Below are 115,343 nucleotides of genomic sequence, written 5' to 3'. Positions count from 1 at the left end.
TTTAGCAATACGACTGCCGTATTTTTTAAAATAAAGCGCCCCTAAATGGTTGCCAATGATGCTGAAAATACCCGCCACCAGACCCAGCAATAATAGGACTTTGCCATTGGTGAAGAAGACCACTAGGGCGGTAATGTTGGTGGTCAAATTGATGATTTTGGTGGTTCCCGCTGCCAGATTGATGGGTAAGTGGGCCAGGCCGGTTAACAGGAGCAGCAAAAATGTCCCAGCCCCGGGGCCGTAAAAGCCGTCATAAATCCCCAAGCAAAACGCAATCACTACAGACCAACTAATTTGCGACTTGCTTAACTTGTTGACACGTAAGGTAGTGCTATGTAGAGCGTGGCGATTGAGCATGAGGTATAGGGCTGTGGCCGGCAGGATGATCAGCAACAAAATACGGAAGTAAAAATCCGTGAGTTGCAGGGCAATTTTGGCCCCCAGAAAAGAACCCATCAAGGCGGCTACAATGGAAATTGATGCCAAGCGCAGCCGCAAATACCCACTGCGGGCAAATTCCACAGTGGTGATAAGGGTACCCATGGCCGAGGATAATTTGTTCGTGCCAATGGCAAAGTGGGCGGGGAGGCCGGTCATCATATAAGCCGGTAGGGAAATCAGCCCACCGCCCCCGGCAATGGCATCCACAAAACCCGCTAAAAAAACTAGGGGACAAACGATCAAAAAATTGGTCAACATCTACACAACAACTCACTTCTTTAAGAATAAGAACTTTGGCACCAAGAACGGGGCATCAATTGCTAATAGCCAATATGGCAAAATGATGTGTAATTCATTATACCTTAATTAGTCTTTAATGCGGGCACTTCTTTTGAGGAGCTTAATCAGCCACTCGATGGCCCAAAACACATTAGATGAAATTTAATCTATTGCAGTCATTTTCCTTGAGATAAATAAATTTCGCGGTAGAATTAACTTATATAGTATTGTGTATTAATGAGCGATTCGTCTTAGGTTGGTTTTGAGGAAGGCGATGTAACGATGATGAATGGTAAATGGCTGGCGGGCATTGTGATTGCAGTAGCTGAGCTACTTATTGTTGTGTATGGCTTCTTTTTAAGAAGGGGCAAGGGTTTGTCTTGGTTGGCAGGCTATGATCCCAAAGAATATTCCAAAGCCCAAAATCAATGGGCGGGCCGGGTTACTGGCAACTACATGTTTATTTTTGCGGCATCAATGCTAATGCTCTTTTGGATTACATTGACTACACGTAAGATTGGTCTGATTCTCAGTGCATTGCTATTCGTTGTGCTGACCATGCTTATATTTCTCATTTACGTTAATTACAAAATGGATCACTTCAAATGATTGTAAGTCACATAGCTCAATAAACTAAGTGCGTTTTGAAATGAAAGTGAGGGAGCTCTCATGGAAAATATTCCGATTCTCGGTATCTTAGCAGCGGTGGTATTTGTGGCAATCGCAATGTTCGGACTGCTGGTTAGAAATGGCAAGGGCTTAGATTTGCTGGCTGGGTATGCCCCTGAAAAATATTCTGAGCCGCAAAAACGTGTGTTAGGCCGACTCAGCGGTAATTATATTATTTTTCTAGATGTGTCATTACTGCCAGTTTTTTGGATTCTGACTAACAATAAATCCTGGGCGGCAGTTGGCGCAGTACTTTTAATCATCGGTATGCCTTTAATTATTTTCGTCATCTACATGAACCGAAAAGTGGATCGCATCAAATAAAATAGGCACGCAACTAGCCATCTGCAAAGATAGCAAAGTTGCGTGCCTGTTTTGTTTTCAGTGATTATTCAACGGATTTAGCAATCAATTCCTGGGCTTCAGTGACTTGGTAATAGTCAAATAAGTCCTGGGGAATTTCTTCTAGAATAGGACTGGGGGCTTTGATGCCCACCAGTTGCAGGTCATGCATGGCCCGGGAGGCTAAAGTGTACAGGATATCCCGGTCGCCAGCTTCATGATAGCTGCTTTTTGACACATCATAGCCGATCACCGCATCAAATTCCAAGCCCTTGGCTAGATAAATCGGTAAAATCAAGATGCCATTGGGGATGGAACGGTCCCGGTCGGACATTAACGTCACCGGATGATCTGCCCGTAAAGAAGCATATAACTTGTTAGCTTGATATTCGGTCTTGGTCAACACCGCGACCGTTTTATTCGTATGCAGTAAGTCATTGGTCAAACGAGTCATTTGCGTCAACGCGGTGTCTTCACTGGGACACAAGTAATACGCCGGTTTAGAGCCCTCCCGGGAGAAAGCCTCAATGTCTTGGGCGTTAGGCAACATGGCCTTGGCAAAGTCCGTGATGGGCTTGGTGGAACGATAACTTTTCAACAAGGTGAACAAAGCGATGCGATTATGGGGGAAGATATTTTCAATTTCATGGATAAAATCGCTGGGATGATATTCAGCGGTGAACACATCTTGGGCACTATCCCCTAATAACGTTAACTTCGCCCGAGGAAAAGCATGTTTCACATAAACCAGTTGCGCGGCAGAGTAGTCTTGCATCTCATCAATAAACAAGTATTGCATGCTATGATTTTGACCGCTACCCGTGAGCAAGTCCCGCAAATAAAGCAACGGTACAGCGTCTTCTAAATGAATCTTATGGGCTTCCACATCATTGACCGTTTGTTGGATCATGGTGTCCCAAAGCTTGGGCTCAATATCAACCGGACGATTATCCCTTAAGAAACTGCTATATTCCTCATAGATATCAATGAAGTAATCATTATAAATGGCATCATAAATCACTTCATAGCGCTTGCGCACCAAAGCCCGGGCCACAAAATTGATCTCGTCATCCCCAGATGTAAAGGTGCGATGGTTGGTGAGACTTTGATATTGGTACTCATCCAACAAACTCACTGCCTCTTGCACCGCATCAGAATGGGCGTCTTGTTTGATCCGGCGCTTCAGACGTTTGATCAAAGTATTCTTAGTATTTAAAAATTTATCTCGGGGTAACATTAATTTTGGCAGACTGCTGTAAATGTCCTGGATCTCTGATTTTTTGAAGAAGGGCTTGCCTTCAAAGTAGATACTACTAAAAGCTAAGATATGGCCATCGGTTTTCTTCACATAAGCCTTGACCCGGTCCATAAAAGCCGCACTTTCCTTATACAGCCGCAACTGTTTGGCCACAGCGGGGAAGCTGTGTTGGTCTTTTTCAAAGCGTTCAAACAAACTTTCCACCGTGAGGCCGCTAAAGCGCTGGGTCAAAAATTCCGCTAGGGTGACCTGACGCATGTTTTTTTCACCGAGACTAGGCAGGACTGCAGAAATATAGTTGGAAAATAGTCGGTTGGGAGAGAATAAAATAATTTGATCCGCATCTAGTTGGCTGCGGGAATGATAGAGCAGATAGGCGATTCTTTGCAGAATCGCTGAGGTCTTACCACTGCCGGCCACCCCTTGGACCACCAAAAGGTCCGCGGTGGTGTTGCGGATGATATCATTTTGTTCTTTTTGAATGGTGGCTACGATGTTGCGCATTTTTTCATCATTTTGTTGACCCAAAACCGTTTGGAGGATTTCATCCCCCACGGTTTCATTGGTATCAAACATGTTCAAGATTTTACCTTGGCTGATGAGAAATTGGCGCTTCTTTTCCAGGTCAACGGCCTGTTTGCCCCCCGGGGTGTCATAAGTGACCTGTCCCAGGGTGCCATTGTAGTAAATACTAGAAATTGGTGCCCGCCAGTCATAGATCAAGAAGTTTTCCTGATCGTCTTGTAAAGTGGCGGTGCCAATATAGAGGGTATCCTTGTCTCCATCTTCGTCAATATCAATGCGGCCAAAGTAAGGGGAGTCGGCTAAGTCCTTTAAGACGGTGACTTGACTTTCTAGGATTTTTTCAGTTTCAACGGCGCTTTCCACCAGATTTTTTTGCTGCTGGACGGCGGCGTTGGTTTCCATTTTATCATCGATTTCAGTAACGTTGACCTTGGTGTTGTCGCCGTAGTTAACTTCGATGCGATGGGTTTCTTGATGGGCTTGAGCTAATTTATCAGTGGTGTCGGCCAATTGTTGGGAAATTTCAGTGGTGACTTTATCCACCCGTTGTTGCTCGGCATGTTGTTCTAATTGGTGTTGTTGTTCATCAGTGGTGACTTGTTTCATTGAAAAACCTCCTGACGTGTATCATAAAAGACGTGGACAGAATAGTTTACGCTGAATTGAGGGGCTTGTAAAGCCAAGTCAACCAAGCGTTATTTAAAAAGTAGTGCGACTTGGAATTTTCTTTGACTTTTAGCGTTTTCATCGCTAGACTAAATATCATTGAGGACTATATATAAAGGGGAAAAACAATGTCTAATAAACATATTATTTTAACCGGTGATCGACCAACTGGCAAACTACATATTGGTCATTATATCGGCTCATTGAAAAATCGCGTGCGCATGCAAAACTCTGGAGATTATGAAACTTTTATCATGATTGCCGACATGCAGGCCCTGACTGATAACGCCCGGGATCCTGAAAAGATCCGCAACTCACTGATGCAAGTTGCTTTGGATTATTTAGCCGTGGGTATCGACCCAGCCAAGTCCACGATTTTGGTACAATCCCAAATTCCGGCTTTGACCGAATTAACGGCCCATTATTTGAATATTGTTTCCGTTTCTCGGTTGGAAAGAAACCCCACCGTGAAGACAGAAATTCGGCAAAAATCCTTTGGGCAAAGTGTGCCCGCGGGCTTTTTGGTTTATCCTGTCAGCCAAACCGCGGACATCACCGCCTTTAAGGCAGATACGGTGCCTGTAGGTGACGACCAAGAACCCATGATGGAACAGGCCAGAGAAATCGTGCGCAGTTTCAACAGTATTTACAAACAAGATATTCTTGTAGAACCAAAAGGCGTCTTCCCACCAAAAGGTGAAGGTCGCCTACCAGGCCTAGATGGCAATGCCAAAATGTCCAAGTCTTTGGGCAATGCGATTTACATTTCCGATGATCCCGACACCATGCAAAAGAAAATCATGTCCATGTATACTGACCCTAATCATATTCACGTTGAGGACCCAGGTCAAGTTAAAGGCAATACTGTCTTCACTTACTTAGATGCCTTTGATGAAGATACCGCCAAAGTCGCGGAATTAAAAGCCCAATATGAAAAGGGCGGCTTAGGGGATGTGAAGTTAAAACGTTATTTAAACGACGTCTTGCAAGCAGCTTTTGATCCCATTCGGGCGCGGCGAGCTGAGTTTGAAAAAGACCCCGCAGCTGTCATGGAAATCTTGAAAAAGGGTAGTGAAAAAGCCAACATCGTGGCCAACCAAACCCTGCAAGAAGTCCGGGATGCCATTGGCATTAATTATTTCTAAAAAAATACTTTGACTTTTTAAGTTAAAATGCTATGATAGTTTCAAGAATAATTTTAAGGAGTTTTTAATAATGTCAACAACCCTAATATCTCATGCAAATCGATATTATTACTTTTGGTTTTTTCACAAGCATCTGTGAAGACCAGAAGATTTTGGCATTGTTAAAATTCTGGGTCACACAGATGCTAACGGCAAACTGTGTGGCTGAATCCCGTAATGGGTAAGTTTTCCCCCACAGTTTGCACAAGCAGCTGTGGGGGTTTTTTTTATTCAGAGCGCTAAAAGTAGCGTTATGGCACCGAGCATAGCCTAGCCAGCGACTTAACTGGCGTTGCCACAAAAAATTAGGAGGCAGTATTATGACAAAAGATTTAAGCACCCATATGAAAACTGAACTTGCCCAGTTACAACCCTCAGGCATCTTAGCCTTCAATAAAGAGATTTCCACGATCCCTGACATTGTGAAATTAACCCTGGGGGAACCAGATTTCAATACCCCGGAGCATGTGAAACAAGCCGGGATTCGCAGTATTGAAGCCGACCACAGTCACTATACCAATTCTGCCGGTGAATTAGAATTACGTCAAGCCGCAGCCACTTTTCTGGCCAACAAATACGACGTCCACTACGATCCTGAATCCGAAGTATTAGTCACGGCTGGGGCCACCGAGGCCATCTATTCGGCTTTGACGGCTATTTTAAATCCTGGGGATGCCGTGGTGATTCCCACACCCATCTTCCCACTTTACATACCCATTACCATCTTAAATGGGGCTAAACCAATTTTTATTGATACCTCTGCTACCGGTTTTGTGCTGGATGCTGACAAATTAGATGAGGTATTGCAAGCCAATTCTAATGTCAAAGCCGTTGTCTTAAATTATCCTAATAATCCCACCGGCGTGACTTACCACCGAGAAGCTTTGCAGAAACTGGCTAAAGTGATTGCCAAATACGACATCTTTGCCATTTGTGATGAAATTTACAGTGAGCTGACTTATGGCACTACCCACGTATCCCTGGCTGAATTTTTACCAGATCAAGTGTTGTTATTAAATGGGGTGTCCAAGTCCCACGCCATGACCGGCTGGCGCATTGGCCTGCTATGTGGGCCTAAAGCCGTGGTGACCCAAATCGGCAAAGTCCATCAATTCTGCATCACTTGTGCCACCGCCAATGCCCAAGACGCCGCCTTAGAAGCCTTCAAAAATGGGCCGGATGACGGGGTGAAAATGCGGGCCGCTTACCAAGAGCGCCGGGATTACCTGGTCAAAGCCCTGGGAGATATTGGTTTCACTTCCGCAGCACCGGATGGGGCTTTTTACCTCTTTGCCAAAATTCCGGCTGGTTTGATTCAAAACAGTGCTGATTTCTGTTACGACCTGGCTAAAAAAGCCAAAGTCGCCCTCATCGCCGGTTCCAACTTTGGCCCCGGGGGTGAAGGCTACGTGCGGATTAGCTACGCTGCCAGCATGGCCGATTTACAAAAAGCCGTGACCCGTATCGGTGCCTATGTGGCCGACAACCAAGTCACTGCCCAATAATTAACAAAACTTAACTTACCAATAACTGGAGGAAATTTAACTTATGAAAATTTTAATGTACAGTGCCCGTCCCGACGAAGCTGCTGATGTGGATGCTTGGGCCAAAGCCAACAACACTGAAGTCAGCACCACCAAAGACCCTTTTAATCTTGACACCGTCAGCCAAGCCAAAGGATTTGACGGCATCGTCATCGCCCAACACGGCAAAGTCGCCGATCCAAAGATCTACAGCACCTTAAAAGACTATGGGATGAAACAAATATCTCTGCGGATCACCGGTTATGACATCATCGATTTTGACCAAGCCGCTAAAAATGATTTGACCATCACCAACGTCCCGGCTTATTCGCCCCGTTCGGTTGGAGAGTTGACCTTGACCCATACCATGTTCTTACTGCGCCACATTGGTGACACCCGGGCCCGGGAATTAAAGGGGGACTTCAGCTGGGGTGGCTTAGAAGCCCAAGAAATTCATAACCTCACCGTGGGCATCATCGGCGCTGGTAAAATCGGCAGTGCCGTGGCCCGTTTATTTAACGCTTTGGGCGCCACCGTCATTGCCCAAGACCCGATTCACCGCCCTGAATTAAGCGACGTCTTGACTTACACTGACCGGGAGACCTTGCTGAAGACGGCCGACGTGGTCACTTGTCACACACCACTGACGGCAGAAACTCAGCACATGATCAATGCCCAAGCTTTAAAACTTATGAAGCCCACCGCTTTATTGATCAACTGTTCCAGAGGGCCGGTGGTAGATACCAAAGCTTTGATCCAAGCCTTAACTGCCCAGGACATTGCCGGTGCTGGGATCGACACCATTGAAGGGGAGACCGGCATCTTTGGTGAAGACCGCACCGGAGCGGACTATCAAAACCCAGAACTAACCCAATTATTACAAATGCCCAATGTTTCCGTGACCCCTCATATCGGGTTTTACACCGATGCCGCGGTGCGCAACATGGTGGATATTGCCTTAGATGACGCTTTGCGCATCTTACAGGGGAAACCTGGCTTACACGAAGTGAAAGGATAAGTTGCCAATGGAATCAGTCAATGCACAGGGTGCCAAAGCACTACCCAAGAAAAATGGCCCCATTAAGACCATGTTTCTCAATGTATTAAACGGCCTGGCAATTGGGGTCGTCGTCGCTTTGGTACCGGGCGCACTGTTGGGCCAGCTGATGCTGGCCTTGGAAGGGGTATTTGCCCCGGCCAGTTATATCGTGATGATCACGACTTTTGTCATGACCCTGTTGCCGGTTTTAAGTGGGGTGTGCGTGGGCATGTTAAGTCATTTCACCCCCATTCAAACAGCCGGTTTAGCCATGGCCGCCATGGCTGGGGCGGGGAATATGCAAGTCACCAAAGCCGGCTTTGTGGTTAAAGGTACCGGGGATGTGATCAATATCTTCATCACCCTTTGTTTAGGCTACATCCTGGTTTTGGTTTTCGGCGAACGCCTGAAGGCCTATACCATTTTACTGGTGCCAGCGTTGATTTTGATCATTGCTGGGGGCTTGGGCCACTTGCTACTCACACCGGTGGGCTACATCACCCAAGCCACTGGTATGGGGGTGGCCCAATTGACCACCCTGCAACCGGTATTGATGGGGGCGGTGATGGGCATTGTCTTTGCCCTATTGATCCTATCCCCCATCTCGTCGGTGGGTATCGCCACCGCCATTACCCTCCAAGGGGTGGGGTCGGGGTCGGCTAACTTAGGCATCACCGCCGCCGGTTTTGCCCTAGCTATTTATGGCTGGCGCAGCAATACCATTGGGACAGCTCTGGCCCATTTCCTAGGGTCTCCCAAGATTCAAATGGCCAACCTGCTGGCGAAACCTAAGCTGTATTTACCCATCTGCATCAACGCCGCCATCTTAGGGGCTGCCGGTGCCCTCATTGGCATCAAGGGGACACCCATGAGTGCGGGCTTTGGCTTTGCCGGGCTCATTGGCCCCATGGCGGCTTGGCAGACCAGTACCAACCACAGTGCCGGCTATATCTTGATGCTAGTGTTGATGTTCTTTGTAGCCCCGGTGGCCCTAGGACTGATTTCCAATTTTATCTTTAAGAAAAACTTCTTCAAAAGTACGGATTTCGAACTGGATTATAAATAAGCCTTGCAATTTCAAATTAGGCGTCTTATAATCAATCTATAATATTTAAGGTCGGATTTACATCAAGTAGTGCTTTATCTGTGGGTCAGGAAGTTGGTGGTTGCTGCGAACCAATCAGGATAAAGTTAACGAAATACCGTAATAATTTGACGGCCATGGTTAACAACTAGAATCCATTATCTTCTAGTGAGTGGTGTAGGGCATTATTTGCCATACACAAACTGGGTGGTACCACGGTCTAAGTCAATCGTCCCTATTGTAATTTAATTACAGTAGGGGCGATTTTTTTGTACCAAGAAGGAGAAAAAAGATAATGAAAACAACGAATGGCGGCATTGCCCGATATTGATTCAATCTGATAAATACCAAGTAGTTGACACACATTGGCAATTAGAGGAGCGAATTATATTATGACAACCAAACAAAAGATTCAAAAGATTAGATTAGGCGAAGCAATTATTGTGTTATTAGTGATTTTGGCCATTATGGGCGTGGGGGTTATTGGCTTTGGCCTGTCCCCACAAGTGCCCGTGCTACTAGCCATGACCGTGGCTATGTTCTGGGCCAAATTGCGGGGCTTTAACTGGCAAGAAATCAACGCCGGTATCAAAGATGGTATTGATAAGGGTATTATTCCCATCGTGATTTTCATCTTGATTGGGGCCATGATCAGTACCTGGATCGCCGCCGGCACTATCCCCACGTTAATGGTCTATGGCTTCACCGCCTTAAACGCCCAGTGGTTCTTGCCCACCGTATTCTTAGTCTGTGCCCTAGTGGGTGCGGCGGTGGGTAGTTGCTTCACCGTGGTTTCCACCGTGGGCATTGCCTTCTTCGGCATCGGGGTCACCATGAACTTCAACCCCGCCATCGTAGCCGGGGCCATCATCTCTGGGGGCGTCTTCGGGGATAAATTATCACCTTTATCTGAAACCAACAACTTAGCCGCCGCCGTGGTGGACACAGATCTGTTCAGCCATATGAAAACAATTTTATGGTCGATCCTGCCAGCAGGGTTGGTCACAACCATTGCCTTTGCCATTATTGGCATGGGTCACAACCATGCGGACATGAGTAAAATCACCACCACCGTTGCCGCTTTGAACGGCGACTTCCATATTTCTATCTGGGCTTTGATTCCAATCATCTTAGTTTTTGTCTGTGCTGCCTTTAAGATTGCCGCCATTCCTACCATGTTGATGAATATTTTCGTCACTGCGGGAATGATGTTATTCAACAATCCCAACTTAGGCATTGCCAAAACCACCCAAATCATTACCAACGGCTACATTGCTAAAACCAGCAACCACGAAGTCAACGTACTCTTATCTCGGGGCGGCATCGTCAGCATGATGCCTACCGTGGCTTTGATCGTCTTGACCTTATCCCTAGGGGGCCTGTTGGTGCACTTCGGCTTGATCAATGCGGTCATGGTACCTTTATCCGAACGCTTAAACAGCCATGGCAAGTTGATCACCGCTGCCTTAGCCGCTTGTATCGGTGTCAATATCTTCGTTGGGGAACAATTCTTATCCATCATCTTACCAGGTCGGGCTTTCAAACAAACCTTTAACAAAGGTGGCCTCGCCAATGGTGCCCTGGGTCGGGTCCTAGAAGATGGCGGGACCGTCTTGAACTACTTAGTCCCTTGGGGCGTCGGTGGGGTCTTCATCGCCAATACCTTGGGTGTCCCTACCATTCAATACTTGCCATTTGTCTTCTTCAGTTTACTGTGCCCAATCTTCTCCCTGGTCAGCGGCTGGACTGGCATCGGCCTGCAAACCGCAGCACCAAAAGCAGCCAAGGCCAAACAAGCACGCCAAGCTGTTAATGCTTAATCAAAAAGATTAAATACGCGACTCAAAACTGGTGAATTAGTTTTGAGTCGCGTATTTTTGTCAAGCTAAGGCACCAGAATATACGGCAACCTCAATATTTAGTATAATATTAACACGGCGGAGCAAGTGGAACGCGTCCAAACTACCCGTCCAGTGGTTTTAGAGATGACACACCACCACTCAATTATTTCCAGGACATGGAGGTGGTTGTTATGCTTAACTTGGAAAGGCTGGAGGATTCGAGCTAACGGTTACTATTGCGCTGGCGGCGTATGTTTTTAGTATTGCATGCATTAATTTTGCAAAAGCATACGCCATTATAAAAAAAGCTAACCAATAGCGGTTAGCTTAAGTCAAACAGTCATTTCCAGACCATGTTTGAAGCCGTTAGTGTCTTAGCCGGCCTAACGGCTTCTTTTCAATTACTTTATTATACTAGAAAAAGGTGTTGATTACCACTCTGTTGACCGTAGTGTTGAATGTCACACTGCTGACCTGCAATCTGGTTATTTCAGGGATGTCAATAACCGGGCGACTGGCCAATTTCCCAAGCCAAATAATGGTCTTTTACCTTGCTACGAAGCCATATTTTGCCAATTGAAAATAATTGCTTTTAACTTTTCATGGGCCTATAATGAGTGTGTTGTAAAAGAACTTGGTTTACCTAGGAAAGGTGGTGGGTTATTATGTCACAACATCATATATCGAGTATTGAAGATGATGGTCCCGCGGCGTATCAGCTGCAGACGGCCGGGCAAGTAACCCGCCTGGCTTTAGGCTGAATTTTGATTGATTGAGGTGTTTAACACCATGAAAAAAACAGGCTATAAAGCGCGTTGTCTGGTGGATCATAAGACTTATGATCTAGTAGGGGGCGTGTTCCTAGAAGATTTGGATGGTTCTTTAAGGGCGTTGATTCGTCGGGACTATCCAAAGGCAGCAAACCAAGACTTTATTTGTAATGAGCATCTGGTCATCTATCGCTTGCGTAGAATGGATCAGATGATTGCCAAGGACTATCGACAAAATCACAAGCTGAATCAGAAATTGACCCGGGTCTTAGCAAAAGATGCTTACCAGGTCATCGATGTCCGGGAGCAATTGGAAAACTCGTTAACATTTGGTCAGCGGGTGGCGGATGCTGTTGCCCACTTCGGCGGGAGTTGGCCATTTATTATTTCCTTTGTCTCTGTCATGATCGTCTGGATCGTGATCAACACACTGCACTTGTTTGGCGCAGATTTTGATCCATTTCCTTTTATCCTCTTGAACTTATTTTTAAGTATGGTGGCAGCTATTCAGGCACCACTCATTATGATGAGTCAAAATCGGTCTTCGGAATATGACCGCATGGAATCTCGCAATGATTACCATGTCAATCTGAAGTCTGAAGAAGAGATTCGGGTCTTACATGCCAAAGTTGATCACATGATTCAACAAGACAATCCTAATCTGTTACAAATCCAAAAGATTCAAACTGAGATGTTGGGCTCTATTGAAGCTCAAGTGACAGAATTGCGACGCATGCATTCTTCTTTAGCCCATGAAGTCGCAGATGAAGAAATTGAAGACGACGCCAAGGATCCTTAAAATTTTTATCATCAAGATATAACGTGACGTAATTACTCAAATGAAATAGGACACTTTTAAAATCCAAGGCGATTTTAAAAGTGTCCTATTATTTTTTATTTAATGTTGCACTTCAGTAGTGAGCCGAAGGTTTGGATTTATTTGTCGCCGAATGGGCCTTTGCCTAAGAAGGCATTTAACATCCAGATGTTCTTATCTGTCAGTTCCTTCATGCCATTGAGCATGTCTTGGGTTGGCCAGTCTTTTTCTTCATCACTGACCAGCATGGCTTGTTGGAAAACATCCCGAAGATATTCATATTGGTTGACTAAGCGTTCCATGTAGTCTTCTAAGGTGTACTTGCCAAATTCACCAGTTTCTTCAGGTAAGCCAGTATGATCGATAAATTCCCGAGTTGTGGAATAAGGGGCCCCACCAATTTCGATGAGTCGTTCTGCAATTTGATCTAATTGTTCAGCCAATTGGTCCATGTAGTCGTCCATGAGGGGATGTAATCTGAAGAATTCCTTCCCTCGCATGTACCAGTGTGTTTGATGGATATTCACACTTAATTGACTAATGTCAGCAACTAATTGATTTAATGCGGCGCGAGTTTTTGGAAAATCGTAATTGTCGTGGCCAGATACTTTTAGTTTATCAATCATTACTTACAGCCTCCTAGTTTATAGTGATTTTAAATTTTGGTACTATCTTAATGATACTGAATTGCCAGTCAAAAGGCAAGGAAAGGGTTTATAAGGGCGTTTTCAGGGGCTTGTTGCCAGGCCTGTTTTCATAACATGCCCAATATCTGAAAATAGTGCTCTGATTTATATTTGAATGATTATAAATAACGTCACGGCAGATTCGGCCTTAAGACTGAATTAGTTTGGGACAAACATGATAAAATGTAGATAAGTCACTTATAAAGAGGAGCAGTTAAATGAATTCACAAAATCAGAATAAAAGTCATACAACCAGAAATATACTCATTGGTCTGGCCATTATTGTGGTGGGGGTCATCGCGATTGGGGTGGGGACCTACAACAGTTTAGCCAAACAAAATCAAAATGTGGACGCCAAGTGGTCGCAAGTCCAAAACGTCATGCAACGGCGCTATGATTTGGTACCTAACCTGGTTAATTCCGTCAAGGGTAGCATGAAACAGGAACAAAAAGTCTTTGGTGATATTTCTAAAGCCCGGACCCAATATGCTGGGGCAGGTACCACCAAAGAAAAGATGGCGGCTAACGCTAAATTGGATCAATCCGTGGGCACCTTAGTCAATGTGATCCAAGAAAACTATCCCCAATTAAAGAGCAATGAAAATGTGCAAACTTTAATGACCCAGTTAGAGGGGACTGAAAATCGGATCGCCGTGGAACGTAAACGTTACAACGATGCGGTTCAAAGCTACAACCAAAACGTGGTTACTTTCCCTAAGAATATCTTTGCCAATGCCATGGGCATGGGCCAAAAACCTTACTTCAAGGCAACCAAGGCAGCTGAAACTGCGCCAAAGGTGGACTTTAGCGATACCACTGACGGGAAGTGAGTCGGGTGGAAAAGCACCGTAAATTCTTAAGCTTTTTAGCAGTGGGTTTGGGGCTGTTGGTCAGCCTGTGGACCGCCACGGCAGCTCAGGCAGCCATGCCGGCCAAGCCTCAATATAATTTTTATGATGAAACCAATACCTTATTAGATGATAAGACGAAAAAATTAGTCAGTGATAAAAACCTGTACTATCAAGATACCAAGGCCAAACCCCAAGTGGTGGTGGCGGTGATCAAGAGTACCGGCGGGGATGACATTGACAGTTATGCCCCGGATTTGTTTCAGAAGTGGGGCATCGGCCAGGCCGGTAAGGATAACGGGATTTTAATCTTGTATGCTTTAAATGGCGGCCAGCGCAATGTCCGCATTGAAGTGGGCTATGGCATGGAAGATGTCATCACTGATTCCATTTCTGGGCGGATTTTAAATGACAATAAAGCTGATTTAAAATCCAGTGATTCAGCCAAGGTGAACACGGGCTTGCAAAAGACCTTTAACAGTGTCACCTCCCTGATTGATAGCCACTACGGTTATAAGGGGGATAAGAACAGTTTATCTCAAGACGAGGTCAATCGCCTAAAGGGTAAACAATCTGGTGGCTGGTTATCCGGTTGGAAAATTGGTGGCTTTATCATCGCTATTTTAATCATCGCTTATTTCCTCCGTAATAGCGGCGGCGGGGGTAAAGGCCCTGGTAACCGGGGTGGCGGTGGCGACTTCCCATGGTGGATCTTCCTAGGCGGAGGCGGCGGTGGTTTTGGCGGCGGCTCCGGTGGCGGTTCATCAGGGGGTGGCTTCGGCGGCTTCTCTGGTGGCGGCGGTTCATCCGGCGGCGGTGGCTCTTCGATTTAAACCAACACCTAAATATAAATACGTCAAACGGCTTAATTCCTTTGTGGAGTTAGGTCGTTTTTTTGTGCCATCTAAAAAATGACATGGCGCCCAGCTTGGACACACATGTCATTTGCATTGTTAATTTATTTTGTTGTTGGGGTTGGTTTTTGACGGCTCACCAGCATCAAAACAAAGGCTGCCACCACCCCGACGGCGGCGACGATGACACTGATCAAGAAGATCCGTTGGTAAGCAGCTACAGGTTTGTTCACATCAATGATGTGGCCATTTAAGCTATACGCCCAAAATACGGGGGCATAAGCAGCAAAGGAACCCACACTCATGGAAGATCCCACGTAGTCTTTGGGCACGCCGGCTTCGGTGATGGGGGTCAACATGATACTTTTGGCCAAGAAGATGGCAAAGGAAAAGACTAACAGTAATAAAATACTGGGCCATAGCATATTGGCACCTTTGGGCAATAACAATGTGGCTAACAGGGCCACTAAGGTCAAGCCTAGGGCTACAAACATCATTTTGGTGGAAGACTTAAAGACATAATCGGATAAGCTCCCGGAAATGACCCCGGCCAAGACTCCCATCCCCCCGGTATTGATAATACCAAACAGGGAAGCTTGGGTCTGGGAAATATGGAAAACAGCCTGGAGATAAGGCACGGTATAAATCAAGTTGATGTAAGACCAGTAAATGGTCAGGGCGGTGATGGCCGCTAGCCAAATTTTCGGCATGGTCAATACTTTCAATAGACCCTTTAAAGCTTCCCAGGCTTTGGTGCCGTTAGAAGTTGTCTTTTGGGTGGCAATCCCATTTTTCGGCACATATTTGAGAATGCAAAACACTACGGGAATAATTAAGAGGTTATACACCAGCATCCCTGTTTTGAAGATACTGATACCGCCAAATAAAGCCATGGCCCCCACTAATAAGAGGTTCATCAGCATTTCAGCGGCCCGGCGAATGGATTCCAGCAGCCCAAAGGCTAATCCCCGATGGGCTTGGTCGGATAACAAGACGATGCCATTTAAAACCCCCGGCCAAAAGAAGGCGTCGGTCAAGCCCCAAATAACGGCAATGATTTGTAACACGCCAAAACTAGGTTGGAAGAAGATAATGACAAACATGGTGAGCATGCGGGTCATCAAACCAGTGATCAACACCGAGCGCACGGAAAAACGATTGTTGATCCAGCCCCCCGGTATGTAAAAGAACACAGAAATGCCGATCAAGGTGAAAATCGCCCCTAATTGCCCATTAGTCACGCCTAGAACTTTTAGAAGCAAATTGTAAAAGGTGCCCTTAAAGGCTTCAAAGGCAGAATAAATAATTTGCCCAGACATGACCACGGATAAGAAACCACCTAGTTGATGGGTAGAATCAAAGCCCAAACGGGACATTAAATGGTGCTCAGTACCATGTGGTGAGGAAGTGTCCATAACCTTCAGTCCTTTCCTTAGCCCCGGATTGGATGGCGCTGAATTGGTCGGCGATGTTGGTGAAGATACTGTCCACACCCCAGTTGAATAGTTCATTGGCCCGGTCGATCCGGTCCACGGTCCATACATTGACTTCATAGCCATAAGCCTTCATGGCCTGGACGGTGGCTTTAGTTAAACCTTCGTTTTGGGGATGAATGATTTTAGCCCCCACCGCTTGCATGATCAAGGTCCAGTCTTCATAGAAAGTATGATTTTCAAACAGCACGGCGAATTTCACGTTGGGCCGCAGCCGCTTTAATTTTAACAACATGATGGGATTAAAGGATGACACGATCAAATCGATCCCCGGATCCAAGGCATCGATGGCTAAGGCAAATTGGGCCACTAACCGGTCAGCTAAGGCATTGGCATTGGGGCCAATCACCGCCTTTAATTCAATGTTGACATTAATTTTAGTCCGATTCAAAAACTGCACCAGTTGGTCTAAGGTTGGCACTTTAGCATGGGCAAAGGACTTGGCAAACCAGCTACCGGCCGAATATGTTTCTAAATTCTTAAAATTAGTGGCCGTCAAAGCCCCGCTGCCATTGGTGGTCCGGTCTAAATAGTCATCGTGTAAGACCACGACTTGTTCATCCTTAGTGATACCTAAATCCGTCTCCAGCCAATTGACGTTGTACTGGGGCATTAACTCAAAATTGGCCAAGGTGTTCTCTGGTGCCAGGGTGGGTAAGCCCCGGTGGGCGATAATGCGTTTTTCTGTCAAAATGATCCTCCTTCAAATTGTGTCAGCCCATTGGTCATAACTGAAAAGTCATTGTGATGAAAATTAGTTGAAAGCTCAACACTGAAATAGCACCAAAATGAAACCACTCAAGTCATCGCTAAAATAAAAATCAGGCTGACACTGGGTTCTATTGTTAAACAACACTTTGAAAATGTCAAAAAGAATCCCAGTGAATCTGGGCGTAAGGACCGGTCTAATAGGTAAAATTAATTTATAATTGGCCCCACTAGCCAACCAAGGTAGGCTAGTGACAAATGAAAGGCTTCACGTTGTGTAAAAAATATGGTGGGAAGATGATGCTTTTTGACAGTGCAAATTTAGGCATTTCTAACAAATTGTCAAAATAACCCCACAAACCACTTATATTAGAAAATTATAATTTCATAATTTTATACTTATATCCCTCATTCATCTTTGACCATCTAGCTTGTGCCAAATAACTACCAACGTCCCTATCATTCGCCCTCAAAAATCGACAGGTACCAAAAACAATTCAGTTTATAGTTGTCAACGTAGTTTGTTGGTAGGTTTGACTAGGTATCTTAGATGCTTAGTAGAGAATGGAGGATTTTTGCATGGGGCAGTACAAGTTACGCGTTGTTGCCAGCATTTGGTTTGTGATTTTAGTTATCTTAATGCCAATTTATGTGCTTTACAGTATTTCTGCATCCTTTGGACCGTTTATTGAAAATTTGAGCTGGTGGATTTTTATCCCAGTGATCGTGATCAGTACCTGGACTTTGGTCTTGACCGCGTATTATATTTTCTTAGCCACCTTTGGCTTTGGCAAAGCCAAGCGAGATTATGCCATCAAAGCTCCGAAGACCCGGTTTTTGATCATGATCCCTGCCCACAATGAGGCCCAAGTCATCGCCGCTACGTTGCATAACTTGAGTCAAATGACTTATCCCCAGGACAAATATAAAGTGGTGGTGGTCAGTGATAATTCCAGCGATACCACTACTAAAATCGGCCGGGAATTAGGCTACCTGGTGGTGGACACCAGTCTTGGCGCCTTTGAACGCCAAGGTGTGGGGAAACCCGCTGGCCTACAATATGCCTTGGATTATTTGAAAGTTCATGATGATCTCAGCCAATATGATATGGTCATGGTCTTAGATGCGGACAATTTTGTGGCCCCCAATATCCTAACGGAGCTGGACAGCCAGTATCAGACCAAGCACTTTACGGCGATCCAAGCCTATTTAGATAGTAAGAACTATCAAGCTTTCCTAAGCCTGGGCTATGCCGCCAGTTACTGGACCATGAACCGCTTTTTCCAATTATCCAAGTATCGCTTAGGGCTAGATAACAGCATTGGCGGCACCGGTTATGTGGTAGAGACCAAGTGGCTGTTGGCTAACAATGGTTTTCGCTCCACCAGTTTAACGGAAGATCTGGAAATGGAGATCCGCATCGTCCGCAGCGGCGGCACCGTGGGCTGGAACCACTTCACCCGCATCTATGATGAAAAGCCCGAACACATCCGCGCCAGCATGGTACAGCGCTATCGCTGGAGCAAAGGCCATTGGTTTACCGCCTTTCACAACGTCGGCCCCTTGCTGAAGGACTTTGTCAAAAGTCGAGATGTACGTTATTTAGATCAAATCAGTTATCTGTTCTCCATGCGTCAGAATTTTCAATTGTTGCTGGCTTTGCTGTTCTTCATTTTTTGGCTGATTACAGCGCTAACCCCGCAAATGGCGGCACCAGTGTTGACAGTCGAACTGGGAAATGTGACCCAAAGCTATTTTGTGCCAGTGACCATCGTGAATTGGGTCATATTGCTGGAAGGATTTTTGCCGATGATTGCCGGCTATCTCTATGACGCGAAGATCCACACCCACAAAAAAATATTATTGCTGCCCTGGACCGTCCTGGCCATGTACTGGTTCTCACTGACATATCTTCTGGACCAAATCGCGGGCTTGTTGACTTTTGGCAAACAGGGTAGTTGGTCCCATACGGATCATAATTTAACGGTGATGCAAGCTAAATAACATAATTTAATCGGGAAATTCGGGGGAATTTTGTGATGAATGTCAAAATAAATAACGCTTGAAGTGACTGCCTAATTGCAATCTCTTCAAGCGTTTTTGGGTTTAGCGGGGGTAGATAAATTAGCCGATGATGCCCCCAAAGGGGATTGGCATCATCATTAAGCCATAAGCCAGGTTATACTGGCGTAACGTTTTTTCATCAATTTTCTTAACTTGGGGTTCAATGAAATAAAAGACCGCTTTGAATTGGTCGGGTAACCCAGAAATACGGGTGACCAAATTCAAATCCCGATCAGCGTGAAACAAATCGTATCTTAAAGATAACATGATTTTGATATAGTCATCACCAGCATTTAACTCTTGGGCGTATTTCAACAATTTCTTTTTCAAGTCATTAAATTTTGGTGCCGCTGGGGTGTTATATGCTTTGTCGATTAAATCAAAGAATTCTTGACGTTTCTCTGCCATGATGGCATGCCTCCTACGCAAAGCCAGATTACAAACCTATTGCTGTCTTACATACTGGATACGTTAAGTTGTATTGCACCGTTTTGGGCATCGCTATTAGGAAACCTTGACAATTATTTAAAAAACATTTGATTTTTTGTCATTGGAATCCGCTCCTAACTATAAGTGGAGATCATCGATCCAAATATTATGGGTATCAATGGTCTGCGTTTGTGCCGTGTATTTGCTGATGGTTTCAAAAAGTTCAGATAGGGCCTTCGGGGCGCTCAATTGATGAAATAATAAGTATTGGGAGATGGCCGTGGTAAGTTGTTCACAAGTGGCTCTGTAGGCCAGGCCATTTTCAAGGGTGCGGCGGTGCTTCAGTAGCAGTCTTGATAACTCGGCATTATGTTGCACCTCTACGTCAGCATAGGCCGTATTGATAGCGTCAAAGACTTCAGCTGTTTTTTCATCCATGATGGGTGCCTCCTTTACGATGGGGGAGTCTGTTGTGATTGACGGATCGAAGCACCAAGTTTAGCTGCTTCAGCTCTTGTGCATATCATACTACAGATTTAAGCGCTTGAGGTCAAATTGTCATGAACGCTGGATTTTTGTACTTAAACGCAGGATATTGGTGGATTGCGGTAAAAAAATGAAGGTCTACAGTTGATTTTGTGTCGTAGCGATTATGCCACAAATTGCCACGTTAAAGATTGTTCAGCGCATAACGATGATTCTGAAGTATAATCAGCTTAACAAAAGGTTAGTGCGACACGCCGTATACTTGATATGAAACAAATTGCAGTGTTCCTTTGGACATATAATTAGCAAAAGTTACCTTGGAAGTTGGGGGCGAGATGGCATGAAAGCTCTATATAAGGGGCAGCCGGCCGAGGTCTGGGAAATCAGCAAAACTAACGAGCGCCCCGACTGGGTAAAGAGGGCCTTTGCAGAAAACTATCTGTATTGGCTAGATGATCACGTGCGTATTTTAATGGCTGGCTTAAACAGTTCTTTGACTGAGAATTTAAAAATAGGTGCTGTGGGTACGGTAGGTGGGGGCTATGCCATGTATCCACTGGGATATTTAGGGGACTACTTAGATGTGACTAACCACCGGGTCGTATCCAAAGCGCGCTTTTTGAAGGAATATCGTGTCCTGGATTCTAAAGCATGATGAAAGCAATTTTGCAACAGGTTGTCGATTACTTCGTTTGGTTGTCCTATCTGTTCACCTTAAATAGAACTCAGAAAACTAATTGCAATAAAACGTCATCACACTATGGCAAAAGAGGGGGATACACGTGTTTGGCAAGGGAAAAATAACCGACCAAGATATACTAGATCTGTTCTACGATTATGTGCTTGACCCAACCATTTCGGATCGTGAGCGAAAAATCGGGCTCGTGGCTAAGGCTGATTTAGAAAAGGGCAGGTATAACGTGGCAATCGTCAATAAAGTTTTGGTTAGCTTGCAAAAAGAAGCAATGAAGACGGGCTTAACCCCTGCAGCATCCCAATTTTTATGATGTATTGGAGCCGATTCTTATCAAGACTAAGCCAATTGGGACAAATCTGGGATCCTTGTTGCTTCAAAATAGCTATTTAGATTAGCTATTTTGAAATGAGCTTTCGGGGTTAAGACCGCACAATCAACCAAAACGTATCTTTTTATTAACGGACCAGGAAAGATTCGATAAAGGATTAGTGCTTAAACCATGTTTAAAAACTACGATTATGCTGCAAATTACGACGTTTATGATAATTTTATGTCACAAGCATTAGTTTTGAAGTATAATGACTTACACGAAAAATTAGATTTGGCGAAGGGATGGTTCGATGCTCAAAAATATTTTTTTAGGAATTCTATTTATCCTGGTGACATGGCTGGCGATTACCTTTATCTTCTCAGTGGTGCAGTTCATTTGGCGTAGCCTGCCATTTTCAAAGCGCACTAGAAAACCATTTTTAAAACAGTTTGTCGGCAACTTTGCTTGGTTGTCCTATCTGTTTATCTATCTGCCTTAAGCATTGCAAAAGGCTACGATTGCTTCGTCATTGAAGTCAATCGTAGCCTTTTATTATTATTAGAACCATGACATCATGGACGCAACACCGAAGTATCTTGCGCCATATTTTTGCATGCTACTTGATAATTCAGAAATGCTCTTAGGTACTTTATATTCGTGGCTTATTAAATATAAGGCAATATTCTGAGTGAGCTTGATAGCTACAAACTTGTAGTCTACATTGTTTTCTAATCGCTTGCCTGCTTGAAATAAAATGTCTGATAATTCTGGATCGGCTTGAACTTCCTTATCTGAATAAGCTTTACTAACCGCTTCAAATAATTTCGTTTCTTTTTCATCCATAATATCAACTTCTTTCTTACTGCTAAAGCTGATAGGTTTTGCTTAACTATGCCGGGGTACTTCCTCTTTATAACCGTAAAATTGAGATTTATCTGAATAGTCAGAACCATACGCACCATTTAGGCCAGCCCGTTGGCCGATGGCGCCAAGATTGGCTAACAGTTTGTTTTCGGCCGGTGCAAAAGTTATCTTCTTAAAACCTGAAATATAAATGTACTTCGTCAGTTTATTGACCAAAGCTTCCGGATTTTTGGTGGTGTCTAAGGTGTGATAAACCTGCTGTAAGACGTCAGTAATGTCCATCAGTTCTGGAGATTGATCCTCATACTTCTTGAGACCATCGTATAATTCATGAATATCTTGTTTGGCCTGCTTTTTTATGTCTGTCATTTTTCCTCCCTGAATACATATTTAAAATAATGGCACATAACTTAATCTTAGGACGCAATAGCTTGGGTCGTTATGGACAAAATGGATAGTTTAAGCATTGACATCAGGCGGCGTTCTTTGAAAATAAATTGAATCCTACGCTAATTTTCATTACAAAAGTATGTTGTACCTTAAAGAATCTGCCAAGTATTAGCAGTATTCAGCGTGTTCATCCCGCCCCAGATACCGCCTGAGAGTGAGAACGTTTCAATCGCCTTAAGAGCTGCCAACGCAGTTGGCTCAAGTTTTGTTTTTTCAACCAAAGCGATTTTATAAATATTTTGATAAACTGCGCGAGCTTCGTTTTCAGGCGTTTGACTATCCTTTGAAACCCGGTCAATCGACCGATCCAAAACAGCAATGATTTGATCGTAACCAGAATCGTCAGCCTTTTGCGGCAGCAATAAAGTCTTTAGGTTTGTAAATAATGCCAAGGCCTTTTGTTTGTTGGCTGTTTGCTTTTTCTTGTTCATTACATGACTCCTTAATAAGTGCGCTATGCGACCTAAGCTAAGCCAAGTTTATTCTACCGCAGTTTGGTGCTTGGTAGGAAAAACTGGCATGAACGTTAGTTTTTTGCACATAAACGTCATTTTAGTTAATCTTTTGCGGCCGGCCAGCTTTTTTGAGAAAATCTCGGATGACCGGAACTTTGCGGGAGCTGACAATGCAACTGTTTTTGCCGGCTTCATCAAAGTAGATGGTTCGGTTCTTAATATCAAAACTCACAATATTTTGCGGATTGACTAAATAACTTTTGTCACAGCGAATCATATTGGGCTGTTCTTCGGTAATTTTCTTCAGTTCGCCCTTGAATTCCGTACGAATATTTTTACCTACCAAGGTAAGCCAATGGGGGTGACTTTTGTTGGATTCCAGATAATATAAATCTGAAAAATTAATTTCTCGAATGATGCTGCCCATGACCTGATAGCTAAAGCGTGGTTCTACGGCAATAATGTTTCGCTGATACCGTTGGTAAGCCAGATCCACATCTTTTTTTATGGCGGCATCTCGTTGGGTGGCACCGGACTCTTTGTAGATAAAATCCAGAGGTTCAACTCGCCGTTGTAAGGTTAAAGGCATTAGTTCATCATGGGTAGTTATAAAAACGATGCTGGCAAAGGGCTGAGATTGCCGAATTTCATCAGCCACATCAATGCCACTGACGGTTGTCCCGGCGATTTCAATATCTAACAAGGCAAAAACCAGATCATCGGGATGGGCTTTGAGATAAGCAGAAATCTCTGCTGGATCATCGGTACAAACGGCAATTGCCATGTCATAAGCGTGGGTGCTAGCGTTGTAGTCAATCCGGGTTTGAATGACTTTGCGGTAATCATTGCGCTGTTGAGCATCGTCTTCTAAGATTAGTACGTTAAGCATTGACTTCCTCCGTTTCTGGCATCATCAGGCTAAAGTGGGTGCCCGCCCTTGTTTTCCCCAACAAAGCGTGGTATCTCAACTTTCATTACTTTCTTATAATGAGCTTTGGATACCATGATAACAAATCTTCTTCAAAAAGATAACAAAAAACTGTGATTTCATATAAAATACATTAACATATGGGCGTATTGTTGAAAAGAAGTAACGTCTATGATTGAAAATCACACGTTAAATATTTCCTACGTTGTTCAAATTTAATTTATATTACAATGTGGTGTATGTTTCAATAGGCATATCAACAGAAATTATTGAAAACGGAGGGCTATATAATGAAAGCTTCAGAGCAATTATGCACAAAATGGATACTTTCATCGCGGCACCGGCACTAGCTGATAATGTGCGCACACCGCTTTTAAAGGCAAAGCAGGCACTGACTGATGGCAAGTATGATCAACAAGTTGCTACCCAACTGGCATCGCAGTTATCAAGACTTGGTACCAAACAGGAATTATCAGCTGAAATGTTAGATTTTCTTGTGGAACTTGAGCGCCAATATCCGGGTTTTGGGCGTCGGGACACGATTAGTTTTTGAGCAAAATAGAAAAAATTAGCAGTTGCTTATTGCTCGGATTGTGATCGCAGGTAGTAAATAATTAATATTAGGTGGGATAGGGTGATAATTCTAAATAGTGGTTTAAAAATACTTATTGCCGTTTTAACAACAATTGGCATTATCACAATTTTTGTGCGCAGTGTTAAACAAAATTCAAATAAATTTCGGGCAATTGAGATGGACTTTATAATTCTATTTCTTGGCTTAGGCATGACAATCGTTAGTCTGAATTATTTTTCGATTTTTATTGCCACGCTAGGAAGTATCGGTGTTTTTAGAGAAATTAACAAATTAAAATAAATACGAGATGTTCTTGAAACCCACTAGGGGAAATAAAAGTACACCCATAATAACAGGCATACTGTGGATCTAGGTTTGCATCATCAAGCTAAAGCGAATGCTGTCAGCATGCTTGGTTACTTCCAGACTGAATGTCCCTGAATGATGAACCAAATCGTTGACGTTCGTTAAGCCCAGGCCGCTGTGATTTTGCTTGGTGGAATAGCCAGCATTGAAAAATTCAGCAATATCAATCTCAGGGTTAGCCAAAGTATTCTCGATGTTGAATTCGTAGGCATTATCGGCATATTTTATAATGGCAATATGGATTTCAGGCTTGTCTGCTGTTTGAGCAGCTTCCAAGGCATTATCCATGAGGGCTCCAATGATACGGGCCAAATCAACTTGGGAGCCAGGCAATGTGTTAATCAGCTGGGCAATTTCTAAAGTAACGGCAATTTTAGCAGTCAGCATTTGTTTGATTTTTTCGAATAAGAGCTGGCGAATACCAGGAACTTCCAGCTTGGACAAGTCCATGAGCGCTTTATGTTCTTGACCAATGGTCGTTGTGGTTTCCTGTAGCGTTTCTTGAATATATTGAATACTCTTAGTCACATCGCCGGCTAGCAAATAACCCTGTAATGAGATCAAAATATTTTGATAATCATGGCGAAAGCGCCGTAACTCATTGTAATTTTCTTCGAGCTTATGCAGATATTCCGTCTGTTGTTTCTTTTCGACTGCTTTGTGTTTACTTTGCAAACTGCGTTGATAGCTGATAATAAAATAATACATTAGAGCCACTGTTAGGATGGCGAAGAACACAAAGCAAATAATGATAACAGCCTGGAAGGCGCGTTGAATTTTTAGGGTATCAGCCACAATGGCGATTACCGATTCGATAAATAAAAGCGTGGCCAAAAACAAAGTCACGGCTTTGCGGACATTATATTCAGCAGTTAACTGCGTGACTTTCTCAAGAATAGTGACTCGATAATGCCTTATCAAAATCAGTACGATAATCAAAGTGAGTGCCAAAGCCACCACAAGGGCAATCCCAAAGATTTGCGGAATAAATTGGGAGTTGTCGTTTATCAGGAACGTTCGTAGTTTATTTTCTATTAATACCAAAGTATTCCCATAGATGAACAAGAAAATAGCGATCGACAGTAAGATTATGGTATCCAGTGATATTATTGGAATCTTCCTGCGTAAATTTATCAGGATTTGAAAAGCGATGATTATACCGTAAGTCCATTCCGAAAGATAAAAAGTGAACATGGCTGTAAAAAGAGCAATGGGCAAACAGTAGGCAACGAAGCGGAGCAGGGTCAGTCTTTGAACGAATTGAAAATAACCACTCAGAAGAATCATGATCAATGTCGCATCCCAGAAATAGCTCAAAAGGTTTGAAAAGTAGTTCATGATAGCGACACCCCCTCGTATGTGGTGATACTTGTGCACTGTATAACTATAATGAGATTATACCAAGAATCAAGGCAGAGGGGCTGGTTGAAGCATTATCGAAAAGCTAGATAGAAATCTGGGTGTTAATTTGTGCAGAATTTAAGGATATTAATTTCAATACATAGATTAAGATAAATCGAATTTAAAATAAAAATAACGCTTCGCGCGCATGGAGGTAATATATGAAGAAAATCGGCTGGGTGATAGGCGGACTCATTATGTTTCTGCCATTTATTTTCTTGGTCAGTGGCAGTTCTTGGCTTGGATATTTTACAACGGATCCGAAATTATCGTGGCTCCTATTAATTGGCGAAAGCCTTTTGTTTGGGGTAATCTTGATTGCCATCAATCGATTTTTAACTAAAGCAGCACCAACACTTTCGTTTCCTAATTTTAAAAAACAAGTCGGCTATGCTGTTTTATGGGCAGTTATTGTCATTGGCCTGACGGTGATTATTGGAAACTTACCACTTGATTTTATTAGGCATAACCAAACCAGTGTGAAGTTAGATCAAGCCTATCAATTGATGAACTCGCCGTTAAAGTGGGTCAACATTACGGTGCTTTGCGTTACAGGACCGATTCTAGAAGAACTGGGATTTAGAGGGGTACTGACGTCATATTTTCAAAAGTTAATGGGCTTTTATCCTGCAATTATACTCGTGGCAATTTGTTTTGCGATTGCCCATGGCCTAGATTTTGTGAAAATGCCTTTATTAGCCATTGATTCAATTGGTTTAAGCTTGATGAATCGAAAATTTGCAGATATAAAGACCAGTATCATGTCTCATATCGCTTATAATTTGATTGCAACTGGCCTTAATTTTTTATGAAAATAAGATGTGTAACAAATGCACAAAAAATCAATTTTGCAGCAATTGTCTGAACTGATTGCAAATCTAGCCATCACAACAGCTGAACGCGAAATTCTAAAAAGCAGAAACCAGTTTTCAAAAAGGACACAATGAAGAAGGTATCGCATATTACATTCGAACCGGATTGGAACTTTAAATTTAAATTGGCACAAAAAAACGACACTCATTAAAATTAACAAGTATCGCAACTGAACGTTACTTTTGCATCATCAAACTAAAGCGGATAGTGTCAGTATGCTTAGTAACTTCGAGGCTATACGTTTCCGAATCCTGGACTAATTTGTTGACGTTTGCTAAGCCAAGTCCGCTGTGATCATGTTTGGTGGAATAGCCCTCCTGGAACAATTCAGTTATATCAATGACTGGATCAATTAGTGTATTCTCCACGTCAAATTCATAGGCATCCTCAGAATACTTTATGATTGCGATATGAATTTCTGGATTAGCCGCTAGCTTAGTTGCTTCGATTGCGTTATCCATCAGAATACCAACAATTCGAGCTAAATTAATCTGTGACCCAGGTAAGGTAACAATAGCTTGATCGATTTCTAGACTAACCGCAATTTTAAGCACAAGAATCTGTTTTATTTTTTCAAATAATAACTGTCGAATCCCCGGCACTTGTAACTTAGGTAGATTCATGAAGGCTTTATGCTCTAAGTCGATTGCTGATGTTGTTTCATTCAATGTTTCTTGAATATACTTTTTACTTTTATCCACGTCGTCAGCCAGCAAATAACCCTGTAAAGAGATTAGGATATTTTGATAATCATGACGGAAGTGGCGCAACTCGTTATAGTTAGCTTCGATTTGATTCAAATATGTTTCTTGTTGCTGTTTTTCAATTGCTTCTTGTTTAGCCCGTAAGCTACGTCGGTAACTGATGATAAAATAATACATCAAAACAATAGTTAGAATCGTGAAGATCACAAAGCAAATAATGATTACTGCCAAAAAAGTTCCTGCAATTCTTAATTGGACTGAGACAACGGAGACTACCTCTTCCATTGCTAAGAGCAACGTTAAAAATAAAATCACAGGTTTCAATACATTTTCGTCAGCGAGCATATTGGCTAGTGTCGACAACTTGACGTGATATCTGTTAATCGAGTATAGCAACGATAGCATAAGCATAATCAGACTAACATCTAGGGCGATACCGAAATTTGTTGGTGTAAGTTCAGAGGTGCCGCCGGTAGTCCAAAACCGAATTTCTGCTGTGACTAGCGTGATAGCATTACCAAGAATAAACATTACAATTGTGACGGCTAACAAATAGATTGTGTTCAATGAAAAAATCGGTATTTTTCTTTTTAGATTGACTAGAACTTGAATAAGAATGAGGATGCTGTAGATCCAATCTGACAGATAATAGCTGAATAAAGCCAGAAATAGAGCCAAGGGTAAGCAATATAAAAGAAATTTTCTGATGGTTAACTGCGCCTTAAGCTGGAAGTAAACAGTCAATATTACCAATAATAATCCTGTGTCCCAGAGATATCCTTGCAGGGGGCTAAGATAATGCATAGGACATGTTCTCCAGAATTATTAGGATACCCATACCCAGGGGTAAAGGTGAGTGGGTAAAGGGAAAATGTTGTTTACCTTTAGATGAAGTCAGGGTTGAAATAACTAATGGATTAATAGTATCTGAAATTGTGAAAACCTCTCTTCCAAGTAATTTAATGCTTGGTAGTTATTATACCAATAAATGAGCATACAGGAAGACGGTGTATGTACCGTAAAACGCATAATCAAAACGTTGATTTAAGTCGCGTTTATTCCAAAAAACCATACGTTAAATAAAATATTCACTATATCAGACCATTCCATATTATAATAGGCGTGAACCAAGAATTGAGGGAGTCTTTGTGAAAGAAAAACTCACTGAAACTTGGCAGGTATACGGTGTTTGGTTCATTATCACACTTGCCTTTGCAGTTGGTTTTCTAGAGAGCATTGTGGTGGGGCTGAATAGCTTGAATTAACGACGATTCTTGTAAGTTTAATGGCAGAAAATTAAGGATGAATTTATTAATGCAATCAATTTTAAAACTTATCGGTTTCCCAGCACTCATTTTAAGCATTGGTTTGATTAATTTGGCGATTAAGAAGAATAAGGCTGCGCAGAAACAGTTGAAGTTAGCCAGTGCCCTTGCGGCATTCTTAGTTATTTATGATTTGCTTTGGGATGGCTTTACCAAATGATATTTGGACAAAGCCCTGTGAAAATTAACCCTTGGTGTCTGGCATAGCGAGTAAGAAGGCGTAACAGATGAAAGACAAAAAAAGCAAGAAAAAACCAAGTATGGTCTATATTTTATTTCGTGGTTGGATGGAATTCTTTTTCAATCTAATTTATCGGGCACCTAGATAACCGAGCATAAGATTGATACTAAGTAATAACGTTTAAAAGTAGCCCTGTTGTCGTTTAAGTTTTGTAAACTTCTTGGAATCTTTAAGAAAGTGAGGTAGCTCTCATGGCCAATAAACATGCTATTGAAAATCGGTATAGAGCCGGTATACTTTTTCCGTTATTCCTGGGTTTTATGTACGGTCTAAATTTCCATATTCCCACGAATCCGCTGAAGCTGGCCGCTTTGATCGTTGGCGGCAGTATATTAGTGGTACTTTTCGGGCTGAGCTGCATTAAACTGTATCAGCTAAGAAAAAGAAATTCGTAATTCAAAATTGGCATTGATTAAAACTCAGCCGAAAGGGGAAGATGACATGGTAGATAAGAAAATTGTGTATCGCTGGGCTAGTGTCACCAATGTTATTTTTTTGATAATGCTGGTTTTGCCTATGTTCACTGATCAAAACTACAACATCCCCTTTTACGTCGTTTTGCTACTGGGCATCGTCGCCAACGGTGTCCTGATAATGCATTCCTACAAGAACAAGCGCAAGTCTAACGACCTCTGACTTGTCCAACAGAACATGTGTCAATCAATGGCTGCTTTATAAAACCAGTAAGCCACATTAGCGTCGCCAAATCACACCGAAATGGTGTATTGGCGGCGTTTTTTGCATCCCCAGATTTAAATATGATTTTAGCGTTGACAAATGTAAACACTGAGGTGTACGATAATTATGTTGGTTTACAAATGTAAACGTAGGAGGCAAATTATGACACAAATTATGGTATTGATTGGCGCTGTGGGCTTGATTGGCTTTATTGTGTGGTGGTTCTTCGGTAAACATACCACCGCTACGACCACTGCCAAAGTTCAAAATGCGACCCAAGCCGCGGAAGTCGTCGTCAGTGGGGGTTATTCCCCCGAAACCGTGGTCTTAAAGCAAGGCGTACCGGCCGAGCTGACCTTTTTACGTAAAGACCCATCCACTTGTTTGGACCATGTGGTCTTTCCGGACATGGGGATCAATGATTTCTTACCCCAAGATCAGGCCCATACCATTGCCATTGACACCACCAAGCCCGGCAATTACGAATTCGCCTGTGGCATGAATATGTTTCATGGCCAATTAATTATTAAATAAGCGTCACTACCCAATAAATGCACAACATCACAATGGAGGTTTTATATCATGACCAAACAACAAACAGAAATTATCGTCAACGGCGGCTATCAACCCGCAACCATTACCTTGAAACAAGGCATCCCCGCCCAACTCAACTTCAAGCGCATCAGTGACGTGGGCTGCTTAGACCAAGTCCAGTCCCAGGATTTCCATTTCAAAGCCAACTTGCCTTTAAATGAAGTCCAAAGCTTTGCCATTGATACAAGCAAACCTGGAACCTATAGATTCAGTTGTGGCATGAATATGGTCCACGGTAAGGTTGTGATCAAATGATGAGCGTTCGCAATCGCTTTATTTTTGCCCTGGTCTTTTCCTTACCACTATTGGTAAATATGGTGGGGATGCCCTTTGGCTTCATGTTGCCCGGCGGTGCTTGGAGTCAGTTTGGATTGACCAGTGCCATTATGGCTGTGGCCGCTTGGCCCTTTTTGCAAAGCGCCTGGGCCAGTTTTCGCCATCACCACGCCAACATGGATACCCTAGTGGCCATTGGTACGGTCACCGCTTATCTATATTCCGTTTACGCCCTGCTCACCAAACGGGCGGTGTTCTTTGAAAGTGCCGCTTTTGTCATCACCTTCATTCTACTAGGCCAGTACTTAGAAACACGCATGAAGGCCAGCGCTTCCAGTGCCGTGGAAAAATTGGTGGATTTACAGGCCAAAGACGCCGAAGTGATCCGCCATGGCCAAAGTGTCCGGATCCCCTTGGCCGAAGTGCAAGTGGGGGACGTGATCCGGGTCCGGCCGGGGCAAAAAATTGCCGTGGACGGTGAGATCATTGAAGGTAGTTCCACGGTGGACGAGTCCATGGTCACCGGCGAAAGCATGCCTGTTTTGAAAAAAACTGGGGACAAGGTCATTGGTGCCACCATGAATAGCAAGGGGAGTTTCTTGTTTAAGGCCAGCAAAGTGGGGGACGATACCCTCTTAGCCCAAATTGTCGCAATGGTGAAAAAGGCCCAGACCAGCCATGCGCCGATTCAAAAGACCGTGGACAAAATTGCCGATATCTTCGTGCCCGTGGTCTTGATCGCCGCCATTGCCACTTTTGCGATCTGGTATGTTTTCCTAGGGGCCAGTGCCGTCACGGCGTTGTTATTCGCCGTGTCAGTGGTGATCATTGCCTGCCCTTGTGCCTTGGGTATTGCCACCCCCACGGCTTTGATGGTGGGGACCGGCCGCAGTGCAAAATTAGGGATTTTGATCAAAAACGGCGAAGTCTTAGAAGCGGCCAATACCGTGAAGACCATCGTCTTTGATAAAACCGGGACCATCACCGAGGGGCAACCTAAAGTGACGGATATTGTGGGGGATGCCCCGGCGGTTTTGCGAAATGCCGCTAGCCTAGAAGCAGCTTCGGAACATCCTTTAGCCGCCGCTGTTTTAGCCAAAGCTAAGGCTGCCAAGATTGCCGTTGAACCAGTCCGGGACTTTCAAGCCGTGGCTGGTCAAGGGGTCACCGGCCAAGTTAAGGGTCAAGCTGCCTTTATTGGCAATGCCAAACTATTGACCACGCCTTTGCCACCTAAACTGGCCCAAGCCATGGCTGACCTGCAACAGGCCGCTAAGACCGTGGTGATCGTAGGGGTGGCCGGGAAAGCCATTGGCCTGATTGCCATTCAAGATGCCCCTAAGGCTAGTTCGGCGACTGCCATGGCGGCTTTGAAACAACAGGGCCTGCGGACGGTGATGCTCACCGGGGATAACCAGCGGGTGGCCCAAGCGGTGGCCGATCAAGTGGGCATTGATGAAGTGATTGCCGACGTATTACCTGGGGACAAGGCCGCTGCGGTGGCCAAGTTGCAACAAACCGCCCCAGTGGCTTTTGTGGGGGACGGTATCAATGATGCCCCGGCTTTGACCACTGCCGATGTGGGCATTGCCATGGGCTCGGGTACGGATATTGCCATCGAGTCCGGCGGTATCGTTTTGGTTAAAAATGACTTAATGGATGTGGTCACGGCTTTGACCTTGGCCAAGAAGACCTTCAATCGGATTCGCTTGAACCTATTTTGGGCCTTCATCTATAACACCTTAGGCATCCCCGTGGCTGCCGGCGTATTTGCGGCTCTGGGGTTGGTCCTCAGTCCGGAATTGGCCGGGTTAGGGATGGCCTTAAGTTCCTTATCTGTGGTGGCCAGTTCCTTACTTTTGAACACCACCAAATTGGGGCAACGCGCCAAAGGATTACCCATTGGCCAAAAAACAATGGCTTAAAATTCGCGCTCTAGAACGTTCAGGTTCTAGGGCTTTTTTAGTGGTTACAAAAGCCGCCCCACAATTGCGGTGTAGCTGTCGTATAATAGAAGGTGTCCATAAATTCAGAAAGAAGGCCAACTATGCTGCCAAAATTAACTAAAACTGGCAAGATTTTAACCAATCAAGAAGTCTTTAAAGGCCGCATTTTTTCCGTGAGCCAACAAGAAATTCAAACCCCCGACGGTTTGACCGTGGAACGGGATGTGGTGCAACATTTGAATGCGGTAGTGGTCCTGGCGTTGACCCCGGACAAGACCCAGGCCCTATTGAACGTGGAGTACCGGGCGGGGGTGAACCGGGAGGCTTATTCCTTACCGGCTGGGTTGATCAATGCCGGGGAAACCCCCTTAGCCGCCGCAGTGCGGGAGGTCAAAGAAGAGACGGGCTACACTTTAACCAATCCCCAAAAGATGACCCAAGTCACCACCAGCGAAGGCTTCAATAGTGAGTTCAATACCCTGGTTTTAGGGACGATCGATCCTCACCAGCGGGGTAAGCAGGACTTTGATCACGACGAGTTCGTCAACGCCAACCTGGTAGCCTTTGAAGATATCATCGCTGGGGTCAAAGACGGGACGATCCATGCCGGCCAGGCCGTGGCGGCAGTTTGTTACTATTTAACTTTCATCCGTTAGGAAAGGGGACAACTTATGAACACCGCAGAATTCAAAAGTTATGTGCAGGCTCAAAGCAATATCGAAACGATTTATCTGGAAAAAGTCACCGCCAAATTGACTGAGCAAAATGAAGCCCGCAAAGAGCGGGTACAGCTAACGCCTTACAAGATCCAACAAAATGCCGAAAAATTATACGATGGGGTCATCACCGACCTATATCAGAAATTACAAGCCAGCATCAAAAGTGACCAACGGGACGCTTGGATCACGTATTTAAGCGAAAATGAGGTTTTAGATAACATCGAGCTGGAAATGAACGAGATGAGTTTGGACGATGACTAACCAGAGCGCATAAAAAATCCAGGAACGTCGGAGGAGGCGTTCCTGGATTTTTTGGTATCAATAGATATTCGTTACTGAATCCATTAATTATTTAATTGAAATCGTGGGGAACTTATTGAATTTCAATATTCCCACTGCCTTGGACTTCAGTAGTCTTAGGCAAAGTAACCTTCAAAACACCGTTGTTGAATTCAGCGGAGATTTGACTTTGGTCCACATTAGGCAAACGATAACTCCGGCTCATGGACCCAGAAGTCCGTTCAGACAACATCAAATTGCCATGTTTATCTTCGTGATCCGTGAAGTCATCTTTCTTGCAGCTGATGTTCAAAACACCATTCTCATAATTCATATGAATGTTTTGCTTGTCGACGCCAGGTAAATCAATCATAGCGATATAAGCTTTATCTGTATCTTGAATATCAGTCTTTAAGTCCTTTTGTTGTATCATTTCTGGCATCATAGAGCCTAAGAAACGATCTCCTAAGTTCTCAAAGAATGGATCCATACCCCAATCTAAGTTACGACGACGCATCATTTCATTAGCCATAGTCCAAAACTTCCTTTCAAAAATTTCTTTGTTTGGCTAAAAGGCGGCTGATTGACGACGGGGAACTGAGGCTTGACCTCTTAGTTCCTGCTCTCTTTAACAACTACATAGTAACACCATTTAGCACTCGTGTTAAGTGAGTGCTAAATAAATTTTATAAAAATACCCTTGTAGCCTGACTGGCCCAAGGGTTCGTTTGTTACGCGATAACTTTTAAAAATACGGTGATGAGCACTAAGGCGGACACCACTTGCACGCTGCCCACACCCAGGCCGTAAATGGCAAACCGCTTGCCGGCTTTTAAGAAGGCGGCTAGGTTCAACCGTAAGCCGATGGCGGCCAAGGCGATGATTTCAAACCAAGAACTCAATAAATGGGCGCCGCCGCTGAGGATAGCCGGCATATGCCAAACACTGTTCAATACGCATAAGACTAAGAAGCCAGCCACATACCAGGGCAACCAATGGCCTTTGGTGCGGTTTTCACTGATTTTAGCCCCAGCTTCTAATTCACTTTGAATGTTATTTTGATGCAAGCGGCCAAAGATGAAGACCACCACCACTAACATCATGATCCGCATAATTTTGAACAAGGTAGCAAATTGCACCGTGGTTTGGTTCACCATACTAGCACTGGCCACCACTTGGCCTACGGACTGCAAGGTCCCACCAATCAAGGCGCCCCGTAATAAGAAGTTGCTGCCAAACATGGCCAAACTAATGACTGGCAAAGTCAGCATCAAAACGGTCCCCATGAGGTTCACTAAGGTGATGACCATCCCTTTATCCTCATCTTCGGCTTCGATCACCGGGGAAATGGAGGCGATGGCACTGGAACCGCACACCGCGTTGCCCCCGGCCATGAGTAAGGTGATGCCTTCGCCGAAACCTAATTTCTTGCCAATGAAGATGGCCCCTAAAATGGTGATACTCATTTGTAATAAAATGAAGAGGACACCTTGCCAGCCGATATGGCTGATGGTTTGAAAGGTGATGGTGGCCCCCAGCAACATGACGGAATATTCCAGCAACTTACTTTCTGAAAATTTCGTCCCGGCTTGTAGGCCTGGTTGTTTGAAGAGGGTGTTGCCCAACAAGATCCCCAATAAAATAGAAATAGTAGCGGCCCCTAGACTGGGGATGAAGCGGCCGATGAATTGGGCGATGATGGCAATGACCAGACTCAACCCCAAGCCTGGCAAAACGTTTTTGACTTTTGACATAATAAACCTCCGTTAGCTGATTGTTTCAGTCTATCAGATGGTTTACTATAAGGAAAATAGATAATTTTGATAATAACTATTATGATTTCTGATGAAAGTGGTGCGGTATGTTTACACAACTAGCAACGTTTAAAATGGTTTACGAGGTTCAAAATTTCTCCTTAGCGGCCCAGCAATTGTTTATTGCCCAGCCCACGGTATCCAGTCATATCCAACAGCTGGAAAAATATTTCGGCCAAAAACTATTCCAGCGCCAAGGTCGCAAGGATATCCAGCCCACAGAAGCGGCCAAAGTGTTGTATCGCCAGGTGAATCAATTGCTAGATGACTGGCAAAGTATCACCACTACCATGCGCCAAACTATTCCTGAAGCCCGGTATCAGGTGAAAATTGGGGCGTCGCAAACCTTTGGGATTTATCGCCTGCCCCCAATTATCCAAGCTTTGAACCAACAATTTCAAAACGGCGATTTCAACATCACCATGGCTAATTCTGAGGCCATTTTAAAAGCGCTCAGTGCCCACAAGTTAGACTTTGGCTTCATTGAAAAACCCATTGCCACCAGTGGGGTGAGCCGCTACGAGTACGGGGCCGACCAATTGGTCCGCTGTGGGGATTTGACCAGTGGGACTTGGCTGATTCGCGAACCTGGTTCTGGGGTGGCCCATTACACCAAGATGTATTTGCAAAGTGCCAATATCAAACCCGCCAAAGTTTTACAGGTGGCTAACAATGAATTGATCATCCAACTATTAAAGCTGGGGGTGGGGCAAACTATTCTTTCAGACCAAGCCAAGCCAAAGGGTGTCCCCCATGAAGTCTTGCCGCCCGCTTACCTGCGGCATTTTTACTTCTTAAGTCGAGACCATTTGAGTGCCAATTTACAGCAAGTGGCTGCTTATTTATTGAAAAGATCCCAGGCAAACTAAGTTGGTAACTGCTGCAATTGGCCATTTTGGAGGCTTAAAATTCCGGTATAGGGGTAGGGCCGCAGCTCGGTTTCGTGGCTGATCAAGATAATTAAGCTGGTCCGGCTGGTTTGCAACATTTGGGCCATTAAAATACCGGTGGCTTCCACGTCTACACCATTTAAAGCTTCATCTAAAAATATCGTTTTGGCCCCGGATAACAGGCCGGCAATCAGGATCAGTTTTTTGCGCATGCCTAAGGAATAAGTGATGATTTGATAATCCAAGGCGTTGGCTAAGTTGGTTTGGACACACAGTTGCTGGGCGGCGGGTAAGCGGTCAAAGACGTGTCTGGTTTTTAAAATTAGGTCTAAAAATTCGCCACCCGTTAGATAATCATAGAAAAAAGGCTCGTGGGGCACGATGAAATAATCCTGGGCCTCATTGGTAAAGGTGATTTCCCCAGCATCTGGGACCAAGGTGGTGGTCAATAGATTTAAAAGGGTGGTTTTACCAGCACCATTGGGGCCGGTGAGCAGGAATAGGCCCGTGTCGGGGAAGGTCCAGGTTAAGTTCGTAAAGACTAGTTTATCGGCGAATTTTAATTGAATTCGATCTAACTGAATCATGCTGACTTACCTCCCACTAATTGGCGCTGACGTAATAGCGCTGGGCTAAGCGGATTACGCCGGTTTAAGTTAAAGCATAGCCAGAGTAATCTGAACCAAACTAAGCCAAACATTAAAACAATTGCGCCCGAATAAAAATGTGCAAATAGACCAACTAAAGGTAGGGCAAAGATGCTACCGGTGATAATGATCATGCCCAGTAATCGTAAACTATGGTTTTGAATGATTGGCAATTGGCTCAAGCGTAAGATAAGCGCAATCATGACATCGGTTAGCACTAGATAGCTAACCATGGTACCTAAAAAAGTAAGGGTGCTCAGACTACGGGGATTGTAAAGTACAAGTAGTACTAAGAATAAGGGGGCCGTCGTGCTCAAACGGTGTAAATAAATTGTTGATTTAGCTGTGACCTTGTTATTGGGTTGATTGCTGGTTGATAAGCCGACTAAACAACTGCTGCCCCAGGGGATAAGACAAGTTTTGCCCACTAATAACAGCAAGACCCAAAGCCAAAGGGTTAAGAATGCTTGCCCATTATTGAGGCAGAAGCAGCTGAGCATCAAGACAGCAGCGATTTCTAGGTAGTGCGCTAACCATGCGGCCAGTACTTTGTGACCCAACAATGTTTTCAAGGGGATATTGCTGAAGGCTTGCAACTCTGCCAAGCTAAATACCAATGGACTATCCAATTTAAAACTAGCACGGTTAGAAAATAATAACGCAAAAAAACCGATGAATAGCAATGCTTGTCGTGAGACCTGATCCGAAAAGCGAGTCACAATTGCTAGCAATAAGATGGTAAAGACAAGTATTTCAATAAAAGTTTTGCCACGGGTAAATTTAGGATTCAGGAACAATGTTTTAAGATAGGTATAAGTCAGGCCCAGTTTATGGCGATATTGCTGCAAAAGCACACCATCTGTAAGCAGCGGGGTAATTTCTGTAGCAACATGTTGTTGCTCCTGACGGGCATTTAAAATAGCCAAGATATAGCCTAAGGCACTTAGGAAAACAATGGTTAGTATTAATTTCAGAAGTGCTAAAAAGTCGGCATGCAGGGCGATTTGAATCACCATCGTACCAGGATACCAGCTATACAGGCTAAGACTAGTAAAATCAATAGTTTTCAAGTTATTTATAAGGTGAGTACCCAGCGAGTTTAAATTGAAGCTCTGAATTGCTGGTAAATTGCCAGAAGCAATTGTTAACCGCAAACTAAGCAAGATAAATGCCAATACAAGTAGCCCACTAAGCAGCCAGACTAGTGGTTTATGCTTGGTTTTTAAATTTTGAGTGAAACTACTGGCTTTGCGTATGCCCATGAATAGGAATATCAGGGCAAATCGCAACGGTTGACTGATAATGGCGATTAATAAAGCTGACCAAAGTGACGTTTTTAATGCAATGGCACAGCTAAGCAACATGACAGTATCGGATAAAGCTGAAAGATTGAAAGTATATTCCGCATAATAAACCAATTCTATCAAGCTTAGGTGGGCCGGTCGAACCCCTAAAATAGACTTAAGCAAGGGCAGTTCTGCTTTACTAACAGCGTTTAACGCCAGCATGCTGTCTACGATTGGACCGTAGATAATATATTGTAATGTAATATAGGCGATCCAACTTAAATCGGTTGTCAGGCCAATGATGCGACGACACAAAAAAACAATTCCTAGACCAAAACCTACTGACAATAAGAGACCAATGAAGCGCAAACCCAATTTATAAAACCTTAAAAGACCTGATTTTGGTGTAACTCCACCAACTTTGAAATGGTACCAAGTCATGCGTCGATCTGAAAGCCACTTATAACGCAGCCATACCAAGATATTCATGACAAAACACCTCTTGACGTACAGGAAAAGAGAAGGGCATCTGTAATAAAATGTGTCTTATACGATTTCACCCAAATCGTAAGACTTTTTATCGATAAACACAAGTGAATCAGCTCACAAAATGAGACAAAATTGTTTTCAAAACTAGGCCGATATCAAGCCGTTTTCAGAGGTGTTTTTGGCCAGATTTGACCAAGCAAATAAGCACGGCTAGTTAAGCGCCTCTCAGCGGGTCAACTAGCCGTGCTTATTATTTACAATCCAAAATTAACTTGTTTTTAAGGCAAATCATTGCCAGCGGCAAAGTACAAATCATACCACTCTTGGGCGGTGAGTTTGACCTTGTCAGCTTCAGCAATTTGTTTCAAGCGCTTGGCGTTCATGGTGCCAGCGATGACTTGCATGCTGCCAGGGATTCTCAAGATCCAAGCAGCGGCCACGGCGTTTTTATTGGTATCATATTTCCGGGCCATTTTATGCAACACTTCATTTAAGGTTGGGAACTTGGCATTATCAATGAAGGTGCCATCGAAGAAGCCATATTGGTAAGGGCTCCAAGCTTGGATCGTCATGTTTTTCAGGCGGGAGAATTCCAAAATACTGCCATCATGGTTCAACGAGGCCGGGTCCGTCATATTGGTGTGCATGCCGAAATTGATCATCCCCGTATGCATCAAACTCAATTGTAATTGGTTGGCGATCAGCTTGGTATCTAAAGCTTGTTGCACCAATTGTACCTGCATGGGATTGAAATTAGACACCCCAAAGCGCCGGACTTTACCTTCGTTTTGCAAGGTCTTGAAGGCCTCGGCGATTTCTTCAGGTTCCAACAAAGGATCAGGCCGATGCAAGAGCAAAATGTCCACATAATCCAGACCCATCCGTTGCAAACTGCCATTAACGGCTTCTAAGATATGTTGTTTTGAAAAATCATAGCGAATATTTTCATTGCCATCAGAGACGATACCCACCTTGGTTTGGATGACGATATTGTCTCGGGTCAAGCTAGACTTCTTTAAAGCCGCGCCAAAACGTTTTTCAGCTTCACCATTGGTATACACGTCGGCATTGTCAAAGAAATCAATGCCAGCTTCATAGGCCGTATCCAATAAATCAGCCACTTCTTGGTCAGAATGTTCCGGCGAGCGCATCAGCCCTAAGCCAATGTTTGAAGCCACAATATTACTATTGCCAATATTTACTTTTTTCAAAAAAATCACCCCTTATAGCCTTATTGTATCATGGCTGACAAGTGAAATTATTTATAGACCAATTCTCAATTTTTTTGGCTTCCCGTGGTAAAATAGGAGTGCACGGCAAAAACTTATTTAACAATATAAAAAAAGCTTCAAGGGAGATGTATTCAGTGGCTCGTAAGCAAAAACTCATTGCGGTAGTGGTCATCGGCGCCCAAAATATTTTTTTACAAATAGCCGATATAACTAGCCGCCAGATCATCGAAAGTGTGCATTATGATATTGATCTAGGAGAAGATATTTTTTCAGAAAAAGTCATTCATAGTCAGACTGTCAATGAAATCAGCACGGCTTTATTTTCAGTGCAACAATTATTAACGGATTATCAAGTGCCGGAAACTCAGTGTTACGCCACCCATTCGTTCCATGAAGCTGACAACGGGGAATTTGTTCGGGATCAATTATTTGAACGCACTGGCTTTCAAATCACTTGGCTCAGCCAAAGCCAAGAAGCCCTGTTTCGTTCCCAAGCAACCAATGCCTATATGGGCGATTTTCCAGAAATCATTGCTAAAAATGCAGTTTTAATCGATATCAGTTCCGGGAGTGTGGAGCTGACCGCTTATAGCAGTGGCAAATTCATCTTTTCCCGTAATTTAAAACTAGGACCACTGCGGGTTTATGAAATCATGCGGGACGTTAAGGCTACCGTCACCAATTATGTGGGGGTTTTACGAGATTATGTGGCCAGTCAACTGGTGGACTTTATCCGCCTGTTGCCTGATTTTGGCGAAGTGCATAATGTGATCCTAATGGGCTCATCAGTTTCCATTTTTGAACCCATGATCAAAGGTGACAATCGCACCGTCAAGTTATCCATTGAAGAATTTCAAAAAATGTATTCGGAAGTCGTTCATGGCAACGACCAATTTCTAGTGGACCGCTATGATATTAATGAAGATGACGTGCCCCAAGTGCTGCCCGTGATGATTTTAGTAGACCAGCTCTTAAATCACTTTAAGGTAAAGACCCTGTGGGTAGCCGCCTTGAAGCTCATTGATGGCATCATTGTGCAAGCCGTCAATGAACGGGTCAATCCTAAATCGCTGGCTTTACAAGAAGAACAGATGCTCACCTCAGCTTATAATTTGGCCGATCACTATCGGGTCAATCGACAACATCAGCAGTTTGTCGTGAATTTCAGTCGGCAATTATTTGACCGGTTAAAGAAAATTCATGGTATGGCCAAAAAGGAACGCATTTTATTAGAAATTGCCGCAATCTTAGATGATGTGGGCTCTTATGTGAACAACCACAACCATACGGCCCATTCTGATTATATTATCCAAAATTCGGAGGTCTTGGGACTATCAGATGTGGAACTGAAGATGGTCGCTGCCGTGGCCCGTTATCACAGTTCCAGCACGCCCTCCAATGAATTGAGCCGTTTTGATGAACTGCCCATTCAACAACGGATGACCATTGCCAAACTGGCGGCCATTTTGCGCTTGGCTGACGCTTTAGATGCCAGCCGCCAACAAAAGATTCAATCCATTCGGGTGTCTTTAAAAGACCCTACAAAAGTGGTGATCCAAGCCACTGCCAATGATGATATTGAATTAGAACGTTGGACCTTTGAGCGCAAGGGTGAGTTCTTTGAATCAGTCTTTGGGGTTCAACCTGAATTGAAAGGACGGTTAAAACTATGAATTTTGATGAACCAAGTTATTTTAACAACCGGGAATTGAGCTGGTTAGATTTTGATGATCGGGTATTAGAAGAAGCCCGGGCGAAAGAAAACCCCCTTTTGGAACGGTTGCGTTTTTTAGGCATCACCCAAAGCAACCTGGATGAATTCTTCAATATCCGGGTGGCTTCCTTGCATAAAATGATTTCCGTTGATTATAAAGGCACCGATGCTTCCGGGTTGACCCCTGCACAACAGTTGAAGCGGATTTCTGAAAAGACCCACGTGATGGTGGAAAAACAATACAATACGTTAGTCCGCTCTTTAGCGCCTAAGCTAGAAGAACAGGGAATCCATTTGCTGAAAATGAATCAATTATCTGAGAAGCAAAAGGCATATTTAGATGATTATTTCCATCAGAATCTATACCCTGTCTTGACGCCCATGGCCGTTGACGTATCCCGGCCATTTCCATTTATTGCCAACAACACCTTAAATATTGCTTTGCGGATCAGCAAACCTGGGGATAAAAAAGAGCGCTCCTTTGCCACTGTACAAGTCCCTGGGGTTTTCCCCCGGGTCATTAAATTACCGGATGCTGACAACAACTTTATTTTGCAAGAAGAAGTGATCAAGCACTATATTGGGGAATTATTCGTGGGCTTTGACATCAAAGAGACGGCTTGTTTCCGGGTCATTCGGGATATGGATATGGACGTGGCCGATGAAGATGCGTCTGATTTAATGAAGGAAATTGAAAGCGAATTGAAAAAACGGGAGCGGGGCAAAGCCATGCGCCTGGAAATTGAATTCGACATGAGCAAGCACCTGCGCAAACGCCTGGTCAAGGAATTGAGTCTGGCTGATGATGATATTTATCCGGTGAAGGGGCCCATTGATTTGACCTTTGTCAGCAAACTGATCAAGCAGGTCCAAGGCCACGAAGACTTATTATATCCGCCTTTTGAACCCTACTATCCTAAGGCCATTCGCCATAAGAATCTCTTTAGCGAAATTGCTAAACGTGATATTTTTGTGGACCATCCCTATGATTCTTTCCAGCCCGTGGTAGATTTCATCCGGCAAGCCGCTGAAGATGAAGCGGTGTTAGCTATCAAGATGACCCTGTATCGGGTGTCGTCTAAGTCACCAATTATCACCTACTTGAAGCAAGCTGCCCAAAACGGCAAACAAGTCACGGTATTGGTGGAATTAAAAGCCCGGTTTGATGAAGAAAACAACGTTCACTGGGCCCAAGAGTTGGAAAAAGCCGGCTGTCATGTTATTTATGGCTTAGTGGGTTTGAAGACCCACTGTAAGCTGACCTTGATCGTCCGCCGGGAAGAAGACGGCATCCGGCGCTACATGCACATGGCCACCGGGAATTATAATGATGTCACGGCCCGTTTGTACACCGATATGGGCCTGTTTACCGCCAATCCGGAAATGGGCATCGATGCCTCTAACATCTTTAACATGTTGTCCGGCTTCTCCGAGCCACCGTTCTTCCATAAATTAGTCATCTCACCAGAAGGCATCCGGGATTTCTTGATCGACCGGGTGGATGATGAAATTGCCAATGTAAAAGCTGGTAAAAAGGGCTTTATCCAAATGAAAATGAATTCCTTATCTGATACCAAGATGATCAAGAAATTTTATGAAGCCAGCGCCGCTGGGGTCAAGATCAACTTGTTGGTTCGGGGGATTTGTAATTTACGGGTAGGTATCCCGGGCATCAGTGAGAACATCACCGTGCATTCTATTGTGGGCCGCTTTTTGGAACACAGTCGGATCTATTATTTCTATGCTGCCGGTGAGGAGAAAGTCTTCTTATCCAGCTCTGATTTAATGAACCGGAATTTAAGTCGCCGGGTGGAATTGTTATTCCCAATTTTACAAGACAACATTCGCAAGCAAATCATTCATATTTACGGCTTGATGTGGGATGATAACGTTAAGACTAGGGTCTTGCAACCAGATAACACTTGGGAACATGTGGACCGGCGCGGTTTGGACAGCTTAGATGTGCAAGCATATCTGCTGGACAATCGCGAAGAAATCGCCGATTATTTATTTGAACACGAACCCGCCACAGATCCAGATGAACCTAAGCAAAATACCAGACAGTTTATTCCAATCACCAAGCAGCCAGAATAGAGGAGTTTTTCACAGATGGAACATTTCGGTGTAATAGATTTAGGCTCAAACTCGGTGCGCTTAACGGTCACCAAAATTGACGACGATGGGGCCACAGAAACCGTCCTGGCTGAAAAAGAAGCGGTGCGACTTTCTGAAAATATGGGTCCGGAGAAGACTTTGAAACAACCAGCCATTGACCGCACGTTAACGGCCTTGGAGAGTTTTCGCCAATCTTATAAGAACTTAGAGAACTTAAAGATTCGGGCAGTGGCCACGGCTGCCACCCGCATGGCGGTGAATCAAAAGGAATTTTTGAAGCTGGTGAAAAAAGAAGCGGACATTAATCTGGAAGTGATTCCCGGCAGTGCCGAGGCCCACTATGATTATTTAGGGGTCATTAATTCCTTGCCCGTGGTCAATTGTGTCATCATGGATACGGGTGGGGCCAGTACGGAGCTGATTCTAGTTCAAAACCGCCGGGCCGTGAATATGATGAGCATTCCCCTGGGATCAGTAAACTTGACTGAGGCTTATTTAGAGCCGGATGTGATTTCAGCTAGTGGCTTGTTCAAGCTGTTTACCGCCATGGAAAATGTCTACAATGACCTGTGGTGGTTAGACCGGGGCAAGAATATGCCCATCGTGGCTTTGGGGGGTTCCAACCGGACCCTAGCTAAAATTCAACGCCGTCGGGACCACTTTAAGCAATTCTGGGATATCCATGGCTTCCGCATGACCGCTAGACAGGCCAATGAAATTTTTGATGAAATCATCTCCACTAATTTGGCCGACCGCAAAAATATCCCAGGTTTGTCCAAAGAACGGGCGGATATCATTGCCGGGGGCTTATCCCCGCTGGTCTTATTGACCCGGCATTTGGATTCAGACCGCCTGATCTTCTCCCGCCAAGGTTTGCGGGATGGGATTTTGTATGAACATTTGAATGATTTGGAAAATGATGGTGTGATTTAGATACTAGAGATTATGTGTAAAGAGGGGTTGACATGACCGTAGAATTTGCAGATCAGTACCAATTTACCCCTGATGAGAACAAACGCTTTGCCAAATCAAATTTTACGAAACTCGTCCACACGAGTGCCCGGTTTGAAGGCGTGACGACAACCTTGTCCCAGACCCAAACCATTATGGACGGCATGAGTGTGGCCGGGGTGCCAGTTGCAGATGTATTGACAATTGTAAATTTGAAACGGGGCTGGCAGTTAATTACCAGTCAAACGCAACCATTAAGTCTTGATTTGGAGAAAAAAATCAATGCCGTCGTGGCGGCGGAAGATTCTCTAGACCCAGGCCAATTAAGGACTGGTTCTGGGGGGGTTGATTTGGGTGCTGGCGACTATTTTGAACCGCCTGCAGTGAGCGAAAAAGACGAGGCCATATTTTTACAAAACCTGCTAGCAGATGCACAAAAGGCCACCACGAATAAGGCATTAACTGTGTTATATCACAATATGCGCCAACAGATTTTTTGGGATGGTAACAAGCGAACGGCCACGCTAGCCGCGAATAAAGTTATGATCGATGGTGGCGCTGGTTTGATCAATGTACCTTTAACCAAATGGGCAGAATGGAACGAGCTGATCCGTGATTTTTATCAAAGTGGCGATATGACCACGATTAAGCAATGGACCTATGCCCAAGGTATTCAAGGCCTTAGCGTTCGTGCTAAAGCTGACCATAAGTAATTTAAGTTGAGGCTGAATTGAGTTTTTTTAACTTGATTCGGCCTTTTTATGACGGCCGTTATTTAACATCATTGGTCTGAAAGTGTTGCGGTATAAGGGCTTATGGGGGATAGCCAATATTTTGGGCGGGGTTTTGCTACAATTAAAACAGCAACAAAATATGGCTTAAGAGGTGTCTTTGTGAAATTCAATAAAAAAATTATGCATCGTTTGGTAATTGCCGCCGCCCTGCTTTTGAGTACCGTCACCATTAGTGTGCCCTTGCCCGCCACAACCGCAGCTACCAGTGTGGTCCAAGCCGCTGCTAGGCCCGATCAAGAACCAGTCAAGGTCTATCCTTTGTCCGGCCGGTTGCTGACGGCTAAAAGTGTCACGTTATTTGACCTAGCCGGCAATATCACGGGTGTTGCTAAAGCCGACATGGCCTATCCGGTTTACGCCGTGGCTTACGTCAACGGCTTACAATTATTGAAACTAGGCACCGATAGCCAATGGATTTTGGCCCGGGAAGGAACATATTTCCCAGGTGAATTGGCTTCTTAAAGCAAATAAGTCCCTGCCCAGGATGGGCGGGGATTTTTTAGCTGGGTCGTGTTATAATAAACATACGTTCCGACGCTATAAACTAACACGCCAATCATTTAGAGAAGGTGTTTTGCTTTGAAACAAGAATCTTTATTTGCCGCTAACAATGCCCATAATGAACCCTTAGCCAGCCGGGTGCGGCCCAAGACACTAGCTCAGTTTGTGGGGCAAAGTCAGCTTTTGGGTCCCCACAAGGTGTTGCGGGAAATCATTGAAAGTGATCAATTGCCCTCCATGATCTTTTGGGGCCCACCAGGTGTGGGGAAGACCACCTTGGCAGAAATCATTGCCCGCCAGACCCAGGCTGACTTTAAAACTTTCAGCGCCGTGACCAGCGGCATCAAGGACATCCGCGACCTTATGAAAAATGCCGCCGCCAGTCGGGCAATGGGTGGGAAGACCATTGTCTTTGTGGATGAAATCCATCGCTTTAACAAGGCCCAACAAGATGCGTTCTTGCCCTTTGTGGAGCAGGGTAGTATTACCTTAATTGGGGCCACCACCGAGAATCCCTCTTTTGAAATCAACTCAGCGCTTTTGTCCCGGTTGAAGGTTTTTGTCCTGCAACCTTTGACCGCAGCTGATATTGAACAGTTATTAAAACAAGCTTTGGCCAATCCCCAGGGCTTTCCCAAATTAACGGTGAAATTGGCCCCCGAAGCCCTTCAAGCTATGGGTGAATTTGCCAACGGGGATGCCCGGGTGGCTCTGAATACGTTGGAAATGGCGGTGAACAACGGCCAACGTCAGGGCCAAACCGTCACGGTGACCCAGACGAGTTTGGAACAATTGATGAATACCCGTTCCTTTCTTTACGATAAACATGGGGAAGAACACTATAATATTATTTCAGCACTGCATAAATCCATGCGCAATAGTGATGCCGATGCGGCCATTTACTGGCTGACCCGCATGCTCACCGGGGGTGAAGACCCCTTATACATTGCCCGGCGCTTGGTACGTTTTGCCAGTGAAGATATTGGCCTGGCGGATACCAACGCTTTAAATGTGGCCATTAATGTCTTTCAAGCCTGTCAATTTTTGGGGATGCCAGAATGTAACGTGCACCTCACGGAGGCCGTGACTTATTTGGCCCTGGCCCCTAAATCTAACGCCATTTATAAAGCCACGACCCGCGCTGAAGCAGATGTGAAGCACACCATCAATGAACCCGTTCCCCTGCAATTACGCAATGCTCCCACCAAGTTGATGGCTGACTTAGGTTACGGAGACAATTACCAATATGCCCATGACACCCAGGACAAATTGACCACCATGCAGACGTTGCCCGACGCCTTAGTGGGCCATGTGTATTATGAGCCCACCGAACAAGGTCATGAAGATCGCTTTAAAAAACGCCTAGCCCAGATCAAAGCTTGGCAGGCCAACCATAAAGCTTAAAAAGACCAACCGCAGAATTTTTGCGGTTGGTCTTTTAACGATGGCCCTGACTTGACAGATGAGGCCTGCAATTACTAGACTAAGATAACTTGTCTATTGGGGAGAGATATTGATGAACAAATCACGGGTGGAAGCTTTTACAGATGCCGTTTTAGCAATTATTTTAACCATTATGATCCTGGAATTTAAGACACCAGAATCCATGAAACTGACGGCGATTTTGCATCAAGTACCTTACTTGATATCTTATGCCATTGGGTACTTATTTATCGGGGTGGCTTGGTATAATCATCACTACATGTTTGCCAAGACCCATTTTGTCACGAAGAAGATTTACTGGGCCAATAATTTATGGTTGTTCAGCACCTCGTTTTTACCGGTGGCCACCGCTTGGGTAGGTGAAAATTTGCGGGCCCAGGGACCCCAGATTTTTTATGCCATCTGTTATGCTTTTTGGGCCTTTGCTTATATGCTCTTGAGCTACCTCATTGCCCAGGTCAATGCAGCCAATGGCCATGAAGACGTGGCCCAAAGTATTCACAGCATGTTGATCTACCGTTTTCTCAGCCACTGGCAAACAGCCAGTTTGCACGTTATTGCGACGGTGGTGGTGTTGATTTTCTACCCGGCCATTCAGTTGCTTTTAGTGGCCGCTGAAATTATTTTTATCGGCGCCCGTTCCAATTCAGACAGTGATAAGTTGTTTTAAACAAAAATAAGCCTACCCCAACCAGAAATTTCGTTGGGATAGGCTTATTTTAGACTAGCGCTAGTTCCAGCCCTTCTTACGGGCAACGTTGGTGAGCATTGGTAATAATAAGATTGCAATGACGCCACCAATTAAAGCGGTGATCAGCTGTGGCAAAGAGAACATGGTGGAAATCAGTTTACTTTGCATGGCTGGGATGCCTAGCAATGGAATCATCATTTGTACCACTAACAGGTACAAGACGATGAACTTCACCACTGCGGCACTGATGGTGGCGATGACGTACTTGACGATATCTGATAAACGCAGCTTCATGACCACGAAGTACCAAATCAACACCAAGACCACGTTCCCCACCATGATACAAGGAATCAAAGGCAATAATTTTGGCCCAATCCCCACCATGAAGGCCATGATCGGTGAAATGGCTGCTACCGTGATGCCACTGGACAAACCAGCTAAAATCACGGTCATGATCAAGGTCAAATTCACTAAGGAACCAGTGATCAAAGTCATTTGTAAGGGTGCAGTGACAGCTTGAAAGGCAATTAAAATGGCTAGAAAAATTGCGGTTTTGGTAATCCACTTTGCTGGTGTTTCTTTCATGATAAATCTCCTCCCCTTGAAAAAACAGACAGCGTTACTTTGAGGTGACTTCTAACGTTCTGAAGCCACGTGGTGCGTGTGCAGTAAGTGCTCAGCCGTGTCAGACAGCGGGTCACCAAGGTATTCTTGATAAACCATCTTGATGGATGGATTATCGTGGGAGAAGCGCAATTGGTCATTGTGATCTAGGCGATACAAGGTTGGCGCACGACGGGCGGCCATTTCCTCCCCATCATGGATAGGTTGACCGCCACCGCCCACACAACCCCCAGGGCAAGCCATGACTTCCACGAAGTCACAATGAACCTTGCCAGCCTTCAGGTTTTCAATCAACTGGCGGGTGTTTGCTAGGCCGTTGACCACAATGGCTTTAACGTCTTTACCCCCTAATTGGGTGGTGACTTCCCGACAGCCATTTTCACCCCGAACTGCTTTAAAGGTGTCGGCATCTGCGTTTTCACCATTGACGAAGTAATAAGCTGACCGTAAAGCCGCTTCCATGACCCCACCAGTGGAGCCAAAGATGACCCCGGCGCCGCTGCCAATGCCCAGTGGGTCGTCTAAGCGACTCTCGGCAAAGTTTTTCGGATCCAAGTACTCACTCTTAATCATACGCGTAATTTCCCGCGTTGTTAAAACCAAATCCACATCTGGGGTACCGTCATCTCTGGTCATGCTGGGGAGTTCTGCTTCGGCCTTTTTAGCCACGCAGGGCATGATGGATACGGAGAAGATTTGTTTTGGCGTTAAGCCGATTTTATCGGCATACCAGGTCTTGGTGACCGCCCCAAACATTTGTTGCGGGGATTTAGAGGTGGACAGTTGGTCCAAGAGTTCTGGGTATTCGGATTTGGCAAAGCGGACCCAACCCGGACAGCAGGAGGTGAACATGGGTAGGTCATCGGGTTGTTTATGTTGCATGAATTTTAAGAATTCTGAACTTTCTTCCATGATGGTCAAATCTGCGGAGAAAGTCGTATCAAAGACAATATCAAAACCAATATGCCGCAAAATGGTGGCCAGGCGTTGGACAGTGGCTTCTTGAGGGGTCAAGCCAAACGCTTCCCCCCAAGCGGTCCGAATCGCTGGGGCGATTTGGACAACAGTTGTAACGTTAGGGTCAGCCAAGGCTTTTTTCATCCGACCCACATCATCCCGTTCGCTTAAAGCTCCCACGGGACAATGGGTGATGCACTGGCCACATAAAGAACAGTTAGAGTCACAGATGGCTTTATTTTCATGAACCCCAATGGTGCTTTGGGTCCCGGGGTATAAGACGTCCCAAACGTGGAGGCTTTGAATATGATCACAGACTTGAATGCAGCGCATGCACTTAATACATTTACTGTTATCCCGAATCAATGGGAAAGTCATATCCCATTGATTGTCCGCCCATTCTTCTTGATAGGCGGGTTCTTTTGCGCCTAGCTGGTTGGACAGGGTCTGCAAGCTGCAATTACCCCCCCGGACACAGCTGGTACAGGCCACCCGGTGCTGACTTAAAATTAATTCCACGTTGGTTTGGCGGGCTTCACGGACAGCTGGTGTGTTAGTATACACCACCATATCTTCAGCTACATTGGTGTTGCAGGCGGTGACCAGCTTGTCTTTGTCTTTTAATTCCACCAAACAGACCCGACAGGCACCGATATCATTTAAATTTTTATAATAACAAAGGGTAGGGATATTTATCCCGTGACTGCGGGCAGCTTCTAAAATGGTGGTGCCAGTTGGCACCTCCATGACTGTTTCATCAATTGTTAATTTTACCATTGGGTTTCCCTCCCCCCACGAAAGGCAGCATAGCCGAAATGATCACACCGTAAGCAACGGGCGGCTTCTTGGGCCGCCTCCTCATCACTGGTGGGTAGGGCCATGTTTTCAAAATCTTGACGTCGAGCCGCTGCAGGTCGCTCTTTGAGCGCCATGCGGCCACAAGGTACGGGATCGTTGAGTTGGGGGTCCGGAATGTCAATATCGGCATGGATATGGTGATTGAACCCTAAATAACTATCCATATTGGCGGCAGCCACTTTCCCAGCAGCAATGGCTTTAATAACCGTCGCTGGGCCGGTGACACAATCCCCGCCAGAGAAGATCCCAGCATTATCTGGGAAGTCGGTGGCGTTACTAGCCGCTAGATTTTGCCATTTTCGAGGTAAGCCAGCAGCTTCAAACATGTCACTGTCCACGTTTTGACCAATGGGGACAATGACGATATCAGCTTCTAAGCGGACCGGGTCCACGGCCGCATCTCGAGGTGCTGGCCGGCCTTTGCGATCGTAAGGACCCACGATTTGCGGTTGGACCCACAAAGCGGTGGCTTGATCTTGATCATCCACCTCCACTTTGATGGGGGCCATGAGTTCAGCTATCACACAGCCCTCGGCAATGGCCCCTTGGACTTCATCGGGCAAAGCCGTCATATCTTCTTGGCGGCGGCGATAGGCCACGGTGACCTTTTCAGCCCCCAAGCGAACGGAAGAGCGGGCCACATCCATGGCCACGTTGCCCCCGCCCACGACGACGACTTTTTTACCGGAGAAGTCCGGCATTTTATGGTCGCCAATGCCCCGGAGTAATTCCACGGCAGAAAGCACCCCCTGGGCATCTTCATTAGGGATCCGCAGTTTTTTATCACTGTGGGCGCCAATGGCAATGTACAGGGCGTCGTTATCAGCTTGGAGCTTCTGGAAATCAGCCACGCTGGCAATGTCATAGTCCATGTGGACCTGAACACCGGTGGTGAGGATCGAATCAATATCCCGTTGCAGGTCATGGCGGTCTAAGCGATAGCTAGGAATACCATAACGCAACATGCCCCCTAAATGGTGGCGTTTTTCATAAACGGTGACCGAATGGCCCATGAGTTGCAGGTAAAAGGCTGCGGTCAAGCCGCTGGGGCCCCCGCCAATGACGCCAATTTTTTTACCCGTGGGGGCAGCTTTTGGCATGGGTAAGATATCAATGGCCGCATTGTCCACCGCATAGGTTTTCAAACCCCGGATATTGATACTTTTATCCACGATGTTCCGGCGGCATTGATTTTCACAAGGATGTTCACAAACAAAGGCACAGGCCGTGGGAAAAGGATTGTCTTGGCGAATCAATTGTACGGCTTCATCGTTGCGATGGGCGCCAATCAAAGCAATATAGCCAGGAATATCCACATGGGCCGGGCATTCCCGCACACACGGGATACCTTGGTGGGGTGCTAGGCAATAACCTTTTTCTAAGTGGTTTTCAAAATCAGGGCGAAAGGCGATCACATCCCGCAGGACTTCGGCCGCGGCTTGATAGCCAATGGCACAATCAGCGGAATTCTTAATACTGCGAGCGGTGCGTTCAATCAGGTCTAAGGTGGCCTCAGAGCCATGACCAGTCTTAACTTCGTCTAAAAGTTCGCCCAATTGGCCTAAGCCAATCCGGCAAGGGACACATTTGCCACAACTTTGGCTGTGACACAACTTAGCATATGCGCTGGCGATTTCCACCGGACACACCGAAGTGGGGGTGACGGCCATGCGCAATTGCACCGACTGATATAAGGCTGCCGCAGTTTTTTCCGCGGCGGTGGTTGTATCCAAGGATAAACGGCTCATTTTTACCAGTTCCTTTCTAACAAGTAACTGTGGCAACTTGAACAATTAAAGATAATAGCAACTAATTAAGTTCATCGTATCACAATTGCGACACTTCTAACAGTCATAATCAGCGTGGCTAATGCGATATAGGCGGAACCCTTACTGGCGGTCGCTGACAAAGTTGATTTAAGCCGCCACACCGGCAATGTCGTCCATTAAACGTTTGATTTTCGGCACGAATAAAACCAAGACCAAACCGGCCACTACACTGAAACTACCAATGGCCAAGAAGTAGTTAACTTCGGTAGCCGGGGTATAATATTTCACTAACTGGGAATTAAAAGCTTGACCACAAGCATCGGCTAAGAACCACATACTCATCATTTGGGACCTATAGGTGGCCGGGGCTAATTTGGTGGTGGTGGACAGGCCGATCGGAGAGATGAAACATTCGGCGATTTCCACGATCAAAGCTGAGCCAATTAGCCAAAAAGGACTGACCCGGCCATCGGTGCCATGGATCAAGCCTGGTAAGGCCATGAATAAATAAGAACAGCCGGCTAGCACTAAACCAATGGCAAATTTACCTCCAGAAGAAGGCTGGCGTTTCCAGTGCTGGATTAGCCAACTAAACCCGGGCATTAACAGGGTGATAAATAGGGGGTTCAACGCTTGGAAGTTAGAAGATTGCAATTTCAAAGCACCAATGTGTAAAATGGTGCGATCCTCAGCAAATAAGGTTAAAACTACTGAGCCAGATTCTTGAATGGCCCAGAAAATAACAATGGCAATGAAAATCGGAATATAGGCTAAGACGTGTTTCTTTTCTTTCGGCGTGACTTTTTTACTGGTGAGCATGGTGGTGAAGTAATAAAACGGTAGCGCTAAGGCAATCACGGTGATCAACGAGATGATGGCGTGGATATTTAAGCGACCCATGATATGTAAGCCCACTAAGATAGCCCCTAAGCCAATTAAGCCGATGGCCAAAAAAATGCGCAAGCGCTTGGCTTCTGGTGGCGTGATGGGATTATCCGGGATTTTGGACAGGGGGCTTAAATGATTGCGGCCCCGGTAATATTGAATCAAGCCAAAGAACATCCCAATAGCGGCCAAGGAGAAGCCCACGTGGAAGCTATAGGTTTGGCCCAGGGTCCCCACAATGATGGGGGCCACAAAGGAACCAAAGTTGATCCCAAATACGAAGATGGTAAAGCCCACGTCCCGTTGCTTGTCGCCTTCATCGTACAATAGCCCCACCATGTTGGAGATATTGGGTTTTAAAAACCCAGTCCCCACCACGATCAACGCAATGGAAATGAATAATGCGGGGGCGCCAGAGGGAAAGGATAATACGATATGACCTAACATGATCAAGACCCCACCACTTAACACAGTTTTGAAACTGCCTAATAGGCGGTCGCCCACCCAGCCGCCCAATACTGCGGCTAAGTATACCAAGGCCCCATAAATGGCCATGATCGAAGACGCCAGGGTCTTGTCTAAGCCCAAGCCCCCTTGGGTGACTTCATAAAACATGTAGAATAATAAGATGGCCCGCATCCCGTGATAACTGAAACGTTCCCACATTTCAGTGAAGAAGAGGGTGGACAAACCCCAAGGTTGTCCTAGAAATCGACGTTCTTTCGGTTTTTGCATGTGTTACCTCCTGTTGTAAAATTTGGGCATAACTGTTTTTAAAATGTGCGACAGCCGCAACTATCTGGATTAGAAAACAGTTACACTACGATAAGTAAGCCCTTACATTTGATAGCCTATCTTATTCAAGCTAATTTATCAACAATTATTTTAGGCTAACTAAATAATATTTAGTATCCGACAGCAAAAACACCGGGACACCCTCATCAAAGGGCATCCCGGTGCTTAGACTTTCGAATTAGTCGATTTGGCGGTAATTCACATCAATTTTGGCTTCGTCAATAATATGACCGGCCATGGCATGATACAACTCATTCATCCAAAAGCCTTCTTTTAAAGGCAATTCTTTATCAAGGGCGTAAAAAGTTAAGGTATAAGCGTGGTCTTGATCTGGTGGCGCCGGATCCGCATAACGGGTGGTGATTTCAGGATCTGTCTCACCAATGACATTCCCGGCGGTGGAGTTATGCCCTTGAACAAAATCGATAACGCCAGAGCGACTGGCATTTTCAGGGAGTTTCCGGACATCTCCTGGAATATTGGCACCGATCCAGTGAATCCAAGGCAGGCCACCAACGGGGATCGCATCAAAGTCCACTAACGTAAAAGCCAGCGTTTTTGTACCTGCAGGCACATCAGAAATGGTGATTGGGAAAGAAACTGGACCGTTTGGGGCTTGCTGGCGACTGGCTCTGCGACCATAGCGGTCATCTAAGAAGCCATTTTCAGTTGGAACGGAAATATGCATCAAAATTACCTCCTTTCTTCCTATTATAACAAATATTCAGTTATAGTTATTAAATACTGCCCGCACTGCATGGTATACTAGAAGCGTTAACTTTTCGAAAAAATGAGGTAGACGCCTATGTCCAATGAACCCTATAGCCAAACTGTGGCTAATTTATTAACCGAAGTCAAAAATGCGTTTCACGTCCCGGTGACCGTCACGGTGAGTGGGAGTGCCAGTGGATTATTACTCCACGACCAGTCCCAACAAGTCATTCACAAGGATGGCAGCATTGAAGTGAAAGTGACTGATACCACCAATGTGGACTACACGCTGTCCCATGAATTGCTGCATATGCTCATGGCCACCCGGGGCTTTAGTCAGCTGCAATTTCCGCTGACCACGGAAAATCCCCAATTAGATGAACAAATTGGGGCCACTGCCACGGCATTATACAACAGTGCGGCCCACGTGGTGATTTTAGCCGATCAGCAAAAGCATGGCTTGATCAATGCCACCATCACCAAAGAATTTCTAGACGGGGTCTATGCCAGTGTGCCGGCTGAAGACCCTAATAAGGCGGAGGATCCGTTGTTGATTTTTCGCATGCTGAGTTTATTAGACTTGTTTGTCTTCTTTGAAGGGGATATTGATCACCTGAAAAATGACTTACTGCTGAAGTATCCGGAAAGTTATCCCTATGCCAAGGGATTGTATGACACGTTAAATGCCAAAAAAATAGACACTGCCTTTGCTTTCAGACGGGCAGTGATTGCGTTATTTCGCAAGTTTGCTGCCATCTTAGATAGCTTGGGTTATGTGCCTATGAATCATGGCCAATTTGCGGTCTTGACACCGATTTTTAGTCAGCGCCAATTGCGTTTAAGTGTCAATCAAGTCATTGAAATTTTACATTCTGAGTATTTGGATTTAAAAACCAAACAACGAGCCTACATCGCTGTGGGTAAGACGGATCAACAAGCTGCCTTTTTATTTCAAGGCCTCAAACAAGATATGAGCCCTGAAGCTTTTCAAGCGCTATATGATAAGCCACTGCAAACCGTGTTGGCTCAAGAAAAGGTACAGTTTGGTATTCGTTAATTAGCGGCCGCCAAATCTGATTTCAAAAGCATTTGGCGCTTGTTGTAACAATAACACGACCATGTGATAGACCACTACCGCTAAAATGGCGATGACCAGAATGAAAAAGATATAGCTAAGATAATAGATGACTGGCTTTTTATCCAAAACGATCCCTCCCATAGAATTATAATTATATTATACATCTTTAGAATGGAGGTTTTTATATGTTTGATCTAAAAAAAGCAATTGAACAGGCCAAACACGTTACTTTTTTAACTGGGGCTGGGGTTTCTACGCCTTCCGGTATCCCAGACTATCGCTCTAAGGGCGGGCTTTATGCCGGCCATCAGAATCCAGAATATTTACTAAGTCATGAAAATTTAATTCAGCATCCTGATAGCTTTTATGACTTTGTTAAAAATAACATGTATTTTCCTAATGCCAAGCCCAATATTATCCATGAAAAGATGGCGGTGATTTCTAATGAAAAGGGAAGCATCGTTACCCAAAACGTGGATGGCCTACATACCAAGGCTGGGGCTAAACACGTGGTAGAATTTCACGGGAACTTGTACGATATTTATTGCCAAACCTGTGGTAAGCATGTGGACTACAAAACTTATTTAACGGACTACCATCACCAAGAAGATGGCGGTATTTTAAGACCCAATATTGTATTGTATCAAGAAGGTATCCCTGAGAAAAATTTAGAAGGGGCTGTTCAGGCTATTGAAGCTGCTGATTTGATTGTTGTAGTAGGGACGTCATTTAAAGTATATCCCTTCGCGGCTTTGATCAATTACCGTTCTCGGAATGCAAAATTAGTAGCAGTGAACAAAGAAAAATTAGACTTTGATATGCCCGTAGAAATGATTCAAGGGGATGCCCAAGACGTTTTTGCTAGACTATAGAGGAGTTGATTGTTATGAGTAAGCAGCGAATTGAAGCTTTTACAGATGCTGTGATCGCCATTATCATTACCATCATGGTATTAGAGTTAAAACCACCCCATATGCCGACTTTTGCGAGCCTTTGGGCTGAACGGGGTTCCATTGGGGTTTATATCTTTAGCTTTTTCGTATTATCTGTTTACTGGAATAATCACCACCATCTGTTTGCCTTAGTCCATAAGGTGACCGGTAGTGTTTTATGGTTGAATATGGTTTTAATGTTCTTCTTGAGTTTATTTCCCTTTACCTCCACGTGGGTCATCGAGGGTCATATCAATGAAGTGGCCCCAGAATTAACCTATGGCATTGTCATCTTATTGGCCAATGTGACCTGGGCGATTTTGGTGCGGCGCTTGATCAAAGTCAATGGGGATGATTCCCTGATTGGCAAGAGTTTAGGCTCAGATTATCATAAACCCCTGATTTCCATTGGGGTGGCAGCCTTTGCAGTCATCGTGGGGATATTCCAACCCCTGGCTGTTTTTGCCATTGATGGCTTAATGTTCTTACTCTGGGTGATCCCAGAACGGCGGGCCGAACGAACTGTTTGGACCAACGATAAAAATTCGAAACCAAAGGAATGATGTTTTAGTGCTAGAAGAACAACGCAATAAGATTGATGCCATTGATGTGAAATTGGCGGCTTTGTTAGAACAACGGCTCCACGTCTCTGAAGAAATTGCCCAGGCCAAATATAAACATCATTTGGGTTTGACCGATCGGGGTCGCGAAGCAGTTTTATTAGAAAAAGTAGTCAATTCAATTCAAGCCCCTAACTTAAGACCTTATGTCAAAGACTTGTACAAAGACATTCTCCTGATCTCCAAACAACTGCAAGCCAACACCATTAAGGCGTTACAAGACGCCGACAAATAAACAGTTTATTGGAGATGCTGTCGTGAAAGTATTAGGTATTTTAGGGGCCCATAAAAAAGATGGCTTTACCGGTCAGATGTTGGCCACCATGTTAAATGCTGTCCCCAAAGGCAATGAAACGGAATTATTATATTTAGCTGACTATGATATCAAACCCCATACCGCCGCCCCCAATCCCACGTTAAAAGCTTTGATTGCCAAATTGGCTGAAAGTGATGTTTGGATTTTGGCGGCGCCGACTTATTGGGGCAGTGTGTCTGGGGATATGAAGCACTTTTTAGATTGTTTACGCCCCAAATTGGTGTATCAAAAGAAAAATGGCGACACCATCCCCGGCCCTTTTAAAAATAAGCATTACTTAAGTTTAACCACGTGTTATATCAGCGCTTTAGACAATTACTTCAGTGGCGCCACTGATGGGACCTTTCGAGTTTTAGATAAGGTGATGAGTGCGGCTGGGGTGATCAAAGTCGGCGAGGTTGTTTTGCCCGGCACTTTTGGGATGAAGACGATTCCCGCTAAGAAAATCGCCCTCTGTGAAAAATGGGGCCAGCGCTTAGTGACCAAGGACAGAAGGGACGATAATACTTTGAAACGCTACATTCAATTATTCTTGATGATTGCGGTGATGGCCTTGATCACCATGGCCTTACAGGGGGCTTTTCGACAAGTGCTCCCGTTACAAAACTTCTTTGTGAATTGGGGGTCATTTGTTTTAATCTTCTTTGTGTTATTAGCGGGGATTTTACATTTTGTGACTGTCATGAAGCATCGCCGGCGCTAAGCCAGCCAGGTTAGCGTTCGGTGAATCCTGAAATGGGGCTTTATCCTAAGGCCAGATGGCTTTATAATTATATTATCATCAAAGCTTAAGAATGTGAGGTGTGCTATGGCCCAACGCCAATTGACCCTGGCTTTGATTATCCAGGGCAACGAAGTCTTACTGCTTAACCGTTATAACAAGCCATACATTGGTCAGTGGAACGGTATCGGCGGTAAAATCGAACCCGGTGAGACCCCCCAAGCTGGGATTAAACGGGAGATTTTAGAGGAGACTCAGATTCCAAAAACCGCTTATACTTTAACGGATAATGGTTATATGGAATGGTCGGTAGCCGGCGTTTACCAAAATCGGATTTATCTGTACACCGCATACCTGGCCCCAGACTACCCACTAAAAGTACCGGTAAGTATGCGGGAAGGTTTGTTAAATCTTTTTCCTTTGGATTGGGCCATGGCCAAAGAAAACTATGGGGTGATTGCTGATTTAAAGGCAGTCTATCCATATATGATCGCCAAGGAACAACATATATTTCAGACCAACTTTGTTGGGGATGAATTGGTGACCTTCAACGTACAATAGTGTCAAGTAAAAAGGAGGTGAAAGTAATGCGATTAGATTTTTCAGTGGCAGTTCATAGTTTGTTGTATCTTCAAGCCAAGCAGCCCGAGAAAGTTACCAGTGCCCAGCTTGCCGATTTAATGGCAGTCAATGCGGTGGTGATTCGCAACACACTTTCCCTCTTACATAAGAAGGGGTATATCAAAGGCACCGTGGGCAAAAATGGCGGCTATACATTGACCAAGAAGCTAGCGGAAATTAACGTGGGGGATCTTTATGACCTCACGATCCCGCCCATCTTAAGTTATGCCCGCTTTATCACCGGAGATGTCACGGCCAATGCCTTAGACCCAGATATGGCCAGCGATATGGCCACATCTTTAACGGATTTATTCACCTTAGCCGATGATCATTATCGGGCATTCTACCATGAATTTTCCATGGCCGACTTGGCCCAGGATTTGAAACACCATGGGTATTTCAAGACCATGGCTAAGGAAAAGGGGCTGATTTAATGATCACCATCGGTTTGACCACTTGGAGCGAGCACCAAAGCTTGCTGCCTGAGAAAAAGCAGTTGACCCTGGTGGATTATGCGGGATTTTTCCCCACTGTAGAAATTGACAGTTTATTTTATGGCTTGAAGACTCCCGCCCAGGTACAAAAGTGGGCCGATGCGGTCCCGGCTGGTTTTCAGTTTATTGTCAAAGCCACCAGCGCCATGACCCAGCACGATAAAGAACCGCTAGCCGAGGCGGAATTAGCCCAGCTTTTTCAACGTTATCGGGGGGCGATTAAGCCATTGGTTCAGGCCCATAAATTAAAAACAATTTTGTTACAATTCCCACCATTTTTTAAGCTTACCCCGGCCAATATTCGCTATTTGATCCAAGTACGGCAATTATTGCCCAAGCTGCCGGTGGCCATTGAGTTTCGTAATCCCACTTGGTATGACCAGCTTTATGTGGGGGAGATGGTGGCTTTGATGCAACGATTGCAATTTACCCTGGTAGCTGCGGACGAACCGCAAACCAAGGTCAACAGTGTGCCTTTTTATCCCACGGTGACCAATCCTAAATTGGGGCTTTTTCGCCTTCATGGCCGCAATATGGCCGGTTGGCTGAACCAGGATAAGCAATGGCGGGGCAAGCGTACCCTTTACCGCTACAATCAACAAGAATTATTGCAGTTTGCCACCGCAGTGAAAACCATGGCGCAAACTGCCCAAGAAGTTTGTGTGATCTTCAATAACAATTCTGGCGGGGATGCCGCCGATAATGCGCTAGCTTTGCAGCAATTACTGGGGATCGAGTTTCATGGTTTAGGGCCAAAGCAACTAGATTTATTTTAAGGTTCAGCGAACTTGTTAATCATGCTATACTAATTACATTATTTTCGTGTCAAGATTATCAAAAAATTCAATTATAAGAGGTTTAAATAATGCAGGAAACAAAGCCCACATACTACATCACCACACCCATTTACTATCCGTCTGGCCGTTTGACCATTGGCAATTCCTACACCACTATCGCCGCCGATACCCTGGCTCGATACAAGCGCTTGAGCGGCTATGATGTCTTCTTTTTAACCGGGACTGACGAACATGGTCTAAAGATCGAACAAAAGGCTGAAGCTTTGCACGTTTCGCCACAGGAATATGTGGATGGCATGGCCAAAGGGATCAAAGAACTCTGGCAATTACTGGACATTTCCTACGACAAGTTCATCCGGACCACGGATGATTATCACGTCAAAGCGGTTCAAAAAATCGTGCAACGCTTGATCGACCAAGGCGATGTTTATTTAGGGGAATATGAAGGTTGGTATTCTGTTTCTGATGAAGAGTACTTTACCGAAACGCAATTAGCCGAAGTTTATCGCGATGACAATGGCAAAGTCATTGGCGGCAAGGCCCCTTCTGGCCACGAAGTGCAGTTGGTGAAGGAACAGTCTTATTTCTTTAAGATGAGCAAATATGCTGATCGCTTGTTGCAATATTATGAAGATCATCCCCATTTCATCGAACCGGAATCCCGCAAACGGGAAATGATCAATAACTTCATCAAACCTGGTCTAGAAGATTTAGCCATGTCTCGGACCAGCTTTAATTGGGGGGTGCCGATCCCTAGCAATCCTAAGCACGTGGTTTATGTTTGGGTAGATGCTTTATTGAACTATATTACGGCTTTAGGTTATGGCAGCGACGACCAAAGTTTATTTGATCGTTACTGGCCAGCTGATGTGCATTTTGTGGGTAAGGAAATCGTACGCTTCCATACGATTTATTGGCCAATTATTTTGATGGCTTTAGATTTACCATTACCTAAACAAGTTTTTGGCCATGGTTGGTTATTGATGAAAGACGGGAAAATGTCCAAGTCTAAGGGGAATGTGGTCTATCCAGAAATGTTAGTGGAACGCTATGGTCTGGATGCTTTGCGGTATTATTTGATGCGGGCGATTCCTTTTGGTAATGATGGTGTCTTCACCCCCGAGGACTTTGTGGATCGGATCAATTATGACCTGGCCAATGACCTGGGGAATTTATTGAACCGGACCATTGCCATGATCAACAAGTATCGCGCTGGGGCAGTACCTGCCTTCCATGAAAACGTCAATCCAGAATTTGATGCGGACTTAGAACAAGTGGCTAAAACCACGATTACTAAATACATGCAAGCGATGGATGAATTTAAGTTCTCCAACGCCTTGGATGAGGTTTGGCAATTAATTTCCCGGTCCAATAAGTATATTGATGAAACTGCGCCTTGGATTTTGGCCAAGGATGATAGTAAAAAAGCTGAATTGGACAGTGTTTTGGCACATTTGGCCGAATCTTTGCGGGTAACGGCTTTGATGATCCAACCAGTCATGCCCAACGCCCCTAAAGAAATGTTTGCCCAATTGGGTTTGGACTTCAACTCGGATGTGGATCAAGACTTAACTTTTGGGGTATTCCCAGCTGACACCACTGTTGTCGCTAAGGGGGAACCTATCTTCCCACGGCTGGATACTGACGAAGAAGTGGCTTATATCAAAGCAGAAATGACCAAAGAACAAAATGCGTCTAAAGCCAACAATAATATTTATGACCCCACTAAGACCGAATTGATCAATCATAAAAAAGAAATCAACTTTGAGACCTTTGACAAGAGTGAAATCCGAGTTGCAGAAATCATCAATGTGGACAAAGTTGAAAATGCCGATAAGCTATTGAAATTTGAATTGGACGCTGGCGATGAAGGTCACCGGCAGATCTTGTCTGGGATTGCAGAATTTTACCCGAACTATAAAGAACTTGTGGGTAAGAAAGTATTAGCAGTCACCAATCTGAAACCACGCAAACTCAAAGGTGAAGTCAGCCAAGGGATGTTACTGTCCTCAGAACATGGTGGTAAGATCCAATTGATTTTTGTGGGGGATAATCATGAAAACGGGGCCGATGTAGGTTAATGACCATGAAAATTTTTGATTCCCATACCCATTTAAATGACCCTCATTATGCCGGCCATGAGGCTGAATTTGTAGCCCATGCTAAGGCACTACACGTGGTGAATATGGCCATTGTGGGGTCGGATACTGATTTTAACCAAGGGGCCATTGATTTGGCACAACGGTTTGCCAATTTATATGCGATTGTGGGTTGGCATCCGGAGTTCTCTAAAGATTTCACCCCAGAAGCTGAAGCGATTTTAATGACCCAGCTGCATCATCCTAAAGTAGTGGCCCTAGGGGAAATTGGGCTAGATTATCATTGGAATACGTCACCTCAAGATGTGGAACGGCAGGTTTTTGCCCGCCAATTAGAAATTGCCAATGATTTACAAAAGCCAGTTTCCATCCACACGCGGGATGCTTTTGAAGATACCTATAAAATTTTAAAGGCCAGTCAAATTCAACATTTTGGCGGCATCATGCACAGCTTCACGGGGGATGAGACTTGGGCGAACCGGTTCTTGGATTTGGGGATGTATGTATCCTTCAGTGGCATGGTTACTTTTAAGAATGCCCCTGAAATTCAGGCCGCCGCTAAGATCATCCCTGATGACCGGTTATTGGTGGAAACCGATGCCCCTTACTTGACCCCAGTACCTTACCGGGGCAAGCCTAATGAACCAGGCTATACCTATTATGTGGTGCAAAAATTAGCTGAATTACGCCAGACGACACCAGTACATATCGCCCAAGTCACTTATGACAATGCACGAAAGGTATTTGGTTTAACTGATGAGTAAGGCAAAGCGTATTCCAGAAATGATCGTGGTAGAGGGCAAAGACGATACCAAACGCTTGCAGCAGTTTGACCCCCAAATCGATACGATTGAAACCAATGGGTCAGCCATTGATGCAGCCACCTTAGCCCTTATTAAACAGGCACAAGTTACCCGAGGGGTGATTGTCTTTACAGATCCAGACCAGCCTGGTGAGAAAATTCGTAAGACCATCATGGCGGCCATTCCCGAGGTGGAACAGGCTTTTTTGCCGGCTTCTTCGGCCGTTCCTAAAGCTAAAGGGACCTTGGGGGTGGAGCATGCGTCTAATGCCGCTATTGCGGCGGCTTTGGCCAGTGCTTACACCACTGCCAAAAACAAGCCATTTGCACCGGAGATCACCCAAAAAGACTTAATTGCCGCTGGTTTGATCGTCGGCCCTAATGCGCGGCAACGTCGTATTTGGCTAGGGGATAGCCTGCATATTGGTAAAGTAAATGGGAAACAATTACTGAAACGGCTGGCTGCTTTTCAGATTTCCCGGACCCAATTTGAACAGGCCCTAGTACAAGTCAACGAAAGGCAGATAAAGCAATGACAGAACTAATTAGTTCCCCAGAAAGAACCCGTGAAATCCTGCAAGCCCATGGATTTACGTTTAAAAAGAGCTTGGGTCAAAATTTCTTGACCAATCCTGGACTTTTACAAGATATGGTGGCGGCCGCTGACCTAAGTGCGGCTGATCAAGTCATTGAAATTGGCCCTGGTATTGGAGCTTTGACGGAATTATTGGCGCAAAAGGCCGGTAAAGTCGTGGCTTTAGAGATCGACCAGCGCCTGATCCCGATTCTAGCGGATACATTACAGGCTTATCCCAACGTGGTGGTAAAAAATGCGGATATTTTAAAAGTAGATCTCCCCGCCTTATTGGCCGCTGAATTTGATGTGACCAAGCCGATCAAGGTTTTGGCCAATTTACCTTATTACATCACCACCCCGATTTTGTTGAAATTAGTCCAGGCACAAGTGGATCTGGCTCAAATTATTGTGATGATGCAATATGAAGTGGCCGAACGGATTGTGGCGACACCAGGACATAAGGCCTACGGGTCCTTGACCTTGGCCATTGCCATGAACATGCAGGCTCAAATTGTGACTAAAGTCCCCAAGTCAGCGTTTATACCCCAACCCAAGGTGGACTCTGCAATTGTTAGCTTGACGCCTTTAACTACCGAAATAATTCCCAAAGCTGAAAAAGCCCAATTTAATCGCTTCATTCAAATTGTTTTTAAGCAAAGACGGAAGCGATTATTAAACAATTTATTGTCGTTTTTTGGTAAAACACCTGCCATTAAGGCGACCATGACCGCGGGTATTACAAGCCTAGGCGTGACCGTGGATGTGCGGGCTGAAGCGTTATCATTAGGGCAACTTGAAGCGCTTTTTAGATTTATATTAAAAAATCAATACAAAATATAATAATTGGGAATTTTTTCTAGAAAAAAGCTTAATAGTATGGTAAAATAGCATGTTTTCCAATTTTGTGGTATACTAGAACTCACGAGGGGTGAGTGCATGCCAATTACATTAGCAAGTATCAAACACGATCTTGATGGGAAAGTCGGACACAATCTGACTGTTGTCGCACAAGCAGGTCGTAAGAAAATTACACGTCGCCGGGGCATTTTAAAAGAAACGTATCCCGCCGTTTTCGTCGTTGATTTAAATCAAGAGGAAAACGCATTTGAACGCGTTTCATATAGTTACGCTGATTTACTAACACAATCAATTAAAATTGATTTTGATGAAGATGAAGCTTAAACCAGTTAGAATTTAAGTTAGAGTTTTGGGTATTTTTTTACTCAAAGCTCTTTTTTTGTGTCTTTTGCCAAACAAATCCGCCCCTGTGCCTGACTCGGGGGAATACGGTATAATAATAACAATAATAAAAAATTTGGTGAAGAATATGGAAGCAGGATATATGGCACCAGCGAAGTTGAATCTAGCCGTTGATATTACTGGTCAATATCCCGACGGCGCCTTTCAGTGGCAAATGGTTTCCACCACACTGAATTTATTTGACTATGTGCGTATCAAAGTACGTGACGACCAGCAAATAATCGTAAGCGCCAACCAAAGCTATGTACCCGCAGGCAAGCGCAACCTAGCCTTTCAAGCTGCCCGGCTGCTACAACAAAAATATCAAGTGGCCAAAGGGGCTGAGATCGATATTGAAAAGCATATTCCCGTGGCCGCGGGTCTGGGGGGCGGTAGTAGTGATGCTGCAGCGGTATTGCGGGGGTTAAATCAGCTCTGGCATCTGCAACTCAGCAAGCAAACGTTGGTGGATCTAGCATTAGACTTAGACGAAGATGTGCCATTTTGTATCTGGTCCCAGGTGGCCGAAGTCCGGGGCAGAGGCAATGAAGTGATCCCGGTGGCTAACAACTTGACTTTTTACGTGGTGGTGGTCAAACCCGATTTTCCGGTGTCTACTAGAAAATTGATGCGCCAAGTGACCTTAGAGAATCTGGGACCGCGCCCGGACCATCAATTGGTGATCAATGGGTTGACCCAAAATAACTATGACCAAGTGGTGGCGGGAATGGGCAATGTGTTAGAAGCCGTTACCGCCCGGCAATACCCCGAGATTTTGCGGCTAAAACAAAAGTTGCTGCAGTTTGGCGCCGATGGGGCAGCCATGTCTGGCAGTGGACCCACAGTTTATGGCTTGTGTGCCAGTGAAAGCCGCGCGAAGCATGTTTTGAACAGCATGCGAGGCTTTTGCCAAGAAGTTTATTTATGTCAGCCTTACTATTTGGCAGAATAATGAGCGAATGTGGTTAAAATACGAACAATCCCATTAAAAAATGAAAAAACGCTATGATTTCTGAGAACGAACACGTATAATATTAACAGTTATTGCTGTTTTTTATAGGCTCAAGAGATAAAGGAGAATTTATGAAAGTTCGTAGAAGTAATCGTGTGATCGACATGACCCGGTATTTACTGGAACGACCACATACCTTAGTGCCATTGACGTTTTTTTCTGAGAAATTCAGCTCAGCCAAATCTTCGATCAGTGAAGATCTAACCATCATCCGCAATACGTTCGCCAGACAAGGCACTGGTATTTTAGAAACCGTGCCCGGCGCTGCAGGTGGTGTCCGTTACATCCCAACTGTCACTGAAGATGACGCCAAATCCGTATTAAATGAGATGAGTCAACGCATCTCTGAATCCGACCGCCTTTTACCTGGGGGTTATGTTTATTTGTCTGACCTTTTAGGAGAACCCAATGTCTTAAGACAAGTGGGTAAATTAATTGCGGCCCAATATGCTAAAAAACCGGTAGACGTGGTGATGACCATTGCCACCAAAGGCATTCCGATTGCCCAAAGTGTCGCTTATTATTTGAATAAACCCTTTGTGATCGTTCGGCGGGATTCTAAGATCACCGAAGGCTCCACGGTCAGTGTGAACTATGTGTCCGGTTCGTCCAATCGCATCGAAAAGATGGAATTATCCAAGCGTACCTTAAAGCCCGGCGCGCAGGTTTTAGTGGTGGATGATTTCATGAAGGGCGGGGGCACCATCAATGGGATGGTGAGCATGGTCAAGGAATTTGATGCTGATCTAGCCGGTATTGCCGTTTTTGGAGAAAGTAATTTTGAAGGCAGCCGCAATATTCCCGAATACACCTCACTGATTCAAGTAGAAAATGTGGATACGGAAAATAAGCACATCCATGCCATTCCAGGCAATTATTTTGCCCAGACCAAGTTTATTGCCCTTACGCCTAACCAAAGTGGTGTGCAAGAATAGGGCTAAAGCAAACTTTAAGTGCCACGCGATTTGGCTGCGCTAAAATAGGTGGCAAGCGTGATTGAGATACAGGCCAGATTAAGGTAAAATAATTGAGGATGTTTACTTTTAAGCACACATTGCAGCATATATTTTTTTGAAAGACGAAAGGGAGAAAACAGCGATGTCTGATAGATACACAATCATTTTGGCGGCTGGGCAAGGGACACGGATGAAGTCTAAGCTTTATAAAGTACTGCACCCGGTTTGCGGCAAGCCAATGGTTGATCACGTTTTAACACAGGTTTCTCAGATCGATCCAGCGCAAGTTGTGACAGTTGTAGGTCACGGGGCCCAAAAAGTGGAAGAAGTTTTAGGTCAACGGACGCAATACGTCTTACAAGATAAACAACTAGGCACGGGCCATGCCGTTTTACAGGCAGAACCTATTTTAGGGGCTAAAGACGGCATGACTTTGATCGTCAACGGCGATACCCCTTTATTACAGGCGGCAACCTTTGACCGGCTATTTAAATTTCACGCTGAAAAAAAAGCGCAGGCCACGATTTTGACGGCCACAGCGCCTGACCCCACCGGCTACGGCCGGATTGTCCGCAATAGTTTGGGCAATGTGGAACGGATCGTGGAACAAAAAGACGCGAATTCTGAAGAAGTTGCTATTCAAGAAATCAATACGGGCGTCTATTGTTTTGACAATAAGACCTTGTTTGAAGCGCTACATCACGTTACCAATGATAATGCCCAACATGAATATTATTTAACGGACGTGATTCAAATTATCCGGCAAAGCGGCGGTGTGATCGCAGCTTATAATATCCCGGATTTTGAAGAATCCATGGGGGTCAATGATCGCTTAGCCTTATCAAAAGCTACCGCGGTTATGCAACGACGCATCAATGAAAACCACATGAGAGATGGCGTGACCATTATCGATCCGGCAGCAACTTATATTGATACTGATGTGCAAATCGACAATGATACTGTCGTTGAACCAGGGGTCTTGCTGCAAGGCCATACCAAAATCGGCTCTGGTTGTGTGATTGGCGCGCATTCTAAAATCATCAATTCGACCATTGAAGACAATGTGGTGGTTACTAGTTCCACCATTGAGGATTCTATCATGCACAAAGGCAGCAACATTGGGCCTAACAGTCATTTGCGGCCGCAATCAGACATTGGTGAAGCGGTGCACATTGGGAACTTCTGTGAAATCAAAAAAGCCACCATTGGCCCTAGAACCAAAGTGGGGCATTTAACTTATGTGGGGGATGCGACCTTGGGCAGTGACATTAATGTGGGCTGCGGGGTAGTCTTCGTCAATTATGATGGGGTTAAAAAATTCCATACCACCGTGGGGGACCATGTATTCTTGGGTAGCAATTCAAACGTTATCGCACCAGTGAACATTGCCGATCATTCGTTTATTGCGGCAGGTTCAACGGTCACCAGTGATGTGCCCCAGCACGCCATGGCGATTGCCAGAGCACGTCAGACCAACAAGCTAGATTATTGGCAAAAATTACCTTTGGCAAAAGATAAAGATTGGGAATAGGGCATAAATCAATGGAGGCTAATATGACAACTGAACAAATCAACCCACATGAACTGAAGCTTTTTGCATTAAACTCAAATCATCCCTTAGCACAAAGAATTGCCGAAGCCGTTGGGGTCCCTTTGGGGAAATCCTCAGTCAACCGCTTTAGCGATGGGGAAATTCAAATCAACATCGATGAAAGTATTCGGGGCTGTGATGTCTACTTGATTCAATCCACGTCTCAACCCGTTAATGATAATCTCATGGAATTATTGATCATGATCGATGCTTTGCGGCGTGCTTCAGCTCATACGGTTAATCTGGTCATTCCTTATTATGGCTATGCCCGTCAAGACCGTAAATCTAAGCCAAGAGAACCCATCACGGCTAAATTAGTAGCGAATATGATGCAAAGAGCCGGGGCTGACCGGGTATTGACCATTGATTTACACGCACCTCAAATCCAAGGTTTCTTTGATATTCCCGTGGATCATTTAATGGGCGCCCCATTAATTGCGGATTATTTCTTGAAAAATAATCTGGAAAAAGACGCTGTGGTGGTTTCTCCAGATCACGGTGGGGTCACTCGGGCCCGGCAGTTGGCCAAGTTTTTGAAGACGCCCTTGGCAATCATTGACAAACGTCGGCCCAAGGCCAATGTGGCTGAAATCATGAATATCATCGGCCATGTGGATGGCAAACGCTGTATCATCATCGATGACATGATCGATACCGCTGGCACGATCACCTTGGCTGCCCAAGCCTTAAAAGATGCTGGGGCAACTGAAGTTTATGCCAGCTGTACCCATCCTATTTTATCTGGCCCAGCGATCAAACGGATCACTGACTCAGCTATCTCAAAATTGATCGTTACCGATACGATTCAGCTCCCTGAAGATAAAATAATTGAAAAAATGGTCCAAATTTCTGTGGGTGAATTAATGGCCACGGCGATTCAGCATGTTTACCGAAATGAACCAGTTAGCCCACTGTTCCAAACTAGATTCAAGAGTAAACGTAACTAAAAGATACTTTTACATTGAGTATTTCAAAAATTAAATAATAGCTATTATACAATCCAGTGCTTGTGTGGATTGTATTTTTTTATTTAAATAAATAACTAGAGTAATCTTAAAATATACTCTAGATAATACATGCCAGTTTCGATGAGGAAAACCAAGCAAAAGCAGAGGCAATATGGCTTGCTGACAGCTGGTGTAGGGGGTCACAAGCCGCATTTGAATTCCAAACGTAAGTCAGACGAAAGCAATCAAAATTTCTATTTTCAAATATATAACAGTTGTTTTTCTGTGTATCAACGCATTTTAGACTCATAATTTATGAAAATATTCATGAAAATCCAATTGGTACATACCCTACGATGAAAATATTAATTTCACAATGTAAAATACTTGCAATGAAAGGGGTTTATGAGTAATAATCAATATGGTGATATCCTTAAATCTATATTTCAGTGCCTCGCAATTATTACTTGCTTTAATTACTGGCGTCACAACACTTATCGTTGGGGAATTCACTATAATCTTATTTTATTTTTAGGAGGCGATCCAAATGGTTGGAATCATTCTTGCTAGTCACGGCAAGTTTGCAGAGGGCATTAAGCAATCTGGGGAAATGATTTTTGGCGAACAAGAAAAAGTTGAAACCGTAACTTTTATGCCAAATGAAGGCCCGGATGCTTTAAAAGCTCATCTGGAAGCTGCCATCGCTAAGTTTGATCCTGAAGACGAAGTTCTATTTTTAATCGATCTTTGGGGTGGCTCACCATTTAACCAATCCAATGGCCTGTTTGAAGCACATCAAGACAAATGGGCCATTGTAACGGGACTGAATTTACCAATGCTGATTGAAGCATATGGGTCTCGTTTGACAATGAACTCCGCGCAAGAAATTGCGGCGCATATCGTTGAGGCTGGTCGAGATGGGGTCAAAATCAAACCAGAATCTCTAGAACCAGCAGCCGGAGCAGCGCAACCAGCTGCTGCAGCTGCAGCACCAAGTGCTTTGACTGGGGGCCAACCTGGGAAGATGTCTTATGTCTTAGCCCGGGTAGACTCACGTTTGCTTCATGGCCAAGTTGCGACAGCTTGGACCAAATCAACACAACCAACTCGGATCATTGTTGTTTCAGACAATGTTGCCAAAGATGAGTTGCGTAAGAAATTGATCACACAGGCCGCCCCTCCAGGTGTTAAAGCCCACGTCGTACCGATTGATCAAATGATCAAAATCGCCAAAGACGACCAGCACATGGGTGGCCAAAAAGCATTGCTCTTATTCGAAACCCCTCAAGATGCCTTACGGGCCATTGAGGGTGGCGTGCCATTGAAGGAACTCAACATTGGTTCTATGGCCCATTCAACTGGTAAGGTTCAACCAAACAAGGTTTTGGCCTTTGACCAAAATGACATCGATACTTTTGCGAAATTAAAAGCAAAAGGCGTTACCTTTGACGTTCGTAAAGTGCCAACCGATGCCCATGGCAACATGGATGAAATTTTGAAGAAGGCACAAGATGAGTTGAACAAACAAGGATAATCTTGATTATCGGGAGAAAATGGAGGATTAATAATCATGAATTTAAATATTATTCAAATGATATTAGTCGTTTTGGTTGCATTCCTCGCTGGTATGGAAGGTATTTTGGATGAATTCCATTTCCACCAACCAGTTATTGCGTGTACCTTAATCGGCTTAGTAACCGGGAATTTAGTACCCTGCGTCATCTTAGGTGGGACTTTACAAATGATCGCCTTAGGTTGGGCAAACATTGGCGCCGCTGTTGCGCCTGATGCGGCCTTAGCATCAGTGGCATCTGCAATTATTTTGGTTCTTGGGGGCCAAGGCAAGGCTGGCGTTACCAGCGCCATCGCCATCGCCGTTCCCCTGGCCGTTGCCGGCTTGTTATTGACTATCTTGGCTCGGACAATCGCCACTGCCTTTGTCCATTTGATGGACGCGGCAGCTAAAGAAGGTAACTTTGGTAAAATTGATCTCTGGCAAATGTTAGCTATCGGGATGCAAGGATTACGGATCGCCATTCCAGCTGCCATGATCTTAATCATCGGTGCTGGCTCTGTAAGAGGTATGTTGACTGCTATGCCGACTTGGTTGACTGATGGGTTAGCCGTTGGTGGGGGCATGGTTGTAGCCGTTGGGTACGCCATGGTTATCAACATGATGGCTACGCGAGAAGTTTGGCCATTCTTCGCCATTGGTTTTGTCCTAGCTACTGTCAAAGAAATTACTTTGATCGGGTTAGGTGCCATTGGTTTGGCCCTTGCATTAATTTACTTGGCCTTGTCTAAATCTGGTGGCTCCAGCGACGGTGAAGGTGGTAGTACAACTAACACTGGTGATCCAGTTGGCGACATCATAGATGATTATTAAAAAGGAGGCGAATAAAGATGGCAAACGAAATTAAATTATCAAAGCGTGATCGTCTCCATGTATGGTGGCGTTCAACCTTTATCCAAGGTTCATGGAACTACGAACGTATGCAAAATGGTGGTTGGTGTTATAGCATGATCCCAGCCATCAAGAAGTTATACAAAACTAAAGAAGACCGCTCAGCTGCCTTAACGCGGCACTTGGAATTCTTTAACACCCATCCTTACTTGGCTTCACCTATCCTAGGTGTAACTTTAGCCCTTGAAGAAGAAAGAGCAAATGGCGCACCAATCGATGACGTTGCAATTCAAGGGGTTAAGGTCGGGATGATGGGTCCTTTGGCCGGTATTGGGGATCCAGTATTCTGGTTCACTATCAAACCTATCATTGGGGCCTTGGCAGCATCTATTGCCATGAGTGGTAACATCTTAGGCCCAATTTTGTACTTCGTTTTATGGAACATCATTCGGATGGCCTTCATGTGGTATACGCAGGAATTTGGCTATCAAGCCGGTTCTAAAATCACCGAAGATTTATCCGGGGGCTTATTACAAGATATCACCAAGGGCGCATCCATATTAGGTATGTTCATCCTGGGATCCTTGGTCAACCGGTGGGTCGCAGTGAAGTTCACACCGGTTGTCTCCACCGTTAAGCTAGACAAGGGGGCCTTTATCGACTGGGCCAAATTGCCAAAGGGCTTTGCGGGGGTCAAAGAGGCCTTGATTCAACAAGCGGCTGGTCGTTATTTGACAGCTGACAAGGTCACCACATTACAAGATAACTTGGATCTATTGATTCCAGGTTTAGCTGGCCTATTGCTGACATTCTTCTGTATGTGGCTCTTGAAACGTAAAGTATCACCAATCGTTATTATTTTAGGGTTATTCGTTGTCGGTGTTGTATTCCACGTCATCGGCTTAATGTAACAACTGATTTTAAAGCCTAGGCGAACGCCTAGGCTTTTTTAAAACAAAATGATTTTCATGACCTTTATTCAAGGCCTGAAAAGCCGTATAATAAGGGTATTACAAAAAGGATGGGGGCACACAAACAATGGTCCAGTCAATTAACACCAAGGCCGATTTAGTGGTGAATGCCACTGCCTATCTAGGTTTGCCCGATTATGGGAAAATCATGATTGGGGACAAGGGGTTTGAGTTTTTCAATGACCGGGATGCCTCCCGCTTTGTCCAAATTCCCTGGAACGAAATGAATTATGTGATTGTCTCGATTATTTTAAAGGGTAAATGGATCCCCAGGTATGCCATTCAAACCAAACGCAATGGCACTTATACCTTTGCGTCTAAGGATCCCAAACGCGTATTGCGGGAAATTAGAAAACATATTCCCGCCGATCATATTGTCCGCTCCTTGAGCTTTTTCGATGTGATCAAGCGCGCCATCACCCAACCCCGAAGAAGAAATAAGAACAAATCGAAGAAATCATAAAAATAGCGGTGCTCTCTGACATTTACCTGTCGGATAGCACCGCTTTGTTTTAACATCAATCTTGTTTTTGCTGGGCCTTTAATAAGTCCCGAATTTCTTTTAAGTAGCTTTCTTCAGGCGTAGGTTCTGGTTTGGCTTCAGCTTCGGTTTCTGGTTTAGCGGCTAAGCTGTTGAGCTTGTTCAAGCCCTTGACCAATAAGAAAATGACAAAGGCTATGATCAGAAAGTTAATGATATCGTTGATGAAGTTCCCCACTTTAAACTTGGCCGGCCCGATACTAAAGACTAAGTATGAAAAATTGATTTTACCCACGAACAGACCCAATAAGGGGTTGATCAGGTTTTTAGTCAAGGAAGAGACGATTTGATTAAACGCAGCCCCAATAATAACCGCTACTGCTAAATCAACCACGTTCCCCCGCAAAATAAAGGCTTTGAATTCTTTGAGCATCTGTTTTCCCTCCTCAATAAGTTATCCCAAATAACGCTAAGGCCTAACTTTATTATACGTGTCTGCCGTCGTTCACCCAAGTTTTTGCGGGTTAATTACTTGAAATCCCTTATTGTAAGTTCCGGGAATATCATTTATAGTAGACAATTAGAATAACAGTAGATTTTTAATGGAACCCATAACGGAGGCAAATTATTTGAAAGCATCAATTTATGATTTAACATTTCCCCAATTGACGGACTGGTTGTTAACACACGGCCAAAAGAAATTCCGGGCCAAACAGGTTTGGGAATGGCTTTATCAAAAGCATGTGCAAGCTTTTAACGACATGCATAACTTACCAGCTGACTTGTTAACGGTCTTAACTGACAACTTCACTTTCAGCCCACTGCAACCAGTTGTGACCCAACGGGCGAGTGATGGCACTACCAAATATTTATTCCGTTTAGAAGACGGCTTAATGATTGAAACAGTTTTAATGTATATGGAATATGGCTTATCAGTTTGTGTCACCTCCCAAGTTGGCTGTAACATTGGCTGTACTTTTTGTGCCAGCGGCCTCATCAAGAAACAACGGGATTTAACAGCCGGTGAAATCGTAGCGCAAATCATGCAAGTCCAACACTATTTAGATGACCAAGGTCAAGACGAACGGGTGGGTCACGTGGTCGTCATGGGCATTGGCGAACCTTTTGATAACTTTGACAACGTGATGAATTTCATTGATATCATCAAAGACCAATCTGGTTTAGCCATTGGGGCTCGGCATATTACCGTGTCCACCTCAGGGTTGGCTAACAAGATCCGGGAATTTGCCGACCGGCAAACTCAAGTTAACTTGGCAATCTCTTTACATGCCCCTAACAATGAACTGCGCAGTCGCATTATGCGTATCAACCGTTCTTGGCCGTTGGAAAAACTATTTGATGCCATTCACTATTACATCGATACCACTAACCGGCGGGTGACGTTTGAATACATCATGTTAAATGATGTCAATGATCATGTGAAGGAAGCTAAGGAATTAGTTGAACTCTTAAAGCCTTTGAAACAATTGGCCTATGTGAATCTGATCCCTTATAATCCGGTCACGGAACATCCCCAATATAGCCGCAGCAGCAAAACGTCAATTAGCAAGTTCTACAATACCTTGATGCAAGGTGGCATCAATTGTGTGGTCCGTAAAGAACACGGCACTGATATTGACGCAGCTTGTGGCCAATTACGCAGTAATGAAATGAAGAAAGAAAAAGCCAGCACCAAAGCTTAAGGCCTGACACTGGAGGGGAACTATAATGGCAAGTGCGAAACAACCAAGTGCAATTGATGAAGCCGTTTTTGGTCAAAAGGATCAACAGCTGGACTATAAGACCCGTACCGGGGCTTATATCATTATCCCAGATGCCCAACATTATCGCATGTTACTGGTCACCGCGCCCAATGGGGCTTTGTTACTCCCAGGCGGGGGTATGGAAGCCGGCGAAGATCAAGCCGAGACCTTACAGCGGGAATTACTGGAAGAAGCTGGCTTTAAAGTCAGTAACGTCCGCTATTTAGGTCGGGCCGGGGAATATTTTTATTCCCATTTTCGCCAGCAAGCTTTCTACACCCCGGGTTATTTTTATATTGCCGAAGCCTATGAAAAGGTCAAAGACCCCTTGGAAGACTTTAACAATTTAATTTGGTTGCCCATTCCCCAAGGTATTCAAGCATTAAAACGGCCCACTCATAAATGGGCCGTTAAGCAATGGCTTAAGGAACTCTCTTAAATAAACCCTAGTCCGAGTGAACTGATTTTTCAGGTCACTTGGGCTTTTTTTATTAGGCGTGATTTGATGTTCCCGACCACACACGGTATACTTTTAAGAGAACACGTGTTGTTAAATTCAGTGATGGGGGTCAGTGTCTTGGGAGCAACTGGGAAATTTGAACGTCTATTTTTAAGGTATCAACGGCTGATCATTAATATCAGCTTTATCCTGCTAGCCATTATTTTTGCTTGGCCGATCATGGGTAATCCTAATGTGGTGGCAGCGGGGGATGATAGTTTATTTCATCTATCCCGGATTTATAGCTTAGCCCAAAGCTTGGGGAGCGGGCAGTTCTTACCAGGTTATGATTTCATGGCCTTTCACAGTGTGGGCACGGCCATGAATCTTTTCTACCCTTATGTCACCACGGCATTACCCATTGTTTTATTAAAGTATGTTTTGGGCCATTGGGCCAGCGCCATCGGCCTTTATTATATCGGCATAACCTGCGTAACCTTGGTGGTCACTTACCGGTGTACATTAGCTTTGACCACCAACCGCTTGGCGGCTTTTATCTTTAGCGTGTGCTATAATTTTTCGATTTATCGCATTGATGTGGCTTACCCCCGCTTTGACTTAGGGGAGTTAGTGGTATTTTTAGCCTTGCCATTGGCTTTAATTGGGTTTGAGTTAATGTTACAAAAACATGATTATGACAAATGGACCTGGCTGGTGTTTGGTTTTAGCCTGATGTTATACGCCCATTTATTGTCGGCGCTATTAGTGGCTTTATTGTTAGGACTGCGCCTGGCCTTTGGTTGGCGCCAAGTGACCAAAGACTTAGGGGTAAATTTGTGCAAGGCTTTTATTTGGAGCATCTTGATTGGCAGTTATCAATTGATCACGTTGTTAGAGCAATGTGTGGCCCAACCCCTCCATTCAATTTATACCGGGGGTTTATTGACGATTTTAAAAGACCCGGCCGAATTACTCAGCAATAGTATCAACAATAGTATTTATGTCTACACCATCGGTTTATTGGGAGCGGTAGGCTTGGGGTTGATCGTGACGAACTTTGATAAGCTGACCTATAATGGCGTCAATTATGGCATCTGGGCTTGTTTTGGCATTGGGGCCTTTATCCTCACCAGTAAATTGTTTCCCTGGCGCTATTTGGTTCACACGCCGGCGGCCATTATTCAATATCCCTACCGCTTGAGCTTATTTGCCACTTTCTTCTTGATCATGGTGGGGTCGGTGGTCTTAGCCCAATTGATTGGCAACTACAGTCCCACTAAAATAGTGCCCATGTTGAGCCTGTTGTTATTGATCTTAGTCTTGTTCGCCCGCAGCAATGCTGATGTTTTACATAAAACCAAGCTGGTCCTAGGGCCACGGGCCGCAACCACTTTTCAGCTGCAACATTATAAAGATGGGGGGACGGATGACTACTTACCGCAAAGGGCCAAACATCAATTGCCAAAACTTTGGGCTCGGCGCTTTTATATTAATGATCACGCCACGACTTTTAAAATCAAAGCGGACCCCAGGGCTTTTACCACTACGGTGAAGACGGCTAAGCCCGATACCTTAGTGGACTTGCCGATCTTATATTATGTGGGGGCCAAAATCAGCACGGCAACCGGCAAGCCGCCGGTGACCCCTTTGATTTCCAACCGGGGGACGGTGGCCATTACCTTGCCAAAAGCTGAGGTGCACCGTCTGCAAGTGACCTACCAACCCACGATCAAGCGCCAGATCAGCGCCGCCGTGGCCCTCATCAGCTTGGGGAGCTTTTGTTTACAGGGGCATTTTCCCGCCTTTAAAAAATTTCTAACTTAAAGACAGCGTCGGCTTTAGGCCGGCGTTTTTTTGGCTAAAAAAAGTGCTGACCACGAAAGTCAGCACATGCCGGTTATGATAAAACGTATTGATTGATAGCTTGGGCCACGCCACTGTCATTATTAGAGGCGGTCTGGATAGTGGCGCTGGCTTTCACGGCATCGATGGCATTGGCCATGGCCACCCCCATCCCGGCGTATTGCACCATGGATAAATCATTGCCTTGATCACCAATGGCCATGACTTCGGATTGTTTAAAGCCTAAGAAGGCAGCTAATTCATCTAAAGCTTTGCCCTTGCTGACTTGGCGGTTCATCACTTCCAGGAAGTAAGGGGTGGACTTGACGATATAGTAGTCTTCTTTTAACGTCGCGGGGATCTTGGGTTCAGCCGCAGTGATCAAATCCGGCTCGTCGATCATCATGACTTTGGAAAAATGGGTGTCGGGCGAAAACTCATCTAAGGTGCGGTAGTGTAGCGGCAGATCCACCAAGGCACTTTCGATAACCGTGTACTTGCTGATATCCCGGTTAGGGGTATACATGCGATCTTTATCCTCTGCGTGAATATGCAGATGCAATGTTTGGGCTAATTTGGCAAAGGTTTTAAACGTCTCTAAAGGTACGGTGTGTTCGAGAATGGTCTTGTCAGTGGCGTTTTCTTGGACCAAGGCGCCGTTAAAGGTGATGGTGTAGTGGTCTTCTTCCCACAGTTGCAGTTGGGTCAAGTATTGTTTCAAGCCAGCTAGGGGCCGGCCAGAAGCTAACACGATTTGAACCCCAGCAGCGTCAGCCTTTTGGATGGCCGCAATATTTTCCGGGGTGATTTGTTGATGATCATCTAAGAGGGTCCCATCCATATCGATGGCGACTAATTTGATTTTTGACATATAAAATCCTTTCTGAGGCTAGTGGTTAAATCAAGGCGCCATTTTTAACATGGCTTTGGAATTCTTGGTAAATAGGGGCAAAAATTTGTAGGTCTTTGGGGTGCAACATTTCTCTAGGGAAGTAAAAGCGCCGATCCCCAGTGGTGCGCTCTGATAGGGCATGGACGATGGGGCTGAGGGTGGATAATTCATTTAACGTCCCATCCATTTGCCGGACCTCAATTTGGGGTTTGATCCCCGTATTGTTATTAGCCGGGTCATAAGCATCGTAGGGGAGGTCAAAGCTGTCATTGACCGCGGTGTAATAATTTTTGTCAAAACCCACGGATTCCACTAAGGCCATCATCTTTTCCAGCTTAGGGGCGCTGGCTTTGGTATATTCAATGGACTTGAAGGGCTTGCGGTCTTGAAAGCGCCGGGCTAAATCCCTTAAAATATCATCGGCATTATCCCGCCAATAGGTGAAATAGGTGTTCAACACGCCATCATCTAGACGCAGGTAATCTTCGATACCGAAATTTTGCTCAAAAAAGGGCACTAGCAAGGTTGGGGTCTGAATGTGGTGGCTGCCCTTGTCTTCATAAAGTTTTTTGGCCCGCTGCAATAAATGGGTCAAAATCACTTCCATCCCCCGGGAAACCGGGTGGAAGTAAACTTGCTGGTACATTTGAAAGCGACAAACGATATAATCTTCCACGGCATGCATCCCATTGGCCTGGATCACGATGCCATTTTGATACGGCCGCAGGACCCGCAGGATCCGGGTCACATCAAACAGGCCGTATTTAGTACCGGTATTATAAGCATCCCGTAATAAATAGTCCATGCGATCTGCATCCACTTGGCTGGAGATCATTTGCACCACTTGGGGATTGGGATAAGTCTTTTGGATGACGCTGGCGACTTTTTCGGGGAAATCGGGGGCGATGGCCCGTAGGACTTGGTTGACTTCAGTGGCCGGTGACGTAATGATTTTCACCGTCCAAGCTTCATGGTTGGTATTAAAGATGCGCTCAAAGGTGTGGGAATAAGGGCCATGGCCAATGTCGTGGAGTAAAGCGGCACATAAAGCCACTAGGCGCTCGTTGTCATCCCAAAGGCCATCACCGGGGTGTTGACTGGGATAATTACGCTGGAAATCATCGCAGATCCGCCGGGCAATTTCATAAACCCCTAAAGAATGGGTGAAACGGGTGTGCTCCGCTCCGTGGAAAGTAAAGGCGCTGGTGCCCAGCTGCTTGATGCGGCGCAGGCGTTGAAATTCCCGGGTATCGATCAAATCCATAATGACTTGGTGTTCCACGTGAATATAATTATGCACTGGATCTCGGAAAACTTTTTCCCGAGGTAAGAGTTTGGCTTGATAGGTCATATTTCCTCCTTACTATTTTGGTAAATCTCGTTGATTGCGTTGAACTAGTTGCTGGTGAGCCCGTTCAAAGTAGAGTTGGTATTCTGGTTCCTGGGCAATGTCGGCAAACCGCTTGGTGGTACTTAACAAGCCATTGGCTTCAAAATTGGTGAGCAAGGCGCTTTTTACCTGCGCCACGGTTAGCGGCCGCTGTAGTAAGCTGTCTAAGTTGGCCATCACGTTGGGGTCGATATCTGGAAAATGCCATTTGGTGGGAGTGCCTTGCAGGCCTTGGGTATAAAAGGCTTTTAAAGCGCCACTGCGATAATCTTGATCGCCATTGACACTGAGGTAAAGCATCACGGCCACCCCACCAGCTACCCGGCGTTGGGAAATGCCGCCAAATTTTTGACCGTGAATGCTTAAATCAAACGTCCCTGGACAATAAGAACGGGTGATTTCATAGGCTTCAATGGGATAATCTGGGCTGGCAAAGCTGTCTTTTACCCACTTGACCATCTGGTTATAAGCCACATCAATGCCTTGATCTTTAAATTGGGGTAAGAATAAGGAGACATTTAAAATGCCGGCATCACTGGCCACAGCTAAGCCCCCGGAGTTGCGGACAAAATAATGGTAGTCTTTCTTTGCTAAAGTGGTCAAAGCTGTTTTAAAATAAGGGAGCTTGGTATCCATCATGCCCAAGATGATGGTATCGGTTAAACGCCAAAAATGAATCAGCGGTTGATTAAATTGATCGCTATAGCGTAACATGGCGTTGGTATCGGCAAAACTATTTAAATTGTCGCCAGGCTGATAATCAATATCAGCCACTACAAAGGGATTTTGTTGGTAACGGTGCATTAGCGTTTCCATATTTTTTCCTCACAATACTGACAGTGTATACAATCATTTATTATAGCGTAATTTTAGTTGAATGTTCTAGTGGGCTTTTCAGATGCCTGACAACACTATATAATAGGCTTTAGAAAGGATTGACGTGATGATGGATTTAAAAAGTGCGATTCCAATTGAAATACATTTACAAACTAAGGTGCACCAAGCCGGGGAAACGATGCAACATGTGTTTGATGAACCTGGGCAACTGGTGCAAATTGGGGAGACTTTATATTTCCGTTACGCAGAGATTGATCCTGATACCGGTGCCAGAACACCTGTAATGATCAAAATCATGCCGAACGGGGATGTACAGTTATCCCGCTTATCCAAGCAAGATGGAATCAATTTGAAATTATTTTTCAGTTTGGGGCATAAAATGGTAGCACGTTACCAAACCCCTTATGGCATCATTCCAGTGGAGACCATTACCCCTAAATTACGCTTTAGAATGAAGAATCAGCCCGTTTCTGGCGAGCTTTATATTGAATATCAATTGATTGCGGGCAACGAACCCATTGGGGAATATCAATTACAGTTGATTTTTACCGCGTGAGGGTTTACTATGAAGGGTAGACTGTTGAAGGGACGTGTACTGGTTGGATCTAGATATTTTTAAAGGGCAAGAAAAGTCCGAACTTTCTATGATTGAAGTTGCGCACGCTATTTTAGAACAAAAAGGCGAAACTGTCGCCTTTGCTGATTTAGTAAATGCGATTCAAACCTATTTAGGTAAAAGTGACGTAGAAATTAGAAGTCGGTTATCGACATTTTATACTGACTTGAATATTGACGGCCGCTTTATTTCTTTAGGCGAGAATGTTTGGGGCTTGCGTGAATGGTATCCTTATGACTCTGTGGATGAGGAAGTCAATCATCCTGAAGATGATGAAGGCGCACCCCGGCGCAAACGGCGTAAGAAAGTTAACGCTTTTCTAGCTGATGTTGACGATGATGACGACATCATCGATTATAATGATGACGACCCTGAAGACGACGATTTCGACGACGATGATGATGATGACGACGATGACAATGAAGATTTAGATACATTCAACGCTGATTTAGATGATATCGATGACGCTAATGATGATGAAGACGACGAGCTCCCCGATGGGATCGAAGGGCAGTTGTCTGAATTTAGTGACGACGATGATGCTGATGATGACGGTGAAAATGAAGGCTTCGGCGATGACGAACCCGAAGACGACAAACAAAAATAGTTTAAGCATTTCCCTGTGGGCCTAAGCCCACTTTTTTAATGGCCGGTTTTTAGGGAATAGGCGGGCAGAAGGCATGTTATATAATGCTCGATTTTTTTGCTTGACTATGCCATCCAATTCAGGTACTATACTTTTTGGGCGCTTTACTTCGGTAAAGCCAAATTCGGTTTGCAGGCTCCTTGTTCTTTTTGAATAAGGAGCTTGTTTTGTTATTTTTTGTAGATTCCCCTTAGAAAACGATGAAGGAGTTTTGATATGACCAAGTATATCTTTGTAACCGGCGGTGTTGTTTCATCACTAGGTAAAGGAATTGTAGCAGCTTCACTTGGACGTTTGTTGAAAAATCGCGGTTTAAAGGTAACCATGCAAAAATTTGATCCATACATCAACGTCGATCCTGGGACTATGAATCCCTACCAACACGGGGAAGTGTTTGTAACGGATGATGGCACTGAGACGGATCTTGATCTTGGACATTATGAACGTTTTATTGATAATGATCTGAACAAATACTCTAATGTCACAACTGGTAAAATTTATTCTGAAGTTATCGCAAAAGAACGTCATGGTGAATACTTGGGCGCCACTGTACAAGTTATTCCACATATCACAGATATGATCAAAGAAAAAATTATGCGGGCAGCCACAACGACTGATTCCGATGTCATTATCACCGAAGTTGGCGGAACCGTGGGGGATATTGAATCCTTACCGTTCTTAGAAGCTTTACGGCAAATGAAGTCAGAAGTCGGTGCGGAAAACGTGTTATATATTCACACCACGTTAGTGCCTTATTTACACGCAGCTGGGGAAATGAAAACCAAACCAACCCAACATAGTGTTAAAGAGTTGCGGGGCTTGGGGATTCAACCAAACATTTTGGTCTTACGGACGGAAAAACCAGTATCACAAGAATTGCGCAATAAAATTGCCCTGTTTTGTGATGTGGACCCAGAAGCCGTGATTGAATCTCGGGATGTGAAGACCCTTTATACCATTCCATTGGCTTTACAAGAACAAGGCATGGATCAAATCGTCTGCGATTACTTGCATATCGATGCTCCTAAGGCAGACATGACCCAATGGCGGGCGTTGGAACAAAAAGCGCAAAACTTGCATCATAAGACTAAGATCACGTTAGTGGGCAAGTATGTGGAATTACAAGACGCTTATATCTCCATTACCGAAGCTTTGAAGCACGCGGGCTATCTTTATGATACAGATATCGAATTAAATAAGATTCAAGCTGAAGATGTGAATGAAGCTAACGTTGCAGAATTACTTGGGGATGCCGATGGTATCTTGGTGCCTGGTGGTTTTGGCAACCGGGGACTAGAAGGTAAAATTTCAGCTATCAAGTATGCTCGGGAAAATGATGTGCCATTCTTAGGGATTTGTTTAGGCATGCAAATGGCTTGTGTGGAATTTGCCAGAGACGTGGCAGGTTTGCGCCATGCGGGCTCTACGGAGACCAACCCAGATGTTGAAGATAACGTGATTGATTTAATGGCTGATCAAGAAAACGTTGAAAACATGGGTGGTACGCAACGGCTGGGCTTATATCCTTGTAAGCTCAAACCAGGCAGTGTTGCGGCTAATGCCTATGATGGCCAATCTGTGATCCAAGAACGCCATCGTCATCGTTATGAATTTAATAATAAGTACCGTGACTTACTGGCTTCTAAAGGCCTGGTATTCTCTGGGGTATCACCAGATAACCGGTTGGTGGAAGTTGTGGAAATTCCTGAAAACAAATTCTTCGTGGCTAGTCAGTATCATCCTGAATTTTTATCTCGGCCAAACCGGCCAGAAGGCTTATTCAAAGCCTTCATCGGGGCTGCTTCTGATTTACCCGCTGAAGATTAAACTAGGAATTTGAAACAGGATTTTAACAATTTTTAAGGTAAGTTAAAATTATGATGAGAAATATGAGACCGACGCAACCTGCGTTTTGGTTTAATAGTCATCAGCAAGATTTGAAAGATTAAAAAGGGATTAGGCCAACGATTGGTCTAATCCTTTTTTGTTGAAAATATTGAAATATCACAAACCTTGCCTTGTAATCCCGACGCATTTTCTATATCATTACAAGTAGTGTCAACTGCTTGAGAAACACTTATATAGCAGTGTCACGTTGATGAATATTTTATCTTTAATATAAGGAATAAAAATAAAATGAAAAAAATGATAATTCACGGCGGCCATAAATTACGGGGTGAAGTTGTAATTGGTGGTGCCAAAAACAGTACTGTTGCGCTGATTCCAGCGGCAATTCTTTCCGAGTCTAAGGTCACTTTAGATAGCGTACCCCATATCAAAGATGTCTATAATTTAATGGCTATTTTGGAAGAAATGAACGTCCATTCGGATTTTGATGAAGATACCAATACCTTAGTTTTAGATCCCACTGAGATTAAATTTAAGCCGTTGCCAAACGGTAAGATTAAAAGCTTGCGGGCTTCTTATTACTTTATGGGGGCCTTACTGGGCCGTTTTGGCCATGCTATCGTGGGCATGCCCGGCGGTGATGACATTGGGCCCCGACCAATCGATCAGCACATTAAGGGTTTTGAGTCCCTAGGGGCTTCAGTGAGCAATGAACATGGGGCTATTTTTATAACCGCGCCTAAAGAAGGGCTGCATGGAGCCCGGATTTTCTTAGATATGGTCTCAGTAGGGGCGACGATCAACTTGATTTTAGCTGCCGTCACGGCCAATGGCCAAACCAGTATCGAAAATGCGGCCAAAGAGCCAGAAATTATTGATTTAGCAACTTATCTGAATAACATGGGGGCCAAAGTCCGGGGCGCTGGAACGGACACCATTCGGATTGAGGGCGTGCCTCATTTGTATGCCCGCAATCCCCACACCATCATTCCCGATCGCATCGAGGCGGGGACTTATTTAGCCATGGCAGCGATTTGTGGCGATGGGGTCAACATCAAGAATATTATCAGCGAGCATTTAGATTCTTATTTGGCCAAGTTAGAAGAAATCGGTGTGAATATGGAAGTGGGCGAGGATAGCATATTTGTGTACCCTTCTGGTGAACTACATGCTGTCCAGATCAAAACTGGGCCCTATCCTGGCTTTGCCACAGATTTACAACAGCCTATTACGCCGTTATTATTAAAAGCCCAAGGCGATGGCATCGTGATCGATACCATTTACCCTAAACGGGTCCGCCATGTGCCGGAATTAATTCGCATGGGGGCGGATATCAGCATTGAAAACGATGTGATCATTTTGCACCATGTCAATCACCTACAGGGTGCCGAAGTAACTGCCGATGAAATTCGGGCAGGGGCTTGTTTGATGATTGCCGGCTTAATGGCTGAAGGCACCACCACTATCTCCAAAGTGGAGAACATTTTGCGGGGGTATGATCGGGTGGTCTACAAGCTACAGGCCTTAGGGGCTGACGTAAAAATCATCGACGATCCCGAGTAGCAATTCCTGGGAAATATTTAAAAAGTCATTGTTATTCAATTAAATCCATGCTATCATACTATGATGTGCATGAAGGATATTATATCTCTATTTCAGCAAATGATTTAGGGCAAAGGAGCGAAAACATTATGAAAAAAGGCATTCATCCAGATTATCATCCCGTTGTTTTCTTAGATTCAGCAACAGGCTATAAGTTCGTATCTGGTTCTACGAGAAATTCTAGTGAAACCGTCGATTATGAAGGTAAAGAATATCCATTGATCCGGGTTGAAATTTCTTCTGATTCACACCCATTTTATACTGGGCGTCAGAAATTCACACAAGCCGATGGCCGTGTGGATCGTTTCAACAAGAAATATGGTTTTGCAGACAAAAATGCGAACCCTAACAAAGAAGAAGCTAAATAATTTTTATCTTCTCGTTAATCGCGTTTCAAGGGCAAATTGGGCCTTGGAAACGCGATTTTTTTGTGACTTCAACTTGCACTTTTTAAGGCCAGTATTGTAAGATAAGTTGTTTACTTTAATAAAGAGGGGGATTTTTATGCTCGAGAAAACCGTTTATCGCCAACTCTTTAGCCGCGCCTTTGATCTACCAGTTGACGTGACTTATTGGGACAACAAGACTGAACATTATGGACCGGATCAAAAAGCGGCAGTCACCATTCAAATGAATCAAGAGATTCCTTTAAAGAGTTTAACAGACAAACCCACTTTGGTTTTGGCCGAAGCCTATATGCAAGGCGTGATTGAGGTCACCGGCAGTATTCAAGCTTTGATTGCCTCCGCCTATCGCCAAGCGGGCAGCTTTTTGACGAAAAATTCATTTTTAAAGCACCTGCCAAAAATCTCACATTCTGAAAAAGCCAGTAAAGCCGACGTACAAAGTCATTATGACATCGGTAATGATTTTTATCGGCTGTGGTTAGATAAAACCATGACCTATTCCTGTGCTTATTTTAAACAGGATACGGACACCTTAGAACAAGCTCAAATCAACAAAGACCGCCACATTTTACATAAACTTTATCCCAAATCTGGGGCCAGTTTATTAGACATTGGCTGTGGCTGGGGCACGTTGATCCTTATGGCCGCCAAAGATTTTGGCTTAAAGGCTACTGGCGTGACCTTGAGCCAGGAACAATTTGATTATTGCCAGGCCCAAATTAAACAATACCATTTGGAAGACCAAGTCACGGTATTATTGACGGACTATCGGGAAGTCAAGGATCAATACGACTATGTGACCTCTGTGGGTATGTTTGAACATGTGGGTAAGGAAAACCTTGGCTTGTATTTCAAAGATGTGCAAAAGCTCTTGAAACCCAACGGCCGGGCGTTGATCCACGGTATCACCGGCCAACATGAGGGGGCGGGGGTAGATCCGTTCTTGAATAAGTATATTTTCCCTGGGGGCTATATCCCAAACGTGGGGGAAAATATCCAACATATTATGGATGCCCACTTGCAGATCGATGATTTAGAACCCTTACGCCGGCATTATCAGCGCACCTTGGAATTGTGGTATCAAAACTACCAGGCAGTGATCGATCAAGTGATCGCCAAATACGGCGTCCCGTTTAGTCGCATGTGGTCGTTATATTTACAAGGGGCGGCAGCATCTTTTGAAGCTGGTAACATTGATGTGATTCAATATTTGCTCACCAATGGCCCCAGCGGCACGGGGTTGCCCATGACCAGACACTATATGGACGAAGCCAACGAAATTTAAATTCACACCAAAGTTACGGTATCCCACCGGGCTTTGGTGTTTTTTTGACGTGAACTCGTAAATTTTAGCTGATTTTTAATAGGCATAAGTGGTAAAATGGATTGACTAAGCTTTACATTGTGGGATTTATTCAGTATTGTTGATTTGTGTTGAACATTACCAGTGGAGTTAGAAAAACATGTCTGAAAATTATTTATATGTGCACTTAGAAACTGTGACCAATATGATTTTGTCTTATGGCATTAGTATGGGGGATTTTGTGAACAGTTTTAAACACGTGCCTGAGCACCTGATGTTACTGTCCCCGGTTGATCCTGATGAAATGATTGATCCCCATACCGGCTTTAACGTCATTTCCGGTCGTGAAAACGTCTTGGGTTATTTGTTGAACCCAAAAATTCACGGTAAAAAATGGATCGATTATAAACATACACTTTATCTAGATGAAGTGACCCCCTTAGAGGTATCTGAATTGCTGTATCTTGGACATGCTTATACCCACTTGTCGTCCCCGTTTTATTATAAACTAGCCAATCGCTATGTCTATTTGCAGGTCCCAAATGGCAATGTAAAGACTTATTATCGGCATTTAGATGATTTCTACCGGGTCTTGTCCAATGCCATTGTCCGTTGTTTTGAACAACATCATTTTGAACAGAATTTCTTGTTCCGCCGTAACACCACGAATTTTGTGCCTTTAGACCAAGGGACGATTCAAACCCTGCATCAATTACTGATCGACGGGGTTTTATTCAATTTTATGGCGGCCAAACGGGATGGGGGCTTCTTTCAAGTGCCGTTGTATCAACTGCGGCATCGCTTTAGCGGTGGGGAGGCCGCTTGGTTAGCCGATGATGACATTTTGCTGGGACACTTACGGTATAACCGGGAGACCCAGCATTGGAATGTAACCTTACAAGCTTAATTTTTAAAGGAGAAAGATAAGAATATGCGAATTTATCTGCTTTACGGTGGTCGAAGTGCCGAACATGATATTTCAATTTTAAGTGCGTTTTCCCTGGTTTCCGAGATTTCCTATCAAACTCATGAAGTTGTGCCAGTTTACATAACAAAAAAGGGTGCTTTTATTGCCGGCGCCTTGCTCAAACAACCCCTGCAATCGGAAAAACAGTTGCATTTGATCGCTGCTGACAAAGCCAGTTATCAAGATCCTGACGGCCAATCTACTGGGGTTTTGGCTAATCCTTATGATTTTGACAAAGACAATAGCATTGTCTTTCCAATGCTCCACGGGACCAATGGGGAAGATGGGACGATCCAAGGCTTCTTAGATGTGTTGGATATCCCTTACGTGGGGGATGGCGTTATGGCCTCAGCCACTGGTATGGATAAAATCATCAGCAAACTTGTCTTTCAAGAAGCAGGAATTCCCCAGGTGCCCTTTGAAGGTATTTTATACAATGACTGGGTGGCTGATGCCACGGGCATCTTAAACCGAGTTTCCGGCTCATTATTGCCACCATTGTTCGTCAAGCCAGCCAATGCCGGTTCCAGTATTGGGATCTCCATGATTGCTGCTGAGCAATTAAAGGATACGACTGCTTTAAAAGAGGCCATTCAATTTGCCTTTAAATATGATGATCGGGTCATCGTTGAACAAGGGGTTCCTGATGCTCGGGAAATTGAATTAGCTATTTTAGGCAACAAGGACGTTAATGTTTCAAATCCTGGAGAGATTGGCAAGGATCGCACCTTCTATGATTTCAATGCCAAGTTTGTGGATGGGACCACGAAGCTGATTATCCCTGCACCAGTGGATGCAGATGTGAAAGCCCAGATTCAAGATTATGGGAAGCGGGCTTACATCGCCATTGGGGGGAGTGGCCTAGCACGGGTGGACTTTTTCTTAAGTACCAGCAATGAAGTTTATTTAAATGAAGTTCAAACCATGCCTGGCTTTACCAAGTATTCTATGTACCCTTACTTGTGGCAGGAGATGGGCTTGCGTTATAAGGACTTGATTGATGAACTGATCAACTTGGGCTTAGAACGGTATCAAACCAAGAAGGATATTGAAGCAAATTTCTAGAGAATAAGGAGTTTTATAAACATGAAAATGACCTTAAATGAGGTTGCAAGTGCCGTCCATAGTCAAACAGACTTAGGGGCTTGGGGGACTAGGATCGTAACGAGTGTCACTTTTGATACTCGGCAACTTCAAAGTGGTGGTTTGTTTGTCCCATTGATTGCCCAGCGCGATGGCCACGATTTTGTTGATGCGGCCATTAAAAATGGCGCTGTTGGCAGTTTTTGGCAGGCGGGCCATGCCAATCAACCGGTTGATTTTCCCACGATTGAAGTGGCTGATACCCAGACGGCCTTTATTGAATTGGCCAAATATTATCTGCATAAGGTCAATCCTCGCGTCATTGCCGTCACCGGCAGCAACGGGAAAACCACCACAAAGGACATGATCGCTGCTATTTTGGCGACCCAAAGCAACACCCATAAAACTGTGGCCAATTACAACAATGAAATTGGTGTGCCTTATACCATTTTAGGAATGGATACTAATACGGAAAATTTGGTGTTGGAGATGGGGATGGATCGGCCCGGCCAGCTGCATAAAATGAGTACCATCGCTGAGCCAGACATTGCCGTGATCACCATGATCGGTGAAGCCCACATTGAGTTTTTTGGGACCAGGGACAAAATTGCTGATGCCAAGATGGAAATTGTGGATGGCCTTAAGGCAGATGGCACGTTGATTTATGATGGCGACGAACCCTTATTACGGGAGCGGATCACAGATGAACTGGCCACCAAGACCTTTGGCCAAACAGCAGCTGATGATTTGTTTGCCATGGACGTGGTGCCTGAAAAGACCCAAACCAGTTTTTTGACCAACGAGTGGCCAGATAAAAAGTTTGTCCTACCCCTCATGGGGGGGTATAACGTGAACAATGCCTTGGCGGCGATTGCCGTGGGCCAGCAAATCCATGTACCGGTGAACCAAATGATCACGGCCTTGAAGAATTTTAAAGTCACCGCTGAACGTACGGAGTGGCTTAAAGGCTTTAATGGCTGCGATATTTTAAGTGATGTGTATAATTCTAATCCCACGGCGGTCAAAGAGGTTTTGAAAAACTTTGTAGCTATCCCCACCATCGGGGAACGCAAAGTGGTTTTAGGGGATATGTTGGAACTGGGCCAGCAAAGCCAATTGCTACATGCCCAGTTAGCAGAGGACTTAGATCCGACTGATATTCAAGAGGTCTTCTTGTACGGCAAAGATATCGCCGCCCTTTATGACGCTTTACAAAGTAAGTATTCCGTAGAGCGTTTGCATTACTATGCCTTAGCCGATAAGGATTTAATGATTGAAGATATCAAGGCTAGCCTGGCCCCTGAAGATATGATTTTATTAAAAGCTAGTCATGGCCTTCATTTAGAAGATGTTGTGGCCCACCTGATCTAGTTATTTGCTATTCCTAAAAATATTTGTTATGATATTCTAGTTACGTTATGAAAGAGAACATTTATACTGCAAAACAACGACCCCTTCCAATTAAGCGTGTGTTCGGTGTTTTGTATTGATGTTTAGGCAAAACTCAAGGAGGAACACTATTTGAAATTCGAGGAACTTAATCTCGATCCCGCATTATTGGAAGCTGTTCAGTCAGCAGGGTTTGAAGAAGCAACCCCAATTCAAGCAGGAACGATCCCGCTAGTTATGGCTGGAAAAGATGTTATTGGACAGGCACAAACTGGGACTGGGAAGACGGCTGCATTTGGGTTGTCTATCTTAAACGATTTGGATATGGCCTCAAAAGATATTCAAGCATTGATCATTTCCCCAACACGGGAATTGGCTATCCAAACCCAAGAAGAACTTTACCGCTTAGGACAAGTTAAAAAGACAAGAGTGCAAGTTGTTTATGGTGGCGCTGATATTAGACGTCAAATCCGCGGTATCCAAAACAACAAGCCTCAAGTTATCGTTGGGACACCAGGTCGACTTTTGGATTTAATCAACCGTAAAGCTTTAAAGATCGAACATATCAAGACTTTAGTTTTAGATGAAGCCGATGAAATGTTAGACATGGGCTTTATTGAAGATATCGAAAAGATCTTGACCCACGTGCCTAACGACCATCAAACGCTTTTATTCTCAGCTACTATGCCCGCACCAATTATGCGCATCAGCGAGAAATTTATGAATCATCCTGAAATTGTCAAAATCAAGTCTAAGGAATTAACCTCTGATTTAATCGATCAGTATTATGTCCGGGCTAAAGATTTCGAAAAATTTGATATTATGACCCGTTTATTCGATGTACAAAATCCAGACTTAGCATTGGTTTTTGGTCGGACAAAACGGCGTGTGGACGAATTAGCCAAGGGCTTACAAGCACGGGGTTACCGGGCTGAAGGCATTCATGGTGATTTGACTCAACAAAAACGGATGGCTGTTTTACGCCAATTCAAAAAGGGTGATTTGGATATTTTAGTGGCTACCGATGTGGCTGCCCGGGGCTTAGATATTTCCGGTGTAACTCACGTGTACAACTATGATATTCCCCAAGATCCTGACAGCTATGTGCATCGTATTGGTAGAACTGGCCGTGCCGGTAAGACCGGGATGTCTGTGACTTTTGTGACCAATAATGAGATGAGCTATTTAAAGACCATCGAACAATTGACCAAGAAGCGCATGAAGCCATTAATTCCACCAACCGATCAACAAGCCTTTAAGGGCCAGTTGAAGACGGCCGTTGAAGAAATCAATGATGCCGTTGAAGGTGGCGACTTAGAGCGCTTTGAAGCTACTGCTGAGGATTTATTGGAACAATTCACGCCATTACAACTGGCTTCTGCTTACCTGAAGACGGTCAGCAAAGATGCCACAGATGTGCCTGTTAAGATTACCCCTGAACGGCCATTACCTAACCGTAAAGGCAGTCACAAGCGTAGTTCTTCTCGCAATGGCCATAGCAACTATCGTCATGGCGGCGGCAAGTCCGGCTTTAACAAAGGCAATAAGAAATACGGTGATCGTGATCGCAACCATAGCAAGTCTAACCGTAGCAATAGTGACCATAATCATGAAAGTCACGGCAAACGCGCTAACCGTAAATTTACGATTAGAACCAATGCCTAGTTAGATTTTAAAACGAAGTCCCTGCAGATTTTTGATCTGTGGGGGCTTCGTTTTTTTGGTATGCTGTCTTGTTTTCACCTGGTTTTCAAGCCCAATGTGGTATAATAAAACATATCATATTAGGTTGGAGTTGGCATAATTGATTATAGGAATCGGTGTGGATTTGGCAGAGATTGATCGGATTAAAGCCGCACAAGAAAGCAATGCCGAATTTGCGGCCAAGGTATTAACGACTAAAGAATTAGCAGATTTTCAGAAACTACCCGAAACTGGTCATCGTCGCTATGAATATTTAGCCGGTCGTTTTTCAGCCAAAGAGTCTTATTCAAAGGCATATGGCAGTGGGCTAGGTAAGGTGGCACTACATGATGTGGAGATTTTAAATGATCCAGATACAGGTCGGCCGATCATCACCAAGCATCCCTTTGATGGTCAGGCCTTGATTTCGATTTCTCATGTTACCAATTTAGTGATGACTCAAGTTATTTTACAAAAATAAAAGGAGACGGACAATGGTAGTTGGTAATTTACGTACCGCCCGTGTAATCGTTGATGAACAGGCAATTTATGACAATATTGATGCTGAAGTTAAGCGTTTGGATAAAGGCACCGAGTTATTTGCAGTGGTGAAAGCTGATGCTTATGGCCATGGCATGGTGCCCGTGGCGCGAGTTGCTAAAGCGGCTGGGGCCAGTGGCTTTTGCGTGGCCTTGTTAGATGAAGCTTTGGGCTTACGCCAAGCGAAGTTTACGGAACCTATTTTAGTGTTGGGCATTACCGACCCTGAGTGCAGTGCGCTAGCAGCCAGTGGCCATATCTCCCTTACCGTGGGTTCTAAGGCCTGGTTGGTCCAGGCCAAGGCCGTTATGACTAAAGAGGTCCAATTGCGCCCCTTAGCGGTGCATTTGGCCATTGACAGTGGTATGGGTCGCATTGGCTTCACTGAAATCTCGGAATTTCTGAAAGCCGTCCATTTTATGCAGGAAAATCCCGACTATTTTGAATTCGAAGGGGTCTTCACCCACTTTGCCACCGCTGATGAAGCCGATAACACTTACTTTGACAAACAAGTTACGAAGTTTAATGCTTATGTGGACGCCTTGGCTGATCGGCCCCGGTATGTGCATGTGTCCAATTCAGCCACCAGCCTGTGGCATGCCGCTTGCAATGGCAATTTAGTTCGATTTGGCGTGGCCTTGTATGGCTTGAATCCTTCCGGCCGGGGGATTGAAGACTTACCTTATCCGTTAAAGCCGGCTTTGAGCATTGAAACTGAATTGACTTTTTGTAAGAAAATCCACGCTGGCGATAGTGTCAGCTATGGCGCTACTTATACGGCTGAACAAGATGAATTCATTGGCACGATCCCCATTGGCTATGCCGATGGCTGGCTGCGGCGTCTGCAGGGCTTTCACGTTTTAATCGATGGTCAATTTTGTGAAATGGTGGGCCGCGTTTGCATGGATCAATTTATGGTCCGGCTACCCCAGGCCTATCCCACGGGAACAAAGGTCACATTAGTGGGGCAAAACCAAGATCAAACCATCAGTTTACAAGACGTCGCTGATTATTCAAACACCATTCACTACGAATTAGCCTGTATTTTAACGCCGCGTCTACCAAGGGTTTACCGGCCCTTGACAAAATAATTGACATTTAGGCCTCCTCAAATAACATAATAAGTGTTATGATATTTCTGCAGTAGATTTGTGATTGTGGAGGTATTTGAGATGGAGCAAAAGCAGTTGTTAGTCAAGGTTGATGCCAAACTAACGCAAGAAGTCGAAACTTATTGCAGCATCTATTCGGTGGATGAGCAAGAAGTGATTCAATCGGCCTTAAGTGAGTATCTCGAACAACGGCAAGAAACGATGCGGTCTTTGATAGCCGGATATACAGAAATGGCCAGCATCAATTCTGAAATATGTCAGGAATTTTCCGCTTGTGAATCTGAAGCTTATCTACACACCATTAATTAAGAGGGGGGACAGTGTCCATGGATCTTGTTGTGAAGCGCGGGGATATCTTTTATGCCGATTTATCACCGGTGATCGGTTCAGAACAAGGTGGTCTGCGACCCGTCTTGATTATTCAAAATAATGTAGGTAATCATTTTAGCCCAACTGTGATCGTCGCAGCTATCACGGCTAAAATCCAAAAACCCAAAATGCCCACCCATGTCGGCCTCGTGGCTAAGAAGGATGGTATTGAACGCAATTCCGTGGTGCTTTTGGAGCAGATTCGTACCATCGATAAGCAACGCTTAAAGGATAAGGTGACCCAATTATCCCCGGATAAGATGGCCGAAGTTGACCGTGCGTTGATTGTCAGTTGTGGCCTAGATGCAACTAGTTTGCAATCTAGTCACATACATAAGCAAGAAAATGCCAATCATAAATAATAAATGAACGGAAAAAAAGGATTAACCTCAATTTGCTCTGAAGTTAATCCTTTTTGATTTGGGCTTTAACAATAAGACTTGACTTATCTGGTAAAAGTATCGTTGTCCCGTAAAATTCGGTCATTTTGCAGATCATCAATTTCCACAACGGGGAAGCCTTTCTTTTCTAACCGTTCCACCACTAAATTGACCGTCGCTTCATCCACACCGGCTGGTAAGGTGAACAAAGTCCGCCGAACAAAGTTTTCTTCCTTGGCGTCTAGGGTCATACAACCAGAAATAGACACGTATTTGGCAATGATCTTAGACATTTGGTACAATTCACCTTGTTGGCCTGTGGAGGTCACGGTGAGGACATAACTACTGATGTTGATGTTCCAAGCCTCAGACAATGCCCCTAACAATTGGTTATGTGTTAAAATACCATAGAAGTTGTTATCTTCGTCTAAGACAGTGATATAAGGTAAGTCCTTGATATCAAAGAAGACACGGAAGAAAGGCGACTGGATGTTAATGGTCTTGGTGGCGTTTTTTAATAAATTAGTGACGGGTAAAGTCATATCACCGCCCCGAGATTTATGCCGATAGATATGCATTTTATAAATGTTGCCTCTGAAAAGCCGGCCGGTCTCATCTAAAATAGGGACACAGCGAAAGCCGGATTCTTCTAGGACTTTTAGAGCTTCTTCAAGCGTCGCAGTTTCTGGCACAGTGGTTAAAGATTCTTTACGACGAACTAAAGGTTTAATTAACATAAGGCGAACCTACTTTCTGGATAAATGGAATAATGAGTTATTTGCCTGAACAATCATACCATAGAAACGAACTTTAGTCAGTTTATCTTACAAAATTATTAGGAGCCTAAATACATTATGAGAAATGAAATGATGCACCGACCAGTGATTGATGAAAATATTTTAAATTTTCTACGACACCAACAGCAGCCCTTAACGGGACCATTGAAACAATTTGAAGATGAAGTTCACGCCCAGGGGGTACCAGTGATTCCTCATGAAACTGTCAACTTCTTTAGAGTTTTATTAAGAATCCTTGAGCCCCAGGCAATTTTAGAAATTGGCACCGCTGTCGGCTTTTCTGCCATCATGATGGCTTTGAGTACACCCGATACCACTAAAATCACCACCATTGATCGCTATGATGAAATGATCCAAGCCGCCCAGGCCAATTTTAAACGATTTGAACTTACCCAGCGCATTGAATTGCTACAGGGGGATGCGGTGGATATTTTACCTACCTTAAAACCGACGTATGATTTCATTTTCATGGATAGTGCCAAGTCCAAATATGTGACTTTTTTACCCCGGTGTTTAGAACTCCTATCCAAACGCGGCATCTTATTGATCGATGACATCTTCCAAGGCGGGACGGTCCTACAGCCTTTGAGTACGATTAAACATCGTAATCACGGCATCCACAAAAACTTGAACAAGTTGTTTGCAACTGTTTTTAATGATCCGACTTTAATTTCCAGCGTCCTACCCTTGGGGGATGGTTTGTTGCTGGTTACCAAAAAATAGCATAAAAAAAAGTTTCGAACTTTTAATTGTTCGAAACTTTTTTTATTTGAACTAGTAAACAATGACTGGTGTATTCATGGCCACATCCGCATAGACTTGGCTCATCACGCTAGGTGGGGTATTCACACAGCCATGAGAACCATGGTTCACATACCAAGTGCCACCATATTGAGGCTGCCATGAAGAATCATGCAAGCCCACACCAGTATAATCAATTGGCATCCAGTAGCTAACGGGTGAAGAATAAGGTGTCCCGTCATCGTTGGTACCTTTTAGATCAGTATTTCTAACTTTGTTCCAAACTACGAAGACACCAGATGGGGTATCTTGGCCAGGTTTACCTGTGACCACATCGGTACTGATGACTTGTTTGCCGTCTTTATAGACCCACATGTGTTGGGCAGATTTGCTAACTTCTACGTAAGTATTGCCAATATCTGTGCCCGCATCATTATAACCAAAGCCTTGGGTCAAAGGTTTTCTGGTGAAGTCTTGACCCTTGAGGATCTCAGCGCTTAAAGCGGCAGTTTCGCTGTTGACCTTTAAGCTCCAGCCGTAAGTACCAGCAGGGACTTTAACTTCAGTCCCGGCGGTGGTCTTAAAGTCGCGGGTCTTACCGATGGTGCTGTACTTAGTATTTAAGTCGCTGACATACTGCTTCACGCTAGCTTCATCTAATTGAATCTTGCCATCGTTATAAGTCAGCCAGCTACTAAGCTTCTCACTGGGGATCGTCACCGTATCATTGCCGATTTGATAGGTGGCTTTTAAACCAGCTATTTTTTTGATAGTTGCCAGGTTGCTTTGCAATTTGGCATTATCAGATAGAATTGTTGGTTTGGCATAAGCTGATTTCAGATCAACATCGGTCTTGCCTTCAGAGATGCTGGTTTGAATATCTTGCTTTAATTTTTGCTCATCAATATTGGTTCCATAGACTTCTTTTTTAATGCTAAAGGTATTATCCTTCTTAACGATTGTCGCATTTTCAGTCATGGTCCGATTATCCTTGGTTTTAGCCATGATATCATCATATAATTTCTGAGCTTTGTCCGAACTTAAATTTAACTTGTCCGGGCCTTCTTGACTAACCGGCGCTGCGATAGCAGTTAATGTCCAAGCCCAAGGATTTTGCTTAGCCTTTAACTGTTTGAGTTGGTTGGTGTAGTCGTGGTTGATGTCCAGATCAGAACCAGTAAAGGTCAAGAGGGTCTTATTGGCGTCCTTGACCTGATACTTTTGCGTTTTTAAACGTTGTTGCAAAAGTTGATTGGCTTGATCTGGGGTTTTGCCGGCAATACTGATGCCAGAATAAGTCGTGTGGGGCAAGAAAACATTTTGATAACGAAAGGTCATCAATAAGTAAACCAGTACCACCGCAAACAAACCGGCAATTAAGGCAACGGGTAATTTTTTCTTTATTTTCAAGGAGTTAAGTCCTCCATTCCTATGTGGTTATACAACGTATCATACCACCTAATGACAGCTTTGGCGACTTTTAAGCCATCTATAAAGCCGATATTTGGCTATCTTTATAAATTTATAATAGTCGGCATTTTGATTTAAAAAAAAGAGAACCGGTAAGTACCGATTCTCCTGTTTAGAAACATTTAAGACTATTGACGCGTAGCGATTTCACCTTTGGCAAAAGCATCGTCTAAAATCTTCTTTAATTGTTTCGCAGAAGACTTCATGCTTTCTTCTTCGTGGTCAGTTAAAGGAATTTGTAAGATTTCTTGGATACCATTGCGGTTAATAACGGCAGGAGAACCGATATAAATATCGTTCAAGCCATATTGACCATCCATGTAAACGGATAATGGTAAAACAGCATTTTCATCGTCTAAGATAGCGCGGGTGATCCGAGCTAAGGCAGTGGCGATACCGTAGAAAGTAGCACCCTTTAATTCGATGATCTTATAAGCCGCATCACGAACATCTTCGAACATGCCGACTAATTTATCTTCATCAATTTCTGGATGTGACTTCACGTATTCAGCGATCTTGATACCAGCAATGTTGGCGTGAGACCAAACTGGGAATTCGGTGTCACCATGTTCACCCATGATATAAGCATGGACGGAACGGGCATCAACGTTGACCAATTCAGCGATTGATTGACGGAAACGGGCTGTATCCAAAGAAGTACCAGAGCCAACGACTCTGTTCTTAGGAAAACCAGACATCTTCCAAGTGGCATAAGTCAAAATATCAACTGGGTTAGCAGCAACTAAGAAGATGCCATCAAAACCAGATTCAACGATTGGGTTGACAATGGATGATAAGATCTTCAAGTTTTTGTTAACTAAGTCCAAACGAGTTTCGCCTGGTTTTTGAGGTGCACCGGCTGTGATGACGACAACGTCGGCATCCTTTGCGTCAGAATATTCTGCTGAGTAGATTTCTTTAGGTTGAGTGAATGGTAATGCGTTGGACAAGTCAATTGCATCACCTTTTGTTTTATCTTTGAAAATATCCACGATACCGACTTCTTGGGCGATACCTTGTAATACTAAGGCGTATGCATAACTGGAACCAACAGCACCATCGCCGACAAGAATAACTTTTTGATGGTCCTTTTGTGTTGTAGCTGCCAAAATGATTCATCCTTTCTAGGAAACAAATTTTATCAAAAATAGTATAACACAATTTTCACGATGTCGGGGTATTTTCTGTATCTTTTTCATTTATTTCTTAGAATTCGTGAAAAAGACTGATACAGCAAGTGAAAGAACGTTACCACAGTAAAACTAGACTCGCTCAATAAAGAACAAATTTTGCATAAATATCACTTGCTTCTTGATACCTGACGTTTTGCCTTAAGTGCGGTATCCTGTTAAGGCATAAGTTGAATCTTAAGATAAATAGGGGGGCTATTGATGCGGGTTTTTACAGTGCAACTACCAGCAGTGATGCGGCAATTACAAGGACAAGGTATCGTGTATTCGGTGTTTCAAAAAGCAATTCCCCAGCAACGGCATTGGCATGATTTTAAACGGCCTTATCAATTCATTTACCAAAATTATGCGCAACAAAAGCATTATACGTTTGGTTGGAATCAGGGCCTTTTTTGGGCTTTTGATCGCTTTGATTACTTTAGTGGGGGCTATTATCGGGTCATGGCGGCCAATCGAGCCTCCCGATATTTACTCACATTGGATATACCTGATGAAATATGCCTGGCCTTTAGTAGCGATGCTTGGAATAGTTGTTTGAATCATGGTAACTTATTACAACGTCATGCCCAAAAGCCAGAAGGGTACGACTGGTCTTTAATGTTCGCCACCAATGCTGCCCAAATTATGGCCGCTGATTATCGATTGTTTTATCCTGAGGATGCAGCTGAAAGCGATGAAGCACTTGTGGGCGCTGTCCGAGAAGTTGTGTTTCCGTATATTCGTGAAAAATGGGTTCAAAAAGCAAAACATTTCCGGGGGAAAAGATCGCTTTTTTAAGCAAACATTAGTATTGGTCCTGGGCAGTGATCATTTGAACTCAAATCTCACGCCTCAATGGTAGTTATGGTATACTAAAACAACGCAAGTATCTAAAAAACCACACTAGGCTACCGTTGGCGGTCTGGTGTTTTCGAATTGTGGAGGACTATTTTGAAAATTATTGTTGGCCTGGGCAATCCAGGTAAACGCTATGCCCACACGAAACATAATGTAGGCTTTACCGTCATAGATGAAATCAGTCAAAAATTAGATCAAGCACTGACAAAAAAAGACTTTGAAGCTAAATTCACCAGCTTTCAATATAATGATGAAAAAGTATTTCTGGTCAAACCACTGACCTATATGAACGACTCTGGCCGTGCAGTGGGACCCTTAATGCGCTATTACCACATTGCCCCCAAAGACCTATTAGTCATTCAAGATGACATGGATTTGACCTTGGGCAAACTGCGGCTGCGGGCTAAGGGTTCTTCCGGGGGCCATAATGGGATCAAGAGTATTATCGCGGCTTTGCAGACAGAGTCTTTCAATCGCTTGAAGATTGGGATTCAACATCCTAAGCGCAGCAAAGTGGTGGATTGGGTGTTGACCCCTTTTGATCAAGATGATCAAATTACCATGGCTTCGGCCTTTGATCGGGCCACTGCTGCGGCCATTGCTTGGTTAGAAGGTGCCAGTCAACAAGATATCATGAACCGCTTTAATGGTTGAGTTAGGAGGGTTTTGCTTTTGAACTTAATGGAATTATTTGATCAAAGTGGTCAAATTTCACAAGTAGCTGATAATTTACAGCCAGATTTCCGGCAATTGGTCACTGGCCTAGAAGGCTCAGCCCGGTCAGTTTGGCTGGCGGGGCTTTTTCAAAAGGCCCAACGCAGTATTTTAGTGGTCTTGGCCAATAGTCAGCAATTGGATTATTTAAATAGTGATTTAAGCAGTTTAATTGATGAAGATCAGATCCAAACTTTTCCAGCGGCCGAGGTATTAGCTGCTGAAACTGCGTTTAGTTCACCAGAGTTTCGCTCCCAGCGAGTCATTACCATGAATCGCTTGGTGCAAGATCAGCCTACAATTGTCTTGACTACTTTAGCGGGCATTCAAAAGATTCTCCCAGACCCAGCCACCTTTAAACAATATGCCATTGAAATTGACATGGAATCAACAGTGGATCCCACCGATTTGACCCAAAAACTAGGTGTCATGGGCTATAATCGCCAGAAGCTAGTGGCCTCACCTGGGGAATTTGCCCTGCGGGGAGATATTATTGATATTTTTCCCATCAATGCCAGTTTGCCCATTCGCATTGAGCTGTTTGATACTGACGTGGATAGTCTGCGCAGCTTTGATCCAGAGACCCAACGCAGCATTGAAAAGCTGGATCAAGTGGAAATTCTACCGGCAACCGAGCTGGTCTTGACCAAAGCCCAGTTGACCCAAGCTGGGGACAAACTGCAAGCAGCCTTGGATCAGCGCTTGTTGACTTTAGAACAAGATCCTAAGTTGCAACAAGCCCTTGGCCAACAAGTACAGCATGTGATCGATCTACTGCAAAGTGGGGAGCGCCCAGAGAACTTGGGTTTGTTTATCCATGAATTATTGCCAAAGGTCCATACCTTGCTAGACTTCTTGCAACCTGACGACGTGGTGTTGGTGGATGATTACACCCGCTTACAAGAACAAAACCAGGCGCATATTGCAGAAACTGCCAATTGGCAGACGGACTTATTGGATCATGGCCAAATCATAACGGCCGAAAAACTGGACCAGGATTTTTTGAATCAATTAAAAAAAGATAAACGGCCGCGAATTTACCTATCTTTGTTCCAAAAGGGCATGGGCCGGTTACGTTTAGATAAAATTAGCAATTTAAAAGCCCGGACACCGCAAAAGTTCTTTAGCCAAATGCCCATGATCAAAACAGAAATGGACCGTTGGCGTAAAGATAAAGCTACGGTGGTAGTATTGATTGCTCAGGCGGCCCGTTTGGATAAAGTGGCCAACACTTTTCGGGATTTTGAAATTGACAGTCTCATGACGGGGCCGGAAGGGATTGAACCCCAACGCGTTCAATTGATTCCTGGCGTATTGCAATCCGGCTTTGAACAACCCGACAATAAAGTCGTGGTTTTAACCGAACAAGAGCTATTTAATCAACCTCCCAAGAAAAAAGTCCGCAGCTTGGCCATTGATAATGCTGAGCGGATCAAAAGTTATAATGACCTCAAACCTGGAGATTATGTGGTCCACGTGAATCATGGGATCGGGAAGTTTTTAGGCACCCAGACTATGGCTGTAGATGGGGTGAAACAAGACTACCTATCGATTTTGTATCAAAATAATGCCAAGCTATTTATCCCGGTATCCCAGTTAAACTTAGTCCAAAAATATGTAGCTTCAGAGGGTAAATCACCCCATGTAAATAAATTGGGCGGTACGGAATGGCAGAAGACCAAGCGTAAAGTTGCGGCACGGATCGAAGATATTGCCGATGATTTAATTGAATTGTATGCTCAAAGGGCCGCGGAAAAAGGCTTTGCTTTTTCCCCAGATAATGCTTACCAGCGGGAATTTGAAGCGGCTTTTCCTTATTCTGAGACCCCAGATCAATTGCGCAGTGCCGATGAAATAAAACACGACATGGAATCCAGCCAACCCATGGATCGCTTATTAGTGGGGGATGTGGGTTTTGGGAAGACCGAAGTGGCTTTGCGAGCCGCTTTTAAAGCTGTTCAAGATGGCAAACAAGTAGCTTTCCTAGTACCTACCACCATCTTAGCCCAGCAGCATTATGAAACCATGCTGGCACGATTTGCAGATTTCCCCGTATCTATTGGGGTGTTATCCCGGTTTCAGACCAAAGCCCAAATGACTGAAGACCTTAAAGAACTCAAAAAAGGACAGTTGGATATTGTGGTGGGGACCCACCGCCTGTTATCAAAAGACGTGCAGTTCAAAGATTTAGGGCTTTTGATCGTGGATGAAGAGCAGCGCTTTGGGGTCAAACACAAAGAGCGGATCAAGCAGTTAAAAGCTAATATTGATGTCTTGACCTTAACCGCCACACCAATTCCCAGAACGTTAAATATGTCCATGGTGGGGGTACGGGATTTATCCGTGATTGAAACGCCACCCACCAACCGGTATCCGATCCAAACTTATGTGATGGAACAAAATGCCGGAGCGACCCGCGAAGCCATTTTGCGGGAATTAGAGCGTAACGGTCAAGTCTTTTATTTACACAACCGGGTCAATGATATTGAACAGACCGTCAGTCGCTTGGAGGCCCTGGTGCCGGAAGCCACGATTACTTATGCCCATGGTCAAATGACAGAAAATCAGTTGGAAAATGTTATCATGAGCTTTTTGAATAATGAATTTAATGTGCTGGTGACCACGACGATCATTGAATCAGGGATCGATATGCCAAACGCCAACACCATCATTGTGGAAAATGCGGACCACTATGGCTTATCCCAGTTGTATCAATTGCGGGGCCGAGTGGGCCGTAGCAGTCGGGTGGCTTATGCCTATTTCACTTATCAGCCTGATAAGGTGTTGACTGAGGTCAGTGAAAAGCGGCTGCAGGCCATTAAAGACTTTACGGAACTAGGCTCTGGTTTTAAAATTGCCATGCGGGATTTGTCCATTCGTGGCGCGGGGAATTTGTTAGGTTCTCAACAACACGGCTTTATTGACAGCGTGGGGTATGATATGTACTCGCAAATGCTCTCAGAGGCTGTGGCCAAACGTCGGGGCAAACAGGCACCTAAACGCACGGATAGTGAAATTGAGCTGAAACTAGAAGCATATATTCCGGAGAACTATATTGAAGATGCCCAGCAAAAAATCGAAATGTACAAACGCGTCCGCCAGATCGACAGTTTAGCCGATTTAACGGAAATTCAAGATGATTTGATCGACCGCTTCGGGGATTATCCTGAACAAGTGACCCGCCTATTACAAGTGGCCAAGTTGAAGTTTTTAGCTGACCAAGCGCTGGTAAAACATATTGGTCAAAAAAATCAACGCTTAACAGTGACCATCTCCCAAAGTGGTTTTGAAAAGATCACAGGTGCCGGGGTCTTTGAGGCGTTAGCGAAAACGAAGATGCACGCCACGGTCAGTGATGTGCAAACGGCCGTCGAAGTGGTCTTGATCATCCAACCTAAAATGACCGTTGACGACTGGCTGCCCCAATTAACAGATTTTGTCGCTGACTTAGCCGCCCGGGTGGCGGTTAATGTGGATCAGCCGGCTTAGGAGTATCTATGGCTAAAAATAATGCAAAGAACTTAATGCGTGGGGCATTATTATTGTCGGTGGCATCATTGATTGCAAAAATCCTGAGCGCCGTTTACCGCGTGCCTTTTCAAAATATTGTGGGCAATACCGGCTTTTACGTCTATCAACAGGTCTATCCCATTTATGGTATCGGGATGACCTTGGCGTTATCTGGCTTGCCCAACTTTATTTCCAAATTAGTGGCGGAACAGGAGAGTATGGGTGCCCGCAAGCAAATATTGCGGGCTAGTTTTTGGATCGTGGGGGTTTTTAGCCTCTTGATCTTTTTGGGATTGTTTTTGAATGCCGCGGCCATCGCCCATATGATGGGGGATGGTGGCCTGGTGAGCTTGATTCAGGTAGTGGCCTTCATGTTCTTATTGACCCCCATTTTATCTTGCCTGCGCGGGTATTTTCAAGGCACTTTTGAAATGCGGCCTACCGCGATTTCGCAAGTGGTGGAACAGCTGTTACGGGTGGGGATCATCTTATTGGCAGCAGGGTTGTATGTGCACTTTAAATGGGGCGATTATCAAATGGGTGCAGTCGCCATGAGCGGGGCCTTGGTGGGGGGCTTGGCGGCGGCTTTAGTCATGGTTCCACGGTATCGCCGCGACCCCTTGGCCCAAGTTGCAGCTAGTCAAGCGCCCCTGAATTGGGGGCACTTGATTAAACGCTTTTGGGTAGAAGGCGGCGCCATTAGTTTATTTGCGGCTGCCATGGTGATCATGCAGCTGGTGGATTCTTTCACTGTCACAAAAGGGTTGATGCACAGCGGGTTAGGGGCCACGGTGGCCTTTGACCTCAAGGGGGTCTATGACCGGGCCCAACCTTTGGTCCAGATGGGGTTGGTGGTGACCATGGCCTTTGTGACCGCCCTATTGCCGGCTTTGAGTGCTGCCCGTTTGAATGATAAACCAGTTTTATTTATGAAATTGACCCAGCAATTGACCCATATTGCCCTGGCCCTCTCAGCAGCGGCCACAGTAGGTCTAATGGTATTAATGCCTTGGATCAACCGCCTGCTCTTTGGGGATAGCCAAGGTAGTTTGACCATTGCGATTTATATGATCAGTGTTATTCTAGTGGCCTTGATTAATGTCTTTAGTAGTGTTTTACAAAGTCTAGATCGTTTTAAAATTCCCACCCTGGCGCTGATCCTGGGTTTTGTGGTCAAACTTTTGATCAATCAAAAGCTGACTGAAGTCCTAGGCATCGCTGGTAGTGCCATTGCCACAGTATTAGCCCTTGGTGTGGTTGCTTTATTGATCTTTTTATGTACGCCGGCATATGTGAAACACGCAGTTTTTGCCCGGGGGTTCATTTGGAAGCTGTTGTTGATCGTAGGCGTCATGGGCTTTGTGGTGATCAGCGGTGCGGTGGGGATGCAAAGTTTTATGGCACTGACCCGCAGTAGCGCAGTGGTGATCACCTTGATCAATATGTTAGTGGGCTTGTTAGTTTTTGGGATTTTGTGTGTGGCTTTTAAATTACTCACCTTCAAAGAATGGCTGAGTTTGCCCCTGATGGGTAAGATGTTACGGCGTTGGTTGAATTACCGCGCTCATTTGAAAGGTAGGAAATAATATGCGTTTAGATAAATTTCTAAAAGTTTCACGAATAATTAAAAGACGGCCCGTGGCTAAAGAAATTGCCGATAAGGGTCGGATCTTGATCAATGATAAAGTAGCTAAATCTTCCACAGATGTAGCGGTTGGGGATAAAATTGAGATTCGCTTTGGCAATCGCACGGTGCAATTAGCGGTTAAAAATCTACGGGATTCTACTAAAAAAGAAGATGCCGCTGAGATGTACACTACCTTATCTGAAGAATATACACAAAAAGATAAGTTTATTTAAAGAAATAAGAAAATGTGCCAAAAGCTCACTGTTTGCGCTATACTAAACGTAGTATAGTTTTTTTACGGGAGATTAGGGCTATGTATGAGAAACAACCACCAAAGCAAAAGGTTCAGTCATTAGACAATCAATACATTCAAACCCAAACAGTTAAGCACATTGAAGCGCGCCGGCAAAGTTATGTCAAAAAAGTCCAGCGGCGACGCTTAACTTTGTTGGGCGTTGTTGTGCTGGCAGTGATCTTGGTATTGGGTATTCAAATTTTTAGAGCCCATCAAAATACCAATGCGCTACAGGCACAAACGCAGCAAAGCCAAGCTCAGCTCAAGGAAGTTCGCCGGCAAAATGCGGACTTCAAATTAAAGGTCAATGAATTAAATAATGCAGATTACTTGGAGAAAGTCGTCCGGGAGAAGTATTATTATTCTAAACCTGGCGAGATTATTTTCAGTCTGCCTAGGGATAAACCAAGCAACTAGGGTTGCGCACTTTTTTCAAAATGCTATACTTATTGTTACACAAACTAAGGAGGACTTTTCTGTTTTATGTCGATTGAAGTTGGCGAAAAAGTTAAGGGTAAAGTAACAGGCATCACTAATTTTGGGGCATTTGTCGATCTTGGTGATCACAAAACTGGTTTGGTTCATATCAGTGAGATTTCCGATAATTATGTCAAAGATATTCATGACGTTTTAAGCGTTGGGGATGAAGTTACTGTTAAAGTACTGACCATGAAAGATGGTAAGATCGGCTTGTCTATTCGTAAGGCCGAAGATAATCCTAAGCCAGTTCATGCCCATAATGACCATGGTAATCGCAGCGAACACGCTAATCGCACTGGCGAACATGCCAGCCATAGTCATACCAGTTCTAGTAATAATGGGCCTACTAAAAGTTATAATCGTAGACCAAATAGCAACAGCAACCAGTTTGGCGGTGGCAAAAAAGGTAGCGGTGGCTCAGATTTTGATTCATTGTTGACCGGCTTTCTCAAAGAAAGTGAAGATCGCCTAACATCTCTGAAACGCAATACAGAAGGTAAACGTGGCGGCCGTGGCGGTCGGCGCAGTTAGTTTAGTCATTGTTGTAACTGAATAGATTTTAAAATAGGGGTTGAGGCACGTTGTTGCTGTCAACGCCTTTTTTGTGTGAGGGAGGCCGTTATGAATCAATTGCCAGCAAGTTTTAAACAAAATATTCTGACCCAGCGACTATGGCAAAAAGACCAACGGGTCCTAATCGCGGTTTCCACGGGGGTGGATTCCATGGTTTTATTGGATCTTTGCCGCCACTTACCCGCTGATTTGCGGCCAAAGCTGGGGATTGCCTATGTGGATCATCACCTGCGGGCCCAAAGCCAAGCTGAAACCACATTCATCCAAGCCTTTGCCCAGCAATTACACCTACCCCTTTATGTGGCGGACTGGCCCAAAGTACAGCATCCTAAAGAAGGTATTGAAGCCGCCGCTCGGGCTTTTCGCTATGCTTTTTTTGCCCAGATCATGGCCGAACATAACTATGATAAGGTGTTAACGGCTCACCACGGGGATGATTTAGCGGAGACAATTTTAATGAAGCTAATGCGTTCAGGGGATTTGCCAGCTACTGTTGGACTGCCGGTCAAGCGGCCCTTTGGCAAGTTTGAACTGGTACGGCCCTTGTTAAATTTCAGCAAAGCGCAATTGTATGCTTACGCCAAGGCCCGCCACTTGGTTTATTTTGAAGATGTGACCAATCAGGCCGACACTTATTTGCGTAATCGGCTGCGGCATCAAGTACTGCCTAAATTAAAACAAGAAAATGCGGGGTTGTTAGACCATACCCAATATTTCTCCCAGAGCTTGGCCAGTCTGTTAGCCCTGCAAGCCACACTGATGCCAAAGCTGTGCCAAGATTTAGGGATCCAGGCCACGGCTTGCGGGCTAGTCGGTGCAGTTGGCCGGTTTCAAGACCTAGGGGCCAACGTGCAACTGGCCTATTTGCAAGGGCTGTGGCAGCATTTTTTTAAAGCCATCCCTTTAAAAGCTCAGCAAGCTCAGGGGATGTTACGCTTATTAAATGGTCAAAAACCGCAAGTGACCTTGGATTTGGAGGGGGATTTGGTATTCAAACGGGTCTATGACCGCTTCTTTATTCAAAAAAATCAGACTTTAGCAGTAAGCAATCCTGACCATTTTCAGCTAGAATTAAACCATTGGCAGAGCTTGCCAGATAATTCAACCATTGGTATCTTTGAAATAACCTCTGAGCAAGTGGACCCGGCTGCTGTTTTAACGCAAACAGTGACGCTGAGCCCAGCTGATTTTCCCATCACCGTGCGGCGCCGTCAACCCGGGGATCGCTATCAATTGCCCAATGGTCACCATGGCAAAGTTAAGAAGCTATTGATCGACCGCCATGTCCCCAGTGATAAGCGCGATCAGCTGTGGCTCGTTTTTGCCAAAGACAACTTGATCTGGATCCCAACTTTCCGATTTTTTCAATTGTTTCAAACCACTGAAACTGATAGAATAAAATTCATGTTGTGTTTTAAGCAAAATCGTTAAAGGGGCGTTATCATGCAAGAGGATATTCTCAGAGTTTTGTACTCTGAAGATGAAATCAAAAGCACTGTTTCTCGGCTTGGCTCAGAGATCAGAGCGCACTACCAAGGCAAAAATCCCTTACTCATTGGTGTTTTAAAGGGTGCCATTGTGTTTATGACGGATTTAATGCGGGCCATTGATGACTTCGTTGAAGTCGATTTTATGGACGTTTCAAGTTATGGTAGTGCGGCGGTCAGCTCTGGTGAGGTCAAAATTCTCAAGGATTTGGATACATCAGTTGCTGGTCGTGATATTATAATAGTTGAAGATATTGTAGATAGTGGTCGCACCCTCGACTATTTGATCAAGCTCTTCCAGACCAGAGCGGCGAAATCCATTGCTATTTGTGCCTTAATGGATAAACCTGAAGGCCGGGTTGTTAAGGATATTAAAGCAGATTACGTTGGTTTTAGCGTGCCAGATGCATTTGTTGTGGGCTATGGCTTAGATTTTGCTGAAAAATATCGGAATCTGCCTTATATCGGTATCTTAAAGCCCGAGGTTTACAAACAATAACATCGTCATCCCAATAAGTTTGTGCTATTATGCTCTTAAACGTGGGTTCGATGACCTAAAAATAGGAGGGAATATATGAAGAATAAGAAAAATGGGCTATTTGGGAATAGTCTATTTTACATCTTTATGTTTGTGGTCATTATTGCAATTGTTGGCTGGTTTGTGGGCAACAACAATAGTCAATCACAATCACAAAGTGTTAGCTCATCGCAATTCGTCAAAGATTTGCAGAGTAAAAAGGTGAAGTCTTTTTCCATTCAGCCAGCTAATGGCGTGTACAAAGTGAATGGGGTCTATCAAAAAGCTCAGAAAGTTAAGACTGATAATAGTAGTTTCGGTTTGCTTTCTGGCAAAAGTGATAGCTCTGTGACCCACTTTAATACCACGATTTTAACTTCTGACTCATTGGTGAACCAAGTCAATGCAGTTGCTAAGAAGAATAATGTGGCGATTAATACCAATGAAGAGTCCCAATCTGGGATGTGGATCTCGGTATTGACGATGCTGTTGCCAATGGCCTTCATTGCTATCTTCTTGTATATGATGATGGGTCAAGCCGGTCAAGGTGGCGGCGGCAATGGTCGGGTTATGAATTTTGGCAAGTCCAAAGCAAAACCGCAAGATCCTAAGAAAAACAAGGTTCGTTTTTCCGATGTGGCCGGTGCTGAAGAAGAAAAACAAGAATTGGTGGAAGTTGTTGAGTTCTTAAAGGATCCCCGCAAGTTCGCCTCACTTGGTGCCCGCATACCGGCTGGTGTCTTACTAGAGGGCCCTCCTGGTACTGGTAAAACTTTGCTGGCCCGCGCCGTTGCCGGTGAAGCCGGCGTCCCATTCTTCTCAATTTCTGGTTCAGACTTCGTGGAAATGTTCGTCGGGGTCGGGGCTAGTCGTGTCCGGGATTTGTTTGAAAATGCCAAGAAGAATGCCCCATCCATTATCTTTATTGATGAAATTGATGCCGTTGGGCGTCAACGTGGTGCAGGTCTTGGTGGCGGTCATGATGAACGTGAACAAACCTTGAACCAATTGTTAGTTGAAATGGACGGGTTTACGGGTAACGAAGGCGTCATCGTCATCGCTGCTACCAACCGTTCCGATGTCTTAGATCCAGCCCTTTTGCGGCCAGGTCGTTTTGATCGTAAGATCTTGGTTGGCCGGCCAGATGTTAAGGGCCGTGAAGCCATCTTGAAAGTCCATGCCAAAAACAAACCATTTGCCGACGATGTGGACCTAAAGGAAATTGCCCGCCAAACACCAGGTTTTGTCGGGGCCGATTTGGAAAACTTACTTAACGAAGCTGCTTTAGTGGCGGCGCGGCGAAGTAAGAAGAAGATCGATGCCTCCGATATTGATGAAGCCGAAGATCGGGTGATTGCCGGTCCTGCTAAAAAGGATCGGGTCATTGCACCGAAAGAGCGGACCATGGTGGCATACCACGAAGCGGGTCATGCGATCATTGGGTTGGTCTTAAGTGATTCGAGAGTTGTCCGTAAGGTTACTATCATTCCTCGGGGCCGTGCCGGCGGTTATGCCATCATGTTGCCAAAGGATGATCAATTCCTGTTAACCAAGAAGGAATTGGATGAACAAATTGCTGGGTTACTTGGTGGCCGGACTGCTGAAGAAATTATCTTTGGCGCCGAATCCACAGGGGCCTCTAATGACTTCGAGCAAGCTACACAAATTGCCCGGGGCATGGTCACCCAATATGGGATGAGTCCAAAACTGGGGACAGTTGCCTTAGAAAGCGGCGGCCAACCATTCGTGGGAGCTGAATTTGGGCAAAACCCAGGTTATTCCCAACAAACAGCCACATCAATTGACGATGAAGTTCGTCGGATCATTGATGAAGCCCATGAACGGGCGCGCAATATCATCGAAACGCACCGTGATCAGCATAAAGCCATCGCTGAAGCTTTGTTGAAGTATGAAACTTTGAACGAAAAACAAATCTTAAGCTTGTTCAAGACTGGTAAAATGCCTGAAGGTGAAGATTCCGATGAATTTCCAAGTGAAAGCGCTGGGACCTTTGAAGAAGCTAAGAAATTAGCTGAACGCAAAGATGCTGAAAAGCAAGTCGCTGAAGAAGCTGAAAATGCTGAAGCTAAATCAGATGCTGATACGAAACCAGCAGATGAGACCAAAGCCGATGCCGCTAAAACAGATACGGCTGACCAGCCAACTACTACCAAAACAGCGCCTGACACACCAACTGATGATCAGTCAGCTGAAAAGCCAGCCGAAAATAAAACACCTGATTCAAAAGATCCGGATCATCATGATCCTGCATAAATAAGTTAAAAATAGGACTGAGGCCACCGTTGTTTGAAACAACGGATGATTCAGGCCTATTTTTTTACCAGTTTGTGGTAAAATAACAAAATTGACATAAAGGAGCGACAAAATAAATGAGTGATTATTTAATAAAAGCAATTAGCCAAGATGGGCTCTTACGGGCTTATGCTGTGGATGCTACCCAGTTGGTATCCGAAGCCCAACAGCGTCACGACACTTGGAGTGCCAGTTCGGCTGCTATGGGTCGGACGATGATCGGGACGTTATTGATCAGTTCAGGGATGCTGCAAGGGGATGAAAAACTTACCACCCGAGTCATGGGCGATGGACCGGTGGGGGCTATCGTGGTAGATGGCAATGCCTATGGGGATATTAAAGGTTATATTTCGGAACCCCATGTGAACCTACCGTTAAACTTGGTGGGTAAGATTGATGTGAAACGGGCGGTGGGCACCAATGGCATGCTCAGCGTAACCAAAGACTTGGGTTTAAAGGAACCTTTCACCGGGCAAGTTCCCCTGGTATCCGGTGAATTAGGCGAGGACTTCACTTATTATTTAGCCAAGTCCGAACAGATTCCTTCGGCCGTGGGCTTATCCGTGTTTGTCAATGCAGACAATACCATCGGCGTGGCTGGGGGCTTTATGATCCAAGTTTTACCCAATGCTGATGACCAACAGCTCAGCCAACTTGAAGCCAATCTAAAGGCTTTACCACTGGTTTCCGAATTACTTCGGGCCAAGCAGACCCCAGAAGATATTTTAGCGCTGATTTTAGGGGCAGGGAATGTGAAGGTTCTAGAAAAAATGCCAGTACAATTCAAGTGTAACTGTTCCAAAGCCCATTTTGGGGCGATCATGGCGTCCTTAGGCCAAAGTGAATTACAACAAATGATTGACGAAGACGGCGGCGCTGAAGCGGTCTGCAAGTTCTGCGGCAATAAGTATCAATACAGTGTTGCCGATTTGCAGGCACTCATGGGCCAAGCTGAAAAATAATTTTTGAAATAACAATAGGTTTTATGGTAGCATTATGACTATCAGTGCAAAGTTTCTGACGATTACAGGAGGTCAAAAGTATGGAGTGGAATATTGGTGATGTGACGATACCAAATCAGATCGTCGTTGCGCCAATGGCTGGCATTACCAACGCAGCTTTTCGGATTACCGCCAAGGAATTTGGGGCGGGGCTAGTTGTCTGCGAAATGATCAGCGATCGGGGTATTATGCACCACAACCAAAAAACGATGCATATGTTGTTTGTGGATCCAAAGGAGCACCCGATTAGTATTCAAATCTTTGGGGGCACCAAGGATACGTTGGTTGAGGCGGCGGAATTTATTGATCAAAAAACCAGTGCGGATATCATCGATATCAACATGGGTTGCCCGGTCAACAAAGTGGTTAAAACAGATGCTGGCGCTCACTGGCTTTTGGATCCAGATAAGGTCTATGAAATGGTAGACGCCGTGGTGCGGCATGTGCATAAACCGGTGTCGGTTAAAATGCGTACCGGCTGGGATGCCGATCATATCTTGGCGGTGGAAAATGCTTTAGCTGCACAAGCTGCCGGTGCCAGTGCGCTGGCAATGCACGGCCGGACCCGGAAACAAATGTATACGGGTCATGCCGACTGGGATTTATTGCAAAAAGTAGCGCGTCAACTAACCATTCCCTTTATGGGGAATGGGGATGTGAAGACGCCCCAAGATGCCAAACGCATGTTGGATGTTGTCGGCGCTGATGCGGTCATGGTTGGCCGAGCAGCTTTAGGCAACCCTTGGGTCTTAAAACAGATGTTAGCGTACATTGAAACTGGGGAATTATTGCCAGAGCCTACCCCTAGAGAAAAAATTGCCACGGCTAAATTGCAATTGCAACGCCTAGTAGCACTAAAAGGTGAAAAAGTTGCCGTGCCTGAATTTAGACAACAAGCCGCTTACTATTTGAAGGGGATTCCCCGGGCAGCTAAAACCCGGGCGAAGGTCAATGCGGTAATGACGCAACAAGAAGTGATTGATATTTTAGATGACTTTGTGGATCAAGCTGAAGTGCGACTGGCCGAAAAGGCAGCTCACCAGTTATCCCAAGGTGCTTAGATATAAAATTTTAAAAATGTGTGAATAGGAGTGAAGGTTCATTGGCCAAGAATGAAAACAAAGAGATGAACGATCAATTAAAAGTCCGGCGTGAAAAGCTACAAGAGCTTATCGATGAGGGCGTTGATCCATTTGGTCATCGTTTTGAGAGAACAGATTTAGCAAAGACGTTAAATGATAAATATGGGGCTGAGGATAAAGAAGCCTTAGAAGCCAAACCAATCGAAGTAACCATTGCCGGTCGGATGCAGACCAAACGTGGGAAGGGTAAAGTTGGCTTTGCCGATTTACATGATCGCACGGGTAAGATTCAAATTTACGTGCGTAAAGATACCGTTGGCGAAGAAAACTACCATATTTTCAAACGCTCTGATTTAGGTGACTTTTTGGGTGTAACCGGTGAAGTGATGCGGACAGACACTGGGGAATTGACCGTCAAGGCCACCCATGTGACTTTCTTGTCGAAAGCTTTGCGGCCATTACCGGATAAGTATCATGGCTTAACCAATGTAGAACAAAAATATCGGCAACGTTATTTGGACTTGATTGCCAATCCCGACAGTTTTCAACGCTTCGTCAAACGGACCAAAATTATTAATGCCGTGCGGCAATTTTTAAATGGGGAAGGCTTTATGGAAGTAGAAACCCCTGTATTGCATACCACTGCCGGTGGGGCGACGGCTAAACCTTTTATCACCCATCACAATGCCTTAGACATTGATTTATATTTGCGGATCGCATTGGAACTCCATTTGAAGCGTCTGATCGTCGGCGGGATGGAACGTGTTTATGAAATTGGCCGGGTCTTCAGAAATGAAGGGATCGATACCAAACATAATCCGGAATTTACAGAATTAGAAAGTTATGCCGCTTATTTTGATTTCACCGATGTCATGGTGGAAACTGAAGGCATTTTTAGAGCTGCCGCTAAATCCGTGGATGAAACTGGTATCATCACTTATCAAGGCCAACCCGTTGATTTGAACAAGCCGTTCCATCGGATCCACATGGTTGATGCCATTAAGGCGGTAACTGGTGTGGATTTCTGGCCACAGATGAGCTTAGATGAAGCTCATCAACTTGCGGATGAACATCATGTCCACTACGAAGCTTATTGGCAAGTTGGCCACATCATCAATGCTTTCTTTGATGAGTTTGTAGAAGATACATTAAAAGAACCGACTTTTATCTATGGCCATCCAATTGAAGTGTCACCATTAGCCAAGAAGAGCAAAAAGGATCCACGTTTTGTGGACCGCTTTGAATTATTTATTGCCGGTAACGAATATGCCAATGCCTTTACCGAATTAAATGATCCCATTGACCAACGCCGTCGTTTTGAAGCCCAGGCTGCTGAACGGGTCGCTGGTAACGATGAGGCCCAAGGAATCGATGAAGATTTTGTGGAAGCTTTGGAATACGGTATGCCACCAACAGGCGGATTGGGTATCGGGATCGATCGGTTAGTGATGTTGCTGACCGACGCCCCATCCATTCGGGATGTCTTATTATTCCCAACCATGCGTCCAGAAAAAGATGAAACTGATCCAGAAAAATAGTGATGAACTAAAGCCACTCTGAAAATGGGTGGCTTTTTTGATAGGTGCTTGGTCCAAAATAATTACAAAGGCAGGTGTGGCGAAATTAAGTGGCTTTTCAATAAAAACGGACGAACATTTAACTACCTTGATGAATGTTCGTAAAAAAATCCATATTATGCCTATTATTACCGAAAATCAAATTGCATAATTATAGATTAAGTTCGGAATTATGCAAAAAAATGGGAACAATATTCAGATGAAAAAAAGTTTGATATTTTATTGACAAGCCTAGCTTATCTTGGTATGATTACATAGTTGTCTTGAAGAGATGTGCAATGCATAAATATTCAAAATGCTGAATTCAGTGCTTGACATCGCATTTGACGGCTGGTATGATATATAAGTTGCTGTCGCAGGCCGACGATGAATATTAATTCAAAAAGATGAATTAATATGTTGACATTGACGATGACATCTGATATAATATAAAAGCTGTCTGATGACGGCGACGAAAAGTAGGTCTTTGAAAACTGAACAAAGTTTCGATTTACCAAATGTGCAGGCTTCAACT

115 protein-coding genes and 1 pseudogene (1 of these 116 running past the window's edge) are annotated in these 115,343 nt (G+C 44.5%); 85 read left to right on the top strand and 31 right to left on the bottom strand.

The genetic code is table 11. From position 1 onward, the window contains the following. Positions 1-699, bottom strand: partial view of a sulfite exporter TauE/SafE family protein gene (locus FC83_RS13060; RefSeq protein ID WP_035451916.1) — the 5' portion only. 63 nt of this gene lie to the left of the window's left edge; only the first 699 of its 762 coding nucleotides appear in the window; its start codon is at positions 697-699; the stop codon falls past the left edge of the window. 303 nt (positions 700-1,002) lie between these two features. On the opposite strand from FC83_RS13060, the gene FC83_RS13055 reads away from it, so the two are divergent. Further along, positions 1,003-1,329, top strand: coding sequence for a DUF3784 domain-containing protein (locus FC83_RS13055; RefSeq protein ID WP_035451917.1), 327 nt, complete (start codon positions 1,003-1,005; stop codon positions 1,327-1,329). 60 nt (positions 1,330-1,389) lie between these two features. Then, positions 1,390-1,713, top strand: a complete 324-nt coding sequence (locus FC83_RS13050; RefSeq protein WP_035451918.1) for a DUF3784 domain-containing protein — start codon at positions 1,390-1,392, stop codon at positions 1,711-1,713. Between the two features lie 64 nt (positions 1,714-1,777). On the opposite strand, the gene helD is transcribed toward FC83_RS13050, so the two are convergent. After that, positions 1,778-4,120, bottom strand: coding sequence for an RNA polymerase recycling motor HelD (gene helD, locus FC83_RS13045; RefSeq protein WP_057002864.1), 2,343 nt, complete (start codon positions 4,118-4,120; stop codon positions 1,778-1,780). 188 nt (positions 4,121-4,308) lie between these two features. On the opposite strand from helD, the gene trpS reads away from it, so the two are divergent. From trpS to FC83_RS13015, 6 genes are all read left to right on the top strand, one after another. Next, positions 4,309-5,325: a tryptophan--tRNA ligase gene (gene trpS, locus FC83_RS13040; RefSeq protein WP_035451919.1), complete on the top strand. Its 1,017-nt coding sequence runs from the start codon at positions 4,309-4,311 to the stop codon at positions 5,323-5,325. A 359-nt stretch (positions 5,326-5,684) separates the two neighbouring features. Then, complete coding sequence (locus FC83_RS13035) at positions 5,685-6,869, top strand: aminotransferase class I/II-fold pyridoxal phosphate-dependent enzyme (protein ID WP_057002863.1); 1,185 nt, start codon at positions 5,685-5,687, stop codon at positions 6,867-6,869. Positions 6,870-6,912: 43 nt separating this feature from the next. Further along, the gene (locus FC83_RS13030; RefSeq protein ID WP_035451920.1) at positions 6,913-7,905 is read left to right on the top strand and encodes a D-2-hydroxyacid dehydrogenase; all 993 of its coding nucleotides are present in this window, start codon (positions 6,913-6,915) and stop codon (positions 7,903-7,905) included. Positions 7,906-7,912: 7 nt separating this feature from the next. After that, positions 7,913-8,992, top strand: a complete 1,080-nt coding sequence (locus FC83_RS13025) for a PTS sugar transporter subunit IIC (protein WP_052004555.1) — start codon at positions 7,913-7,915, stop codon at positions 8,990-8,992. Positions 8,993-9,402: 410 nt separating this feature from the next. Then, positions 9,403-10,830, top strand: a complete 1,428-nt coding sequence (gene nhaC / locus FC83_RS13020) for a Na+/H+ antiporter NhaC (RefSeq protein WP_057002862.1) — start codon at positions 9,403-9,405, stop codon at positions 10,828-10,830. Between the two features lie 810 nt (positions 10,831-11,640). Continuing rightward, positions 11,641-12,420 carry a DUF1003 domain-containing protein gene (locus FC83_RS13015; RefSeq protein ID WP_035451921.1) on the top strand — a complete coding sequence of 260 codons (780 nt, stop codon included), beginning with the start codon at positions 11,641-11,643 and terminating at the stop codon, positions 12,418-12,420. Between the two features lie 137 nt (positions 12,421-12,557). On the opposite strand, the gene FC83_RS13010 is transcribed toward FC83_RS13015, so the two are convergent. Continuing rightward, positions 12,558-13,064 carry a Dps family protein gene (locus FC83_RS13010; RefSeq protein WP_035451922.1) on the bottom strand — a complete coding sequence of 169 codons (507 nt, stop codon included), beginning with the start codon at positions 13,062-13,064 and terminating at the stop codon, positions 12,558-12,560. Between the two features lie 278 nt (positions 13,065-13,342). Here FC83_RS13010 and FC83_RS13005 point away from each other — a divergent pair, with 278 nt between their 5' ends. Beyond that, positions 13,343-13,954 (top strand): LemA family protein, encoded by a 612-nt coding sequence (locus FC83_RS13005; protein ID WP_057002861.1) that lies wholly within the window; start codon positions 13,343-13,345, stop codon positions 13,952-13,954. A 5-nt stretch (positions 13,955-13,959) separates the two neighbouring features. After that, entirely contained in the window at positions 13,960-14,805 is an 846-nt protein-coding gene (locus tag FC83_RS13000) for a TPM domain-containing protein (protein WP_035452084.1), read from the top strand. 125 nt (positions 14,806-14,930) lie between these two features. Here the strand turns inward: FC83_RS13000 and FC83_RS12995 are convergent, their stop codons facing one another. Next, positions 14,931-16,202: an MFS transporter gene (locus tag FC83_RS12995; protein ID WP_035451923.1), complete on the bottom strand. Its 1,272-nt coding sequence runs from the start codon at positions 16,200-16,202 to the stop codon at positions 14,931-14,933. Positions 16,203-16,212: 10 nt separating this feature from the next. Next, complete coding sequence (locus FC83_RS12990) at positions 16,213-17,010, bottom strand: glycerophosphodiester phosphodiesterase family protein (protein ID WP_052004557.1); 798 nt, start codon at positions 17,008-17,010, stop codon at positions 16,213-16,215. A 596-nt stretch (positions 17,011-17,606) separates the two neighbouring features. Here FC83_RS12990 and FC83_RS12985 point away from each other — a divergent pair. Beyond that, complete coding sequence (locus FC83_RS12985) at positions 17,607-19,031, top strand: glycosyltransferase family 2 protein (RefSeq protein ID WP_052004558.1); 1,425 nt, start codon at positions 17,607-17,609, stop codon at positions 19,029-19,031. A 120-nt stretch (positions 19,032-19,151) separates the two neighbouring features. Here FC83_RS12985 and FC83_RS12980 read toward each other — a convergent pair whose 3' ends face one another. Both FC83_RS12980 and FC83_RS12975 read right to left on the bottom strand, forming a co-directional pair. Beyond that, positions 19,152-19,499 carry a bacteriocin immunity protein gene (locus FC83_RS12980; RefSeq protein ID WP_035451924.1) on the bottom strand — a complete coding sequence of 116 codons (348 nt, stop codon included), beginning with the start codon at positions 19,497-19,499 and terminating at the stop codon, positions 19,152-19,154. 159 nt (positions 19,500-19,658) lie between these two features. Beyond that, on the bottom strand, positions 19,659-19,958 hold the full coding sequence (locus tag FC83_RS12975; RefSeq protein WP_057002860.1) for a bacteriocin immunity protein: 300 nt from the start codon (positions 19,956-19,958) through the stop codon (positions 19,659-19,661). A gap of 388 nt (positions 19,959-20,346) precedes the next feature. Between FC83_RS12975 and FC83_RS12970 the strand changes: the two genes are divergently transcribed. The 3 genes and pseudogenes from FC83_RS12970 (at position 20,347) to FC83_RS17335 (ending at position 21,512) form a co-directional block, all read left to right on the top strand. Beyond that, positions 20,347-20,661 (top strand): hypothetical protein, encoded by a 315-nt coding sequence (locus FC83_RS12970; RefSeq protein ID WP_035451926.1) that lies wholly within the window; start codon positions 20,347-20,349, stop codon positions 20,659-20,661. Positions 20,662-20,788: 127 nt separating this feature from the next. Next, a pseudogene (locus FC83_RS12965) lies at positions 20,789-21,098 on the top strand (bacteriocin immunity family protein). A 225-nt stretch (positions 21,099-21,323) separates the two neighbouring features. Continuing rightward, entirely contained in the window at positions 21,324-21,512 is a 189-nt protein-coding gene (locus FC83_RS17335; RefSeq protein WP_156405606.1) for a hypothetical protein, read from the top strand. Positions 21,513-21,571: 59 nt separating this feature from the next. On the opposite strand, the gene FC83_RS12955 is transcribed toward FC83_RS17335, so the two are convergent. From FC83_RS12955 to FC83_RS12940, 4 genes are all read right to left on the bottom strand, one after another. Beyond that, on the bottom strand, positions 21,572-21,856 hold the full coding sequence (locus tag FC83_RS12955) for a bacteriocin immunity protein (RefSeq protein ID WP_035451930.1): 285 nt from the start codon (positions 21,854-21,856) through the stop codon (positions 21,572-21,574). A gap of 42 nt (positions 21,857-21,898) precedes the next feature. Continuing rightward, a complete protein-coding gene (locus FC83_RS12950; RefSeq protein WP_035451932.1) occupies positions 21,899-22,246 on the bottom strand; it encodes a bacteriocin immunity protein in 348 nt (115 codons plus the stop codon). A 170-nt stretch (positions 22,247-22,416) separates the two neighbouring features. After that, positions 22,417-22,758 (bottom strand): bacteriocin immunity protein, encoded by a 342-nt coding sequence (locus FC83_RS12945; protein WP_035451934.1) that lies wholly within the window; start codon positions 22,756-22,758, stop codon positions 22,417-22,419. Between the two features lie 121 nt (positions 22,759-22,879). Continuing rightward, complete coding sequence (locus tag FC83_RS12940; RefSeq protein WP_035451936.1) at positions 22,880-23,671, bottom strand: response regulator transcription factor; 792 nt, start codon at positions 23,669-23,671, stop codon at positions 22,880-22,882. 349 nt (positions 23,672-24,020) lie between these two features. Here FC83_RS12940 and FC83_RS12935 point away from each other — a divergent pair, with 349 nt between their 5' ends. Further along, positions 24,021-24,263, top strand: coding sequence for a bacteriocin immunity family protein (locus FC83_RS12935; protein ID WP_035451938.1), 243 nt, complete (start codon positions 24,021-24,023; stop codon positions 24,261-24,263). 81 nt (positions 24,264-24,344) lie between these two features. Continuing rightward, positions 24,345-24,584, top strand: coding sequence for a hypothetical protein (locus FC83_RS12930; RefSeq protein ID WP_052004559.1), 240 nt, complete (start codon positions 24,345-24,347; stop codon positions 24,582-24,584). A 69-nt stretch (positions 24,585-24,653) separates the two neighbouring features. Here FC83_RS12930 and FC83_RS12925 read toward each other — a convergent pair whose 3' ends face one another. Continuing rightward, positions 24,654-25,694 (bottom strand): sensor histidine kinase, encoded by a 1,041-nt coding sequence (locus FC83_RS12925; protein WP_161633787.1) that lies wholly within the window; start codon positions 25,692-25,694, stop codon positions 24,654-24,656. A 518-nt stretch (positions 25,695-26,212) separates the two neighbouring features. Between FC83_RS12925 and FC83_RS12920 the strand changes: the two genes are divergently transcribed. Then, positions 26,213-26,863 carry a CPBP family intramembrane glutamic endopeptidase gene (locus tag FC83_RS12920; RefSeq protein ID WP_035451941.1) on the top strand — a complete coding sequence of 217 codons (651 nt, stop codon included), beginning with the start codon at positions 26,213-26,215 and terminating at the stop codon, positions 26,861-26,863. Between the two features lie 237 nt (positions 26,864-27,100). Here FC83_RS12920 and FC83_RS17250 read toward each other — a convergent pair whose 3' ends face one another. Further along, on the bottom strand, positions 27,101-27,859 hold the full coding sequence (locus FC83_RS17250; RefSeq protein WP_161633789.1) for a GHKL domain-containing protein: 759 nt from the start codon (positions 27,857-27,859) through the stop codon (positions 27,101-27,103). A 1,083-nt stretch (positions 27,860-28,942) separates the two neighbouring features. Between FC83_RS17250 and FC83_RS17120 the strand changes: the two genes are divergently transcribed. From FC83_RS17120 to FC83_RS12880, 7 genes are all read left to right on the top strand, one after another. Further along, on the top strand, positions 28,943-29,113 hold the full coding sequence (locus FC83_RS17120; protein WP_156405605.1) for a hypothetical protein: 171 nt from the start codon (positions 28,943-28,945) through the stop codon (positions 29,111-29,113). Positions 29,114-29,635: 522 nt separating this feature from the next. Beyond that, a complete protein-coding gene (locus FC83_RS12905) occupies positions 29,636-29,830 on the top strand; it encodes a hypothetical protein (protein WP_035451948.1) in 195 nt (64 codons plus the stop codon). 204 nt (positions 29,831-30,034) lie between these two features. Beyond that, complete coding sequence (locus FC83_RS12900; protein WP_035451951.1) at positions 30,035-30,406, top strand: cupredoxin domain-containing protein; 372 nt, start codon at positions 30,035-30,037, stop codon at positions 30,404-30,406. A 48-nt stretch (positions 30,407-30,454) separates the two neighbouring features. Next, positions 30,455-30,721: a cupredoxin domain-containing protein gene (locus FC83_RS12895; protein ID WP_035451953.1), complete on the top strand. Its 267-nt coding sequence runs from the start codon at positions 30,455-30,457 to the stop codon at positions 30,719-30,721. Beyond that, entirely contained in the window at positions 30,721-32,667 is a 1,947-nt protein-coding gene (locus tag FC83_RS12890) for a copper-translocating P-type ATPase (RefSeq protein WP_082622594.1), read from the top strand. Before FC83_RS12895 ends, FC83_RS12890 begins: the two co-directional genes overlap by 1 nt. Positions 32,668-32,789: 122 nt before the next feature. Beyond that, on the top strand, positions 32,790-33,344 hold the full coding sequence (locus tag FC83_RS12885; RefSeq protein WP_035451955.1) for an NUDIX hydrolase: 555 nt from the start codon (positions 32,790-32,792) through the stop codon (positions 33,342-33,344). A 15-nt stretch (positions 33,345-33,359) separates the two neighbouring features. After that, the gene (locus FC83_RS12880) at positions 33,360-33,668 is read left to right on the top strand and encodes a hypothetical protein (protein WP_035451957.1); all 309 of its coding nucleotides are present in this window, start codon (positions 33,360-33,362) and stop codon (positions 33,666-33,668) included. Positions 33,669-33,780: 112 nt separating this feature from the next. On the opposite strand, the gene FC83_RS12875 is transcribed toward FC83_RS12880, so the two are convergent. Both FC83_RS12875 and FC83_RS12870 read right to left on the bottom strand, forming a co-directional pair. Further along, on the bottom strand, positions 33,781-34,218 hold the full coding sequence (locus tag FC83_RS12875) for an Hsp20/alpha crystallin family protein (protein WP_035451960.1): 438 nt from the start codon (positions 34,216-34,218) through the stop codon (positions 33,781-33,783). Between the two features lie 199 nt (positions 34,219-34,417). Further along, the gene (locus FC83_RS12870; RefSeq protein ID WP_035451963.1) at positions 34,418-35,440 is read right to left on the bottom strand and encodes a YeiH family protein; all 1,023 of its coding nucleotides are present in this window, start codon (positions 35,438-35,440) and stop codon (positions 34,418-34,420) included. 107 nt (positions 35,441-35,547) lie between these two features. Between FC83_RS12870 and FC83_RS12865 the strand changes: the two genes are divergently transcribed. Then, positions 35,548-36,369, top strand: a complete 822-nt coding sequence (locus FC83_RS12865; protein WP_035451966.1) for a LysR family transcriptional regulator — start codon at positions 35,548-35,550, stop codon at positions 36,367-36,369. On the opposite strand, the gene FC83_RS12860 is transcribed toward FC83_RS12865, so the two are convergent. From FC83_RS12860 to FC83_RS12850, 3 genes are all read right to left on the bottom strand, one after another. Next, complete coding sequence (locus FC83_RS12860; protein WP_057002858.1) at positions 36,366-36,977, bottom strand: ATP-binding cassette domain-containing protein; 612 nt, start codon at positions 36,975-36,977, stop codon at positions 36,366-36,368. The two genes, FC83_RS12865 and FC83_RS12860, sit on opposite strands and share 4 nt — an antisense overlap. After that, entirely contained in the window at positions 36,974-38,812 is a 1,839-nt protein-coding gene (locus FC83_RS12855; protein WP_057002857.1) for a hypothetical protein, read from the bottom strand. Before FC83_RS12855 ends, FC83_RS12860 begins: the two co-directional genes overlap by 4 nt. 278 nt (positions 38,813-39,090) lie before the next feature. Then, positions 39,091-40,023, bottom strand: coding sequence for an aldo/keto reductase (locus tag FC83_RS12850; RefSeq protein WP_057002856.1), 933 nt, complete (start codon positions 40,021-40,023; stop codon positions 39,091-39,093). Positions 40,024-40,178: 155 nt separating this feature from the next. Between FC83_RS12850 and FC83_RS12845 the strand changes: the two genes are divergently transcribed. The 7 genes from FC83_RS12845 (at position 40,179) to FC83_RS12815 (ending at position 48,232) form a co-directional block, all read left to right on the top strand. Next, positions 40,179-41,717 (top strand): Ppx/GppA phosphatase family protein, encoded by a 1,539-nt coding sequence (locus FC83_RS12845; protein WP_236700841.1) that lies wholly within the window; start codon positions 40,179-40,181, stop codon positions 41,715-41,717. Continuing rightward, positions 41,714-43,852 (top strand): RNA degradosome polyphosphate kinase, encoded by a 2,139-nt coding sequence (locus tag FC83_RS12840; protein WP_035451974.1) that lies wholly within the window; start codon positions 41,714-41,716, stop codon positions 43,850-43,852. Before FC83_RS12845 ends, FC83_RS12840 begins: the two co-directional genes overlap by 4 nt. Before the next feature lie 15 nt (positions 43,853-43,867). After that, complete coding sequence (locus tag FC83_RS12835; protein ID WP_057002854.1) at positions 43,868-44,806, top strand: Ppx/GppA family phosphatase; 939 nt, start codon at positions 43,868-43,870, stop codon at positions 44,804-44,806. A 32-nt stretch (positions 44,807-44,838) separates the two neighbouring features. Continuing rightward, on the top strand, positions 44,839-45,537 hold the full coding sequence (locus FC83_RS12830; RefSeq protein ID WP_057002853.1) for a Fic family protein: 699 nt from the start codon (positions 44,839-44,841) through the stop codon (positions 45,535-45,537). Between the two features lie 180 nt (positions 45,538-45,717). Continuing rightward, positions 45,718-46,080: a hypothetical protein gene (locus FC83_RS12825; protein ID WP_152537714.1), complete on the top strand. Its 363-nt coding sequence runs from the start codon at positions 45,718-45,720 to the stop codon at positions 46,078-46,080. Between the two features lie 117 nt (positions 46,081-46,197). Next, positions 46,198-47,523, top strand: coding sequence for a replication-associated recombination protein A (locus FC83_RS12820; protein ID WP_035451978.1), 1,326 nt, complete (start codon positions 46,198-46,200; stop codon positions 47,521-47,523). A 112-nt stretch (positions 47,524-47,635) separates the two neighbouring features. Then, positions 47,636-48,232, top strand: coding sequence for a TMEM175 family protein (locus FC83_RS12815; protein WP_035451980.1), 597 nt, complete (start codon positions 47,636-47,638; stop codon positions 48,230-48,232). A 60-nt stretch (positions 48,233-48,292) separates the two neighbouring features. Here the strand turns inward: FC83_RS12815 and FC83_RS12810 are convergent, their stop codons facing one another. The 5 genes from FC83_RS12810 to FC83_RS12790 form a co-directional block, all read right to left on the bottom strand. Continuing rightward, the gene (locus FC83_RS12810; RefSeq protein ID WP_035451981.1) at positions 48,293-48,838 is read right to left on the bottom strand and encodes an ECF transporter S component; all 546 of its coding nucleotides are present in this window, start codon (positions 48,836-48,838) and stop codon (positions 48,293-48,295) included. Between the two features lie 51 nt (positions 48,839-48,889). Continuing rightward, positions 48,890-50,611, bottom strand: a complete 1,722-nt coding sequence (locus FC83_RS12805; protein WP_057002852.1) for a [FeFe] hydrogenase, group A — start codon at positions 50,609-50,611, stop codon at positions 48,890-48,892. After that, on the bottom strand, positions 50,605-52,440 hold the full coding sequence (locus FC83_RS12800; RefSeq protein WP_057002851.1) for an NAD(P)-binding protein: 1,836 nt from the start codon (positions 52,438-52,440) through the stop codon (positions 50,605-50,607). The genes FC83_RS12805 and FC83_RS12800 overlap by 7 nt, the downstream gene beginning before the upstream one ends. 168 nt (positions 52,441-52,608) lie before the next feature. Continuing rightward, positions 52,609-54,081 carry a peptide MFS transporter gene (locus FC83_RS12795; RefSeq protein ID WP_057002850.1) on the bottom strand — a complete coding sequence of 491 codons (1,473 nt, stop codon included), beginning with the start codon at positions 54,079-54,081 and terminating at the stop codon, positions 52,609-52,611. Between the two features lie 238 nt (positions 54,082-54,319). Then, positions 54,320-54,829, bottom strand: a complete 510-nt coding sequence (locus FC83_RS12790; protein ID WP_035451983.1) for a YbhB/YbcL family Raf kinase inhibitor-like protein — start codon at positions 54,827-54,829, stop codon at positions 54,320-54,322. Between the two features lie 117 nt (positions 54,830-54,946). On the opposite strand from FC83_RS12790, the gene FC83_RS12785 reads away from it, so the two are divergent. Next, complete coding sequence (locus FC83_RS12785; protein WP_035451985.1) at positions 54,947-55,909, top strand: hypothetical protein; 963 nt, start codon at positions 54,947-54,949, stop codon at positions 55,907-55,909. Here the strand turns inward: FC83_RS12785 and FC83_RS17115 are convergent, their stop codons facing one another. Further along, on the bottom strand, positions 55,910-56,056 hold the full coding sequence (locus FC83_RS17115; protein ID WP_156405604.1) for a hypothetical protein: 147 nt from the start codon (positions 56,054-56,056) through the stop codon (positions 55,910-55,912). Between the two features lie 59 nt (positions 56,057-56,115). On the opposite strand from FC83_RS17115, the gene FC83_RS12780 reads away from it, so the two are divergent. The 20 genes from FC83_RS12780 to FC83_RS12685 all read left to right on the top strand — a co-directional run bounded on the left by FC83_RS12780 (position 56,116) and on the right by FC83_RS12685 (position 73,492). Beyond that, positions 56,116-56,802 (top strand): NAD-dependent protein deacylase, encoded by a 687-nt coding sequence (locus FC83_RS12780; protein WP_035451987.1) that lies wholly within the window; start codon positions 56,116-56,118, stop codon positions 56,800-56,802. Positions 56,803-56,816: 14 nt separating this feature from the next. Next, on the top strand, positions 56,817-57,425 hold the full coding sequence (locus FC83_RS12775) for a TMEM175 family protein (RefSeq protein WP_035451990.1): 609 nt from the start codon (positions 56,817-56,819) through the stop codon (positions 57,423-57,425). 7 nt (positions 57,426-57,432) lie between these two features. Then, positions 57,433-57,717: a chorismate mutase gene (locus FC83_RS12770; RefSeq protein WP_035451992.1), complete on the top strand. Its 285-nt coding sequence runs from the start codon at positions 57,433-57,435 to the stop codon at positions 57,715-57,717. A gap of 22 nt (positions 57,718-57,739) precedes the next feature. After that, positions 57,740-58,501 (top strand): flavodoxin family protein, encoded by a 762-nt coding sequence (locus FC83_RS12765; RefSeq protein ID WP_057002849.1) that lies wholly within the window; start codon positions 57,740-57,742, stop codon positions 58,499-58,501. A 105-nt stretch (positions 58,502-58,606) separates the two neighbouring features. Beyond that, positions 58,607-59,080 (top strand): NUDIX domain-containing protein, encoded by a 474-nt coding sequence (locus tag FC83_RS12760; RefSeq protein WP_035451994.1) that lies wholly within the window; start codon positions 58,607-58,609, stop codon positions 59,078-59,080. A gap of 26 nt (positions 59,081-59,106) precedes the next feature. Beyond that, entirely contained in the window at positions 59,107-59,574 is a 468-nt protein-coding gene (locus FC83_RS12755; protein ID WP_035451996.1) for an RrF2 family transcriptional regulator, read from the top strand. After that, positions 59,574-60,410: a DUF72 domain-containing protein gene (locus FC83_RS12750; protein ID WP_035451999.1), complete on the top strand. Its 837-nt coding sequence runs from the start codon at positions 59,574-59,576 to the stop codon at positions 60,408-60,410. Before FC83_RS12755 ends, FC83_RS12750 begins: the two co-directional genes overlap by 1 nt. An 89-nt stretch (positions 60,411-60,499) precedes the next feature. Further along, positions 60,500-62,512: a methionine--tRNA ligase gene (gene metG / locus FC83_RS12745; protein ID WP_035452001.1), complete on the top strand. Its 2,013-nt coding sequence runs from the start codon at positions 60,500-60,502 to the stop codon at positions 62,510-62,512. Positions 62,513-62,517: 5 nt separating this feature from the next. Continuing rightward, a complete protein-coding gene (locus FC83_RS12740) occupies positions 62,518-63,294 on the top strand; it encodes a TatD family hydrolase (protein ID WP_035452092.1) in 777 nt (258 codons plus the stop codon). After that, complete coding sequence (gene rnmV, locus FC83_RS12735) at positions 63,287-63,868, top strand: ribonuclease M5 (RefSeq protein ID WP_035452004.1); 582 nt, start codon at positions 63,287-63,289, stop codon at positions 63,866-63,868. The genes FC83_RS12740 and rnmV overlap by 8 nt, the downstream gene beginning before the upstream one ends. Further along, positions 63,865-64,749 (top strand): 16S rRNA (adenine(1518)-N(6)/adenine(1519)-N(6))-dimethyltransferase RsmA, encoded by an 885-nt coding sequence (gene rsmA, locus FC83_RS12730; RefSeq protein ID WP_057002848.1) that lies wholly within the window; start codon positions 63,865-63,867, stop codon positions 64,747-64,749. The genes rnmV and rsmA overlap by 4 nt, the downstream gene beginning before the upstream one ends. A gap of 96 nt (positions 64,750-64,845) precedes the next feature. Beyond that, complete coding sequence (locus FC83_RS12725) at positions 64,846-65,091, top strand: Veg family protein (RefSeq protein WP_035452006.1); 246 nt, start codon at positions 64,846-64,848, stop codon at positions 65,089-65,091. 160 nt (positions 65,092-65,251) lie between these two features. Further along, positions 65,252-66,100 (top strand): 4-(cytidine 5'-diphospho)-2-C-methyl-D-erythritol kinase, encoded by an 849-nt coding sequence (ispE, locus tag FC83_RS12720; RefSeq protein ID WP_236700840.1) that lies wholly within the window; start codon positions 65,252-65,254, stop codon positions 66,098-66,100. A 131-nt stretch (positions 66,101-66,231) separates the two neighbouring features. Then, positions 66,232-67,095 (top strand): pur operon repressor, encoded by an 864-nt coding sequence (gene purR, locus FC83_RS12715; RefSeq protein ID WP_052004560.1) that lies wholly within the window; start codon positions 66,232-66,234, stop codon positions 67,093-67,095. Between the two features lie 163 nt (positions 67,096-67,258). Next, positions 67,259-68,647 (top strand): bifunctional UDP-N-acetylglucosamine diphosphorylase/glucosamine-1-phosphate N-acetyltransferase GlmU, encoded by a 1,389-nt coding sequence (gene glmU, locus FC83_RS12710; RefSeq protein WP_035452008.1) that lies wholly within the window; start codon positions 67,259-67,261, stop codon positions 68,645-68,647. 23 nt (positions 68,648-68,670) lie between these two features. Beyond that, the gene (locus FC83_RS12705; protein ID WP_057002846.1) at positions 68,671-69,654 is read left to right on the top strand and encodes a ribose-phosphate diphosphokinase; all 984 of its coding nucleotides are present in this window, start codon (positions 68,671-68,673) and stop codon (positions 69,652-69,654) included. Between the two features lie 547 nt (positions 69,655-70,201). Beyond that, positions 70,202-71,188 (top strand): mannose/fructose/sorbose PTS transporter subunit IIA, encoded by a 987-nt coding sequence (locus tag FC83_RS12700; protein ID WP_057002845.1) that lies wholly within the window; start codon positions 70,202-70,204, stop codon positions 71,186-71,188. A 36-nt stretch (positions 71,189-71,224) separates the two neighbouring features. Further along, a complete protein-coding gene (locus FC83_RS12695) occupies positions 71,225-72,040 on the top strand; it encodes a PTS mannose/fructose/sorbose transporter subunit IIC (protein ID WP_057002844.1) in 816 nt (271 codons plus the stop codon). A gap of 17 nt (positions 72,041-72,057) precedes the next feature. Continuing rightward, positions 72,058-72,969, top strand: coding sequence for a PTS system mannose/fructose/sorbose family transporter subunit IID (locus tag FC83_RS12690; RefSeq protein WP_035452010.1), 912 nt, complete (start codon positions 72,058-72,060; stop codon positions 72,967-72,969). A gap of 127 nt (positions 72,970-73,096) precedes the next feature. Next, positions 73,097-73,492: a DUF956 family protein gene (locus tag FC83_RS12685; protein WP_035452012.1), complete on the top strand. Its 396-nt coding sequence runs from the start codon at positions 73,097-73,099 to the stop codon at positions 73,490-73,492. Between the two features lie 55 nt (positions 73,493-73,547). Here FC83_RS12685 and mscL read toward each other — a convergent pair whose 3' ends face one another. Continuing rightward, complete coding sequence (gene mscL / locus FC83_RS12680; protein ID WP_035452014.1) at positions 73,548-73,943, bottom strand: large-conductance mechanosensitive channel protein MscL; 396 nt, start codon at positions 73,941-73,943, stop codon at positions 73,548-73,550. Between the two features lie 169 nt (positions 73,944-74,112). On the opposite strand from mscL, the gene rlmN reads away from it, so the two are divergent. The 3 genes from rlmN to FC83_RS12665 all read left to right on the top strand — a co-directional run bounded on the left by rlmN (position 74,113) and on the right by FC83_RS12665 (position 77,536). After that, complete coding sequence (rlmN, locus tag FC83_RS12675; protein WP_035452016.1) at positions 74,113-75,213, top strand: dual-specificity RNA methyltransferase RlmN; 1,101 nt, start codon at positions 74,113-74,115, stop codon at positions 75,211-75,213. Positions 75,214-75,238: 25 nt separating this feature from the next. Further along, positions 75,239-75,712, top strand: a complete 474-nt coding sequence (locus FC83_RS12670) for an NUDIX hydrolase (RefSeq protein WP_420805632.1) — start codon at positions 75,239-75,241, stop codon at positions 75,710-75,712. A 66-nt stretch (positions 75,713-75,778) separates the two neighbouring features. Then, positions 75,779-77,536, top strand: a complete 1,758-nt coding sequence (locus FC83_RS12665; protein ID WP_156405603.1) for a hypothetical protein — start codon at positions 75,779-75,781, stop codon at positions 77,534-77,536. Between the two features lie 73 nt (positions 77,537-77,609). On the opposite strand, the gene yidA is transcribed toward FC83_RS12665, so the two are convergent. Genes yidA through FC83_RS12650 form a run of 3 tightly spaced genes read right to left on the bottom strand, consistent with a single transcriptional unit; the run spans position 77,610 to position 80,652 of the window. Next, complete coding sequence (yidA, locus tag FC83_RS12660; RefSeq protein WP_035452022.1) at positions 77,610-78,425, bottom strand: sugar-phosphatase; 816 nt, start codon at positions 78,423-78,425, stop codon at positions 77,610-77,612. Between the two features lie 25 nt (positions 78,426-78,450). Beyond that, positions 78,451-79,797 (bottom strand): HD domain-containing protein, encoded by a 1,347-nt coding sequence (locus FC83_RS12655; RefSeq protein WP_057002842.1) that lies wholly within the window; start codon positions 79,795-79,797, stop codon positions 78,451-78,453. 12 nt (positions 79,798-79,809) lie between these two features. Continuing rightward, positions 79,810-80,652 (bottom strand): lipoate--protein ligase family protein, encoded by an 843-nt coding sequence (locus FC83_RS12650; protein ID WP_052004561.1) that lies wholly within the window; start codon positions 80,650-80,652, stop codon positions 79,810-79,812. 130 nt (positions 80,653-80,782) lie between these two features. Between FC83_RS12650 and FC83_RS12645 the strand changes: the two genes are divergently transcribed. The 14 genes from FC83_RS12645 to FC83_RS12580 all read left to right on the top strand — a co-directional run bounded on the left by FC83_RS12645 (position 80,783) and on the right by FC83_RS12580 (position 94,600). Then, positions 80,783-81,229, top strand: coding sequence for a YwiB family protein (locus FC83_RS12645; protein ID WP_035452102.1), 447 nt, complete (start codon positions 80,783-80,785; stop codon positions 81,227-81,229). Between the two features lie 43 nt (positions 81,230-81,272). After that, positions 81,273-81,896 carry a DNA-directed RNA polymerase subunit delta gene (gene rpoE / locus FC83_RS12640; RefSeq protein ID WP_035452024.1) on the top strand — a complete coding sequence of 208 codons (624 nt, stop codon included), beginning with the start codon at positions 81,273-81,275 and terminating at the stop codon, positions 81,894-81,896. Between the two features lie 255 nt (positions 81,897-82,151). After that, on the top strand, positions 82,152-83,762 hold the full coding sequence (locus tag FC83_RS12635) for a CTP synthase (protein WP_035452027.1): 1,611 nt from the start codon (positions 82,152-82,154) through the stop codon (positions 83,760-83,762). 309 nt (positions 83,763-84,071) lie between these two features. Next, a complete protein-coding gene (locus FC83_RS12630) occupies positions 84,072-85,346 on the top strand; it encodes a UDP-N-acetylglucosamine 1-carboxyvinyltransferase (protein WP_035452030.1) in 1,275 nt (424 codons plus the stop codon). Positions 85,347-85,474: 128 nt separating this feature from the next. Then, positions 85,475-85,753 (top strand): type B 50S ribosomal protein L31, encoded by a 279-nt coding sequence (locus tag FC83_RS12625; RefSeq protein WP_035452033.1) that lies wholly within the window; start codon positions 85,475-85,477, stop codon positions 85,751-85,753. Positions 85,754-85,889: 136 nt separating this feature from the next. Then, positions 85,890-87,077, top strand: a complete 1,188-nt coding sequence (locus tag FC83_RS12620; RefSeq protein ID WP_057002841.1) for an SAM-dependent methyltransferase — start codon at positions 85,890-85,892, stop codon at positions 87,075-87,077. A 178-nt stretch (positions 87,078-87,255) separates the two neighbouring features. Then, complete coding sequence (locus tag FC83_RS12615; RefSeq protein ID WP_052004562.1) at positions 87,256-88,002, top strand: hypothetical protein; 747 nt, start codon at positions 87,256-87,258, stop codon at positions 88,000-88,002. Between the two features lie 24 nt (positions 88,003-88,026). Continuing rightward, positions 88,027-89,127 (top strand): D-alanine--D-alanine ligase family protein, encoded by a 1,101-nt coding sequence (locus FC83_RS12610; protein ID WP_035452036.1) that lies wholly within the window; start codon positions 88,027-88,029, stop codon positions 89,125-89,127. 21 nt (positions 89,128-89,148) lie between these two features. Beyond that, complete coding sequence (locus FC83_RS12605) at positions 89,149-90,516, top strand: UDP-N-acetylmuramoyl-tripeptide--D-alanyl-D-alanine ligase (RefSeq protein ID WP_035452039.1); 1,368 nt, start codon at positions 89,149-89,151, stop codon at positions 90,514-90,516. Between the two features lie 150 nt (positions 90,517-90,666). Then, on the top strand, positions 90,667-92,199 hold the full coding sequence (cshA, locus tag FC83_RS12600) for a degradosome RNA helicase CshA (RefSeq protein WP_035452042.1): 1,533 nt from the start codon (positions 90,667-90,669) through the stop codon (positions 92,197-92,199). A gap of 139 nt (positions 92,200-92,338) precedes the next feature. Beyond that, entirely contained in the window at positions 92,339-92,698 is a 360-nt protein-coding gene (gene acpS, locus FC83_RS12595) for a holo-ACP synthase (RefSeq protein WP_057002840.1), read from the top strand. A gap of 13 nt (positions 92,699-92,711) precedes the next feature. Then, positions 92,712-93,848, top strand: coding sequence for an alanine racemase (gene alr, locus FC83_RS12590; RefSeq protein WP_035452045.1), 1,137 nt, complete (start codon positions 92,712-92,714; stop codon positions 93,846-93,848). Positions 93,849-93,929: 81 nt separating this feature from the next. Continuing rightward, positions 93,930-94,178 (top strand): hypothetical protein, encoded by a 249-nt coding sequence (locus tag FC83_RS12585; RefSeq protein ID WP_035452048.1) that lies wholly within the window; start codon positions 93,930-93,932, stop codon positions 94,176-94,178. A gap of 17 nt (positions 94,179-94,195) precedes the next feature. Beyond that, on the top strand, positions 94,196-94,600 hold the full coding sequence (locus FC83_RS12580; RefSeq protein ID WP_052004563.1) for a type II toxin-antitoxin system PemK/MazF family toxin: 405 nt from the start codon (positions 94,196-94,198) through the stop codon (positions 94,598-94,600). Between the two features lie 83 nt (positions 94,601-94,683). Here FC83_RS12580 and cbpA read toward each other — a convergent pair whose 3' ends face one another. Next, a complete protein-coding gene (gene cbpA / locus FC83_RS12575; protein ID WP_035452051.1) occupies positions 94,684-95,355 on the bottom strand; it encodes a cyclic di-AMP binding protein CbpA in 672 nt (223 codons plus the stop codon). Positions 95,356-95,472: 117 nt separating this feature from the next. Between cbpA and FC83_RS12570 the strand changes: the two genes are divergently transcribed. Further along, positions 95,473-96,138: an O-methyltransferase gene (locus FC83_RS12570; protein WP_057002839.1), complete on the top strand. Its 666-nt coding sequence runs from the start codon at positions 95,473-95,475 to the stop codon at positions 96,136-96,138. 51 nt (positions 96,139-96,189) lie between these two features. On the opposite strand, the gene FC83_RS12565 is transcribed toward FC83_RS12570, so the two are convergent. Together FC83_RS12565 and FC83_RS12560 are read right to left on the bottom strand one after the other, a co-directional pair. Next, positions 96,190-97,566: a L,D-transpeptidase family protein gene (locus FC83_RS12565; RefSeq protein WP_035452053.1), complete on the bottom strand. Its 1,377-nt coding sequence runs from the start codon at positions 97,564-97,566 to the stop codon at positions 96,190-96,192. Positions 97,567-97,754: 188 nt separating this feature from the next. Beyond that, positions 97,755-98,735, bottom strand: a complete 981-nt coding sequence (locus tag FC83_RS12560; RefSeq protein WP_081763039.1) for an L-lactate dehydrogenase — start codon at positions 98,733-98,735, stop codon at positions 97,755-97,757. Positions 98,736-99,017: 282 nt separating this feature from the next. Here FC83_RS12560 and FC83_RS12555 point away from each other — a divergent pair, with 282 nt between their 5' ends. From FC83_RS12555 to FC83_RS17110, 14 genes are all read left to right on the top strand, one after another. Further along, positions 99,018-99,593 (top strand): hypothetical protein, encoded by a 576-nt coding sequence (locus FC83_RS12555; RefSeq protein ID WP_035452057.1) that lies wholly within the window; start codon positions 99,018-99,020, stop codon positions 99,591-99,593. Between the two features lie 153 nt (positions 99,594-99,746). Then, the gene (pth, locus tag FC83_RS12550; protein ID WP_035452059.1) at positions 99,747-100,307 is read left to right on the top strand and encodes an aminoacyl-tRNA hydrolase; all 561 of its coding nucleotides are present in this window, start codon (positions 99,747-99,749) and stop codon (positions 100,305-100,307) included. Between the two features lie 18 nt (positions 100,308-100,325). Continuing rightward, complete coding sequence (mfd, locus tag FC83_RS12545; RefSeq protein WP_057002838.1) at positions 100,326-103,856, top strand: transcription-repair coupling factor; 3,531 nt, start codon at positions 100,326-100,328, stop codon at positions 103,854-103,856. A gap of 8 nt (positions 103,857-103,864) precedes the next feature. Continuing rightward, positions 103,865-105,463, top strand: coding sequence for a putative polysaccharide biosynthesis protein (locus FC83_RS12540; RefSeq protein WP_035452061.1), 1,599 nt, complete (start codon positions 103,865-103,867; stop codon positions 105,461-105,463). 1 nt (position 105,464) lies between these two features. Continuing rightward, entirely contained in the window at positions 105,465-105,737 is a 273-nt protein-coding gene (locus FC83_RS12535; protein WP_035452063.1) for an RNA-binding S4 domain-containing protein, read from the top strand. A gap of 80 nt (positions 105,738-105,817) precedes the next feature. After that, positions 105,818-106,216 carry an FtsB family cell division protein gene (locus FC83_RS12530; RefSeq protein WP_035452066.1) on the top strand — a complete coding sequence of 133 codons (399 nt, stop codon included), beginning with the start codon at positions 105,818-105,820 and terminating at the stop codon, positions 106,214-106,216. Between the two features lie 66 nt (positions 106,217-106,282). Next, a complete protein-coding gene (locus FC83_RS12525; protein WP_035452069.1) occupies positions 106,283-106,810 on the top strand; it encodes a S1 domain-containing RNA-binding protein in 528 nt (175 codons plus the stop codon). A 90-nt stretch (positions 106,811-106,900) separates the two neighbouring features. Further along, positions 106,901-108,283 (top strand): tRNA lysidine(34) synthetase TilS, encoded by a 1,383-nt coding sequence (gene tilS / locus FC83_RS12520; protein ID WP_052004564.1) that lies wholly within the window; start codon positions 106,901-106,903, stop codon positions 108,281-108,283. Between the two features lie 12 nt (positions 108,284-108,295). Next, the gene (hpt, locus tag FC83_RS12515; protein ID WP_057002837.1) at positions 108,296-108,838 is read left to right on the top strand and encodes a hypoxanthine phosphoribosyltransferase; all 543 of its coding nucleotides are present in this window, start codon (positions 108,296-108,298) and stop codon (positions 108,836-108,838) included. Between the two features lie 75 nt (positions 108,839-108,913). Further along, positions 108,914-111,130, top strand: coding sequence for an ATP-dependent zinc metalloprotease FtsH (gene ftsH / locus FC83_RS12510; protein ID WP_035452071.1), 2,217 nt, complete (start codon positions 108,914-108,916; stop codon positions 111,128-111,130). A gap of 116 nt (positions 111,131-111,246) precedes the next feature. Further along, entirely contained in the window at positions 111,247-112,131 is an 885-nt protein-coding gene (gene hslO, locus FC83_RS12505) for an Hsp33 family molecular chaperone HslO (RefSeq protein ID WP_057002836.1), read from the top strand. Positions 112,132-112,211: 80 nt separating this feature from the next. Then, entirely contained in the window at positions 112,212-113,231 is a 1,020-nt protein-coding gene (gene dusB / locus FC83_RS12500) for a tRNA dihydrouridine synthase DusB (protein WP_057002835.1), read from the top strand. A gap of 65 nt (positions 113,232-113,296) precedes the next feature. After that, positions 113,297-114,790, top strand: coding sequence for a lysine--tRNA ligase (lysS, locus tag FC83_RS12495; RefSeq protein ID WP_420805634.1), 1,494 nt, complete (start codon positions 113,297-113,299; stop codon positions 114,788-114,790). Positions 114,791-114,827: 37 nt separating this feature from the next. Further along, positions 114,828-114,980 (top strand): hypothetical protein, encoded by a 153-nt coding sequence (locus tag FC83_RS17110; protein WP_156405602.1) that lies wholly within the window; start codon positions 114,828-114,830, stop codon positions 114,978-114,980. Positions 114,981-115,343: the final 363 nt, after the last annotated feature.

The organism is Agrilactobacillus composti DSM 18527 = JCM 14202 (assembly GCF_001436375.1).
GTDB lineage: Bacteria > Bacillota > Bacilli > Lactobacillales > Lactobacillaceae > Agrilactobacillus > Agrilactobacillus composti.
Note: the sequence above shows the minus strand (reverse complement) of the source record. Positions and strands in the feature narration are given on the sequence as shown.

Excerpts from the sequence above, each read along its gene's own strand:
- mscL (WP_035452014.1), bottom strand. The coding sequence starts at position 73,943 with ATGCTCAAAGAATTCAAAGCCTTTATTTTGCGGGGGAACGTGGTTGAT.
- FC83_RS12525 (WP_035452069.1), top strand. The coding sequence starts at position 106,283 with ATGTCGATTGAAGTTGGCGAAAAAGTTAAGGGTAAAGTAACAGGCATC.
- FC83_RS12870 (WP_035451963.1), bottom strand. The coding sequence starts at position 35,440 with ATGTCAAAAGTCAAAAACGTTTTGCCAGGCTTGGGGTTGAGTCTGGTC.
- FC83_RS12970 (WP_035451926.1), top strand. The coding sequence starts at position 20,347 with ATGAAAGCTCTATATAAGGGGCAGCCGGCCGAGGTCTGGGAAATCAGC.
- FC83_RS12650 (WP_052004561.1), bottom strand. The coding sequence starts at position 80,652 with ATGGAAACGCTAATGCACCGTTACCAACAAAATCCCTTTGTAGTGGCT.
- FC83_RS12800 (WP_057002851.1), bottom strand. The coding sequence starts at position 52,440 with ATGAGCCGTTTATCCTTGGATACAACCACCGCCGCGGAAAAAACTGCG.
- FC83_RS12700 (WP_057002845.1), top strand. The coding sequence starts at position 70,202 with ATGGTTGGAATCATTCTTGCTAGTCACGGCAAGTTTGCAGAGGGCATT.
- FC83_RS12535 (WP_035452063.1), top strand. The coding sequence starts at position 105,465 with ATGCGTTTAGATAAATTTCTAAAAGTTTCACGAATAATTAAAAGACGG.
- FC83_RS12935 (WP_035451938.1), top strand. The coding sequence starts at position 24,021 with ATGCACAAAATGGATACTTTCATCGCGGCACCGGCACTAGCTGATAAT.
- FC83_RS12890 (WP_082622594.1), top strand. The coding sequence starts at position 30,721 with ATGAGCGTTCGCAATCGCTTTATTTTTGCCCTGGTCTTTTCCTTACCA.
- FC83_RS12880 (WP_035451957.1), top strand. The coding sequence starts at position 33,360 with ATGAACACCGCAGAATTCAAAAGTTATGTGCAGGCTCAAAGCAATATC.
- ispE (WP_236700840.1), top strand. The coding sequence starts at position 65,252 with ATGGCACCAGCGAAGTTGAATCTAGCCGTTGATATTACTGGTCAATAT.
- FC83_RS12975 (WP_057002860.1), bottom strand. The coding sequence starts at position 19,958 with ATGGATGAAAAAACAGCTGAAGTCTTTGACGCTATCAATACGGCCTAT.
- hslO (WP_057002836.1), top strand. The coding sequence starts at position 111,247 with ATGAGTGATTATTTAATAAAAGCAATTAGCCAAGATGGGCTCTTACGG.
- FC83_RS12810 (WP_035451981.1), bottom strand. The coding sequence starts at position 48,838 with ATGAAAGAAACACCAGCAAAGTGGATTACCAAAACCGCAATTTTTCTA.
- glmU (WP_035452008.1), top strand. The coding sequence starts at position 67,259 with ATGTCTGATAGATACACAATCATTTTGGCGGCTGGGCAAGGGACACGG.
- FC83_RS12755 (WP_035451996.1), top strand. The coding sequence starts at position 59,107 with ATGCGATTAGATTTTTCAGTGGCAGTTCATAGTTTGTTGTATCTTCAA.
- FC83_RS12940 (WP_035451936.1), bottom strand. The coding sequence starts at position 23,671 with ATGCTTAACGTACTAATCTTAGAAGACGATGCTCAACAGCGCAATGAT.
- lysS (WP_420805634.1), top strand. The coding sequence starts at position 113,297 with ATGAACGATCAATTAAAAGTCCGGCGTGAAAAGCTACAAGAGCTTATC.
- FC83_RS13030 (WP_035451920.1), top strand. The coding sequence starts at position 6,913 with ATGAAAATTTTAATGTACAGTGCCCGTCCCGACGAAGCTGCTGATGTG.
- FC83_RS12815 (WP_035451980.1), top strand. The coding sequence starts at position 47,636 with ATGAACAAATCACGGGTGGAAGCTTTTACAGATGCCGTTTTAGCAATT.
- FC83_RS12840 (WP_035451974.1), top strand. The coding sequence starts at position 41,714 with ATGAATTTTGATGAACCAAGTTATTTTAACAACCGGGAATTGAGCTGG.
- FC83_RS12580 (WP_052004563.1), top strand. The coding sequence starts at position 94,196 with ATGGATCTTGTTGTGAAGCGCGGGGATATCTTTTATGCCGATTTATCA.
- FC83_RS12665 (WP_156405603.1), top strand. The coding sequence starts at position 75,779 with ATGTTCCCGACCACACACGGTATACTTTTAAGAGAACACGTGTTGTTA.
- FC83_RS12585 (WP_035452048.1), top strand. The coding sequence starts at position 93,930 with ATGGAGCAAAAGCAGTTGTTAGTCAAGGTTGATGCCAAACTAACGCAA.
- nhaC (WP_057002862.1), top strand. The coding sequence starts at position 9,403 with ATGACAACCAAACAAAAGATTCAAAAGATTAGATTAGGCGAAGCAATT.
- trpS (WP_035451919.1), top strand. The coding sequence starts at position 4,309 with ATGTCTAATAAACATATTATTTTAACCGGTGATCGACCAACTGGCAAA.
- FC83_RS12920 (WP_035451941.1), top strand. The coding sequence starts at position 26,213 with ATGAAGAAAATCGGCTGGGTGATAGGCGGACTCATTATGTTTCTGCCA.
- FC83_RS12785 (WP_035451985.1), top strand. The coding sequence starts at position 54,947 with ATGTCCAATGAACCCTATAGCCAAACTGTGGCTAATTTATTAACCGAA.
- FC83_RS12620 (WP_057002841.1), top strand. The coding sequence starts at position 85,890 with ATGCTCGAGAAAACCGTTTATCGCCAACTCTTTAGCCGCGCCTTTGAT.
- tilS (WP_052004564.1), top strand. The coding sequence starts at position 106,901 with ATGAATCAATTGCCAGCAAGTTTTAAACAAAATATTCTGACCCAGCGA.
- helD (WP_057002864.1), bottom strand. The coding sequence starts at position 4,120 with ATGAAACAAGTCACCACTGATGAACAACAACACCAATTAGAACAACAT.
- FC83_RS12805 (WP_057002852.1), bottom strand. The coding sequence starts at position 50,611 with ATGGTAAAATTAACAATTGATGAAACAGTCATGGAGGTGCCAACTGGC.
- rlmN (WP_035452016.1), top strand. The coding sequence starts at position 74,113 with ATGGAACCCATAACGGAGGCAAATTATTTGAAAGCATCAATTTATGAT.
- metG (WP_035452001.1), top strand. The coding sequence starts at position 60,500 with ATGCAGGAAACAAAGCCCACATACTACATCACCACACCCATTTACTAT.
- FC83_RS12570 (WP_057002839.1), top strand. The coding sequence starts at position 95,473 with ATGAGAAATGAAATGATGCACCGACCAGTGATTGATGAAAATATTTTA.
- dusB (WP_057002835.1), top strand. The coding sequence starts at position 112,212 with ATGGAGTGGAATATTGGTGATGTGACGATACCAAATCAGATCGTCGTT.
- alr (WP_035452045.1), top strand. The coding sequence starts at position 92,712 with ATGGTAGTTGGTAATTTACGTACCGCCCGTGTAATCGTTGATGAACAG.
- purR (WP_052004560.1), top strand. The coding sequence starts at position 66,232 with ATGAAAGTTCGTAGAAGTAATCGTGTGATCGACATGACCCGGTATTTA.
- FC83_RS12780 (WP_035451987.1), top strand. The coding sequence starts at position 56,116 with ATGTTTGATCTAAAAAAAGCAATTGAACAGGCCAAACACGTTACTTTT.
- FC83_RS17120 (WP_156405605.1), top strand. The coding sequence starts at position 28,943 with ATGCAATCAATTTTAAAACTTATCGGTTTCCCAGCACTCATTTTAAGC.
- FC83_RS12695 (WP_057002844.1), top strand. The coding sequence starts at position 71,225 with ATGAATTTAAATATTATTCAAATGATATTAGTCGTTTTGGTTGCATTC.
- FC83_RS12630 (WP_035452030.1), top strand. The coding sequence starts at position 84,072 with ATGAAAAAAATGATAATTCACGGCGGCCATAAATTACGGGGTGAAGTT.
- FC83_RS12615 (WP_052004562.1), top strand. The coding sequence starts at position 87,256 with ATGTCTGAAAATTATTTATATGTGCACTTAGAAACTGTGACCAATATG.
- FC83_RS12540 (WP_035452061.1), top strand. The coding sequence starts at position 103,865 with ATGGCTAAAAATAATGCAAAGAACTTAATGCGTGGGGCATTATTATTG.
- rsmA (WP_057002848.1), top strand. The coding sequence starts at position 63,865 with ATGACAGAACTAATTAGTTCCCCAGAAAGAACCCGTGAAATCCTGCAA.
- rnmV (WP_035452004.1), top strand. The coding sequence starts at position 63,287 with ATGAGTAAGGCAAAGCGTATTCCAGAAATGATCGTGGTAGAGGGCAAA.
- FC83_RS13035 (WP_057002863.1), top strand. The coding sequence starts at position 5,685 with ATGACAAAAGATTTAAGCACCCATATGAAAACTGAACTTGCCCAGTTA.
- FC83_RS13025 (WP_052004555.1), top strand. The coding sequence starts at position 7,913 with ATGGAATCAGTCAATGCACAGGGTGCCAAAGCACTACCCAAGAAAAAT.
- FC83_RS12645 (WP_035452102.1), top strand. The coding sequence starts at position 80,783 with ATGGATTTAAAAAGTGCGATTCCAATTGAAATACATTTACAAACTAAG.
- ftsH (WP_035452071.1), top strand. The coding sequence starts at position 108,914 with ATGAAGAATAAGAAAAATGGGCTATTTGGGAATAGTCTATTTTACATC.
- FC83_RS12885 (WP_035451955.1), top strand. The coding sequence starts at position 32,790 with ATGCTGCCAAAATTAACTAAAACTGGCAAGATTTTAACCAATCAAGAA.
- FC83_RS12740 (WP_035452092.1), top strand. The coding sequence starts at position 62,518 with ATGAAAATTTTTGATTCCCATACCCATTTAAATGACCCTCATTATGCC.
- FC83_RS12670 (WP_420805632.1), top strand. The coding sequence starts at position 75,239 with ATGGCAAGTGCGAAACAACCAAGTGCAATTGATGAAGCCGTTTTTGGT.
- FC83_RS12905 (WP_035451948.1), top strand. The coding sequence starts at position 29,636 with ATGGTAGATAAGAAAATTGTGTATCGCTGGGCTAGTGTCACCAATGTT.
- FC83_RS12900 (WP_035451951.1), top strand. The coding sequence starts at position 30,035 with ATGACACAAATTATGGTATTGATTGGCGCTGTGGGCTTGATTGGCTTT.
- FC83_RS12635 (WP_035452027.1), top strand. The coding sequence starts at position 82,152 with ATGACCAAGTATATCTTTGTAACCGGCGGTGTTGTTTCATCACTAGGT.
- FC83_RS12725 (WP_035452006.1), top strand. The coding sequence starts at position 64,846 with ATGCCAATTACATTAGCAAGTATCAAACACGATCTTGATGGGAAAGTC.
- yidA (WP_035452022.1), bottom strand. The coding sequence starts at position 78,425 with ATGTCAAAAATCAAATTAGTCGCCATCGATATGGATGGGACCCTCTTA.
- FC83_RS12835 (WP_057002854.1), top strand. The coding sequence starts at position 43,868 with ATGGAACATTTCGGTGTAATAGATTTAGGCTCAAACTCGGTGCGCTTA.
- FC83_RS13055 (WP_035451917.1), top strand. The coding sequence starts at position 1,003 with ATGATGAATGGTAAATGGCTGGCGGGCATTGTGATTGCAGTAGCTGAG.
- FC83_RS12530 (WP_035452066.1), top strand. The coding sequence starts at position 105,818 with ATGTATGAGAAACAACCACCAAAGCAAAAGGTTCAGTCATTAGACAAT.
- FC83_RS12875 (WP_035451960.1), bottom strand. The coding sequence starts at position 34,218 with ATGGCTAATGAAATGATGCGTCGTCGTAACTTAGATTGGGGTATGGAT.
- FC83_RS12895 (WP_035451953.1), top strand. The coding sequence starts at position 30,455 with ATGACCAAACAACAAACAGAAATTATCGTCAACGGCGGCTATCAACCC.
- FC83_RS12865 (WP_035451966.1), top strand. The coding sequence starts at position 35,548 with ATGTTTACACAACTAGCAACGTTTAAAATGGTTTACGAGGTTCAAAAT.
- FC83_RS12995 (WP_035451923.1), bottom strand. The coding sequence starts at position 16,202 with ATGTCCCGTTTGGGCTTTGATTCTACCCATCAACTAGGTGGTTTCTTA.
- FC83_RS12555 (WP_035452057.1), top strand. The coding sequence starts at position 99,018 with ATGCGGGTTTTTACAGTGCAACTACCAGCAGTGATGCGGCAATTACAA.
- FC83_RS12955 (WP_035451930.1), bottom strand. The coding sequence starts at position 21,856 with ATGGATGAAAAAGAAACGAAATTATTTGAAGCGGTTAGTAAAGCTTAT.
- cbpA (WP_035452051.1), bottom strand. The coding sequence starts at position 95,355 with ATGTTAATTAAACCTTTAGTTCGTCGTAAAGAATCTTTAACCACTGTG.
- FC83_RS13010 (WP_035451922.1), bottom strand. The coding sequence starts at position 13,064 with ATGATTGATAAACTAAAAGTATCTGGCCACGACAATTACGATTTTCCA.
- FC83_RS12980 (WP_035451924.1), bottom strand. The coding sequence starts at position 19,499 with ATGGCAGAGAAACGTCAAGAATTCTTTGATTTAATCGACAAAGCATAT.
- FC83_RS12705 (WP_057002846.1), top strand. The coding sequence starts at position 68,671 with ATGACAACTGAACAAATCAACCCACATGAACTGAAGCTTTTTGCATTA.
- hpt (WP_057002837.1), top strand. The coding sequence starts at position 108,296 with ATGCAAGAGGATATTCTCAGAGTTTTGTACTCTGAAGATGAAATCAAA.
- FC83_RS12760 (WP_035451994.1), top strand. The coding sequence starts at position 58,607 with ATGGCCCAACGCCAATTGACCCTGGCTTTGATTATCCAGGGCAACGAA.
- FC83_RS12625 (WP_035452033.1), top strand. The coding sequence starts at position 85,475 with ATGAAAAAAGGCATTCATCCAGATTATCATCCCGTTGTTTTCTTAGAT.
- FC83_RS12750 (WP_035451999.1), top strand. The coding sequence starts at position 59,574 with ATGATCACCATCGGTTTGACCACTTGGAGCGAGCACCAAAGCTTGCTG.
- FC83_RS12775 (WP_035451990.1), top strand. The coding sequence starts at position 56,817 with ATGAGTAAGCAGCGAATTGAAGCTTTTACAGATGCTGTGATCGCCATT.
- FC83_RS12790 (WP_035451983.1), bottom strand. The coding sequence starts at position 54,829 with ATGCATATTTCCGTTCCAACTGAAAATGGCTTCTTAGATGACCGCTAT.
- FC83_RS12830 (WP_057002853.1), top strand. The coding sequence starts at position 44,839 with ATGACCGTAGAATTTGCAGATCAGTACCAATTTACCCCTGATGAGAAC.
- FC83_RS12985 (WP_052004558.1), top strand. The coding sequence starts at position 17,607 with ATGGGGCAGTACAAGTTACGCGTTGTTGCCAGCATTTGGTTTGTGATT.
- FC83_RS13015 (WP_035451921.1), top strand. The coding sequence starts at position 11,641 with ATGAAAAAAACAGGCTATAAAGCGCGTTGTCTGGTGGATCATAAGACT.
- FC83_RS12690 (WP_035452010.1), top strand. The coding sequence starts at position 72,058 with ATGGCAAACGAAATTAAATTATCAAAGCGTGATCGTCTCCATGTATGG.
- FC83_RS12655 (WP_057002842.1), bottom strand. The coding sequence starts at position 79,797 with ATGACCTATCAAGCCAAACTCTTACCTCGGGAAAAAGTTTTCCGAGAT.
- FC83_RS13005 (WP_057002861.1), top strand. The coding sequence starts at position 13,343 with ATGAATTCACAAAATCAGAATAAAAGTCATACAACCAGAAATATACTC.
- FC83_RS12860 (WP_057002858.1), bottom strand. The coding sequence starts at position 36,977 with ATGATTCAGTTAGATCGAATTCAATTAAAATTCGCCGATAAACTAGTC.
- FC83_RS17335 (WP_156405606.1), top strand. The coding sequence starts at position 21,324 with ATGCTCAAAAATATTTTTTTAGGAATTCTATTTATCCTGGTGACATGG.
- FC83_RS13050 (WP_035451918.1), top strand. The coding sequence starts at position 1,390 with ATGGAAAATATTCCGATTCTCGGTATCTTAGCAGCGGTGGTATTTGTG.
- FC83_RS12855 (WP_057002857.1), bottom strand. The coding sequence starts at position 38,812 with ATGAATATCTTGGTATGGCTGCGTTATAAGTGGCTTTCAGATCGACGC.
- FC83_RS12685 (WP_035452012.1), top strand. The coding sequence starts at position 73,097 with ATGGTCCAGTCAATTAACACCAAGGCCGATTTAGTGGTGAATGCCACT.
- FC83_RS12945 (WP_035451934.1), bottom strand. The coding sequence starts at position 22,758 with ATGAACAAGAAAAAGCAAACAGCCAACAAACAAAAGGCCTTGGCATTA.
- FC83_RS12795 (WP_057002850.1), bottom strand. The coding sequence starts at position 54,081 with ATGCAAAAACCGAAAGAACGTCGATTTCTAGGACAACCTTGGGGTTTG.
- FC83_RS12605 (WP_035452039.1), top strand. The coding sequence starts at position 89,149 with ATGAAAATGACCTTAAATGAGGTTGCAAGTGCCGTCCATAGTCAAACA.
- FC83_RS12950 (WP_035451932.1), bottom strand. The coding sequence starts at position 22,246 with ATGACAGACATAAAAAAGCAGGCCAAACAAGATATTCATGAATTATAC.
- FC83_RS12610 (WP_035452036.1), top strand. The coding sequence starts at position 88,027 with ATGCGAATTTATCTGCTTTACGGTGGTCGAAGTGCCGAACATGATATT.